The organism is Parashewanella curva, assembly GCF_003675895.1.
In the GTDB taxonomy this organism is placed as follows: Bacteria; Pseudomonadota; Gammaproteobacteria; order Enterobacterales; family Shewanellaceae; genus Parashewanella; species Parashewanella curva.
The window spans coordinates 57,672-139,499 of record NZ_ML014755.1; the positions used below are offsets into that span (position 1 = coordinate 57,672).

Sequence of the window (81,828 nt, forward strand, 5' to 3'; positions counted from 1 at the left end):
TGTTACGTACCGCAACAATCACTTGCTTAACCCACTCAAGATCGGCCATGGCTTGCTCATCCACCTGAGTTTCATCAAATTCAGGGAAAGCCGCTTGCATGATGGTTTCACCTTCAACTTTTGCCAGAGGCTTAACACGCTGCCAGATGGTTTCGGTGATGTAAGGCATGATTGGGTGCAGTAGACGCTGCATGGCTTCAAGCACAGTGATCAACGTAGAGCGAGTACCACGTTTTTGTGCTTCAGTGCCGTTGTTCAAAACAGGTTTGGTTAGCTCTAAGTACCAGTCACAGAACTGGTTCCATGTGAACTCATAAGCGGTATTCGCAGCAAGGTCGAAACGGTAAGCGTTAATGTGATCATCAAAGGTTTTCACGGTTTCGTTAAATAGACCTGAGATCCAACGATCTGCAAGCGAGAATTCCATCTCGCCACTTTCGTTAGACAAAGAGTCAAAGCCACAATCTTCACCTTCGGTGTTCATCAATACATAACGTGATGCGTTCCAAAGCTTGTTACAGAAGCTGCGGTAACCGTCTAGACGCTTCATATCCCAGTTGATGTCACGACCTGTTGATGCCATTGCCGCTAGGGTAAAGCGCAATGCATCTGTACCATGAGCTTCGATGCCTTCAGCGAACTCTTTACGTGTGCTCTTTTCAATCTTAGCCGCTAACTGCGGCTGCATCATGTTTCCAGTACGCTTGGTTACTAGTGACTCAAGATCGATACCGTCGATCATATCCAATGGATCAAGTACGTTACCCTTAGACTTAGACATCTTGTTGCCTTGTTCGTCACGGATAAGACCAGTCACATAAACGGTTTTAAATGGTACTTGTGGCTTGCCGTCTTCATCTTTAATGAAGTGCATGGTCATCATGATCATTCTGGCAACCCAGAAGAAGATGATGTCAAAACCTGTTACTAACACGTCCGTTGGGTGGAAGGTTTTTAGATCTTCCAAGTTGTCTGGCCAACCTAAAGTAGAGAAGGTCCACAATGCCGAGCTGAACCAAGTATCTAATACGTCATCGTCTTGGCGAAGCACCACTGAATCATCTAACTCATACTTAGCACGAACTTCTTCTTCGTTACGACCAACATACACTTTACCAGCTTCGTCATACCAAGCTGGAATACGGTGTCCCCACCACAACTGACGTGAAATACACCAGTCTTGAATGTCGCGCATCCAAGAGAAGTACATGTTTTCGTATTGCTGAGGTACAAATTTAATGTCGCCGTTTTCTACCGCTTCAATCGCTGTTTTCGCCATTGGCGCAACCGCAACGTACCATTGGTCAGTCAATAATGGTTCGATAACCACACCCGAGCGATCGCCATAAGGGACTTTCAAACCGTGTGGCTCGATTTTTTCAAGCAAACCAATACGCTCAAACTCAGCCACAATCGCTTTACGAGCGGCAAAACGTTCCATACCTGCAAATTCTTGCGGTAGGCTGCCGTCGATGTCTTTGTTGATGGTGCCGTCAGTGTTTACGACTTCCGCTTCACTACGGATAGCGGCATCAATGGTCAAGATATTGAACATTGGTAGTTGATGACGCTTACCCACTTCGTAATCGTTAAAATCGTGCGCAGGGGTGATTTTCACACAGCCTGTTCCGAACTCCATATCAACGTAATCATCAGCAACGATTGGAATACGACGATTCACGATTGGCAGCAGAATAAATTTACCAATCAGGTTTTGATAACGCTCATCATCAGGATGAACCGCAACTGCACTGTCACCTAACATGGTTTCAGGACGAGTGGTCGCCACTTCTAGGTAATCTTTTCCGTCAGCGGTCAGTTCGTTATCCGCTAATGGATAACGCAAGTGCCACATGCTGCCTTGCTTTTCTTTGTTCTCAACTTCTAAATCTGAAATCGCAGTATGAAGTTTTGGATCCCAGTTCACCAAACGCTTACCACGATAAATCAAATCATCTTCGTAAAGACGAACAAACACTTCTTGAACGGCTTTTGATAAACCTTCGTCCATGGTAAAACGTTCGCGATCCCAATCTACAGACGCACCAAGACGACGTAACTGCTGAGTGATATTACCGCCAGATTGTTTTTTCCAATCCCACACTTTGTCGATGAACGCATCACGACCTAAATCATGGCGAGATTTACCTTCTTCAGCATCCAGTTTACGTTCCACCAGCATTTGGGTTGCGATACCCGCATGATCCGTACCCACTTGCCATAAGGTGTTTTTACCTTTCATACGCTGGTAGCGAGTCAAGGTATCCATAATGGTGTCTTGGAATGCATGACCCATGTGTAGGCTACCCGTCACGTTCGGTGGTGGGATCATTATGGAGTAGTTGCCTTGGGTGGTATCACCATGCGGCTTGAAATAACCTTTCTCTTCCCAGTTTTGGTAAAGAGACTGTTCTATAGACTGAGGATCGTATGTTTTTTCCATGGGAGTTCGTCTTTTAAAAGCTTAATTGGGTTCGTGCCAATATGTGTTGTTAAGCGGATTAGAAAGAGTAATAGTACGAACTGTTGTCTTATCGTACTATTGCTCTTCTGAGTATCTGAAAATACTACACACTTTTCTAACTGTTCTGATTTTGGGTATTGAGTTCAATACTCATAGAACGATATTGGCGAAAACGGTCGCGAGCGATGGCTTTTTGATTCTCATCGGCCACAACAAAGTCAATAATTTGAGGGAAGTTTACCGCAAAAGCAGGGGCTTGGTCTGCAAGATTTATCAGAATATCGTAATCTTTTATTTGAGCTTGTTGATCAAAACCAATTTCTACTGGCGATCCACCTTTCAGCCCTTCCCCTTTGAGGTTGTGGGGAATAAAGGTTTCAGTTTCAAATGCCCACAATAAATCATCCATTTCATGAGCTTGAGTTCGTGTTCCACAATGCAGATAGACACGCTTTTGCTGCTGATAATGTTGCTTTACCAACTGACAGATAAAATGACGCAAGTCTTGTTCAGTGCTATTTGACTGCATTAAATAGAAAGTGCCTTGAGTCATTGTTGTCCTTTGTTGTTGGGGTGGTAAGGGGATGAGTATACAGGATTTTGGTTATAAGTATGGACAACTTATAAGTGTCGGTTTTAACGTCATGCCTGCATGTTGTTAGCAGCATCCAGTGACTTTTGGAAGTCGTACCGTCATGCCTGCGTGCTTTTAGCCGGCATCCAGTGACTTTCGGTAGTCGTACCGTCATGCCTGCGTGCTGTTAGCAGGCATCCAGTGACTTTCGGTAGTCGTACCGTCATGCCTGCATGCTTTTAGCAGGCATTCAATGACTTTTTTCTTTGCTTGTTTTTTGTGTAGTAGAAGCAAAACTTCTTCGAAGTTTAGAAAGTCGTGGGTTTACCACCCACACCCGTGAAAAAGGGGGATCACCAGCAATCCCCTTTTGGCGGTGTGGTGTGCAGCACCACGACTTTGTAAACTTCGTAGAAGTTTTATCTTAAGCTAAAAAGCCTCTAGACACCTGCCTTCGCAGGTGCGACGAACAAACGTCATTTTAAAATCACCATTGTCATAATCAGCCTATGATGTAGAAGTAACGACTAATTTAGCCAGTTTTTCAGGGAGTGATTGGGTATCCTCATCTTTAAGCAGGTCTTGAATACGCAATAGAGTTCCTCTATTTGTCTTTGCTTCTTCAATAAACTCTTGTTGTAAATCTGACGCTTGTTGTGCTTGAAAAAAAAGTTTTATTCGATATGCCGACAAAGATGAAATGGTGAATACTTTTGTGCTTGAATTTTCAACTATCCTTAAACATTTGATAAATGCTGACAGAGGTAACTCTTTAGCTATTTCACATAATTTTAAACTTGAGCAATGATTTACAATCAATCTTCTCATCTCAGTCGCGTCATACTGTTCTTGTGCCTGACATGTATCCTTTAATAGATTTACTAAAGCTCTATTTGGCAGGTTTTCGATAACATAATTAAATTGATCTTCTGCAAACATTCTAGAGTAAAGTAGAAACTCTGAGGTATCGTTAAGAGATTCAAAATAGAGTAAAGGCAGACAGTATTCTGGTTCTAAATCACAAGCCAGCACCTCAGTGTTACTCGCAAATAGTCTTCTGGCATAGGCTTGATGATGACGGTTATGAAGCTCTAACACGATAGCTTTTCTTAATGGTGGCTGCGTAATAATATGCTGTAAATTCTTACTACTGGGATCACACTCCGCCCTACTAGAAGGTTTCATACCAGCATTCAATCCATAATCATCAAGGGCTAGGATAAGGCTTGAAATTCTCTGTATCACCTTATGCTTCACATCACTACTTTCACTTTCTTGCCAAATTAAGATTGCCTTTTCGAGCGAGCAAAAAGACACAAAAGGGAGAAGCCCCATTTCAAAAGCAGAAATAACATCACGTGAACGAGCATCTGAAAGCTGTTCAAAACTATCAATGAACTGCTGCCTGATCTCTACATCATCTACGAGTTCTTTGCATACGCTATCAAAAGTGGATTGACAGTCTTTAATTTTCAACTGATTAGCTAAGATAGGTAATAGCTCTATTAAATCTTCATAGGCACTTTTTTTGATCGCAAAAATCATGTCATCTTCTTGCATTGCTGCAATTGAGTTAGCTTTATTAACCATCGAAATGGATGAGCAGGTTAACAATTTAGGATATATTTCTTTTGTGCGATTTGTCGTATGTGAAAAGTTGCAAGGGGTTATGTCATCCTCATTACCGAGCCAAACAACGAACCTCTGCTCAAGAGGCAAATCTGATGGAAGCAATTTGATTTTGTATGTTTGCTCTCCAAGCATCACTGTATCGAAATTGAGATCATTTTCTGGCTCGCTTATCAAACCAAAATAAACCGCTGCTTGATAACTCTTTTCAATTAATAATTGAAACATACACAATCAATTTGAATTTTGGAATGAATTCAGAGTATCAAGATATCTTGTAGGAGTTAAATCTGAATTAGTTAGTTTTAATACCTGTTTATACTTAAACCACTGACATAGCCCTGAGTAGAGCACATCCGATTGCAAATTTATATAATCGTTACTAGCCTTAAAAGAAAACAGTAAGGGGAACCGTTACCCTATCTTTTCCTTTATCTGTTTGCATTTTAGTATCAGGCTTAGTTCCCAGCAATGTACACTTTGTTTCACCCGGCTTTCTAAGGCAATCATCAAATAGAGGCTCCCCCCCCCTTGATAAGTGCTTTTTTACAACACTGTCACGTACTTTCATGAGCTCTAAATCTTTTTCAGTTTCAGCAATTATAAAACCATGTACGATATCATCTAGTTCAGGTATACCACAGTCCAAAAAGTCAAAACATCCACTATGAGAGTATACTTTTATCTTGCCTACTATTTCTCCTCTTCCAGTCATTATCTCATAATGGAGCCATAATTTTGTACTCGAAACGGGCTGATAATCAGAAGGAAGCTCGCCACAAAATCCTGTTTGCCCTTTAAAGCTCAACGTTACACCATCTTGTTCGAAAAAATGTTCAGCACATTCAAACCCACACAGATAGCTATGATCACCCGTTTTAGTTTTTACATTCACAAATCCGCTTATAGACTCTCCATCTCTCGAACCTGTTATTTTCAACTTTGCATCCGGCCCATACCAGAAAGCTTTCGGATGGTTTTTTATGTCAATTTTTAAGCCCACCTTAGCGCCAGCCCTAGATCCTATTTCGCCACAAACACTTGCAAGCGCTACGTTTACGATGAACCTTATCTTACTTTCTTGTGAGACATCCAAACGATCAAAAATTGTATTCGAAGCTAAAGTAGCCATGTCCACAGCTAGAAAAGAACCTAAATATGAGCAAAAGTGAACACCTGCACCACCAGCAGGACTGATAACATAAGTTATGCCTGCAGTAACGGTATATTTTAGAAAGGCTTGGGTTACTGATTGAAGTCTTCCATCCGTGTTTTCACAACCAAAAAAACGTCTTACTGTGTGGTTAGAAACTTTTGATATAGTAGGTGCAAAGCCACCTATTAATGCTCCAAAAGGCCCACCAGCTGCAGCGCCGCACATACTACTGATAAAAGTATCAGACAAATTTTGTCTAGAGCAAACACTGTCATATAAAGACATTCATCACCCACTTATTATGAAGTAAATTAAAAACCCCACCCCAAGGGGCGAGGAATCATTTAGTATTTTCGTCACTCCTGCGCAGGTATGACACAAAAAAGATCTAAAGTTAGTTCGCCTAAAGGGACAAGGAATTAAACCCAAACAAACTAAAAGATATTAACAATAAGTGCCTGAATTACAGCTTAATAACTCAAGTTTAGGAGTCCATTGTTAACTCAAAAAATGGGGGCATTCTGTAGAGACATTGAGTAGTGACTCTTTGACAAATATAAATATAGATATAGAACCGACCTTCAACCTAATCAAAAGCATTAGCAAACAATCGACTTCAGTTGCCTAATACCTGAACACTTACCTAAACCGCAAGTTCGTTCGTAATGACCGGTCTATTTCGGACGGCTCTAACACAGAAATACGCACAAGTAGCTGTGCTGTAGAGGTTGGCTTATGCAGAGCATAGGCTAATTAAACCAGTTTAATATCACATTGTGTTAATTGAGCGGCTCTTTTACAAGATTGTTCCATCCTGCCTCCAGTTTTTTTGTAGTGTTTATCTATTTTGTCTGAAACAGTTTCAGCAATACTTTGACTTTCTTCATCTGATATAAGTCTCATCCCATGTACTATATCTTTAGGTATTTTTGAAGAATCCGAAAAATCAAAGCATTTAGGTTCACAGTATACTTTTGCCGTTCCAACAACTTCATGTTTTTCGTTTATTACCTGATACTCAAAGCATAAAAAGCCTGAACCAACCTGCTCTGGCTTGGTTAATTCCCCACAGAAAAGCTCTTTCCCTGTAAAGCTAAGCTGTTTTCCATCGCTTTCGATATTGTATTTGATACATTCTTCACCACAATAGTAACTATGCTCACCCGCTTTAGCCTTAATTTTAATTATTGAACCTGCAGACTTACCATTCTGTTCAATGCCAACTTTCAATTCTACATCTTCACCCGGATAATATTGACACACCTCCGGACCACCAAGTTTTATCCTTATACGGTATTGGCCAATAGTTGCTCCGGCTCTTGCCCCATAATGAGATGCGACCCCTCCAAGTACTAGGTTAACTGCAAGTCTTATGTTGCTATCTTTCGCAACCCCAGCCTTATTAAGTACTGAATTAGAAGCCCAAACTGTAACATCAGAGGCTACATAAGCACCCAAAAAAGAGCAAAAATGCACACTCGCACTTCCTACTGGATTTATTACATAGGACAAACCTGCCGTTACCCCCAAATTAAATGCCTTGCGAGAAAGAGCTACAGCCCGGCTTTCATTAGTCCCACAATTAAAAAATTGACTAAAACCGCACTTGATAGTTCTTGATACCGTTGGAGCAAGCCCTCCCAGCAACGCTCCTGTTGGACCACCAGCAGCAGCCCCACACATCATAGAAGTAAAAGATTCAGATAGATTTTGCCTCGAGCAGACACTGGAATATAAAGACATTGTTTCCCCTAGTAGATGAAGGTAATCAAGGGTTCTTAAAATTAAAAATTTTCAAAAACTAGAAACAGTTATTATCAAAAAATGCCTGTATATCTACTTAATAAAAAGTGGTTATTGCATTCGAACCTAAGAGTTGGGGGCGCAAACAATCCACCTTTATTGAGTACTACTCTCACTCTTGGTCAACAACATCAACACAGAAGCAAAAATCAAAAAAGCACTCATGATAAAAAACACATCGTTATACGCCATAATGGCGGCATCTCTATGCATAGTCTGAAACAAAGACGCTTTGGCTTGCGTCATCGCCGTTGAGCTATCAAAACCAGAATGCAAAAAGTAAGCGGCTTTTTGCTGAAGTTGAAACCAAATTCCATCGTTGGTTGCATGTAACGCCGATTTCAACCTTTGAAAATGTTCATCGGTCTTATTGGTAATTAAGGTCGCAATAATGGCAATACCAAACGCCCCACCTAAATTACGTACCACATTACTTATTGTTGCGGCATCAGGTGTTTGTTCTTTAGTGATGTCTTGCAACGAAACTAATGACAAAGGGACGAGAATAAATGGACTGCCGATCGCTCTTAATGCCATCGAAATAATCAGTTGGTGCCCTGAATAGTTAATGTCCATATGCGTATTCACAAAACAGCTTACACCGAACATAAAAAAACCAAATGACACTAAATACTTAGGTTTTATGTGATTCACTAAACGAGGCACTATCGGGAAAAACAACAACTGCGGAAAGCCCATCCACATTAACACTTTACCGATTTCTAGAGCGTTATAACCTTGAACTTGTGATAAATACACAGGCAAAACATAAATCGAGCCTAATAAGGCCATACCCAAAATAAAATAAGCAGGGCAGCTCATGGCGAATTGCAGATTTTTGAATAGCCTCAAATTCACAAGTGGCTTACGGTGAGTCAATCCATTAACAATAAAGAAGAACATACTCACGCCCGAAATGACTGCAAGCGTAATAATAAAATGAGAGTCCCAACCTTTGCGGTTACCCTCTTCTAACACGACTTCTAAGCAACCTAGCCCAAGTGCCATAGTGATAATGCCTAACCAATCGACATCTTTAAGGGCTGAAAAATTCGGCTTTGCATCATCCAGTCCATAACGGATCATGCCGATTACTAATATTGCAGGCGGAATATTGATATAAAAAATATACTGCCAAGATAAGGTTTGGGTTAGCCATCCACCAAGGGTTGGCCCAATAGAAGGGGCAAACGTGGCCGTCACCCCGAACATCGCCATGCCCACTGCCCGTTTACTCAGCGGTAATTGTTGTACAATCAATGAAAAGGCCAATGGAATAAGTGCTCCACCGCTAAAGCCCTGAATGGCTCTAAAGATGGTCATGGAAGTCATATTCCATGAGAATGAACAGGCAATGGACGCCAAAATGAAGATGAATGTGGTACCAGTAAGATAGCGTCGTATTCCTAATGCACGAGACAACCAAGCACTTAATGGAATGGCAATCATTTCAGCGACTAAATACGAGGTCGATACCCACGAACTTTCTTCAATGGTAGCGGATAACGCCCCTTGAATATTCTGTAAGGACGAGTTGGTGATCTGAATATCCAAAATCGCCATAAATGCGCCAATAAGACCACCGATAATTGCGATCCATTGACGTACGCTGACGCTTTCGTTTTCATCAGCGGGTAATACATTGCTGGTTGTTGACTCCGACATGATTATTTTCTTAAATCAACCATCGCTTCGACCGACAAACCGGGAATTAACCTTCCTTGTAACTTTTCGGGGTGTAATAGTTTGATACGAACAGGAACACGTTGAACCACTTTGGTAAAATTACCAGTAGCATTTTCGGGTGGAAACAGTGCAAATTGAGCACCTGTGGCAGGCGAAAAGCTCTCTACTTCACCTTCAAGTGGTGTGTCTGGATAAGCGTCCAACGCCAGCTCAACTTTCATTCCGGGTTTAATATCAGCAATTTGAGTTTCTTTAAAATTGGCGGTTACCCAAATTTTATCGCTTGGCACAACACTTAACAGTGGCATTCCCGGCTGTACATAAAGTCCAACTCGCAAGCCTTTTTTACCCACAACACCATCTACTGGCGCTTTAATTTTGGTATAGCTGAGTGCGATTTTCGCTTGCTCTAATTGAGCATTGGCTACACTGATTTTGGCTTTGGCTTGTTGTAATTGGCTAGTGATCACATTGAGGCTGTCATTGGCAGCTTGAAGTCCTGCTTGCGCTTCTTTCACTTGAGCTTGAGTCACTTTTTGCTGTGAAATGGCGGTATCGAGATCTTTTTGTGAGGCATAGTTACTTTTTATCAAACTCTTAGCTCTGATCACTTGCTGTTTAGCTAAGTTATATTGCGCCTGTGCTGATGCAATTTTGCTCTTGGCTTGTGAGATTTTACTTTGCTGTAACTGCTGCTGGGCATGCAAGGTTTCAAGTTCAGTAGAGGCTAACGTCACGTTCGCTTTTGCTTTCTCTATCGAAACTAAAAAGTCCCTGTCATCAATTTTTCCCAGTAACTGCCCTGCCGATACCTTTTGGTTTTCAGATACAAAAGACTGGATCACTTTTCCTGAAATTTGAGCACTAATATTGGTGACATCGCCTGCGGTATAAGCGTTATCCGTTGATTCAAAATATTGGCCATAACTGAACCAATAGGCCGCAACGGCTAATATAACAACAAAAACTAAAGCAAAAGCTCTAATTAAAGGCGAGCGTTTTGACGATGGCGATACAGTTTGATCTGACATAAAACCTCTAACTTAATGAGTCGGATCTTTGAAAAGAACCATAAAAAAACGTTGATACGAACAATGAGAGATGAGGAAGAAATAACATGAAGTGATAAATGCTATTTGCATGTCATCATAATGGAGGCATACAGCTAAGTACACTGAGACAGCAATTCTTAAATTAAAATTGCGAGAACACTCGCATTCTCAATCAAGCTATCTCAAAAGTCGTTAATTTTATTGATAATTTATATAACTGCTTTGTAATTCACCATCCTCATTAAAAACTTTAGGATAACAAAACCGTACTATCTACCCAGTTTAATTATCTCTTGGTTAAAGATGGTTAACTTAACCTGAGCTTTTTATAAAGGGATCTGTATCGTTTCATTTTTATAGATAAAATATAAATTCAATCGACAGTGCGGCTAAATTTTGTGAAGTCCAAGGCAGAACGGTTCGTAATAGACGGCCTATTTCGGGCTGTTCTAACGCAGAAATACGCATGAGTAGTTGTGCTGAAATGTCTTGCTTACTCAGCTAACACTAGAGTATGAGGAAGTATTGCATATCTCAACAGATATGGAGAGTAAACCACTATGAAACATTTACTATTACTTGCTGCACTCACATCACCAGCACTAGCAGCACCCACAATAGAACATTTTGGGGATTGGACGGTTGAAACTGACACTTCAAATAATATAGTAATCGCTTTTTCCTTCCCGATAGATTCATCTGCTCGGTTATTTGAATTTTCTTGTGATAATTCACACCTTAATTGCAGAATGGCTGATATCAACGCCGGAAAGTGTTACACCAGCGGTAATTTTTATTCCTATTTTAGATTGCACTCAGTAGCGGATCGTCCACAGGATTTAGATTTTAAATCCACTTTTGTATTGAATTGCGTAAATCATCGGTGGGTCGATTATCAACAATTTGATTTAAAATATCTGCAACAAATGTTTCATTACACTTGGTTTCCAATTTTAAGTATTAAGTATGGAACTGCAGGCCAAGTTACCAATTACAGCACCAATGGCGCAGCCGCAGCAGCAGATAAAGTTATGGGAACATTCAATAACTTTAGTGAGTAGTAACATTTAGCTCTGTTGAGGCGGCATTCAAAGAGCCATGAGAGGGGGTTGCTGATAACCCCTACCTTGGTTGGGTGTGGGCTAACAGCACATGACTTTGTAAACTTCGCAAAAGTTTTGGGGATAGTCTGCCCCAACAGACAAAAATTAACTTCTCAAGCCAATGCCTCTAGAAACCAGATAATACGCCAAGCACCATAACCCTACACAGAAGCCTACAATGATGGCGAGTGACAAAGGAACACTCATATCAGCCACGCCTAAAAACCCATAACGGAAGACGTTGATCATATACACGATTGGATTCATGGCTGATACGCCTTTCCAAAAATCTGGAAGCAAAGAAAGTGAATAAAATACGCCACCAAGATACGTTAGTGGTGTTAATACAAATGTGGGTACGATACTGATATCGTCAAAGTTCTTAGCAAATACCGCATTAACTAGTCCACCAAGTGCAAATAACACGGAAGTCAGCACCACCGAAAGAACAACCAATAGTGGATTATGCAATTCAATATCTACAAAGCACATCGCCACACAAGTAACAATAGCGCCAACAATCAAACCTCGGCATACGCCACCGCCCACAAATCCTGCGATCATGACAAAATAAGGCACAGGTGCCACCATAACTTCTTCAAGATTTCGCTGGAATTTCTGGCTGTAGAACGAACTTGCCACGTTAGAGTATGAGTTTGTGATCACCGACATCATGATAAGCCCGGGTGCAATAAACTCCATGTAACTCACCCCTGACATTTGACCTACTCGACTACCAATCAAATTACCGAAGATCAGAAAATATAAGGTCATGGTAATAGCTGGCGGAACTAAGGTTTGGATCCAAATCCGAGTAAAACGATTGATCTCTTTGCCTAAAATGCTTTTAAAGGCCGTAAAATATAAATCTCTCATTATTTTTCGTCCTTAGCCTGTTCGAGCAGACCTACAAATAATTCTTCAAGTCGATTGGCTTTGTTACGCATTGAAATTACCGATATACCTTGCTCAGAAAGTAAAGCAAACAAATCATTGAGTCCATGGGCTTTTTCTACATCCACCTCTAGAGTATGTTTATCAATCAGTCGACAGGGAATTGAACCAAGAGCTGGCAATTTATGACAATCTTCTTTTAAGTCAAATACAAAGGTTTCAACATTCAACTTGCCGAGCAACTTCTTCATGCTGGTACATTCCACCAACACACCTTTGTCGATGATGCCTATGTTACGGCACAGCATTTCGGCTTCTTCAAGGTAGTGAGTCGTCAAAATAATGGTGACGCCTTGTGCGTTAATGGTTTTCAAAAACTCCCACATCGAGCGACGAAGTTCGATGTCTACCCCTGCTGTAGGCTCATCCAAAATCAACAGCTTGGGCTCATGCATTAAGGCTCTGGCGATCATTAGGCGGCGTTTCATTCCACCCGATAAATGCCTTGAGGCCGTATTCCGTTTGTCCCATAAATCGAGTTGCTTCAAATGCTTTTCAGCTCTCACAATGGCTTCAGCTTTTGATACACCATAGTAACCAGCTTGGTTGATCAAAATTTGGTTCAATGGTTCAAACTGATTGAAATTAAACTCTTGAGGAACTAAGCCTATGGATAGCTTGGCCTGTACGACTTGAGTATCTAAGTCATAGCCAAAAACATTGACTGAGCCAGACGTTTTTTGCACCAAAGAGCTAATAATGCCAATGGTGGTGGATTTTCCTGCACCATTAGGGCCGAGCAGAGCAAAGAAGTCTCCTTGCTCTACAGTAAGATCAATGCCTTTAACGGCTTCAACACCGCCTTTATAGGTCTTTTTTAGTTGTTTCAATTCTAGGGCAAACGGGGGGGTCACCGATTTTCACTCCTAATATATAGATAAAATAAAAACCTGATTTACAAGTAATACTGAATAGTTTTGAAGTATTTGTCATACCTGCGAAGGCAGGTATCCAGCTCCTTGTTTTACTTGAAACTAAAGACACTAGGCTCCTGCCTTCGCAGGAGCGACGATAGAAATAATTATCAAACTGACAAGACTGACTTTATCAAGGCACTATTTAATATTATTTATTCCTGCGGTATCACTTTCGCGATATAGGATAAATTGCGGTACTGCTCGGCATAATCAATACCATAGCCCACAATAAATTCGTCTGGAATGGTTTTACCGATAAAGTCGACATGGACATTCACTTCACGACGCTCCGGTTTATCCAGCAAAGTACAGATGGCTAAACTTTTAGGTGAGCGAAGCATCAGCATTTCTTTGACTTTATTTAGGGTATTACCTGAGTCAATCAGATCTTCAACAATCAGTACATCACGTCCTGCAATATCTGAGTCTATATCTTTGAGTATGCGAACATCACGGCTGCTGGTCATTTTATTGCCATAACTTGAAACCGCCATAAAATCGATTTCAACATGACCACGAATGCGGCGACATAGATCAGCCATAAATACCGCTGAACCTTTTAGCAGCCCAACCATAAGTAAGCGCTTATGCTCTTTGTAGTGTTCGTTAATTTCATCTGCAAGCCGATCAAGCATAGTCTCAATTTCAGCAGTTGAAATCATTTCTTCAATGGTGTGTTTCATAGACCTTCCAAACTGTAGAATACGACTGATTTTTATCAGTTCTTTGACTCATAACCCCAACGCTGAGTTAATTGATGTTCAACGCCTAAATGGTCCAATATGCGAGCCACCACGAAGTTTACCAGATCTGACATCGAAGTGGGATCATGATAAAAACCGGGAGACGCTGGCATAATAGTGGCACCAAGGCGACTAAGATTTAACATGTGCTCTAAATGGATTGAATTTAAAGGCATTTCTCTTGGTACTAGAATTAACTTCCCTTTTTCTTTTAACACCACATCGGCCGCACGCTCAAGTAAGTTATTACTCATGCCTGTAGCGATAGCCGCTAAACTGCCTGTTGAACAAGGGCAAACCACCATTTGCTTTGGCGCCGCACTGCCCGAGGCTGGCGGAGAAAACCACTCTTCTTTGCCAAGTACTACGAGTTCACCCGACATTTTGGCTTCATCCAAATTCAACGCTGCTAACAGTTGTTCTTTGGCTTTTTGAGGATTAGCACTTATCTTGATACCGCTTTCAGTATCTAACACCACTCGTGCAGCACTGGATATCATCAAAAACACACGTTTGTCAGCTTGTAATAAACACTCTAAAAGCTTAATGCCATACGGTGCGCCTGAAGCCCCCGTCCACGCTAGACTTATCGATGTTTTGTTGGTTTGAGATATCAAGCTTTACTTCCTCGCTTTTGTAATGCTTCAATTAATTGCCCGTGTAAGCCTTCAAAGCCGCCATTACTCATGATCACAATATGTTCATCTGCTTCGGCTTGATGACAAATAACTTGCACGAGTTCATCAACCTTATCTTTAATAATAATCTCTGAATCAATATCTTGACGAATATCGTCCAACGACCAACCGACATTGCCCGATTGATACAAGTAGACCTTATCAGCCAATGCCAACGATTGCCCCAGCGTGGATTTATGTACGCCTGACTTCATGGTGTTAGAACGAGGCTCTAATACTACGGTGACTTTTTGCTTACCGACTTTAGCGCGCATGGCTTGTAAAGTTGTTGCGATTGCGGTTGGATGATGAGCAAAATCATCGTAAATTGAAACACCCCTAACATTATCAAGCAGCTCTAAACGGCGTTTAGGCGGTTCAAATCGAGTTAATGACTCAATAGCCGCAATAGGGGCAGCCCCAACATGACGAGCCGCTGCAATGGCATTAATGGCATTTTCGATATTATGTTGACCTATCAGCGCCCAATCTAGTGTGCCTTGCAGTTCATCGTCAAAATACACTTCAAATTGATGACCATCATCCGCCAGTGATTTTGTATACCAACCTTTTGCACTCGGTTGTTGATGGAAACACTCCTGTTCACTCCAAATGCCTTTTTCAATCACTTGTTGCACAGCCTCAATATCAGCCGGCCATATGACTTTACCGGTTGAAGGTACTGTTCGGATCACATGGTGAAATTGTTTTTGGATATCGCCAAGAGAATCGAAAATATCGGCATGATCGAACTCAAGGTTATTGATCACAAGCGTTCTTGGTTGGTAATGAACAAACTTTGAGCGTTTATCAAAAAAAGCACTGTCATATTCATCGGCTTCAACCACGAAAAAGACTGAATCCCCCAACCTAGCCGAAACACCAAAATTTTGCGGAACACCACCAATTAAAAAGCCCGGCTGATAGCCGTTATCTTCAAGGATCCATGCCAGCATACTCGCAGTCGAGGTTTTACCGTGAGTACCCGCAATCGCTAACACCCAACGCTCAGGTAAAATATGATCAGATAAAAATTGTGGTCCCGATGTATAAGGCAAACCTTTATCCAGCACAGCTTCGACACATGGGTTACCACGCGACATGGCATTGCCAATCACAATCAAATCGGGTGTTTCACCTTGATCATTTTCCAGCTGAGCAGGATCAAAGCCTTGAATAAGCTCAATACCTTGCTCTTCAAGCTGTGTGCTCATTGGAGGGTAGACGTTAGCATCACTACCTGTGACTTTATGGCCTTTGGCTCTTGCCAATAGGGCTAAGCCGCCCATAAAGGTACCGCAAATCCCTAGGATATGTACGTGCATATCGGTTGCTCAATTTAATCGGAATAATGCCTTATTCTAATCAAGTTCTGCTAAGAATCACATAAATAAGAAGAAAAGCCAGAAACACTACTCGAACCAGCTTGAGTGCTGTTGCTATTGACTAAAACCACAAAAAAGCATCTGGACGTCTAGATTGACATTATAATTTGACGACTTTACACTGACTAGAAAATAGTCATTAATAGTAATACCTAAAAATACAGAGAGTCATTGTGAATCAATCTGATAATACAATCATCACTGCAAAGCCAAGCTTTGTTCCGCTCATTCCATTATTGGTATTTATCGCCCTTTTTGTGGGTGCAGGGCTTTATTTTCAAAACCAAGGCATCGGCTTTGCCTTTTATCAATTACCCAGCGTTGTCGCCATTTTACCCGCCATCATTCTGGCTCTATTGCTTTCTAAGCAAAAACTCAATCAAGCGATAGAGACCTTTATTCAAGGCATTGGCCATAACAATATCATCACCATGTGTTTGATTTACTTGTTGGCTGGTGCTTTTGCTTCTGTTGCCAAGGCAACTGGTGGTGTGGATGCCACGGTTGGGCTTGGTCTGTCTTTTATTCCACCTGAATTCTTACTGCCGGGCTTCTTTATCATCACAGCATTTATTGCCACAGCGATGGGAACCTCAATGGGCACCATTGCTGCAGTGGCACCGATTGCTTTTGGTGTGGTTGGCCAAACCGATATTTCTCCGCTTTTGATGGCTGGTGCAGTGATGTCTGGTGCTCTCTTTGGCGATAATCTTTCGATTATCTCTGATACCACCATTGCCGCAACTCGAACTCAGGGTTGTGAGATGAAAGATAAGTTCCGTGAGAATTTAATTTTCGCCATTCCCGCTGCATTAATCACGCTGATCTTTTTCATGTTTGCTGGAAGTGGTTCAGTTGAAATAAAGCAACAAGAATATGAGTTAGTTAAAGTGATTCCTTACTTAACCATTTTAGTGTTAGCTGTATCTGGACTAAATGTATTTGTAGTGCTGACCATAGGCATTGTGCTGGCAGGAATCACAGGCTTTGCCACAAGTGATTATCACACGCTTCAATTTACCAAGGACATTTATAGTGGCTTTAGCAGTATGCAAGAAATCTTTTTGCTATCGCTATTGGTCGGTGGTTTAGCGTCTTTGATGCAGCAACAAGGCGGACTTCAATTTATCTGCCAAAAGGTCGAGTCTCTGTTAAACACCCTATCGCGAAATGCCAAAGAAAAATCCCCAAAGTTAGTTGAAGCTTGTATTGCGTTTATGGTGGCTTTGACTAACACCTGCATTGCCAATAATACCGTTTCAATTGTGGTAACGGGAGATATTGCTAAAGAATTAGCTCATAAACATGGCATCAGTCCAAAGCGGAGTGCAAGCTTACTGGACATTTTCTCTTGTGTGGTTCAAGGGATGCTACCTTTTGGTGCTCAAGCCTTATTAATTGCCTCTATTTTTAAAATCACCCCGATTGAGGCTGGCTTACAAGCGACTTACTGTATGGTATTAGCGTTTGTTTCTTTAGTCATTATTGCAATAAGAAAGTAGTAATTCATCTGAAACTATCAACATTAACGGTGAGTATTTTCAATAATGGAGTGTCTAACAACCACCTTTAACCATTTTATTGCAGTAAAATGTCTTTCAGTATCTCAAACTTAGCGGGGTCTTTTTCAGACCCCTATGCACCGAGTCCAGTTGATGATTCTAGTTCTTTTATGCCTGAGGGCTTTAACGCTGAAGCAGCTGAACCAGTTTTGGCCGTGGATTGGTTAGTAGCCGCTGCAAACCAATCATCTTCTCCATCATTAATTCCCTTCGATACCGCTACCACAGGGGTAAATCATGAGGGGTTGCATTTTGACAGTAAAACCCGTTTTCGTGACTTATGCCATCAACTTATGAATCGTGATGATATTTCAGCGCAAGCCTACTATTTATGCACTAAGGATGAATTCTTAAAAGGCTTTATAAGGCAGTCAATTAGATCGAGTGCTATGCCAAAATATGGTGAGTTTGTCTGTGACCGCCTGTCAGAATGTTTTTTAAATTTTATACAACGTTTTGAAGCTAACTCACCCTTGATGTTTGGCACTTGCCTATTTTTAAATAAGTTTATTCATGAGGTGGGGATTAAAGTGGCGATAGCTAATATTCAACAATTACACAGCCATAAATCTGCTCTCATCGCGAGCCAACTTGCTCGTTTGGCCTTACCGACCAACTACTACCATGAGAAAAAATACGTTCTATTAGGTTATGCGCTCCCTCTAACCAAGTGCGAGTTGTCCCAACTTTCAAAGGCTGTGACTGCACATTAGAGGGAGAAAACATAAGCCCATGGCAACATTACAGACTCCACCAACCCGAGAAAGCCAGCGCTCACAGAGTTTTACCTCTCATAGAGAAAAAACAAATTCTCAACTAAATTACGTTAACTTAACGCCTAATAGCTCTGAGCTTTCTCTTTTACAATCACACCAAGACAAGCCATTCAAAGTTGAAGTAAAAGCTTCTACTTCTCAAGCTAATTGGCACGCTTCCCCTAAAGGTGAAATCACGGTTAAAAAAAAGACAGGGCCTTATATGGTCACTAGTTGTTTGGATTATACAGATACCACATCCTTTGAAGACCTCGCTCTCCAATTACAATATAATGTTTGTATTCCAAATAACGCCGTATACGCTTGTAGTGAATCAGAGTTACGCTTAGTTCTTGAACACTTCACTTCAGCTGAGCATCAACCATATAAGGGGGTATTTCGCTACTTTTAAGCAAAGCCTGGACCCATCAGAGCCAAGCTATTGGTTAGCAGAAACTAATTGCACATCCACCGCCACTCTACATATAGGCCATGGCACCACTCTTTTTCTTATCGTATTTATTAAAGACTACGGAAGAGAAGCCTTGGTTAATGCACTAAAAGCGAATGGTAACCCAAAATGTTCATTGCTGATTGAACTATTAGGCAGAACACTTAATTGGGAAACAGGCTTGCTCGCATCATCCATTCCGTCATCACCAAGTATTTCACCTTTCTATGCACTCACAAAATCCGATGTATTGCGCCTTTGGGAATACGTTCAACAAAATAACATTCAACGAAAGCCATCCCCCATAAAAGGTTTAAAAAAGCCCTTATTTCTATGTGCCCAAACCATACCTAATGAACTGTTTTCACAATTATCACTGATTGGCGAAAAGCTGGTATTTTATTGCAACGAGACGGAATGCAGCAACTTTTTTGCAAATACTGATCCTACTTATATAGGGCAGTGGATTGATCCTTTAACACGCGCTATAGGTGAGAATACTGCGAAGAAAGATTCTTTAACCCAAATGCTTTATGGAAAAGCAAGGGGAACAACCGTTCTGCTGTCTATCTTTATCAAATGTTATGGAATGGAGTTAACCATAGAGGCACTTTCTAACTTAGAGTCAAACCATTGATTTAGAGGTCAAGAAACACTAGAGCAAATAAAAAAAATGCCTCTATGTGAAAATGGTCATTTAACGAAAACGGTTGAACTGGGATTAGAACTTAACTGTTCAGATATTAAAGAAATGTATTCAAATCTAAGTAAGGCAAGAGACGAAACTTACGAACAAATATAAGAATAAAATGCGGCTATCCAAGCCGCATTTTTATGTAAAGTAAAAAGAATTACTTAACGATATCCATTTCTTCAAGTAGGTTATCAGCACCATCTAGGTACTTCATCACCCATAGCATATAACGGCTATCTACTTGAATTGAACGGTTAGTTTGAGGGTCATAACCCCAATCACCAATGATACTTTCATACACACCGTCAAACAGAAGCCCCACAAGTTCTGCTTTACCATTTAAGGTTGGAGAACCTGAATTACCGCCTGTGGTATCAAGCGTTGATAGGAAGTTCACTGGTACTGAGCCTATTTCTGGCATGTAATATTCACCGTACTTCTGTTGTTTAATCAACTCTAACTGCTTTTTAGGCGCATCAAACGGTTCTTTACCCGTATCTTTATGCTCGATACCTTCTAAAGTGGTAAATGGAACGGCGTATAATCCATCTTGTGGATAGTACCCCTGAACATGCCCCACTGTCACACGTAAGCTAGAGTTAGCATCTGCATATACAGGCTTACCTTGGCTACGGTTATAAGCAATGATGGCTTCCATATAAAGTGGACGCGCCTTCATGAAGTCACCAGCACGTTGTTTGCTTTCTTGCTCACGCTTCATATTGGTGTCATACATAGCCACAGCATATTGAATGAAAGGATCATCTGACGCTTTAAAGTCAGCAACTGACTTTTTCATCCAACCAAGACGAGTTTTACTGTTCGCTAATGTAGTATCGGCATACATGCTATCTAAACGCTGCTTCAACTTAGCTTTATTCAACCCGTTCTCTAAACCAAAGAATTGGTCAAATGCGTCAAGGCGCTCAGATTTAGGTAACTTAGCGTAACGCTGAAGTAGGTCAAATACGATGGCTTTTTCTACTTTTGGCGCATAGCTACGATCAATGCGTTGTAGACCTTGAGTAAATCGAGTCATATCACGATTTTGATAGCCTGATTCACGTTGCATATCTGGTAATTGCTTTTCGTGAGCTAAACGGTACAAGCGAGTTGCTGTACTTAGCATTCTGCTGTATCCCAAATAGCCCAAAATCAAGTTACGCTCTTTATGCTGTTGAGCTTGCGTCACTAAACGATCTAAATTGGTTAACGCTGCACCATACTTTGCTTGACGAGCAGAATCTTGTGCAATCCAAGCTGTTAGTTTTGCTTCACGAGCTTTGCGATCAGCCAGCAATGGCGATTTAGCGTAAAACTCGATCATAGAACCATAGTTTTTCGCATAGTTAGCTAAACCAGCCAGCGTGCTTTCATACTTGATGCGATCATCAGAACCTTCTGGCGCTGCTTTTTTGATGATATTGATAATATCTTCACGTAACGCTTTGCTATGTGGGTAAGTCCACTCAAACTGGTTTTCGACTTCTACAGAAGTGCGATAGCGATTAGTTCGCCCCGGATAACCCGCCACCATGACAAAGTCACCTTCCTTTACCCCTTTAGCGGATACTTTTAAGAAGCTCTTTGGCTCATAAGGTACGTTGTCTTTGCTGTAATCAGCTGGCTTACCATTTTTTCCAACATAAGCACGGTAGAATGAGAAGTCACCAGTATGGCGAGGCCACATCCAATTATCAATGTCACCACCATATTTACCGATACTACCTGCTGGGTTATACACTAAACGTACATCACGGATCTGCATCTGTTTGATTAGGTAATATTCTAAGCCACCGTGAAAGCTATATACGCTACAGCGATAGCCATCTTCTTTTTCACATTCAGCAACCAATTCTTTTCTATGGTTTTCGATGCCTTTATAGAATGCATCACCAGTAACGCCGTCAAGACCCGCTTTAACTTGATCGGTAACATTGGTCACTTTTTCAGTTACATAAATGCGAGAGCCCGGTGATGCAGGTAATTCTTCACTATATTTTTTTGCTAAAAAACCATCTTTAAGACGATTATTTTCAGCCGTAGAGTTATAAGCGATTGAGCCATAAGCACAGTGATGGTTCGTCACCACAAGTCCTTTAGGTGATACAAATGATGCTGAACAACCACCAAGGCTGACTACGGCATTCATTGGGAATTCAGTGAGTTTAGAAATTGATTTAGCATCAATCTCTAAACCCTTTGCTTTTAATTCAGCCGCCATAGAAGGAAGCTGGTAGGGTTGCCACATGCCTTCGTCTGCATGCGCACCAAAGCTAGCAGCAACAGCTGCAGCAATTAACCACTTTTTCATTGGAAAATCCTATTGTTTTTTAGCGCAATCAGCGACTCTAGCATAAAAAGCTTATGAAAAAGTGACTTGGTAATACTTTTATACAATTAATAATGAAATCAGAGGATTGTGTAGTACACAAGAAAAAGCCGCATTGAGTTAATGGCCAAATGCGACTTATTAAACAAGATAGAGTTAATTTGTTAAGAGACTAACTGAGCAATGATAATACCCAAACCGAGCAGAGCTAACGCTCCTAAACCTAAATTCCCCCCAGAAACCTGATAGCCTTCTAACGTCTGTTTACGACCAACAAATGCCATAGCGATTGGCAAGAAGATGATCATAATGACTAACGGGATCGCAGCATAGCCCAGCACTTTTACAAAGCCATCAGGGTAGAATAAAGCACATAACAATGGCGGAATAAAAGTCAGTATCCAAGTTTGCAAACGGCCTGCGACGCTATCTTTCGCTCTTGTTAACTCTTTTAAGAAGTCAAACAAACTCATTGTCACGCCTAAGAATGAAGTCAAAAGCGCAAGATCGGCAAAGACACTGATGCACTTATCAATCAAAGGAAAGTTCGATACGCCTTGAAGGGCTTTTACTAACATAGGAAGTGAGCCATTGAAACTTGAAATAGTTTCGCCACCTACCGTACCAATAGTAACAAGTAGCCATAAAATGTAGCAGAATAGCGGAATGGTTGAACCTACAAGCAGGACTTTTTTAAGGCTCTTCACATCACCCTCTAAATATCCAACTAGAGTAGCAATACACACATGAAAGCCAAACGAGGTAAATACGACTGGCACTGCAGCCATTAAAGCACCGCTAAATCCACCTTGCTGGATGCCCTCTTTAACCGTGTCAGCAACAATGGTTGAAAAGCTGACTTCAGGTAGTAAAAAGAAAACCACGACTACCAGCAATAACACCATAATCGGAAACAGTAAACGGGAGGCTTTATCGACCCAACTGACACCAATCGCAATCAAACCACCAAAGACTAACGTGAAAGTACTGATTGCCACTTCATGATTCATCGGCTCACCAGTTAATAGCTCAAACTTGGCACCTAATAACGACGAGCCCCCAAGCAAATACACCATCGTTAGGGCGTACAATAAGCTTAAAAATGAAGCCCCTTGAATAAACTGACCAAATTTACCTAATGTTTTTCCAGTGATGGCGTGTACGTTGTCACCAACACCAGAACGTAAATTAATTTCTAACATCAACAATGCGGTATACGCAGAAACGAGCCATAATACGACTAACAATGCCAACGCAGATACCGAACCTAAACCTGCAGTTGCAAGAGGTAATGCAAGCATGCCACCACCAATTGCCGTACCTGAAACAATGGCTATGGAGCCAAGAAGTTTTGAATTCACAATTTTACCTTTTTATTATTTTTCGAATATCATAGCCCGATCAAAATGACAAACAAATTAGTACCACTTCACTTAAAAATTTAGTGTCTCACAAAAATGGGTATATCAAGGGCGTATAAAAAAAGCTTGTGTTTTCACAAGCTTTTAAGAAGCTAACAGAAGTAAAATAAGGGAGCAAGACCCAAACTGTGAACTTGCATAAAATATTAAAAAAATTGCCTGAAATATCAAATAAAAAATCAAAAACTTATTGTATCTGAATTTGAGAATCTTCCATCGTGACAGGGTTTGAATTATCAACCGTTTCTACATTAGTCACATTTGGGTTCGCTATCGTAAAAACAGTTTCCAGACGACCAACGGTACTAAATGGTGATGCATACACCAAGTTACAGCTGTGTTTTGGTGTCACTCCACCTGTGTTATCAGCTTGACCCGCTCTAAGCCCTGCAAATTTATGATTGATATTGTAAGCTAGCTGAAACGCCCATTGTTTAGCTTTACCTTGTCTTGAACTGTTAATAGTTAGCGCCAACTGATTGGGTAGTAATCGATTTGATTTGTCATAAACCTTTACAGTGACTTTGTCTCCAACTTTCAGATCTCGACTTGGCACAATGCGACCTATAATAGAACGTCCATCTCCATCAGCAGAAATGATCGGTTCTTGTTGATTACACTGACTTGATTGAGTTTCACTGAGGGTAATTAGATCATCACCAGCTTTAGCAATATCAGAGGAACTTAAGCTTTCATTTACTGTTGAAAATGATGTTTTATGAATCGCAGGTACAAGCGTATGCTCTGCAACAGCTTGCACTCGAGAGCCGAACCAAAATAGCCCCCACAGCATAACACTAAAGGAGTAAATCCCCATACTCTTTAGAAAAAAGCTACTGCGCTGCATAGCTGTTTCTCCATATACATTAACTTAATGAACATAGTATATAGAGCACCTAAAGAATTATCCCTCAGGTGAACACCTGATGTATTTCTATCTTGAGTGAATTATACCAATTTGCGTTCAAATGTGATCTACTCAGAGTGATGCCAGTGGTTCAAGTACAAACAAAATTTGTGCAGTCATAGCCACTCTATGGCAAAGAAATTTTGACAGTAATTGGGCCACTGCCACACTCCCGAAGGGCTGTGCTAAAGGCTTCCATAGCTTCGTTGCAAGTTTTTATATTATTATTCCCTGCGGCCGCCATACAAAGATGGCGTTCAACGCACTTCGTGCTTTTGTCTCGGTAGCATTTCAATCGTAGAAACGACAGTTGTGTATGTCGGTAAACTGGCGCCTTGCTCTGAAAACCTGTAGCTACAGCTGAGCGATCACTATTGAATGCAAATTGGTATTAGTGTTTATTTTCGTTTCACAACTGCGGCCGTCATTCTCGATACACATACCAGTTCTCCACCGCTATTGGTGATATTGACTTCCCAAACCGAACTGCGCTTACCGATATGAACCGGCTTAGCCACAGCCGTTAGTAACCCTTTTCTTGACGCTCTGATATGGTTGGCATTGATCTCTTGGCCAACACAATAATACTCCGTAAAATCCACGACAAAGTTAGCGGCATAACTGGCAACCGTTTCGGCGAGTGCGACATTGGCTCCACCATGAACAATCCCGATAGGGTTATGGATTGATGGCTCAGCAAGCATGGTTGCAACAAGGTAATCATCACCAATTTCAGTGATTTTTATCCCTAACGTTTCCATTAAGGTTCCCTTTTGATGTAACCCTTTATCAAGTCTTTCACAATCCTCTAGGGTAACTGGGGCAAACCATATGCTCATTATTGTTCTTCCTTTGTTTTGATTTGCTTCGATATTACCACAAAAAAGGGATAGCAAATTCCATCCCCTTATATCACTTAATTTTATTTAGAATATCAACATCACAACAAATTCACCTCTATTTAGCTAAATCAAATAACAGTCAATATTTCATTCAATGGTTTCTTATTGATGGCATGTTCTGGAACTGTCGCATCTTCAGCAGGATAACCTACGACCAATAACATATAAGGTCGCTCATTATCTGGATTACGTTGGCAAATTTCAGTAAGAAAGCTCATTGGCTTAGGTGTGTGAGTCAGAGTGCCTAAGCCAGCATGGTGAAGCGCTTGGATCAAAAAGCCAGTCGCGATTCCAACAGATTCGTGAACATAGTAATTGGTTTTATCACCTTCCTCAGTATTCATGCGTTTTTGGCTAAAAATAGCAATTAACCAAGGCGCGGTATCAAGGTAGGATTTATTGGCATTGGTTCCCAGTGGTTTTAAAGCATCCAGCCACTCTTCTCCACCGCGCCCACCGTAAAACGCTTGCTCAATCGCTTCGGCTTGCTGGCGAATTTGTGACTTCACTTCTGGATCTTGGATCGCCACAAAATGCCAAGGCTGATGATTGGCACCATTTGGCGCTGTACCTGCTGCCAAAATCGCTTGCTCAATGATGGATTTATCTACTGGACGATCTGAGAACTTTCGAATGGAATGACGGCGTTTGATTTCAGAGTAATTATCTTGAGCGCGCTTGAGCATCTCATCCGTTGGATATTCAATAAAATCAGAAAGTGGAAAATGTTGCTCACTCATAATTGAGTTCTCCTGTTAGTCCAGTCGAAATAAAAGTTCTTGTTCATTTTCACAAGCCACATGAGTACAGAGCATGAAGCCGCAATTTTCTAGTACACGTTGCGATGCAATATTTGAAGTATGAACATAAGCAAATAGAGGGCGAGGCAGTAACTGAACAAACAGCTCTAATGCTAGTGAAGCAACGCCCTTTCCCCAATAGCTTTGCCCAAGCCAGAAGCCAATAAATCTTTGTTTATCTTGTTGCCAACTCACAAGATTTCCAACAACAACACCGTCTGAATCAATGGTCGCGATCTTTACATCTTCTCTACTAGTGATGGTTTGCCAATGCTGAATAAATTCTTCTTGAGTTCGAGATTCGAAATGAGCAACACGACACGCCACAGGATCAGCTTGATGCTCATAAAATACATCGGCATCCGTGGCAATTGGGTCTCTTAGGTCTATGTTCATGTTCATGCTTATGTACTAATGATGAATAGCACAACAAGTTAACACAAGGTTTTATTTATGTGAACAAATGTAACATTTGGTTAAGCTAGCTCAAATGTGATCATGAATAGCCCATTGGTATTTGGGTAAACTTTTTTGATCAGCGTCCTAAGTTCATCCAAAGGTAAGCTTTCTTGATTGGCATGAAACTCGTTAATTTCATCAAATTGCAGAGGTTCAACCGACAAAATACGAATATCACAGACTTTTACATTTGTTTCGAGTATATAAACTTCAACCACAGAATTGGGAATGTAGTGACTCTCTGATTCATCACGTATGGTAATGGTTTTAGCACCAGATTTAACCAGTGGCATTAGAAACTCAAAAAAAGTGATGGTAGTTGGATGCGACACGATAACTGACAACGAGATAAGACATTTTTCGGTAGATTAATTGTGGATGATTCAGGAGTCAAATGCTTGTGTTGCTTGCTTAGATGTTTTATTGCATTTAGGACATGGAATACCTAACTGAAAGTTTTTAATGCGTTTATTATCTTTAGGCTCTGACACTTTGTCGGTTTTTCTTTTTTTCTTTTTCTTATTGGACGCAGGAGGCAGAGCCTTTGCCGTTTGGTTCTCGGCGAGTATGTCAATGCATCCAGAACAAAAAGTATGACCACACCCGACTAAGAAAAACTTTCTTTTGGAAAGATCATCGAGTGAGTATTCCTCAAGACAAACGGCACATGTTGTAGAAGCTATATAACCATTAATTGTGACCTCAGTCCCTTTTGCAACGGATTCCACCTCAATTTTTTGCTCATTGCGTTCTGCTAGAAGCTCACTTTCGAATGGAACCCCTGCTGGAATCAATTTCGATTTAGCTTTTTCATCGCCTAGGGAGCGCTCTGCAATCAAAGGTTCGAGGGACGCCGAATGAGGAGCCATAGCTGAATCATGAACTATTCTTTTGGGAGTAATTTGTGGAATTGATGGTTGAATACCAGATTCGGGTACTTTTTCTGAGGAATATTGAAAAATTTGCTCACCTAGGTTTTCATCACATTTGGGAATAATTTTCTCATCGGCTTCAACCTCCTTGGCACTGTCCTTAGATAGTGAATCTTCTGTATTTAGCCTTCTTCTTAACTGTGGAGGTTCTAGCCCTCTACCAGCAAAATCATCTTCAGTCGGAATAACTGTGTCAGCAATACATATCGCAGGCTCTTTTTTATAAGCTAATACTCCCCGAGATGGTGCAATGTTTTCATTTTTAGCTACCGGCTCTGGCAAGGGCTGTGGTTGCTTTTTTTCTTCAGAAGCTAAAGCCTGTTTCCAAAGTCTAGGAATGCCATCAGCGATTTCTCCCAACCCCCATGAAAGAAAACTCGTTGATACAACCAATGCATCAATCACTAGCCTTCGACAACTATATTTGTTTTTATAGCAATCAAAACAAATAGTTTGTTTATGTTGACTACAATGAAAAACACGCAGTGCATCCCCATGAAGTGTCATGTTTTCATAGTTTGCCTTGATTAGATAATGCCCAACTTTCTTATCTTGCCAATAATACTGGCAACTAGAACACGAAATTGTTACTTCATTGGGAAGCTCACTCGGTTTCTCAGAATTTTGAGCGGTATCTTTTATTCGATAGCGAGATAAGACGAGAGCAACTGGAAAAGCCTTAATAGGAACGTGGCATTCAGGATGTGGGCAGCTTATCGTATCTTCACCACAAGGCACCACAGGGGTTGAAAAATCAGTTATAGCCCGTTCGATTAGTTCTGGTCTGCTCTTGTTTATTGCAGCAAATTCTATCCAAAGAATAGCAAGGTTATGTCCATTGGATGGGTAATCTTGTCCAAGATTACATCGCCAGAAATTAAACACTTCAACAGTTACATTCATCTTTTCTAATGAACTAATAATGACATTTTGTTGACAAATCCAGTGAAAACAATCCAAACGATGCTGGTCATGCTTACTTGCTGCTTTTATGACTAAATCGCGATCTTTTTTATCACAATTAGTTATCGTATAAGCAGCACAAATGGCTATTAGAGGACAATGCTCTTTAAAACTTTTAAATACTTCATGACGATTAGTGGGATCAACCGCAACAATATATTGCATTAATTCCAGAAGTGTTACTGTATCGAAGAGTTGTAATGCAGGCTGAAAGCAGTTGAACATAGAGTGATTTATTGCTGACAAAATTGTCTTAACATTAATCAATGGCAAGCAAACTTTTAAAACTTTAACTGCTTCAGAAACAGGGATTTTTCGAATAACCTCCATATCTTGTTCAATAAAATAGTCTGGTTGGTGCGTTAGTAACTCATTGATGTATTCATGCTTAGCCCCACAATATAACTCCAGTGCCTGTAATGCTTGCTTTGCCGTATCAATTAACACAAGTTTGGTGTATCTCTCCAACTCACCAAGATATTTGAACTTTCTTAACTGATATCCTAATGTTTTAGGAATGGTATTGGGCTTATCTTTATATTCATTCCTAAACCTTAACAATGCTTGATATGCTTCTTGTTGGCTTTTTGTAGCCTTGCTAAGCTTTTCAGGAAATGTCCAATCCGACATGACTCCGCAAAACCAATGACAGTAAAGAGCAAAATCATCGATAAAAATTTGAAGCTTATCGAACTCAACACTCGCGCTTGAAGCTCCTTGATGGATAGCTGTCATTGATATTTCAGAACGTTTAAGAGATGCTGATTGGGGATCAAAATCAAGCTTGTTTTCTAAAAAAACAAACCGACTAGATTTAAACCATCTTGACTCATAACGTTTAACCATTAGGTCAAAAATGTTCTTTCGTTTCCATGCTTGATTTGTGGGTGAAAATGTCAGCAAAAATTTAGTATAGAGAACTACAACTCTTCGGTCTTCATCACTTGGAGTCTTCATTGACAATGTTTTACTGTTTCCTACTCCTATTTCTGTTAGAACATAGGCGAACGAAAAAGATCCAGTAAGAAATTTGTGAACCCTTAAACCTAACTCTGTTGGGGATAAGCCAGCTCCTTGTTCAAGTAAATAAAAAACTCTATTATCGTGCACTAATCGAGCCGATGGATAATGATGCTCCCACACTTCCACCAGTTTTCTTATTGCAGCCAAAATATCTTTATTTTTAGCTTTTTCTTTTATTTCTACACAGGCAAGCGCTTTTCTCTCAGCCATAGACTCTGTTAATGAGTGAAGTACGCCTTTATGAGGAACATCTATAGTTTGAGTACCATCAACAAAGTAACAACTCATAAGCGTGGAACCTACACTTCGACATAGATACTTTCTGTCTAGAGCGATCTCAATTGTCGCTCCATCAGATAACTTCTCATCTAAGATGGGATATGCTCCCATTACCGGAGGCAGAGTTTCTGCTTTTGAAACGCTAACGGCCATTTCAGCTTTTAATTAATCGAACGAATGTCTTGTTTTCGGCGAATTTCGATCAGAAGGCAAGTTAATTATTATTAAAAAAAATGAGTGGGTTAACAAAAATAAGCGAATAGAGATGAGACTCTATTCGCTTGATTGGAAAAGATTACTTAGGTGCTTTTAGGCTCGATTTTAATATCATAAAGCCAACCAAACCTGAAACTAATGAGCCAACAATGATGCCTAAGCGCTCATCAAATAGTAGTAGATTGACACCAGTTTCTTCGAACGCCAGTGAACCGATAAATAAACTCATTGTAAATCCGATACCACACAATGCGGCTGTTCCGTATAAGCTCTTCCAATTCATGCCTTCAGGCAGTTTGGCAAGCTTGGCTTTTACTGCCAACCAGCACAGACCGAAAATACCGATTTGTTTACCAAAGAACAATCCCAGAGCGATACCCACGGGTACGCCATGCAGCACTTGCTCCATGGTCACACCCGTTAAATTCACACCAGCATTGGCGAAGGCAAACACAGGTAAAATAAAGAAGGCAACGACGGAATGTAAGTCATGTTCCATTTCTTTTAATGGCGATTCATTCTCATTCTTTTTAGAACGCATCGGGATAAACATCGCCACCAACACACCCGCTAATGTGGCATGAACACCAGATTTAAGAGTTGCTACCCAGATTATGAGACCAACCAAGATATAAACACTTTTGTTACATACATTACGACGGTTCAATAAATATAAAACCGCTGTTCCTGCAGCAACGACCAGTAACGCCGTCAGTGAGATTTTTGAGGTATAGAAAAACGCAATGATCAGGATTGCACCAATATCATCAAAAATCGCTAATGATGTTAGAAAAATTTTAATCGAAATTGGAACCCTTGAACCCAATAAGGCTAGCGCCCCCAATGCAAAAGCAATATCGGTTGCCGCAGGGATTGCCCAACCACGGATCGCTACTGGATCTTGGTTAAAATACACATAGATCAATGCAGGAAATACCATACCACCAATCGCGCCCACCGCGGGTAGAATAATATTTCGCTTATCTGAAAGCTCACCTTCGAGTAGCTCTCGCTTAAGCTCTAAGCCAACTAAGAAGAAAAACACCGCCATTAAGCCGTCGTTGATCCACAAAAGCATAGGCTTGGCGATTTCAAAAGTACCGACTCGAACTTCAACCTCGGTTGAGAGCAGCATTTTGTAGTATGGCTCAAGCCCAGTATTAGAAATCACAATAGCTAGACAGGCAGCAATAAAGAGTAAGATGCCTCCAGCGGATTCTAACTTAAAAAAGTCCTTCATAAAATCGTCGCTGTTACTCGTGTTTACAACTTTTTCGTCCACTCTTCCTCCTAAGATCATAGACATAATATGTCGGTTATTCTCATGGTAGACGAAATTCATTCTTGTTACCATAGCTGAGTATAGAACTTAAATAGCTATATCTATATAAAATGGCACACTCAGCTGGAACTAAAAGAAATTTAGACAAGGAAAATTGGTGAAGTCATAGCGCTCCTACGTCAAAGCAATTTAACGCAGAATAAATTTCTTTTAGACCAGCCTGTAAGGAGCTTTTGTGGAGACACACTTTTTTGTTGCATCAATTTGTAAGGTATTAACATTACTGCATTGATGCGCCTTAAATTGTGCCTCCACAGATAGCTCTGAGAATGCCATCTTATATTGATTTAGCTATACACCAACTTAGGACGAACCAAATTTATGAAAATGCTTTTAGCCGTCATTGTTATTGCTTTAGTGATTTTTTATTTTTACACCCAAAATGTGAACAATAAAATCGCACAAGAGAATCTTATCAAAGGGCAAGAGTTCTTAGCTCAAAACAAAGAAAAAGACGGAGTTAAAACCACAACTTCTGGACTTCAATATTTAATCTTAGAAAAAGGCACTGGTACTGTGCATCCCGCGCCCAGTAATGTTGTTAAGGTTCATTACCACGGCACCTTAATTGACGGAACGGTCTTTGATAGCTCGGTCGATCGCGGTGAACCTATCTCTTTTCCATTGAATCGAGTGATTAAGGGCTGGACTGAAGGACTGCAGTTAATGGTGGTTGGGGATAAATATCGCTTTTTTATTCCAAGTAATTTGGCTTATGGGAAGCGTGCTACGGGAAAAATCCCGGGGAATTCGGTATTGATATTTGACGTAGAGCTATTAGCGATAGAGCAATAACTCTGAGGTTTAGGCTACATAGGTAATCTGAGCTTTGTATAAGCAAACCTCTACAGCACAGATACTTACCCGTATTTCTGTGTTAGAACAGCTCGAAATAGGCGGGCTATTACGAGCTATTCTGCCTTGAACTACATGCTATTAGCAGCACTGTAGATTCAATATTACTTTTCTTTTTGAAACCAAAGCGTTGTTGATTTCTTTATACAGAGCTCAGATTAAGTAGCCTTTTTAAAGAAATGAAGCACCAGCGGGAACATCTATCACTTTCTCAGTATATTGCTTAGCGTTCATGTAGTTATCTGCAGTAATAGCTCTGATCTCATCAGGCTTAATGGTCAAGGGTTCAAAATGTCTAAACCAGCCCCCATATTGCTTTGGCGGTGCAAGCAATAACTTCACGACTCCATTTCTCGAGATCGTTAACCAATCATTGTCTGATGGAGTACTTGGATCCTGAGTCGTTGCTGTTTTTTCAGATTTGATTTTCAATTGCACTGCACTTCCATAATCTAGCTGCTCTCCTGTAATGGGGCATACCAAAGGTAATCCAGCTCTCCTTGATTTAAATTCAATCTCTAGTGGTGTCGCTGGGAGTTTATACATATGAAGAATCGCACTTTTTAGTGGTATAGCTGCATTCGTACGGGAAAGAGCACATAAATTATTTTTAGGTTTAGAATTCTTTTTCAAAGTTTCATTGAATTCACTCAAAAAAGTATGCTGATTATTAAGAGGGATGGTTAAAGCACTTTTTTTGGTATGAAAAGCCACAGACAGAGCACCTACCTTAGATTTACCATCTTTAATCACATAGCCTCTGTCTAGCAACCAAGATTTTCTGTAAGCACATATACCTGAACAAGATACGGCCTCGACTAATTCTTTGAAAGCATCGGGAAGATCTGTTCGATCACCCTCATAATAAACATGGACTGTGTCTTTTCCGCCAAATAATGCCGATTTCACTTCATATCGAAATTGATTCTTTCCCACTTTAAATACATCTGAGCCTAAATTTTGCCAAATTTGCGCTCCTACAATGGTGTCTAAACTGGTAGATGCTGGATTAAAAGTGACATCAGTACTCATTAATAACTCCAGAAAATCAAAGCTGAAAATCAATGAGTTAAGCTTCTTACTTAGTAGCGGTAAAAACAATAACTAGTAGCGCTAATCAAGAAAAATTAATCATACGTTAATGAAGCATTTCCCTCTCAGCCACTATCGTTTCTGATAACCAAAAGGATCATCAATTGAATACGAAGGCTGAGTAAACCACTTTGGACCTTGGCTTGTCATATAAAAATGATCTTCTAACCTAATGCCAAATTCATCGGGAATACAAATCATCGGCTCATTACTGAAGCACATTCCTTCTGCTAATAAGGTCGTTTCACTCGCCACTAAATAGGGACCTTCATGAATTTCAAGCCCTATACCGTGACCAGTACGGTGAGGTAACCCGGGTAATTGATAATCTGGCCCCAGACCAGCCCTAACTATAACGTCTCGCGCTGCATCATCGACCTGTCCACAGGCTTCACCAAGTTTAGCAGCGTCAAAAGCGGCTAATTGCGCTTGTTTTTCTAATGCCCAAATCTGTCTTTGTTTATCACTGGGGTTACCAAATACATAGGTTCGAGTAATATCAGAGTGATAACCAAACAACTCACACCCCGTATCGATAAGCACGGCATCACCCGCTTCTAATGTCTTAGGCGTTTTCACCCCGTGAGGATAAGATGAATCTTCACCAAACAGCACAATACAAAAATACGAGCCACCTGTTGCGCCAAGTTTTCGGTGGGCTTTGTCGATAAACTCTGTCACTTCTTGAGTGCTGATCCCCTCATAGAGAATCCTCGCGACAGCTTTTTGCACTTCTAACGTCATATCCATTGCGCGTTGCATAATGGCTAGCTCAGTGGCTGATTTTTGTCCTCGACATCCCTGAGTAACAGGTAAGGCATTGCTTGTTTCAATACTTACACAAGCCTTTTGAATTCCATCCACTAAAAAGAAAGGTGACGATTCATCAATGGCTAATTTACCTGAAGCTATACCATTTTCAGCTAAAGTGGCTGCCAATAATTCATAAGGCGATTCATGTTCATGCCAAGTCACAATTTCAGCTTCAATCTGTAAGTAATCGCTTAGTGTGCCGAGTTCAAAGTGTGGGGCGATGTAGAATAGTTTTCCATCACGAGTCAGTACAGCTCCAACCATACGTTCACTGGCATACCAATCCAACCCAGTAAAATAATACAAGTTGGTTCCGGCATTCAAATACAAAGCATCAATATTATGCACGGCCATCAGCGATTGTGCCTTAAGCTGGCGCTGACGAATTTCGTCTGCCGTAATTGGCATTAAATCAATTGTCCAAGAACTCAGTTTTACCAACTCTTGCTCTGGCGTAGAGCCACCTATCCCTATCGTCATCATTAATTTCCTGTAAGAACCCACATTTGATGTATAAAATATCCAATCATAATCAGAATGTCACCTTGCATATTCATCCTCTGCACTGAGATAATCATTCTCATATTAAGTAAATGGAGATCCTTATGTCTGTCGCAGCCAATATTATTGCTGAGCGCCTAAAGGCCTTACGAGCGGATATACTAAAACAACGTATTGATGCCTTTATCATTCCTCGTGCTGATGAATACTTAGGAGAATACGTTCCCGCCCACAATGAACGTTTACTATGGGCAACAGGGTTTACAGGTTCAGCAGGGGCGGCCATAGTGTTAAAAGACACCGCTGCGATTTTTACAGATGGGCGCTACACGGTTCAGGTTCGCCAGCAAGTGAGTCATGCTTTGTTCTCTTATGAAAGTCTGACCGACACTCCACAAGTCGAATGGCTCAAAGACAACCTACCAGAGGGCAGTAAAGTCGGTATTGATGCTCGCTTACACACCTTTAACTGGTATCAGCAAGCGCAACAAGAATTGGCAAAAGCCAATATAGAATTAGTTACTCTCGACAGTAATCCTGTTGATGCAAACTGGCAAGCCCGCCCAGTGTCATCTCAAGACAGTATCGTACTGTTCAGTGAGCAGCAAGCAGGCCAAAGCTGCGGTGATAAACGCCAAGCTATTGCCGATATAGTCGCTAAATCTAATGCCGATGTAGCGCTAATCACAGCTCTAGACTCAATTGCATGGTTACTCAACATTCGTGGAAATGATGTTCCTTGCTTGCCAGTGGTGCTATCTACTCTACTTATCGACACTAAAGGGCATGTAAAACTATTTGTTGATCTCACCAAGTTACCTGACAACATAGAAAAACATGTTGGTAAAGGTGTTACTTTTTATGCCGAAACTGAACTTAAGCATCATATCCAGCAATTAGCAGGGAAGCGTTTATTAGCCGACCCAGATACCGCCAATGCTTGGTCGCAAATCACCGCTAAAGACGCCAATGTAGAGTTAGTGAAAGGTGACGACCCAATTGCCCTGTTAAAAGCTCAAAAAAATCCGATTGAATTGCAAGGCATGCGCGATTGTCACGTTAGAGATGGTGTTGCCATTACTCGCTTTTTAGCTTGGCTAGATAGCGAAGTAAAAGATAATAACTTTCATGATGAAGGTGTACTGGCAGACAAGTTAGAAAGCTTTAGAAAGCAAGATCCTTTATACCAACAACCAAGCTTTGACACCATTTCTGCTGTAGGTGGTAATGCCGCAATGTGTCATTATAATCACCTTAATGGCACACCTGCTGTCATGCCAATGGATTCCATCTACCTTGTTGACTCTGGCGCTCAATATCTTGATGGAACTACCGACATCACGCGTACCGTTGCCATCGGTCATATCACCGCTGAGCATAAGCAAATGTTTACCTTAGTACTTAAAGGTCATATTGCACTCGACAGTGCCCGCTTCCCTAAAGGTACTTGTGGTCAACAATTGGATACTTTTGCCCGTCAATATTTATGGCAATACGGTTTCGATTTTGATCATGGTACTGGTCATGGTGTCGGTCATTTCCTCAATGTACATGAAGGGCCACAACGTATCGCCAGTAAAGGAAATCAAGTTCCCTTACTTGAAGGTATGGTGGTATCAAACGAACCGGGCTACTACCGTGCTGATGCTTTTGGAATTCGTATTGAAAACTTAATCGCGGTACAAAAGTGTCCAGAGCTAAGCAATGCAGAACGTGACATGTACTCATTCGAAGCACTTACCTTAGCGCCGATTGATTTCCGTTTGATTGATAAGATGTTATTAACAGAAACCGAAATCCAATGGCTCAATACTTACCACTCTAAAGTACGTAATGCACTCTCTCCAAACCTAAAAGGTCATGATCTTGAGTGGCTAACCAGAGCGACTGAAGCAATCTAGTTGGAACTCTGATATACTGCGCCGCCGCAAAGATACACATGTCTTTGCGGCGTTGTTGTTTGTAGGCGAATTAAGGAAATATTATGAATTTCGAATCTTTTAGCTTTCCCGAAGCACTGCTACGAGGTGTAACCGAATATGGCTATAAAAACTTAACGCCGATACAACAAAAAGCGATCCCTGTGATCCGTCGTGGCCATGATGTGATTGCCAACGCTCAAACCGGCACAGGTAAAACGGCTGCTTTTGCACTACCTATCTTACAAAAGCTGATTGAAAATCCAAAAGCCGTTGCCAAAGCCAACTGCCAAGCGGTCATTTTAACGCCGACTCGCGAACTTGCCGCTCAAATTGCCGATAATATTAATGCTTATACTCATTATCTCGAACTAAGCATAGTCACCGTATATGGTGGCACCAAAATGCAACCACAAGCGCTTAAGCTTAGAGAAGGTGCAGATATCATCATTGCTACTCCGGGACGATTATTGGAGCACCTTATCGGTGGCAACATCAGCCTAGCCAACATCGATTATTTGGTGCTAGATGAAGCCGACCGTATGTTGGATATGGGCTTTAGCACTGATATTCATAAAATTTTACAAGCCACCAGCAAGCAAAAACAAAGCATGCTGTTTTCTGCCACCTTTAACGGTTCAGTTAAGCGCCTTGCTAATGAACTGATGAAGAATCCAAAGATCGTCAGTGTCGGTAAGCAAAACACCACCGCAGAAACCGTTTCACAAGTAGTTTACCCGGTTGAACAACGCCGTAAACGTGAACTTTTGTCTGAATTGATCGGGAAGAAAAACTGGCAGCGAGTGTTGGTGTTCAGTGCCACCCGTGAAGATACCGATCGCTTAACCAAAGAGTTAAATCTAGACGGCATTCCAACCAAAGCCATCCACAGTGAGAAAAACCAAGGTAATCGTCGCCGTGCTTTGCGCGAATTTACCGAGGGTAAACTGCAAGTTTTAGTATCAACTGAAGTCGCAGCTCGAGGTTTAGATATTCCTAACCTCGAATATGTTGTTAACTATGACTTACCGTTTTTGGCCGAGGATTATGTGCACCGAATTGGTCGTACGGGTCGCGCAGGTAAAACCGGTGTTGCTATCTCTTTTGTGAGCCGTGAAGAAGAACGTACGCTTAAAGACATTGAAAAACTGATCGGATTTAAGCTTAAACGTATTATGGTTCCGGGCTATGAAGTCAGCAGTCGTGACTTACTCCTAAAGCAACTTCAAAAACGTCGCAGCTTCAGTAAGAACCGTGAACGTAGCGATAATGTGCGTGAGCAAATTGTCGCAGAAAAAAGCATGTCAGGTCGCCGCGTCAAAGTGAATGCAACAAAAAAAGCCAAGAAGTGAAATAAATGCTCCAGCTTTCAGGTCTTGTTCAGCTGAACAACAATGAATTAAGGCCTGATATGCTTACTCGACTTCTTACCACACTTGCGCTGATTTTCACTATCAGCGCTACCGCTAAACCCATCGCCACCAAAGATGAATTGGTTTCTCCATTACTCAACGGACAAAACATTCCTAATGTCAGTATTTCAGACATCAACGGAAAATCGACCAACCTAGCTAAGCTTGCTAACCAAAAGCCGACAATTTTCTTCTTTTATCGTGGTGGCTGGTGCCCATACTGCAATGCACAAATGGGACAAATTCAGTCTATTCAGCCCAAGCTTCTGAAAATGGGATTCCAAATTGTAGGCATTTCACCAGATACGCCTGAGAAACTGAAAGAGTCGATGACCAAAAATGATTTAGGCTACCAGTTGCTATCTGATCCAGAAATGAAAGCAGCTAAAGCCTTCGGTGTAGCCTTCTTCACCAGCGAGCGTACCACAAAGCGTTATGCTTCATTTGGTGTTACCAACCCAAGTTTCACAACACCTAAAGGCGAAAAGCGTTTAGTATTACCTGTACCAGCGATGTTTATGACCGACAATAAAGGCTTAGTACACTTCCAATACGTGAATCCAAATTTTAAAGTTCGTGCTGAACCAGAGTTGGTGTTAACTGCAGCTAAGTTAATTAAAAAGAAAGTTAAGTAACTCTGAACAAATCGTTGAAGTGAGTGACGTTTCTTTCAACTCAACCCAAGCTTAGATTTATTAACTACGTCGCTCCTGCGTAGGCAGGAGCCTAGTGTCTTTCGCAGCTTTTTTCAAAAAGTCGCTAGGTACCTGCCTTCGCAGGTACGACGGAAAACCTTCAATTGACCACTATTACCCATCTCGAAATATGCCTTATCATAGATTGGCTAGAGCTTTTCATTATCCAAATGGACACTGCTTTGCTCAATAAACCCACAACTAAATTTGTACTCATAAATCATAGCTGTAACAATACGCAGGACTTTTTATTCAGACGTTAACATCACTATGATTGTGCGCTCCGCCACTTTGCAAGATCTTAAGCAAATAGCTCAGCTCGAAATTAATAACCTTCATGATGAACACCAGCTTGATGCCAGCTCAAAACAAGGGCAATCTTTCTCCCTTGAGCAATTAACCACGATTCTCAACCTAGGCTTAATCTATATTGCAGAAGTGAACACTAACATCATTGGATATGTACTGGTTGCGCCATGGTCATTTTTCAACAAATGGTCAATTTATAAGAAAATCTATCAGCAGCTTCCCACGCACAACATTAGTCAAAAGCAAAGCTGCCAATATGGCCCTATTTGGGTTAATGAAGCTTATCGAGGTAAAAACGTTTTTCAGCCTTTATTTGAAGCGGTAAAACAGCAAGCATTATCAAATTATCAACACATGGTCACCTTTATTGCCGAAGATAACGAACGTTCCTTTCGAGCCCATACGAAAAATGACAATATGAAAGTATTGGATTTTTTTGAAATGGATGATCGGGGGTATTACTTATTAGCTTCCAGTTAAAAAGTTAGAAGCCCTCAGTGGGCTTCCATAATTTAGATGAAAATCTACCAATTACGCATTTCGTTTGCTTCTTTTGATAACTCCACCACTTCTGAACGTGTCATGGCATCTTGCAACGCGCGTTTATCTGAGTTGATCAAAATAAATAAATTTCCAATGCCAAGCAGTGACCAAATCACTCTTGCATAAGCAGTAATTAAACTTATCCGCTGACCATTGGGGTGTTGGACTTTAAGACGCCAAGCTCGCATTCCCAATGTTTGCCCACCTTTACTCCAAAATATCGCATAAAAACTGGCAACGGTTATAGCCAACCACAATTGGTAAACGCCTTTATAAACTGGAACATTATGTAGTGAGTCGGACATAATTTCATAGCCATGAGAGTTTAGTACGCCAGTTGAAACTAATACCGCAAAAACACCAAAACCAATGGCACCTGCAAACATATATATCGCTACAGCCAATAAAGAATCATAAATCATTGCGCCTAAACGACGTAAAAAACTGGCTCGTGGAAAATTCGCGTGTTCGGTATTGATCACCGGCATTTAAGACTCCTCGTCATCCTGAACAAAATGAATATTGGCAAATCCCATACGCAAAAACTCACTACGTCTGAAATCTCGCTCGGCTTTCGCCCCTTTTTTTGAAGTCATGGCAATTTGTTGTTCCATTTGTAAAAAGCGGGTTAAATCAATTCCCTCTGCCGCGGCTACTGCCTCATAAGGATCATGATGCTGACTAAAACTGAATGGAATAACTTTGATTTCACCTTTAAAGGTGTACTGCACTTGGCGAGGCATGACTTTTTCCTTGAGGCCACATTAATGCTCGATATTATCTGAGAAATCAAAACAAAATGCGAGTTTACTTTAAGAAGCTCACGGCTCACTCTATACTGTTGACCACTTCTCTTATCGGCGCCATTAGATCACTGGCAATCATGCCTCGTTCTCCTTTCTCTGCCGCTTTATCAGCCGCACAACCGTGAACAATCACACCAGTATAGGCCGCTTTCATCGGAGACAATCCTTGAGCCATTAGGGCACCAATGATACCTGACAGAACATCGCCACAACCACCACTTGATAAACCAGGGTTTCCAACGGTGGCTACGATGGTTTGGTTGCCATCACAAATCAAGGTACCCGCTCCTTTTAATACTGCCACGCCGCCGTATTTTTGCTGTAATTGCTTTACGGCAGAAAAACGATCAGCCTCAACCTTTTCAACACTACAATCTAGTAACCTTGCGGCCTCACCAGAGTGCGGGGTAAGCACCCAGTTTTCTTGCTGCATCGGTTCTTTGCTCAAGATATTTAATGCGTCAGCATCAATAACACTTGGTTTACCACTCAAGATTGTGGCTTTAAACAGATTTTGTCCCCAGTCTTGTCGACCGAGTCCGGGACCTAGCACCAATACATCCGCCCACCCTAAGCGATGGTATACGTCCATATCAATAAACTCAGCAGAACAATACATGAGCTCTGGGCAAGCTGTTACCACAATGTGTTGATGTTCTGGGCGACTCACCACTGCAACTAGGCCACTGCCAGCACGAAAACAGGCTTCGGCACATAATCGAACGGCTCCCGGCATGCCAATATCACCGCCAACGACACTCACCCTTCCAAAATCGCCTTTATGAGCGTGCCGCGCTCGCTTTCCTAGCTTTCCTTTAATATCGCTACAGTCAAACCTCAAAGTATCTGATCCAGCTAGGAACTCCTGTAATCCAATATCAGCGAAAAAGACCTCGCCACAAAAATGGCGAGCTTGATAAGTAAATAAGCCACGCTTCAAAGCACCAAAAACGAGGGTGGCATCAGCCGCAACCGCAAGCTCTCCAAAGCCTGAATCAGCGTTAACTCCAGAGGGGGCATCGAGCGATAATCGAAAAGCAGAGCTTTGATTAATCCGTTTAATGAGCGTTTGAAATTCTTCAGATAAAGGCCGTGATAACCCTGTACCAAATAAGGCATCCACAATGACATCGGCTTTATCAAGTTCATCGAGTTCAATGGCTTGTATTGATATATTCACTGTCTGTAAAGTTTGCAGTGCTTGTCCGTATTCTTTGGAATTTACAGGGCGTAATAATCCCATCACAGCCACTTGATACTCATGCTCAGCTAACCACCGAGCCAAAACTAATCCATCAGCACCATTGTTACCACTGCCGACCAGCACCGCTATTTTTTTCGCTTCAGGCTTATATTGCTGCAACCACTGAAACGCTGCTGCTCCGGCTTTTTCAACCAACTGATATAGGCCATTTTCAGTAGCTTGGCTTGCATCCAATTCGGCTTGACGAACCTGCTCGACACTATATAACTCTATAGGCAGTATCTTGTTCGTCATGGCGTTATTCTCCATAATATTGTCTGTTGCGGATAAATGGGCAAAATTGCCTCTTTGATAACAAAGCAGTACAGGCCAATTTCACTGCTTGAATACAGGTTAGCAAACACTTTTGCCGCAAAGCATGACCTAAATCAGAAATTATCGATAAAATGAGATCTTTCTCTTCAAGTGGGCACAAAAATTATGCAATGGTTTATTCCGTATTCAGTATCAACGATCCAGCCTTGGTTATCTCAACGTACGGGAGAAACTCGATTTGGAGACAAGATACGTTTTGTTGAGCAGCAACAAGATTTAACTCAACTAAAACGACAAGGGGTTAAATTTGTTCTCATTGGAGTCAATGAAGACATTGGCCCACAAGGAAACCTAGGCAAAGGCGGAAGCGGAGACGGCTTTAAAGCAGCCGTCAGTCAATGGATAAACCTACAAAGCAATGCTCATCTTACAGGCTCTGAATGTGCCATATGGGGTGAAATTGATTGTCGCGATCTTAATATTAACGCAGCTTCTGTTGAACAACTACGCGCCAATACTGAAATCATAGATCAACGAGTCATCGAAGCAGTTCAAGCCATATTTGATGCTGGACTTGAGCCTATTGTAATCGGTGGTGGTCACAACAACGCATATGGACTATTAACCGCAGCAAAGCAAAGTTTCAGCTCCCCTATGGCGGCAGTAAACCTTGATCCTCACTCTGATTTTCGCCTTAAAGAAGGCCGTCACAGTGGTAATGGGTTTAGCTATGCGGCCGCTGAAGGCGCTTTAGCTTGTTATCATGTACTTGGTTTACATGAACTCAAAAATAGTGCCGCTAATCTTGAGCAACTTCAAAAGTTTGGTGGCAGTTGGCACAGCTTGCAACAAATTTGGGTAAGACGAGAGCTATCTTTAACCGATGCTTTAGTCCAAATAACTGACAAACTGAAACAGAGCCAACTTCCCGTTGGGTTAGAATTAGATGTTGATTCCATTAACGCATTTCCATCCAGTGCCATGACTTATGCTGGTATTCCACTATTAGACGCGACCCACTATGTTTATTACATCGCCAAGCATAATGATTGCCGATACGCCCACTTCGCTGAGCCAGCGGCGGCAATTCACCCTATATCCGGCACTGAAGGCTTTAAGCAAGTAGGTCAAAGCTTATCGGAATTGATCTATGCCTATATTCAAGGTCGACTGGACAAATAACGTTCATTACAAATAAGTAACTCTTTTACAAAGATACACTTTTGAACTTTGGTGGGTATAATGGCTCACAGAAAAAGGCGTAAACAACACAGGATACCAAGACCATGTCTGATGGTGGCTCAAAACAAACCCACTTCGGTTACAAAACCGTAGATGCTGACAAAAAAGCCGATTTAGTAGCTGATGTCTTTCACTCAGTGGCTGCTAAATACGACATCATGAATGATGTTATGTCATTGGGTATCCATCGCTTTTGGAAGCGATTTACGATAGAAACTGCTGCGGCTCGACCAGGTATGAAAGTACTGGATCTTGCTGGTGGCACGGGCGATCTTACCGCTAAATTTTCACAACTTGTTGGCGCTGCAGGCTCAGTAACTTTGGCTGACATCAATGATTCTATGCTAAAAGTCGGTCGTGATAAGCTTCGTGACAAAGGCATTGTAGGTAATGTCAGCTATGTGCAAGCGAACGCAGAAGCTCTGCCTTTTCCTGATAATCATTTTGATATCATTACCATCGCATTTGGTTTGCGAAATGTTACCGACAAAGATGCAGCCCTTCGCTCAATGCAACGAGTGCTGAAACCCGGTGGAAAGCTGTTAGTTCTAGAGTTTTCTAAACCTCAACATGACTTAATGAAGAAAGTCTATGACTTATACAGCTTCAAAGTGATTCCTCAAATGGGCAAACTCATTACTAATGATGCTGATAGCTATGAATATCTTGCTGAATCAATTCGTATGCACCCTGATCAAGAAACATTAAAGCAAATGATGATTGATGCTGGACTTGAGCAAGTGGATTATACCAATATGACTGACGGTATTGTCGCACTGCACCGTGGATACAAGTTCTAATGTCATCTCATCAGCTTGCCTTAGTTTGTGTTAGTGTCGTTGAAACGGCACTGGCTCAGCTTGCGAAATTAAACCCTCATCTCAGTTCTGAGCAAAGCAAGCTCAAAGGTAAAATCATTAAAATTCAGCTGAAGCAGCTGCCCTTTCCGCTATTTTTCATCGGTGCCGAACAAATTTTAGTGATGAGTCAATTCTCAGGAGAAGCAGACGTTACCGTCAATGCCGATGCCACCACTTTGTACCGCCTTACTGAAGGTGCCAATCTAACTGAACTCATCAAAGCTGATAAGCTGCAATTAGATGGCGACCTCGCCGTGCTACAAAACTTTAATCATTATCTGCAGCAATTATCATTTGATTGGGGCGAAATCATGGCAAAAGTAATTGGTGATGCTCCTGCTCATTGGTTGCAAACAGGGCTTAAGCAGTTAAAGCATGATGTGACAAAGGTGATGTGCCGTACCCAAGAGCACGTAGCAGAGCTGGCTATTGAGGAATACAAATTAGCTCCCCATAAAATTGAATTTATTCATTTTCAAGATACGCTTGAAACACTAGAAAACGAAGCCGAACAATTAGCACAGCGCATCGCCATGTTAAGGAATCATATTAACTAATGAGTATCACAGGGATCCGGCGTGGATATCACATCATCAAGGTACTGCTTCAATTTGGCCTTGACGAACTTTTACCTAAAAAACTCAAGCCTTGGTATTTCAAGCTATTACGCAGTAGCTTTTTTTGGATCCGTAACAAGCACAAATCATTATCAGGCGGAGAACGTTTCCGCCTTGCCATGCTTGAACTTGGTCCCGTCTACATCAAGCTAGGACAGATGTTATCCACTCGCCGAGATCTATTGAGTGATGAATGGGCACAAGAGCTAGCCAAACTGCAAGACAGAGTGCCACCATTTTCATCTCAACTCGCCCGTGAAGCCATCGAAACCGAATTGGGTACAAGCATTGATGCCCATTTTGATGATTTTGATGACACGCCATTAGCGTCAGCGTCAATTGCACAAGTGCATTGTGCAACACTTAAATCTAGTGGGGCGCCAGTGGTATTAAAAGTGCTACGTCCTAATATCGAGCAACAAATCCAAGCTGATATTACTTTGATGGAGCAAGTTAGCCACACGATTGAAAAATTGCTCGGTAATAGTCGCCGTTTTCGTCCTGCAGATGTTATTGCTGATTACAAAAATACCATTCTGGGAGAGTTAGATTTAAAGCTTGAGGCCCACAACGCCACCAAACTTAGAAACAACTTCCTTGATTCAGACTCTTTATACATACCTTTCGTTTATGAAGAACTCTGTCACCGCCGTTTAATGGTGATGGAACGGATTGACGGCATTCCAGTTTCAAATGTTGAGGAGCTTACCGCTCAAGGTACCAATTTTAAGTTGTTGGCCGAACGTGGGGTTGAAATCTTTTTCACCCAAGTCTTTAGAGATAACTTTTTTCATGCCGATATGCATCCTGGCAATATTTTTATCTCCAAAGAACACCCTGACAACCCATATTACATTGGGCTAGACTGCGGGATCATGGGCATATTAAGTGATTCTGATAAACGTTACTTAGCTGAAAACTTTCTGGCATTCTTTAATCGCGATTATCAACGTATTGCTCACCTTTATATCGAGTCTGGTTGGATTTCTGGAGACACAGATGTTGTTGCCTTTGAGCAAGCAGTCAAAGCCATGTGTGAACCAATGTTTAACAAACCTCTCCATGAAATTTCGTTCGGGCATGTATTATTAGAGCTATTTAGAACCGCGAGACGGTTCGAGCTGATTGTGCAACCTCAATTAATTCTTCTTCAGAAAACCTTATTATATATTGAGGGCTTAGGTAGACAGTTGTATCCTCAGCTAGATTTATGGCAAACGGCGAAACCTTTTTTAGAAAACTGGATGTCAGAACAAGTCGGCCCTAAAGCTTTTTATCAAAAAGCCAAAGCCAACTTACCTTTTTGGTCTGAAAAATTACCAGAGTTGCCAGAATTAGTTTATGACAACTTAAAACTGGGCAGAAAGATGTTAGGTTCGCAGCAAGATATGCTCAATAGATACCTAAAACATCAACAACAGTTACATAAAAGTCACTATTTATTGATAACTTCAGCCGTTTTATTGATTTGTGGCACCTTTTTGTTCACACAAAGTGCGTATCCTGTATTGGCACAAAGTTGCATAGGGTTGGGTGTCGGTTGCTGGTTATTCGGTTGGTTCACACGACCTAAATCATAGAATTCATAGAGTAAATTAGGAGTATTTCATGGCGGGTATTAGCATTTGGCAACTACTTATTATTGCCGTAATCGTGGTGTTACTGTTTGGAACCAAAAAACTTCGTAATATCGGTAGCGATTTAGGCGGTGCGGTTAAAGGTTTTAAAAATGCCATGTCAGAAGAAGACAAAAAGTCTCTCACTGATGAAACAACGGCGAACAACACTGTAGACGTTGATAACAAAACCACCACTGAAACAAAAGATAAAGAACAGGCGTAACCAGCATGTTTGATGGCATCGGCTTTATGGAGCTGTTGCTGATAGGTATTATTGGCCTAGTTGTACTTGGGCCTGAACGCCTGCCAGTGGCAGTTCGTACAGTAGCAGGCTGGATCAAAGCAATAAAGCGCATGGTTAATTCAGTGAAAGATGAGCTGGAACAAGAGTTAAACATTGAGCAACTGCATAAAGATCTGAAAGAAGCAGAAAGTAAAGGGCTAGCCAATTTGTCTCCTGAACTACAAGAGTCAATCGACAAGCTCAAGCAAGCGGCAGAATCTGTGAATCGACCGTATAAAGTCGATTCGGAAACATCGTCATCTTCTGAGCAGGCTGACAAACCTTCTGTGGTAGATGAAGATTCGCAGAAGTCTCCTGCGCCTAAAGCGGATATGACTTCTAAGCCGGCAGATCACAACGGATAAACTATGGCAGAGCAACAACCTTTGATCAGCCACTTGCTGGAACTTCGCACAAAAGTGCTTAAGGCAATTGGTAGCATACTTTTTGTATTCATGTGTATTGTGTATTGGGCAAAAGATATTTATCACTTTGTGTCAGTACCACTAATGAGTACGCTTCCTACAGGTGGCAGTATGATTGCCACCGAAGTAACGGCGCCCTTTTTTGCTCCATTTAAGCTCACTCTGATCTTATCTTTCTTCATCGCCATACCATATGTGCTATTTCAGATTTGGTCTTTTATTGCGCCGGGGTTGTATCGACACGAAAAGCGTCTTATTGCTCCGCTGCTATTTAGCAGTACCTTTCTGTTTTATCTCGGGATTGCATTTGCGTACTTTGTGGTCTTTCCAGTGGTATTTGGCTTCTTCACTAGCGTTGCACCTGAAGGAGTTCAAATTGCAACAGATATAAACAGTTACCTTAACTTTGTACTAAAACTGTTTTTTGCGTTTGGATTGGCATTTGAGATACCTGTTGCTGTCGTCCTGTTATGTTGGGCAGGCGTCACCACAGTTGAGGATTTAAGTGCAAAACGCCCTTATATTGTCGTGGCCGCGTTTGTGATTGGGATGTTGCTTACACCACCGGATATCATTTCACAAACCATGTTGGCTGTGCCGATGCTATTGCTATTTGAAGGTGGTTTGCTTGCAGCCCGTTTCTACCGACCTAAGCCAGAGCAGCAAGAAAACGAAACTGAAAACAGTATCATTCCTAAAGATTAATCGTGCATATTTACCCTCTCTCGTTGTAGTATCTGTGCTACAACGAGAATAATTGATATTAATAAATAAAAGGTGAATCAAGATGCGTTATGGATGGTTAGCTTTTAGTGCCCTTTTTATATCCACATCTAGCTTTGCAGGTATTGAAACTCAGCTTAAACGTTGCCAAATCATCAACGACAAATTAGAACGATTGATATGCTACGATCGTGTGGCTAAATCGGTTAATTCAACCAGTACCACATCACTATCAAAAGCGAAGGTTCAGTCTGCTTCAAAGAACCTTATTCCTGCAAATCCTGAAGATGATTTTGGTCGTGTAAAACCTAAACCTGATGCCATTGCAAAATTAAACCTCACGGTAGCCAGTGTCACCAAGAGTCATTATGGTACATTGCGAATTCGTTTTAGCAATGGTCAATCATGGCGCCAGTTGGATTCACGCCGCTTTAGGCTCAAAAGAGGTGACAAAGTTTTTATAAAAAAAGCGGCTCTTGGCTCATTTTTATTAGGAATGGACGGACGTAACAGCACCATTCGAGTAAAAAGGGACAAGTAAGTTTTGCAGCAAAGGTATATTGATATCGGCGTTAACCTTGTCGGCAGCAAACTTGAACACCGTCTAGACACCATCTTGCAAGAAAACAAACAACATGGTGTTAATGCCATGGTGGTCATAAGTAGCGACCTTAATGAATCAGCAGATGTCATCAATATCTGTAATGACTACCCTCGACAATTATTTGCCACAGCTGGCGTGCATCCACACCACGCCAGTAGTTGGGGAAGCTCCAGCCAAGACCATTTAATTAAGCTTGTCACTCAAAATGAGGTAGTCGCGATTGGGGAATGTGGTTTAGATTTTAATCGCAATTACTCGCCACCACAGGCTCAATTACAGGCTTTTGAGCAGCAATTACAAATCGCTACAGAACTCAATAAACCCGTCTATATGCATTGTCGTGATGCCCATGACGAATTTATAGAATTAGTTGCGCGATATCGTAATCAATTGCCTAAGGCGGTATTACATTGCTTTACGGGCAATACTCAGCAACTGCAGGATTGCTTGAAGCTTGATCTGCATATCGGGGTTACCGGCTGGGTATGTGATGAGCGCCGTGGACAAGAACTGGCTGAAGCCGTAAAGCATATACCTAATGATAGGATTCTACTTGAAACTGACAGCCCTTATTTAATTCCAAGAAACCTAAAACCAAAACCTAAATCCAGTACTAATTACCCCAAATATTTACCCAATATTGCAGCGACGATTGCAGATCTTAGAGGTCAGCCACTAAAGGAGTTGGCCGAGCAATGCTATAAAAACACGCTGAACTTTTTCGACATGGATGTAAGCTAATGAAGCGACTTTGCTTATTAACCTGCTGTTTATTTTTGTGGTTTACCACTCAAGCTATTGCCGCTTCAGGCATTCCGGCTGCCAACGTAACTGGCCTGCCTAAATTGGATCTCACTCCTTATATTTATGTATTGCATGACCATGAAAGTGCAACGGCTCATACGATATTCAAAGTATCTGATAATGAATGGGTCAAATTTAGAGATGCAAATAAGCGCACGATCAGCGAACACAACTTCTGGTTTCAAGTAAAGCTCGAAACCCAACTAGATACAGTAAAACGTGCCATAGAAATCAATAATCCATTGTTGGATAAAATCACCATCTATCACCTTATTGATGGTGTATTAGTTGACTCCAAATCTTTAGGTGACACTCTGCCATTTTCAAGTAGAGATATCCTACACAACGACTTTATTTACCAAGTTGATTTAAAAAAAGGCGAACAACACAGTCTGTTATTCCATATTGAAACCTTGGGAAGTGCTGCCGTTCCTATGACCCTTTGGAGTAACAAGGCGCTGTTTCAATCCGATCAAGACAAACTGATGATAACGGGTGTATTGATTGGCATGTTATTTGGTGTTGGTATCTTTAGTCTGTTCTTTGCACTGGCCACAGGCTCGTTCAGTTATGGTTATTTTTCCGGCTATGTATTTGCCATGACCTTATTAGTTTCCAGTCTTTCTGGCTACGGTTATCAATTCCTTTGGCCTAACTCCCCTTATCTTCAAGGGTTGATCATGCCGCTGATCATTCCGATCAGCATGACCTTTGCCTTAATGCTGACGGAAAAAATCTTAGATTTAAAACGTAACAATGCTTATTTAGTGCGATCTTGCCGTTTAGGAGCAACAACTACCTTAGTATTAAGCTTATTGGCCTTTATTGTTCGTTACGACTGGCTGTTGCTCGTCCAAATTAATATGGCAATTTTACTGGTCTTTATGCTGATCATGATCACCTTTTTTCAGGTCATCAAAGGACATAAATTAGCACGTTTGTATGCCTTGGGCTGGGGTGCCATTTTATTCGGTGCAGGAACCAGTGCATTGAGTTATTTAGGGGTAATCTCATTTAACATTGAGCCGCAATTTCCAATCATGATTGGGCTCGGCGTCGAGGTGATAATGATCAGCTCAATTTTGGCGATTCGCTATAACAATGAACGAAAAGCAAAATCCCGAATTCAGCAAAAAGCGTTAATGCAAGCCGAGCGAATAAGGCAAGTAAAAGAAGAAGCTCTAAAAGCCGAAACGCTGAGTAACGAGCAATTAGGCAGCATGGTACAAGAACGGACGCTAGAACTTGAGATTGCTTATCGAGAGCTTAACGAAGCTCATCATAAGCTAAAAGAACAATCTACGATTGATACGCTCACCGGCGTAAAGAATCGCAGCACTTTTGACAAGCGTCTAACTGCTGAAGCAAAACTCAGCCGCCGACAGCAAACTCCACTTGCTGTGATGATGCTCGATATTGATAAATTTAAATTAATCAACGACACCTACGGCCACTTAGCCGGTGATGAAGCACTTAAATTTATTGCTAATGCTATCGCTTCTCAGCTTAAACGCCCAACTGACTTAGTGTCTCGATACGGCGGAGAAGAATTTGCGATCATTCTTCCAGCAACAGACATGGTTGGAGCACTCAAAGTTGCTGAAAATATTCGACAATTTATTAGTCAGAATCATATCAAATGGAAAGATCAGAGCATCTATCTTACTGTGAGCATTGGGGTTACAGCTGACGTTGTTCATGATAAAGAACAAGCAATTAAGCTACTCGAACAAGCCGATAAGGCGTTATACTACGCCAAAGACTCTGGCCGAGATCAAGTACAAGCCTACGCACTTCATCTTGAAGCACAAGAAAGCGAATCTTAAAACGAGGTACACGTGAATTTAGTAACTGGAGCATTTCCACAGCGCAGAATGCGTCGTATGCGTAAACATGACTTTAGTCGCCGTTTAATGGCTGAAAATCAATTAACCGTGAATGATTTGATTTACCCGATGTTTGTCTTAGAGGGTAAAAACCGAACTGAAGATGTCGCTTCAATGCCGGGCATAAAACGCTATTCATTAGACTTGCTGCTCAAAGAAGCTGGAGAGTTAGTTGCATTAGGTATTCCCCTAATTGCTCTATTCCCTGTTACTCCTGCTGATAAAAAGTCATTGATGGCAGAAGAAGCCTATAACCCAGAAGGGTTAGTTCAGCGTAGCGTTCGAGCGTTAAAAGCGGCTTATCCTGAGCTTGGGATCATGACTGACGTTGCTTTAGACCCATTCACCACTCACGGTCAAGATGGGATCATTGATGATGAAGGCTACATCATAAACGATGTCACCACAGAAGTATTAATCAAACAGGCCCTGTCTCACGCTGAAGCGGGTGCCGATATGGTCGGCCCATCAGACATGATGGACGGTCGTATTGGTGCCATTCGTAATGCGCTTGAGCAAGCAGGTCATGTAAACACCCAAATCATGGCTTACTCAGCTAAGTACTCATCGAGCTACTACGGCCCATTTAGAGATGCCGTAGGCTCAGCGGGTAACCTAAAAGGTGGCAATAAGCACTCATACCAAATGGATCCTGCCAATATCGATGAAGCGATACATGAAGTAGCATTGGATATTCAAGAAGGTGCGGATATGGTTATGGTTAAGCCTGGTATGCCGTATTTAGACGTCGTACGCCGAGTGAAATCTGAGCTTGCAGTTCCAACCTTTGCTTACCAAGTCAGTGGCGAATACGCCATGCACATGGCCGCCATTCAAAATGGCTGGTTGGCTGAAAAGCCTATCGTGATGGAATCACTGCTTTGCTTTAAGCGCGCGGGTGCTGATGGCATTTTGACTTACTTTGCTAAGAGTGTTGCACAGTGGTTAAAAGAAGACGCTAGATAAAGTTTAATTTATAAGATCAAAAAAAGCCCCAAGAATATATCTTCTTGGGGCTTTTTTATTTAGTTCAATTACAGACCAGCATCAGCCTTTAGTGCTTCCGCTTTATCCGTCGCTTCCCATGGGAAGATATCGCGACCAAAGTGACCGTAAGCCGCCGTTTCTTGGTAGATAGGACGCTCTAGGTTCAACATTTGAGTCAGACCATAAGGACGAAGATCAAAGTGACGACGAACCAGATCAATCAATAATGCTTCTGAAACTTTACCTGTACCAAACGTCTCAACACTGATAGATGTTGGCTCAGCTACACCAATAGCGTAAGACACTTGAATTTCACAACGCTCTGCAAGACCTGCCGCAACGATGTTCTTGGCCACATAACGCGCTGCATAAGCGGCACTGCGGTCAACTTTTGATGGATCTTTACCAGAGAAAGCACCACCACCGTGACGAGCCATACCGCCATAAGTATCAACAATGATCTTACGACCAGTTAAACCACAGTCTCCCATTGGACCACCAATCACAAAGCGACCGGTTGGATTAATGAAGTATTTCGTGTCTTGATTTAACCATTTTGCTGGCAATACAGGCTTAACGATGGTTTCCATCACACCTTCAATCAAATCAGCTTGAGCAATGTCTTCACTGTGTTGAGTGGAAAGCACAACCGCATCAATACCCACAATTTTATCTTCGTCATAAGCGAAGGTAACTTGGCTTTTTGCATCTGGGCGTAACCACGGTAAAGTGCCATCTTTACGCACTTCAGATTGACGCTTAACTAGAGCGTGAGAATACGTAATTGGCGCAGGCATTAGCACGTCAGTTTCGTTACTGGCGTAACCAAACATCAAGCCTTGGTCACCGGCACCTTGCTCTGCTGGATCCGCGCGATCAACACCTTGATTAATATCTGGTGATTGCTTACCTATGGTATTTAAAATAGCACAAGAATCCGCATCGAATCCCATATCTGAATTGGTGTAACCAATTTCACGAACGGTTTTACGGGTTAACTCTTCAATATCCACCCAAGCGGAGGTCGTCACTTCACCACCCACCATAACCATACCTGTCTTTACATAAGTCTCACAGGCGACACGGGCTTTAGGATCTTGCTCTAGGATTGCATCAAGTACGGCATCAGAGATCTGATCCGCAATTTTATCTGGATGACCTTCTGAAACCGATTCAGAAGTAAATAAATGTTTTGCCATTATGTTGTGCTCTCAGTCACTAAAAGAAGCTTCCACAACAATTAACTAACAACTGGAAGCGTTGACATCTAGATGGCTATTCTAAATGATTTAATAACAAGTTTCACGCTTTAAAAAACAATATTTCTTTGTATCCATAGAAATTAGACCCGTACCACACACCTCAAGTCAGCTATGATTCAGTGCAGCCACTTTATATTATTGTTTTAATATCAAATGCTAAGCATGATGGAACAACTGACTCAATCAGATCATGTCACTGAAATTGTAACAACCCCAATTTCCTCAAATTCGAAGACGGAAACAAATACACTGACCTTTGAAAAAAAGCCGCAGCCTGCATCCGAAAATCCAAGGCCTGAATTTGAATATGAGGCTAAACACCAACAATCTAGCCCACAATTAGCCAGATATATGAAGGAAGAAAGTGTAAGTCATGCGATAGTAACCAATACCGAACCTAAGCCCAAACTTACCGTTACTCCACCTAGCTCTCAAATATGTCTAGAAAGAAGCATTCCTCAATCTCTACAGATCAAATATGAATTTACTCTAATTTTCCAAGAGATAACAAAACTTGAACGCGAATATAATGTACTGGCTAGTCTGAGCTCAAAACTTCCAGATCATACAATTAAAGAGAGAGCCGTTAACTTAGTAATACGATATATCACGGTGAGTAAAAAGCATTATGATTTTCTTCAAAAATCTCCTGAAACCTTAACATTACTCACCTCAATGCCTGATGTTCAATTTCAAACACCTTCTGAGTTTGGCCTGTATCTATCCCATGTTAACGTGTGCCAGAGTATACTCGGTCAAGTAAATTGTATTGGCCGTGATTTTTCTTTGGATAGTGAAATTAGTGGTGCTTTTATTTGCTTTTATTGCAGACCCTATTGTTCGGAATGTTCAGCAGATGACGAAGTAGAGGCGACTATCTTTGAGGCACTGACTCAATTTACGCCAATAAACTGGTTAAAGTATCAATTTGATTTATTAAATATACTGCAAGGTTCTCGTACCGTTCGTCTGCTCCCAAAATTTGAACGCATTAGTTTAGAAGAATTCAATATATCCGACCCTGAAATATACAAAGTGACTTATCTATTTATAGCCGCACAGGCCCAATTTATAAGACGCAGCTATTCAAAATTATATATCCAAAGTCAAGGAAAAGCTGAAGAACGTTTATTACAGGATATCGCTAAAATTAAAGAAGGTGTCACCGTATCCCCCACTCTATTCACTCTGTTCGAGTCTACTCAACACTTCATATTCAACGGGGATTTTGAGTCAGAAAGTAATAAGACAACCTTCATCGAAGAATGCTTGTGGTTTCTGCACTATTTTTGCGATAGTTTTCAAATTATTCAGCCACTTCATCAGCTACATCGACGACCAAGCGGAATGCTAACTAACAATGGTGTTTTATGCTGGTCTCTCTCTTATCATATAAACTTTTTAGCTGAACAGACGACATCATGGCCTAAGCAGCACCCTCATCTAACATTACTCATACATTGGCTTAAAGATAAAGTCATGGCTGAACAGGCTCCTGTTAATTCCCATTTATGGAGATTACAATACCACCTTGAGCAATTATGCAAATCTCACCCTTTTTTCAACGATAAGTGCCAACAAGCTCTTCCAAGCTACCCAAGAAAACGGCAGCTAAAACAAATCGAAAAGCCATTCCCTGAAACACCTATAAAACTGCCATCCAATCCTTCAACATTGATGTTCCAAGCAGATACTGCCTTACGACATTTATTAAAAAATATGGTCTTTTTTGAGTCCAGAGAAAGCTTCACCCAACAAGAAGTTAATCGACAATTAACCCTGCTTAGTAAAAACGATCTTCTCGCTGCTAAGCATATTGAAGTAGCAAGAGCAAAAGGGAGGAACTTAGTAAAAATCGTACAGTGGTACGATAATTACTTAGATTGTAATGCTTTCGAACGATTTATTCTTACAGAGCCTTCATTAAAAGTTTCACCAAAATTACAAGACACTTTTGATACACATATGAAGGCCCACCATAGATTGTTATCAGCACGCCGAAGCTTATTAATGTCAAAGCATGATCCAGATAAAGATTCTGATAAATTGCTTTCCTTATCAAGGGAAATAGCTCAATGTCGTATGCAAGGCTCTTTATCCAAAAAAATAAAAGAGCAATCTCAACAATTACTGCAAACATTCGAGCAATGCAACTCGAACTTAGTAAAGGTCGTCCAAACAGATATATTGATGGCCTACAGTGGTCGTTTCCAAAACCTTCCAACCACAACCGAAGCAGGATTACTGAGCTGTACAGCAGCAACCGCTTTTATCGCGATACAAAAACGAGCCACCGTAATGCAAGTGCTGCTTATGGGAACCAACTTTAAAAAGAATGAAGAATATAGCCTATATAGAGAGCAATTAATCCATCAAGTGCAACATGGAAATTTACATCAATTAAGCTATTTAATTTTTGACGTTTGGCCTCAATCAACAAGTTTTTCTTCTGAAAATCATCAACCGTTAGTTCTCTTAAAAATAATGTTTGCGCCAGATGATTTTTTAAATCATTTAAAAAGCTTAGATGCTATTGAATACCTGCAATATACTCACTCCTACTATACGATTCCCTTGTGTTTAATACTGAATGAACAATATGAAGCGCACTGCAAAGCACTCATAAAATGTCCAACATTAGCTGATTTTGAATTTCATCAGCAAAGATTACTTGCTATCGAACACACAATTACCAAAGGTTGGCTACATAAACATATCTATGCTGACACCATATTAGGCAACTTGAATATTGACCTTTGTAATCAGTTATTAACACTTATCATAGAATTTCCACAAGATGAGGTATTAAAACATCATGCTGAATTAAGTGAAGCATTACAAATAAAACGGCAAGAAAGCCTAACATTCGAAGCCTCATTGCCTTCCCCTCCAAAAAAAGAGCCGTGCGTAACAAAGAAATCCGTTTTTATGCCCCGTAAGCCACAAAATGAAGAGCGCGAGAGTCCTAAGGCACCAATACCAGAGGTCATCAGCGAAGCCGATCAATTACTTATGCCAATTGAAAAAATGTCGACCTCTGAGCCTCAGCAAGCGATCGATAAATTTTCTAAAATTTTAACGGAGCACTCAAGTAAGACAGAGGTCTGCATACGAGCTAGAATTAGTAAGGCTCATGCAGCAATGTTACTGGTCTCACCTACCTTGGATAAACTACTTCTATTCCAAAAGAAAACGCTAGATTTCAATCAAGGTTTTCGTGATGCTATTGCAACTCATAAACAAGATTTAGACACCAAAATTACCCATCCAAACCCAGATTTATTCTCTTATATGGTCGATCACTGTATCAGTAGAATGCCTATACTGGCAGATGAATTAGTGGGGGGAATACAGAAAGCCCAGTTTCACCTAGCTGAAATTGACGAAATTCCTCCAGATATGACACACGACCTAGACAACCTAGCCCTTTGCTGCAAAGAAGTCAGAGAGGTAGAGCAGAAAATTAAGCAATCGCTACTGTTGATAAGGCAATTTGATGAACTTTTACTGTTGAGAACTGAATTTAATGCTTATCTAAAGTGCTACAGAGATAACCACAGAGAAGAAATAAAAATCAAAAGCCGCAATCAAATTAAAAATTCTGGTGAAAAATATGATGAATTTGCTGAAAAAATTGACATATTACGTCGGGCATTTTCTGAATTTCAAGGAACCTGCCATACCATGATGCGAAATACTGATTAATGGGTGGAAATTGTCAGTCGTTATTCAGCACGACTGACATATATTTGTATTTCTTATTAATGAGTTATGTGAAATGCAAGCGCCTCCATATCCATATATTGAAACACCATCATTATTGCTGCCAAGCGACTTAGACTTCAGCGCATTGCCTTATTACTCACAACCACTACCACAATATTTTCATGTTCAACAGCATCACGGGGGATTCTGCTCATCTACGCAGCTTTATCAATACCAAGTTCTGCCCGTTTATCAAGATGCATTTGTATTATGGCATTTTACTGAAAGTGCGCAGGCTCCGATAGAAAGAGAAGATGAGCAGGAACAGCCAAAAATAGTAACAGAACATACACCAACTAAAGTGAAAAGTTTTACTGAAGCGACAAACACATCAAGCACTCCGCCAATTCATCAAGGTAATGTTTCGTCTGATTCTCCCCCTTGCCCCCCTATACCTTCACAAATAAAAGAAAGCCTACCCTCTGCCCATTCGAAGTTTGAGATAACTCAAATTTATACTGAACTCATATCTATTGATGCCGCATTTCGAACTAGCTTAAATTTAAAGGAACGTATCGATGAAGATAGATTTAAGAATAAAATAACGGAATTATTACAGCGTACTCTTATTGTTAGTAAAAAGTACTGTGACTTTCTTCATGCTCACTCAGAAATTACTCAATGGCTAAAATCAATGCCCGACGGTAATTTTAAAACACCTTCGGATTTAGGGCTGTATTCTATTCATATTCGAACCTGCTATGCCCTATTTAACACTCAGCAATCCGCCATCTACGATGCAGACATGGGTGCTGAGCTAAGCACCTGCTTGAGCTGTTTTTATTGTTCTCACTACTTTTCAGCTTTTTCAGTAGAAACAGAAAATGAACACACCATCTATAAAGGATTTAGGGGCTTTACTCCTTCGAGCTGGCTAGTATTTCAATTCGAATTGATGGAAATCATTCAAAAATCGCTCACCATCGAGGTCATTCCCAATACCGACTCATCAAAAAAATACGAAATGGGTATAAATAGGGATATGTTCTACCACTCAACCTATATATTCATGACCTTTCAGTCACAGGTCTTAAGAACGAGCCATCAATTATTAAGTGAATTGCAACGCACACAAAAGTGCCAACCGATAAGGCGTGTCCACAAAGAACTCGCTCCACAAATTGAACCTAAATTGCGCCCTCAGTATATAGAACGGTTCATGAATGATCTTGCTCGGGTAAAAAGATCCGTCGTTAACAACCACTCATTATCGGTGTTGTTCATTTCTTGTCAGAAGTTTGTATTGCTAAATAAAGTACAACAATTTAAAAATCGGCTGAGTTACATTCATGAAACCTTAGTGTTCCTTGGCTTTTTTAGTAATGCGTTCCAAACCGCTCAAGTATTATGTGCATTATGCCAGCTACCAATAAGTAAGGCACCCCAACCGCAACAAAGACAACTCTACCAAGCATTAGCTCAGCACATTGATTTTTTAACAAAGCAACCCAAATGGACTGGGAGACACAAAACATTCGCACTTGTTATCCATCATTTAATGAAAACAATTGCAGTTGTTACCTCTTGCGATGATGCTGATTTAAAAAGTTTGCAACTAGAATTTGAAAAATTAAGCGCTGCGCACCCTGAATTTGCTAATGAGCCTTCCCAGCCACTCCCAAGGATATCTAAACGCTCACCTTTAAAGCCCAGTGTAAAACACAGCCCCAAAACTGAAATTCCAGCTCCGCAAATGTCCAAAAGATTGATTTTCAGATCGGATATTGCCTTACAACACCTGCTAAAGAAAACACCTATTTTTAAACATAAAGGCAAATTTAGTGACTACGAAATAGTCCGTAACCTTAGCTCAGATGTCGATGTACAAGTTTTAAAATCTAAAATGCCTCCAGTCCCAGAGAAACAATCGACAATGGCTGTTGATAAAGCTTTAGCTCAATGGTACACCCAGTACCTTGATGACCATCCTTTCGATTGTTTTCTACTGACAGAACCTCACCTTAAGGTTCCAAAAAAGGTGCAATCAGCACTCAATTTCCGCATGAAATGGCACGACGTTATGCTACGAAATCGCCTTCAAGCATTGCTAACTGAGTACGTCCCTCTAGAAAAACCAACTGAATTGAGCTTCCTTTGTGAAACCCTAAGAAACAATTATTTCAAAACCCCAAACGCTAAGGCGTTAACCTCACAAATGCAACAACTGTTGAGCCTACTCAAACTTCGTAACCATCAACTTTCTGAATTAATCAAAATTGGATTAATGATTGCCCATTGCAATCAATTCATAAAAAAACCGCTGGGAAAAAATGAAGATATGTTTTCAGAAAACGCACAGCAAGCTATTGCCGCTTTACAACAGCGAGTTAATGCTCTGCAAGCGTTAGATATAGGAGTAAAAAAAATAAACAAAAAAGAATATACCGATTTTGTAAAGACGTTTTCTGACTTAGCCATTCACGGAGAACATAGCCAGCTAAATTATATGATTTTCGAAGTCTGGCCGAACTCAACTCAATTTAAGCAAGCGTATCATCAACAATTGTTATCCCTTCAAATTCTCATTTCACCTGACAATTTTCTTCCCCATTTACAAGCCCTTGATGCCATCGAATACCAACAACATAGCTTTTCCTGTATCACAATAAGGCTGTGCGCCACTTTGACTAGCCTATACAAAAGCAATACTGAAGCATTACTTAAATGTGCTACTTTAGGGGAATTTGAGAAGCATCAACAGCGCAAGAAAGCCATCGAACACACTATTGAAAAAGGGTGGCTACATAAACATATGTTTGCATGTTGTGATGCAGAAGATTTGAGCATCGAAACCTGTCAACAGTTACTCCAGCAAATTGTAAGTTTTCCTCTTTATAAGGCGCTGGCTCATGAAGCACATTTAAAAATTCAAGTGAGAAAACTGCAACAGCAAAACCAGGCATTTGTAGCATCTTTACCCGAAACAACCGCAAAAACCCAACAAATAGCTAAGTCGACTTTTGTGCCCCCAAAGCAAACCTCTATATCTTCCGAGCAACGAGTCGAAGAAGTGCCTATCCCGCAGTCTCATTTTGCTAGCGATGCCGATAAATGGTTGCAACCTATCGAAGCCATGGCGCCCACTGAGCCACTTCTCGCTATCGAACATTATTCATCAATGATTATGATGCACTCAGAAAATTTACATCTATGCTTTCGTGCGAGGATCGGCAAGGCTCATGCCGCAATGATGCTATTGTCCCCGAGATTAAACGAATTACTCGCTTTTAATAGTGACACTTTAAAATTTAATGAAGGTTTTCGTAAAGCTATTGAACAACATAATAAAAATCCACGCGCTAGAATAACACACCCGGATCCCAGTTTATTCACTCGTATGCGTACAGATTGTATTGAAGTGCTACCCACTATCGCTAAAAAAGTTATCCCTGATATTCAGCAAACTCAATTCCACATATCAGATATTGACGCTATTCCTGATGATTTGATGGATGAACCTCGCACCTTAGCGTTTTGTAGAGATGAAATAAAAGAGACAGAACAAAAGATCCTAAGTGCTTTAGAATTATTGCATCAATTTGAGGTGTTCAAAGTTTTGAAAAAAGAATTCAATGCTCGCCTCGCAGTCCATAGGCATGAAAACCCAAGCGAACATAAAGTTAAAACAATTGAGGAGATCGAACAAGCTACGCAAACTTACCTTAAATTTTCAATAAACGTCAAATCGATGAGAGAATCTTTCACTGAACTACAGCAAGCTTGTAAAAGCATGCACTCAAGCTTGGTTGAAAATTGATCAAGCCTCAACTCTGGATAACTAAGTAAATAACATTTTGATTTACAATACAAACCTTAAACTTATATCTTCAGTGCTGTTAATTTTGTGTAGTTCAAGGCGGAACGGAACAGTTCGTAATAACAGGTCTATGATGGGTTGTTCTAATACAGAAATACACATAGGTGATTATGCTGTAGAGGTTGGATTATGCAGAACTTAGGTTAGCGATGCTCACCAATTGATCATTTCATAAAGCGGTACTTTTGGCTGAGAGAGCGAAAGCTTAATTTTCAGGGTTAAAGCAAGATTGTAGAGTTATGTATTCCAGCATAACCAACAACGAAACGTGATTTTTTAATAGTAGAGTGTTTGGATTATTTCCACTTAATAACCTTATACAAGGAGTTAGGAAGTGGATATTTTGCCGGATCTTTTAAAAATTTTCGAACGGCTTCTTGGTGTTGAGGCATAATATTATTTACTACCCAAACCCGAATATTATGATTGAACTCGTCGCCCGCCAGCACACCAAATTGATTAAAACGTTCAGGATCTAGCTCTATATTCGCGTCCTTGCTACAAGTAGCCTCAAGCATACAGAGCAATAACGCGTATTCATCTCCCGCCCTATTCATCTGCTTTATTTCACGTTTCAGTTTCTGCTTGCTAGGTTTATCAGCGTCTTCTGGTATCTTTTTTTCCCTACCCGCAATGAGTTTTCTGGTGGTATAAGCAGGCGTTAACGGCCTGTATTTGTTTTTCCCTACTCTATTGTATACTTCAGGATGATTTTTTTGATCCTGCAATAAATCAAAAGTAGCGATACAATCCAAGTCAATGAGCATCACTGGATCAGTATCACTCTTAATTACAAAGTTAGGGTTTTTAATATCACCAAAATAGATTTCTCTAGCATGAGCTTTCATCATGTCTTTACAAAAACCTTTGTATTGTGAAATAGATATTTTTTTTCCTTCATCTATGATATCGCAATAGACATCTTTTCCACCGTCAGGTGCAAGTACTGTATTTCTATCAACAATGACACAAGGACAAATGGATTGATAAGGACTTAATAATCGAAGGGCATAACGGTTCTGTCTAATTTGTTGATCACTAAACCGCCCTAAAAATTTTCGAAGCTTGAGTTGTATGCTTTGCGCCCCTCTTTTATCTACCCTTTTTTCTTGACCGTGAGGACCTGACTTTCTGGAATTAGCTAAATGAAATTTTTTAACTTCCCAAGCTGTGGGTCTTGAAACCGCTTTGAACATATTGAGCGGATCACTAAACTGCCTATGTAATTGAGTTTGCTCTGTTGGTTGAATTATCTGCCTTATTAGTCGCGTATCTGCAGGGAGCGGTTTTATTTTATAAATACGTTTAAAAGGATTTTTTAACCGTTTTTTTTCAGCGAGTGTGGACTGAGTTCTGAGCTGTTCAAAAATTTCATTAGGCTTAAGCCAGCCAATCATCGCTGCTCCAATCACACTACGGTTGCGCCTGTCTTTTATTTCCCATAATTTTTTTAGCGATTCAAACCGTGAGTCGTCGCCGTCATCAATACGTTCGATACTCTTTAAACGCCACAAGTCGGTGTCAAATTTATCTTTAACAAAATCAGCTTGATACTGTTTATCTCCTAGTGACAGCAAGTATTTGCCATCTTCTATTTTACTAATTTCATATTCTTCAAAAGCTGGAGTTCTCATCAACTTTTGCAGTAAAGAAAACATAGTCCCTTTCCTTGTGTGCTAAGGCTTATCCTTAAGGTTAGAGCCTGTTGAACTTTCGTGCTTATTTTTGCAGCGATAAATTGGTTATCTTATGCAAGGCAGAGTTTGTGAAGTGTAGTTACTCTACATAAACAAACGATAACGCAGCAGAAGTGACCAATTTACGCTGTCTTCGATGCTTTTGAGCACTTCCTGTTCTGTGTTGTGACAGCTTACTTAGATTACTAAGCTTCACTGTTCACGCCTTGAACAGAAAAGTGCTCAAATAGCACAAAATTTAAGCCTGAAAGATCAACAGGCTCTAATCTAACAATCTGTTTTCGAAAATGTCATCAGCAACAAACACACAGTTCACAATTTACATTTGCTTCAAAACTTCGAGTAAGCGAAAATACCCCGCATAATCAACTGCCGTTTATCCAAATTGGCCGTTACCTCACACAAATGCAGCAGGAGAGAGCATGTCTTCCCGTAAAGAACTCGCTAACGCTATTCGTATCCTAAGTATGGATGCGGTTCAAAAAGCAAAATCTGGTCACCCAGGCGCACCGCTTGGTATGGCTGATATTGCGGAAGTGCTATGGAATGATTTTCTTAAACACAATCCAAGCAATCCAAACTGGGTAGACAGAGACCGTTTTATTCTTTCTAACGGCCACGGTTCTATGCTGATTTATTCATTACTGCACCTAAGCGGTTATGATTTACCAATGTCAGAGCTCAAGCAGTTCCGTCAACTTCACTCTAAGACGCCAGGTCATCCAGAATATGGTTATACGCCAGGTGTTGAAACCACTACTGGTCCATTAGGAGCTGGTATCAGTAATGCTGTTGGTATGGCGATTGCCGAAAAAACGTTGGCGGCACAATTTAACCGTGACGGCCACGACGTAGTTGACCACTACACCTACTGTTTCTTGGGTGACGGCTGCATGATGGAAGGTATTTCACATGAAGCGTGCTCATTAGCAGGCACGTTAAAGCTAGGTAAGCTGATCGCATTTTGGGATGACAACGGCATCTCAATCGACGGTGAAGTAGAAGGTTGGTTTACTGACGATACTTCTAAGCGTTTTGACTCGTACGGCTGGCACGTAATTTCAGACGTTGATGGCCACGATCCAGAAGCGATCCGTAAAGCTATCGAAGAAGCGAAATCTATTACTGACAAGCCAACCATGATTTGCTGTAAAACCGTTATCGGTTACGGCTCTCCAAACAAGTCTGGCTCTCACGATTGTCACGGCGCACCGCTAGGTGACGAAGAAATCGCAGCCGCACGTGAGTTCCTAGGTTGGGAAGCCGCGGCATTTGAAATTCCAGCGAACGTTTATCAAGGTTGGGACGCAAAAGAAGTTGGCAGCCAAAACGAACAAGCTTGGGATGCTAAATTTGATGCTTACAAGGCAGCACACCCAGAACTTGCAGCAGAATTTGAACGTCGTGTTATTAAAGGTGAGCTACCTGCTGATTTTGAAGCTAAAGCTCAAGCTTACATTCAAGAGTGTCAAGACAAAGGCGAGTCTATCGCTTCACGTAAAGCGTCACAAAACGCCATTGGAGCATTTGGTGCGCTACTGCCTGAACTAATGGGCGGCTCTGCGGATCTTGCTGGTTCTAACCTAACGCTTTGGTCTGGTTCTAAAGGCATTCAAGAACATGCTGATGGTAACTACATCTTCTATGGTGTACGTGAATTCGGTATGGGCGGTATCATGAATGGTCTGTCTCTGCATGGCGGTTTCATCAACTATGGTGCAACCTTCTTAATGTTCATGGAGTACATGCGTAACGCCACTCGTATGTCTGCATTGATGGGTATTCAAAACGTGTTCGTATTCACCCATGACTCGATTGGTCAAGGCGAAGATGGCCCAACTCACCAGCCAGTTGAGCAAATCGCTAACTTGCGTATGACGCCAAGAATGGCAGTATGGCGTCCATGTGATGCAACTGAGACTGCTGTGGCTTGGAAAGCAGCAATTGAGCGTCAAGATGCACCAACGTCATTGATCTTCAGCCGCCAAGGTCTTCCGGCTCAAGCTCGTAGCGCAGAGCAAGTAGCTGATATCGCTAAAGGTGGTTACATCATCAAAGATTCTGAGCAAACGCCAGAAATCATTTTGATTGCCACAGGCTCTGAGGTACAACTAGCACTTGATTCTGCTACTGAGCTAACGGCTCAAGGCAAGCAAGTACGTGTGGTTTCTATGCCGTCAACCACTGAGTTTGATAAGCAATCGGCTGAATACAAAGAACACGTTCTTCCTTCTACTATCACTAAACGCGTAGCGATTGAAGCGGCTCACACTGACTTCTGGTACAAGTATGTGGGTATGAACGGTGGCGTTGTTGGGATGCAAACCTTCGGTGAATCTGCACCGGGTGGCGCATTGATGAAGCACTTTGGCTTTACTGTGGAAAATGTTGTTAAAACGGTTAACTCATTAAGCTAAGCATTACTTATTCGACGATTTTGAGCGCAAGAGATTGCGCTCATTTTTTTCCCACGCCTACCTTCCTTAACGCTATCACTCACTAAGAATTAATTATTCCCTTAATTTTGTTGTAACTGGCGTAAACTTGCTTTTAATTGCTGGCATAACATCGCATGACAAGTATCTCTAGCCATCAAGTTAACAAAATCTTTCGCTTTTATGGTCGGTTTTTTAGATGTAACAATTGTTTTCCTGATTTCAGCTAGCACAGCAGTTAGCTGAGTTTTTATTATACTTTGCTCTTCTACTTTATTAAGCAATACCATGTTTAACGTTGGCATAGATATAAGCCCTTTACTGAAAGCTTCCTGACACATAGGCAGAAGCGTGTCCTTAAGAGTTATTCGAATCAATATTTTCTCTTGGTCTGCATCAAAAGACTCTAATAATTTCGCTCTTTGTTGCTCTATAGGATCAATCGTACTCGAAAAGACTGCTGGCTTATCTACCCTTTCTTGATGAAACCCTCCGAGCGCCTGATTTGCTGACGAACTGGTATCGTACTTATGTTGGCTACTGTCATCAAAGCTCAATTCTTCTGTACCATTCCGTGATAAACCTCTACTTTGTTCTGCCATTGCAGCTTGAGACATACCGGGTGCAGAATTTCCGACACTGGGATCGAAACTCATTTATGGTTCTCTTAATATTAAAAAAACAATTATGTCTAAACGAGTGTTAAGAGAGCCTTTAATTCCAATTAAATTTATTTCATTGGAAACTTTGAGTCATAAGTCATTGAGCGCTATAATCCAGCATCTTTTTTAGGTCGTTAGTTCTATGATTTTTCGAACTCAATAGATCTGCTTTGAATCACAAAGGAACGCTGATTTGAAAACCCGTGTTGCTATTAATGGTTATGGTCGAATTGGCCGCTCTATTCTTCGTGCGCTTTACGAATCTGACAAACATCAACACATCGAAATTGTCGCCATCAACGAACTCGCCAATACCGATGCCATTGTCCATCTCACCAAATACGACACCACCCATGGCCGCTTTCAAGGCACAGTAAATCAACAAAAAAATACTCTGATCATCAATGATGATCACATCCAATTACTGAAAGAATCCGACCCGAATAAATTGCCTTGGAAAGATCTCAAAGTTGATATTGTGTTGGAAGCAACTGGTCAGTTGAAAACCCGTGAAGAATGTGAAGTCCATCTAAAAGCTGGTGCTAAGCAAGTATTGATCAGTCATCCATCTACGCCTGATGTCGATGCCACTATCGTATATGGCGTTAATGAACAGCAGCTAAAAAATACAGATAAAGTGGTTTCCAACGCCTCATGCACGACTAACTGTTTAGTGCCTGTTATCGATCTTTTAGATAAAGAATTCGGTGTAAAAAGCGGTGCCATCACCACCATTCATTCCGCGATGCATGATCAACCTGTGATTGATGCTTATCATGATGATTTACGCCGAACTCGGGCGGCAGGTCAATCCATTATTCCCGTTGATACTAAACTCGCTCGTGGTATCGAACGCATATTGTCGCACCTCAAAGACAAGTTTGAGGCGATTTCTGTACGAGTTCCCACCATCAATGTGACCGCAATTGACTTATCGGTCACAGTTGCGAAACGTGTCGATATTGCAAGCGTAAATAATGTTTTAGAATCGGCAGCATTAGGACATTTCTCTGCCGTGCTGGGTTATACCGATGAGCCACTAGTTTCTTGTGATTTTAATCACGATCCTCGCTCTAGTATTGTCGACGGCACCCAAACGCGTGTCAGTGACGGTCATTTGATCAAATTGCTACTTTGGTGTGATAACGAATGGGGCTTTGCAAATCGTATGCTTGATACCACGCTGGCAATGACCGCAACTCAGTAGGGATAGTCAAGGACAACCGAATTCAAGAATTACTGCTTAAATAGGAAAAACTTATGACAATCATTCGTATGTCAGATCTTGATCTTCAAGGTAAACGCGTACTTATTCGTGAAGATCTTAATGTGCCAGTTGCCGACGGCAAAGTGACCAGTGACGCTCGTCTTCGTGCAGCACTTCCTACCATCAAACTTGCCCTTGAAAAAGGCGCGGCGGTTATGGTGATGTCTCACCTTGGTCGTCCAACCGAAGGCGAATTCAACGCTGAGTTTTCTTTAAAGCCTGTGGTTGATTACCTAAACGATGCGCTAGATTGCAACGTGACTTTGGCTTCTGACTACCTTGACGGTGTTGAAGCAAATGCTGGTGAAGTGGTTGTGTTCGAAAACGTACGCTTTAACGTAGGTGAGAAGAAAAACGACGAAGCACTAAGTAAAAAACTGGCAGCACTTTGTGATCTGTATGTAATGGATGCGTTTGGTACCGCACACCGCGCTCAAGCTTCGACTCATGGCGTTGGCCAACATGCCCCTATTGCTTGTGCAGGTCCACTGCTTGTTGGGGAATTAGAAGCGCTGGGTAAAGCATTAGACAACCCTGCACGCCCTATGGTTGCAATTGTAGGTGGCTCCAAAGTGTCTACCAAACTGACCGTACTTGAAAGCTTATCAACTAAAGTTGACCAACTTGTGGTTGGTGGCGGTATTGCTAACACCTTTATTGCCGCAGCGGGCAATGGTGTAGGTAAATCATTGTATGAAGCCGACTTGATGGAAGAAGCCACTCGCCTTGTCAATAACGCGCAAAGCCGTGGCGGTGATATTCCTGTACCGACTGATGTGATTACAGGCAAAGAGTTCAGCCCAACCGCAGAAGCGACATTAAAACCAGTAGCCGACGTTGCTGAAGATGATATGATCTTCGACATTGGTCCAGACAGCGCAGAAGCTCTGGCTGAAATTCTGAAGAACGCTGGCACTATCGTATGGAATGGTCCAGTTGGTGTATTCGAGTTCGATCAATTCGGTGAAGGCACTAAGCGTATTGCTCAAGCGATTGCTGAATCTGCAGCATTCTCAATTGCAGGCGGTGGTGACACCCTAGCGGCCGTTGATAAATACGACATTGCAGACAAAGTATCTTATATTTCAACGGGTGGCGGTGCTTTCTTAGAATTCCTAGAAGGCAAAAAGCTTCCAGCGGTAGAAATGCTCGAAGCTCGCGGTAAGTAATATCGCATAGCGGCTCCCGTTCTTACTTTTGTTGAGGGCGGGAGTTCAAGTAAAGCTGCTGACTTTAGTAGATAAAACGGCATATTCAGCACACAAAAATAATATGCAGACTCAAAAAGAAACTGCAACTTGCCAAAAGGCAGAAAAAAGAATTTAAAAGACATCAATTATCCATGCGAGTATGCATGGTGCCCTAACAACGGAGCAATCTCATGGCACTTATCTCATTAAGACAAATGCTAGATCACGCAGCAGAACACAACTACGGTGTTCCAGCGTTCAACGTAAACAACCTAGAACAAATGCGCGCTATTATGCAGGCAGCGGAAGCCACTGACAGCCCTGTGATTGTGCAAGCTTCAGCGGGTGCTCGTAAATATGCCCGTCCTCAGTTCTTAAAATATTTGATGAATGCCGCGCTTGAGCAATACCCTGATATCCCTGTGTGTATTCATCAAGACCACGGTACTCACCCTGACGTTTGTCAGCGCTCCATCCAATTAGGTATGTCATCAGTAATGATGGACGGCTCACTAATGGCTGACGGTAAAACCCCTGCAAGCTATGAATACAACGTAGATGTGACTCGTAAAACCGTAGCTTTTGCTCACGCTTGTGGTGTGTCGGTAGAAGGTGAAATCGGCTGTCTAGGTAGCTTAGAAACCGGTCAAGCGGGTGAAGAAGATGGTATTGGTGCAGAAGGCATTTTAAGCATGGATCAAATGCTGACTACACCTGACGAAGCGGCTCGTTTTGTTGCTGACACTCACGTAGATGCGTTAGCAATTGCGATTGGTACCAGCCACGGTGCATACAAGTTCACTAAAAAACCTACAGGTGATGTACTGCGTATCGACCGCATCAAGGAAATCCACGCTCGTATTCCTAACACACACTTGGTAATGCACGGTTCTTCTTCTGTACCACAAGAGTGGCTGAAAGTGATCAATGAATACGGCGGTGAAATGCCAGAAACGTACGGTGTACCTGTTGAAGAAATCGTTGAAGGCATCAAGCACGGTGTTCGTAAAGTTAACATCGACACTGACTTACGTTTAGCATCTACTGGTGCAGTGCGTAAATTCCTTGCTGAAAACCCAAGCGAATTTGACCCTCGTAAATTCCTAAAAGCGTCTATGGAAGCCATGGCTCAAATCTGTACTGACCGTTACGAAGCCTTCGGTTGTGCGGGAATGGCATCGAAGATCAAGCCTAAATCGCTACAAGCGATGTATAAGTCTTATCAAGCGGGTGAGCTTGATCCTAAGATCAATTAACAATCTCTTTTAACGCCCAAAAGCCTGCTTTTTAGCAGGCTTTTTGTTAACAATATTTCATTAGTCGAGGTTTTGCTATCACCTTAGTATAAAGTTAACACTTAATCAGACCATTATGTCTATGTCATATGTATAATAATGCCGATGTCACTGTAGATGCTAGCCAATTTTTTCGTAGTTCAATTGACACTTTCTTGTTTGATGCCTCAATTTCTGCCGGAATGGGATTTGCTGTAGGTGGGCCAACAGGAGCAGGGGTAGCGTTGTCGGTTACTTTATTAAAATTTTTTGCTGATGATGCTATCACAAAATATGCACCAAATTTTATTGTGTCACCTTTTTACATTGGCGCTGGAGCTGGTATTAGCGCGATGGCGCCAACCGTTTGTGCAAGTTGGACTGTAGGCACAAATGTAAAAAGTGCTTTCAGCATAGGTTTGAACTTTTTCTACAGCCGTTGCTTACAGTTTGGAGTAACGAAAATAGCCCAAAAAGTCACTAGTAATAAACATATATCATCAGCCATTGCTACCGTGACTGGGTTTTATGCAGGTAAATTTTATATGTCTTGAGATTGATTTTCGATATCTTTAATTAACAAATCACACCAAAAATGCCTTTAATATCTTTCTTAAGAGATATGGGCAGAAATCTGTTTATCACTGATTAGCTAAATAAATATTCCACATTATTCAGTGGGATTATCATGATTTAACATCCTGACAGACCCATAATGCAAACTCTATGCTATCTCCTTATGCTTAAGCATCCCCTCATATAAATCAGTCATATCAACGGCTCACGTCAATCATAAATAAAGACATTCAAGCTGCAGAGCAATACTTTGATGACGCGAGCTACGGTGGCTTTCATCAAAGTACAGCACAAAAAACGGCTGTATTTCTTCGAGGCAACGCTTAATGTGATTGGATAATCGCCTCTTTTCATAAACGGTATGCGAAAGAGGCTAACTTTACCAACGAATAATACTGAGCAGTTCTAATTCCTTATCTGAAACACCTGCTTGTATCAAAACAACCGTTATTTTTCATAAATTAACTTTCATTTGGAAACGGTTTTAGCAACGTTTAATATCCTTTGAAAAATCAATGATGAACTCACATAGAATATGGCATCTGAGCTTGGGGGATTTTTTCCATTCTATCTGGATTGGCACTTTCCGATAGAACCACACCTCTACGAACTAAAAGAAGATGATAAATTCACCCTCGAGTTAAAGCATGAAAGTGGCGCTACTTGCCACTATAAAGTAGCCATCAAACATGATTTATTATGGCTGCATTTTCATGCGTCGACCACAACATACTCGCCTCCAATCGATGTAGTTTATAAAACCCTTTTGCAATTACAGCCGGAGCAAGAGTCGTTTTTCATTACTGAGAGCTTAGAAAAGGAGCCTTATTGGGCCGCTGAAAGCATTTTAATGAGCTCCGAAAAAAGAGCAGCATTTAGACTATTATCCCTCTATTATGAATGGGTAGAAAAAACCAATGCCACCATCGCCTTAAAGGTCATTAATGACATTAAATATTTCATTGATGCATTAAGCCCAAGAGGCATCACTATTAATCGCCTTTTTGATATTGCCCTACCATTAAGTAAAGATGGTAAAAAGGATGAGCTAGAAAATATTGTCGAAAGCATTAGCGGTATGGATATCCTTCGCTTTCAAATAGAGCGCAACCAATTTCATTTTGTCTTACAAGATGATCCAGCGTTAAAAGCTTGTTTTGAACAAAGAACACCATTAGTTCTTCCATTACCAAACAGCATAGTCATTCTTGCTAGAGACACTTTATCTAAGTGTAATGCCATTGAGATAAAACAACTTAATATCGCATTCGTTGAAATGTGTTATTCAATACCAGAGCTTAACCCTTCACACCCATTTCACGATCAAATCCAAACAAATTTAAGAGACTTATTTATTGAGATTATCGCTCATGAAGCTTTTATCTCAGCGTTAACCATATTAATGGATAATGAAACTAACCAGATCCAAACGAAATCGAACAATACAACACGTAATGATCGCTTAGAAGAAAAAATTCATTTGTTCCAACAGGTTGTCCAATCTGGTTCGTTAGCCTTATTTCCTCAAATTGAGAAACTCATCAGAACGTCGCTGAAAACAACGGTTCCAAAGTATTTAACTGACATAGAAGATGAAAAAATCGATGATGGGATGCTAGCTCCTGTTGAGGTTCAAGATCAGTTGTTAGAACTCATTTTTGATATTCATTCCATTTCTGCATTATCAGCCAAAAGACAACGAGCAGAGTTAAGTGCAACCGTTCAAGAGTTGACTGATATGGCAGATAAGAGCGATGAGCCTATAGATTTTGAGCTTATTGACACTCTAAATACTCAGATACAAGCCATCACAGATAATCTAGAGGAAGCCGAACGCTTAAGCGATCAAAGAAGCTACGAGAAAGTTCATCAATCTATTATTGTAAAAGTGATCAAGGCACTCGATGAGTATTTAGGCAAGCGCATTCAACTGGAGGTTGACAGTTATTCCACTTAAACCTGCTCATCATGAGCTTCAAGAAAAGTAAACACACAAAACACCACTAAAATAAACTTATTTTCCTATTTTTGATTTGTCTCACAGTCGTTAAACTATAAGTATCTAATTAAATCAATATTGCTACCAGCCGTTAGATTATGAATACACTTAGACTCCAAGCCCGTTTTTATAAATTGCGCACCAATAAAGCCTTTGAGCTTTTTGTGATCAGCGTCATTATTCTCTCAGCCATGATGATAGGTGTAAAAACCTATGAATTGCCCGTTCAAGTAGAGGGAGCCATTCGTGTCCTAGACTTCGCCATCACACTATTTTTTCTGTGTGAAATTAGCGTCAGGTTTATCGGTGAAAATCGCAAACTCAAATTCTTTAAGTCAGCTTGGAATGTTTTTGATACCGCTATCGTCATTTTGAGTTTAGTGCCGATTGAAAACAGTGAAATGGCAATGATCGGGCGTTTGATCCGCGTATTTAGAGTCCTGAGAATGGTATCTATCATTCCAGAATTGCGCATGCTGCTTAACTCATTGCTAAAAGCTCTACCACAACTAGGCTATATCGGCTTACTAATGTTTATTATTTTCTACATTTATGCCGCCATTGGAACTACGTTTTTCGCCAGCATCAACCCTGAATTATGGGACAATATATCCATCAGCATGCTGACCTTATTTAGGGTAATGACCTTTGAAGATTGGACGGATGTGATGTATGAAACCATGGCGCATTACCCGTTGAGCTGGGCGTACTATTTAAGCTTTATCTTCCTTACAGCGTTTGCCTTTTTGAACATGATCATTGGTATTGTGGTCAATGTACTGGAAGATGAGCGCCAAAAAATAGCTGCGTTAAAAGCCAAAAAAGAAGCGTCGACACAGCCAAGTTTATCAGACTTACAAGCACAACTTGAAGAAATGAAGGCCTTACTGTTAAAACAACAAAAATGAAGGTTATTCCTGCAACACTGATATAGCTCCATACTGACCACTTCTCAATCTGGTTTGGTATACGCCAGCTCTCGAAGCTGGCGTTAATTTAACCAAAAAATTCTAATTTTATGGGAAAGTGGCATTGACAATTATGCCCAAAAAACTAACCTATGCAGACTTTGATCACACTTTGGATTCCTGACGTTATGAAACACATCATCGGTTCTTTATTTATTCTTTTACCTTGTACAGCTATGGCTAACAGCAACTGGGTACCTGGCCCAGCTACTTTTGGTGGAACGACAGAATTCGGTGGCACTTTTACTACAGGTAATACCAAAACCTCTTCAATAAAAGGCAAAGTCGATCTCAAGCATGAGCTTGGCAACTGGGAAAACGAATATATTGTCGAAGGGCTATATAAAAAAGATGAATCAGACGGTAAAAGTGAAACCACAGCATCACGTTATCAAATAGGCGCTCAGGGTAACTATCGTTTTGACGAAGATAATTACATGTTTGCTAATGCTACATACGAAAATGATAGATTTAGAGGATTTGATTACCGCATTTCAACTGCTGCGGGCTACGGTCATAAGTTTTTTGATGATGGCGGTGATCTTTTGAAGGCAGAATTTGGCCCTGGTTACGTGTACACCAAACCATTAGCTAATAGCTCAGCAAATGAAAACGATAAAAACCTCGTTGCCCATATCAATGCTGAGTTCCAAAAGAAAATCAGTGAAAGTGCCACTTTTTCACAGAAAATGACCGCTGATTGGGGCGAACGTTTAGATGTAAGATCTGAATCCGCATTAAGCACGAAAGTGATTGGTGCGTTAGCAATGAAGTTTGGAGTAACAGTTAGATACTCTAGCAAGCCGCTAGATGAGAAGAAGAGTACCGATACTGAGACAACATTAACCTTGTTGTACTCTTTCTAACGTCACAAGGCTTTGATCAAAAAGAGGAAGCTTGGACTTCCTCTTTTTGTTTATGCCTATTTGGGTTTATGCCTAAAGAAAACTTTCCAGCTTCTTAGCTAAATCGGTATTATCCTGTGAGCCAATAAACTTTTTATAACCTTTACCGAAAGCAAAAACTTGAACATCCATCGCAGTATGACTTCCTGTTGTCCAGCCGGTATTACTACGAATATCAATGATACGTTTGATCTCATCAGTAAATTCACTTTCACCTTGAGCACGAGCTTTTTTCAATGCGTTCCATTCGTGCTTATTTGGTTCAAACCCAAGCAATGAGGTTAATTCAGGCTGCCACTTTTTCACTGTATTTAGCTTACTAGCAATGCGATCCGGTGACGCTTTTACATTACGAAGTACTTCAGGGTGCCACGCTTTTTTACCGTTAGCACCGACAGTTAAACCACCAGTTGAGTGATCAGCTGTGACCACCAATAAAGTGTCTGGGTGTTGTTTTACGAATTGCTCTGCAACTTTAATTGAGCGAGCAAATTCGTCCATTTCGCCCATGGCGGTTACGATATCATTGTTATGGCCAGCCCAATCTATCAAAGAGCCTTCCACTAGCAGTACAAAGCCTTTTTTATCTTGAGATAGCAGCTCTAATGCTTTTTGGGTCATTTGACTTAGTTTATGAGCTTTAGGTTCATTAACCACCCAAGGTAATTGAACATTAGCAAACAAGCCCAACACTTTGCCCGATTTCACACTATCCAGCTTGTTGATGTTATCCAAATAGCGGTAGCCTTTGCTCTTAAATTGGTTGACTAAGTCTTTTGAGAAATACTTTTGCCCGCCACCTAAAATAACATCGGCATCTGAATCTAAATATGCTTTAGCAATTTCAACATAGTTACGACGGTATTCATTATGAGCTAAAAAGCTAGCTGGCGTGGCATGGTTTACTTGTGAAGTCACAGCAACCCCCGTAGCTTTGCCCTTTGCTTTGGCTTTTTCAAAAAGAGTTTCTACAGGATGTTTATGTTCATCTACCCCAATTGCACCATTATAAGTTTTTACTCCAGTCGCCATTGCGGTAGCAGCAGCCGCTGAGTCTGTGATATAACCATCAACCTTAGCTGGAGACGTCCGCGACATGCCTACCAAAATTCTATCAAAAACGGTTGTTTCAATATCTTTAGTAGCTGGATCATCCTTATAAAAACGATAAGCCGTGGTATACGTTGGTCCCATGCCATCGCCAATCATAAAGATGATATTTTTAGGAGCATTATCGGCTTGAGCCGCAAACGACAAACATAAACTTAACGCAAGTAGGGTAGATTTAATTTTCATTAAGAAATCTCTAATTCATTTTTAATTTTTGCTCAATGGCCTCGTACATCATACCTGTAATGTCTACATCATAAGCCGCTTCAATTTGAACAATACAGGTTGGGCAAGTGACATTGATTTCAGTTAATTTGTCACCAATCACGTCAATGCCAACAAACAGCAATCCACGTTTTTTAAGCTCAGGTCCTAAGGTATTAGCAATCTTCCAATCCGACTCAGATAGTGGCTGAGCGACACCTCGTCCACCTGCGGCTAAATTACCACGAGTCTCACCTTTAGCAGGAATACGCGCTAACGAATACGGAACTGGCTCACCATCTACAATCAGAATACGTTTATCACCTTCAGTGATTTCTGGAATGTAAGCTTGAGCCATCGCATAAGTCTGACCATGATTAGTCAAAGTTTCGGTGATCACACCTAAGTTTGGATCGCCTGCTTTCACTCTAAAAATCGAAGCGCCACCCATGCCATCCAGTGGTTTCATGATCAAATCACCTTCTGCATCGTGAAACGCCTTAATACGAGCCGCATCACGAGTCACAATAGTCTTTGGTGTAAACTCACTGAACCAAGCCGTAAACAGTTTTTCATTCGCATCACGTAGACTTTGTGGCTTATTGACAACAAGTACCCCTTCCATCTCGGCACGCTCAAGCATATAAGTGGCGTAGATAAATTCAGTGTCAAACGGCGGCTCTTTACGCATTAATATCACATCTAAATCCGATAAAGGCGCTTCTACCGCTTCCCCTAACTCAAACCATTTATCATCATTTTGCTCGACGGATAGAGGGAACATACGAGCAACCGCTTTGCCATTTTCTAAGGCTAAGTGTTGCATTTCCATATAGAACAGTTGATAGCCACGAGCCTGCGCCGCTAGTAACATTGCAAAGCTAGAATCTTTCTTGATATTGATGTCTTGGATGGGATCCATCACGATGCCGAGCTTGATCATTTATTTGTTTACCTTATTACGTCAGCGGCTAAGCCACCGAGTGAGAATATTGTTGCTATGTGACAGTTTGATGATAATTACAAATCACCAAACTGAAGTTGTAATGCGCTTATAGCCGTTAATGCGGCGGTTTCTGTTCTTAGTACACGTGGGCCAAGCAAAATATCCGTAAATTGATATTGCTCTGTCATGGCAATTTCTGTTGCTGACAAACCGCCTTCAGGTCCAATTAATAGACGCACTTTTTTATCATTTAATTTCAAGCCATTGATTCCATGACTTGCTCTAGGGTGCAGATTTAACTTAAGCTCGCTTGATGGTTCAGCACACCAAGTTTCCAGTGACATTGCAGGTCGAACTTGTGGTACATGACTTCTGCCTGACTGCTCACAAGCACTAATGACTATCTTCTGCCACTGCTGAATTTTCTTTTCTAATCGCTCACCGCTAAGCTTTACTCCACAGCGTTCTGAAAAAAGTGGCGTAATCGTATTCACGCCAAGCTCTACTGACTTTTGCAAAGTGAAATCCATACGATCACCACGAGAGATCACTTGCCCTAGGTGAATACTGAGTGGTGATTCTGAGGCATTTTCAGACTTACTTTGTACCTTTACCGAAACATTTTTCTTATTAGCAGCGGTAATCTGGCATAAATAGTCATTTCCATCGCCATTGAATAATGAAATTGACTCGCCTTCTCCCATCCGTAGTACCCGACCAATATGTGCGGCACCATCATCGTCTAAGGCAATTGTCAGCCCTACTTCTAGCCCCATTGGCTGGTAAATTCTTGGAATTCTCATTTCGACTTAATTCTTATCTCTTATAACAGCGCTTAGCCACATAAGGGTTATGATTACCTTGGCTTTTCGCAATTGCGTTGTCTCGTTGACACTCAAATCGAGTCACAGGATAACTGTTATCCCATGCTTGAAACAACCTTAGCTGCTGTTTAGCAAGGCGAAAACCGTACTGTTTTTGCATATATAAGTAGGTGCGAGCAATTTGCCCACGAGTTTCTGATGGCGGCTGGACTTTTCTCCCCTTAAAATCCACCAGCATTTGGCATTGCCCATATTGGTTCGGGCGACCATTCCATTGACTGAAACGAAAGTTACTGCGATCACCATTCACTTCGCCAATCGCAGGCACAAGGTTATGTAAATCCGATTCCATTACCTTAAATTCAACACTGTTACGTTTGCAATTTTTTCGGCCACCCTTTTGCCAACATTGCAATTGATGCCCCATTTCCCATGCGGGCACTATATGCTCCCACTCGATACGATTGGCTCTTCTCTGTTGCTTTCGAACTTTATAACCACAGGAAGACAAATTGGGTGACCATTTCTTACCTTGGATTTTAATGTCACAACCACAGTAAAAACTTCGATGTTCAGGTAAGGATTGATAAATTTTTCTCGCTTCTTTTTTCGCTTGAGTAAAACTTGATGGGTGTTTAGGAGCGGCCTCAATACCAAAGCCAACTAAAGATAAACTTAACCCACAAAAAAACATACAACTTAATTGTTTTTGATACCACATCTATAACAAACCACAGATGACAACAGGTAGGTTAATGGTAGGGGTTGGCTGGTGCTAAATCAATTTTAATACGATGGAGCTAAAACTTCTCAGGCAAAGATGATATATACCAATTCATCATATCCTAGACAAAAAAATACCCGATATTAAGATCGGGTATTTTATTCAAGTGTAAATCCAACCGCTTTACTCGCCGCTTTGTTCTACACCAGAACGGTTCAGTAGGAACTGAGCTAAAATTGGTACAGGACGCCCTGTTGAGCCTTTATTCTTACCGCTATTCCAAGCACTGCCTGCTACATCTAAATGCGCCCAGTTGTATTTTTTAGTAAAGCGAGATAAGAAACAAGCTGCTGTGATAGAGCCCGCTGGACGACCACCTAAGTTAGTGAAGTCAGCAAACGGGCTGTCTAGCATATCTTGGTATTCATCCCACAATGGCATACGCCATGCGCGGTCACCTGATTGCTCACCTGCATTTAAAATCTCATGTGCAAGTGGGTTATGTGATGAGAATAAACCTGAAGCATGCTTACCTAGTGCAATCACACACGCACCTGTTAGGGTTGCAGTGTCAATTACTAACTCAGGATCAAAACGCTCAACATAGGTCAATGCATCACACAGTACCAAACGACCTTCCGCATCAGTATTTAATACTTCAACCGTTTGACCAGACATAGTCGTTAGAATGTCACCCGGACGATATGCGTTACCCGCAGGCATGTTTTCACAGCCAGCCAGAACACCAATCACATTGATCGGAAGGTTCATTTCGCAAAGCGCGCGCATGGTACCAATCACACCGGCTGCACCACCCATATCGTACTTCATTTCATCCATGCCTTCGCCAGGCTTCAATGAAATACCACCAGAGTCAAAGGTTAGACCTTTACCCACAAGTACAATCGGCTTTTCGGCAGATTTAGCTGCACCTTTGTACTCCATAATGGTCATAATAGATTCATTAGCACTACCGCGACCAACGGCTAAGTATGAATTCATACCTAGCTCAGCCATTTGCTCTTCACCAACTGTCGTTACGGTAAGCGAGTTATAACTTTCTGCCATTTGACGAGCTTGAGAAGCTAAATAAGCAGGGTTACAAATGTTTGGTGGCATATTAGCTACATCACGACATAAATGAGAGCCTGCCGAGACAGCATTACCATGTTCAATCGCACGCTCCCCAATAGTCAGCTCTTTACGCGTAGGTACGTTAAAGACTAACTTACGAAGTGGACGGCGAGTTTCACCTTTGTTCGACTTCAATGCATCAAAGCTGTATAGCGAATCATTGGTGGTTTCAACCGCTTGGCGAACTTTCCAATAAATATCACGGCTTTTCACGTGAAGTTCAGATAAGAAGCATACCGCTTCCATCGAACCCGTTTCATTTAAGGTATTGATGGTTTTGGCAATAATTTGCTTATATTGGCGCTCATCAAGTTCGCGTTCTTTGCCGCAACCTACCAATAAGACTCTTTCGCTTAATACGTTAGGTACATGGTGCAAAAGTAGCATTTGGCCTGGTTTACCTTCGAGATCACCTTTGCGAAGAAGGTTACTGATGTAACCATCACTGATTTTATCAAGTTGCTCAGCGATACCCGATAATCGACGTGGTTCGTATACTCCAACCACGATGCAAGCTGAACGTTGCTTTTCTGGGCTACCGCTCTTTACGCTAAACTCCATGAGCACTCCTAGATTCTTAAAGACAAAGATTTATATTTATAAGATAATGTCGAACTATAACTGTTTCAGTTAGTATTACAGCGCAACTATACGAGTAATAATGAATTTCTTTCTACTTACCCATGCTTCATAATAAAGAAAGAATTATAGAGAATTCTAATAATGCGCACAGGTCAGAACACATTGGAAGCGAACAGTTTACATGATTCTTTTCCCGATAACAGTAAAAAGACAAGCTTAAATTCCGGACTCACTAGTGATTGTATTTAAATATTTAATCCGAGAAGTTTCAAAGGCTCAGCTGGCCGTTTTAACCGTACTTCTTACTATTTTTGTTAGCCAGCATTTCGTTCGTATTTTGGCAGACGCCTCTGACGGCGATTTCCCTGCTTCATTAATTATGACTCTGTTGGCACTCAACCTCCCTGAGCTTGCCATGCTCATTTTACCTTTGAGTTTATTTTTGGGGATCATGCTGGCACATGGCCGTATGTACGCCGAAAACGAAATGGTGATATTCCATAGTGTTGGCATTAGTGAGTGGTACGTCACTCGAGTAACTTTAGTTGTCACCTTAATTAATATTATTGTCACTGCCACATTATCGCTTTATATCGCTCCTTGGGCTGAAGAGCAGCAAAATGTAGTGTTAGAAAAAGCGCAATCTGAAGCCGGGCTTTCTTCCCTAATAAAAGGCCGCTTTCAAACCAGTGCCAACGGACAAGCGGTATTATTTGTTGAAGATATCAACAACAAAAATCACTTATCTAATGTATTCGTAGCCCAAATTCCTAAAGCCGATGATACCAGCGGCACCACTAACTTAGTGGTTGCCAATAAAGGAAAAGTTGTTGAACTCCCTGATGGTCAGCAGCAATTGCAGCTAGAGTCAGGTACACGTTACCAAATATCTCCACAACGTTTGGACTATCAAATCATTGAATTTGGTGGATACCAAATGCAAATTAAAGATCAAGAAGTGGAAGCCAGACGCCGCAAACTCTCCGCTATGTCCACAAGCCAGCTGTTATCCATTCCTGGCCCAGAAGCTGCGGCTGAATTTCATTGGCGATTAGCGATTCCTATTGCCATTTTGATGATGACCTTTATCGCCGTACCTATGTCGCGTGTGAATGTGCGCCAAGGGAAATTCGCCAAGATGTTCCCTGCTATTTTACTGTTCCTTGGTTACTTTGGAATGATGATAGCAGGCCGAAAGGCCATCGCAGATGAAGTTATTCCAAGCTATCTTGGCTTATGGTGGATCCATGCTTCAGCTTTCATAATGGGCATGTTACTGCTCAGTAAAGAGCGACCTATAGGAGCTAAAATTAAAGGCATATTCGGTGCGAAAGGGGCAAAACAATGAAAATAATCGACCTCTATATTGCACGAGTTTTAGTCAATTCTTCTGCACTTTGCTTATTGGTACTCACTGGTCTTTCAGGGATCATAAAGTGGATAGATCAATTGCGTCACGTCGGAAGAGGCAGTTATAACCTTGTCGATGCCGGTATCTATGTATTATTTCTTGTACCACGTGATATCGAAATGTTCTTCCCAATGGCGGTATTACTTGGTGGCTTAATTGGTCTTGGTATGCTGGCTTCAAACTCTGAGTTAGTGGTAATGCAAGCTTCGGGTATGTCTCGCTTGCAGATCAGTGCATCAACCATGAAAACCGCCATTCCTTTAATGCTATTAGTGATGGCGTTAGGTGAATGGGGCGCGCCGATTGCAGAGCAAAAAGCCAACGAATTAAAAGCGACCAAAATTTCTGGCGGCAGTTTAATCAAATCTCGCCAAGGTGTATGGGCAAAAGACGGCGACTTATTTGTTAATATCGGTCAAGTAGATGACATTAATCGTCTGCGTAATATCACTCTGTACCGTTTTGATGAACAACAAAAGCTCACCGATTTAACCTTTGCCAAACGAGCCGATTTTATAGATGGTGCATGGCGTATGCATCAAGTCACCATCTCTCATATTGGGCCGCAAAAAGTAACGAAAAAAGAGTTGATTGAATACGATTGGCACTCATCGCTAACACCCGATAAATTAGGGGTGGTTTCGGTGAAGCCTGAATCTTTATCCATTCAAGGGTTAGTCGGATATTTAGAGTATTTGAAAAACAATCGCCAAGATCCTAGCCGCTATGAATTAGCCTTATGGCGTAAAATCGTTCAGCCGGTAACGGTAGCCGTTATGCTATTGGTAGCTTTGTCATTTATTTTTGGACCACTACGTACAGTAACCATGGGCGCAAGAGTATTACTTGGCGTCATTGCTGGCTTTAGTTTTTACATCAGCAACCAAATCTTTGGGCCATTAAGTATCGTGTACTCATTACCACCAGTGATTGGCGCCATCGCTCCGAGTATATTATTTACAGGTATCGCAATTTATTTCATTCGGAAATAGGTTTTATACTCGTGATACCTGAAGATGCAGGATTTCAGCGAGAATTAACTGCCATTTAGGCAAGACACTTATCCGCAGAAAACGAAGTAACGACAGTTTTGTATGTCGGTCATAGTCAATCTATTTCAAGGGTAAGTAACGCAGTATAAATGGCAGTTAAACTCGCACTGCGTGGGCTTTTTAGCGTTGATTTTTCTTTGTTGTGAAAGCTTGAATTAGCCCGCTAGTTCTGCACTTTCACGCCTCGAATAATGCAACGCCAAAGGGTGTAGATCTTTTAGATCGACAAACATCATGAAAAGATCATTAATTATCAATGGGATGACTTTGACAAATAGTGCGAAAGGAGCAATTTTATAGTACTTATCAGTTTGCAAACACAACAAGTC

Annotated in this window: 67 protein-coding genes (1 of these 67 cut by a window edge); 33 read left to right on the forward strand and 34 right to left on the reverse strand. The window is 41.2% G+C overall.

The genetic code is table 11. From position 1 onward, the window contains the following. From D5018_RS02275 to D5018_RS02305, 7 genes are all read right to left on the reverse strand, one after another. Nucleotides 1-2,443, reverse strand: partial view of a valine--tRNA ligase gene (locus D5018_RS02275; RefSeq protein WP_121837363.1) — the 5' portion only. 434 nt of this gene lie to the left of the window's left edge; the window shows 2,443 of its 2,877 coding nt (coding positions 1-2,443); the start codon lies at nt 2,441-2,443; its stop codon lies beyond the left edge, outside the window. Nucleotides 2,444-2,579: 136 nt separating this feature from the next. Next, nucleotides 2,580-3,017 (reverse strand): DNA polymerase III subunit chi, encoded by a 438-nt coding sequence (locus tag D5018_RS02280; protein ID WP_121837364.1) that lies wholly within the window; start codon nt 3,015-3,017, stop codon nt 2,580-2,582. 528 nt (nt 3,018-3,545) lie between these two features. Then, entirely contained in the window at nt 3,546-4,895 is a 1,350-nt protein-coding gene (locus tag D5018_RS02285; RefSeq protein ID WP_121837365.1) for a hypothetical protein, read from the reverse strand. 160 nt (nt 4,896-5,055) lie between these two features. Next, on the reverse strand, nt 5,056-6,108 hold the full coding sequence (locus D5018_RS02290) for a hypothetical protein (protein ID WP_121837366.1): 1,053 nt from the start codon (nt 6,106-6,108) through the stop codon (nt 5,056-5,058). 468 nt (nt 6,109-6,576) lie between these two features. Next, nucleotides 6,577-7,566 carry a hypothetical protein gene (locus tag D5018_RS02295; protein WP_133309220.1) on the reverse strand — a complete coding sequence of 330 codons (990 nt, stop codon included), beginning with the start codon at nt 7,564-7,566 and terminating at the stop codon, nt 6,577-6,579. Nucleotides 7,567-7,722: 156 nt separating this feature from the next. Beyond that, nucleotides 7,723-9,291 (reverse strand): DHA2 family efflux MFS transporter permease subunit, encoded by a 1,569-nt coding sequence (locus tag D5018_RS02300; RefSeq protein WP_121837368.1) that lies wholly within the window; start codon nt 9,289-9,291, stop codon nt 7,723-7,725. A 2-nt stretch (nt 9,292-9,293) separates the two neighbouring features. Continuing rightward, nucleotides 9,294-10,343 (reverse strand): HlyD family secretion protein, encoded by a 1,050-nt coding sequence (locus tag D5018_RS02305; RefSeq protein WP_121837369.1) that lies wholly within the window; start codon nt 10,341-10,343, stop codon nt 9,294-9,296. Between the two features lie 581 nt (nt 10,344-10,924). On the opposite strand from D5018_RS02305, the gene D5018_RS02310 reads away from it, so the two are divergent. After that, complete coding sequence (locus D5018_RS02310) at nt 10,925-11,425, forward strand: hypothetical protein (protein WP_121837370.1); 501 nt, start codon at nt 10,925-10,927, stop codon at nt 11,423-11,425. Nucleotides 11,426-11,572: 147 nt separating this feature from the next. Here D5018_RS02310 and D5018_RS02315 read toward each other — a convergent pair whose 3' ends face one another. The 5 genes from D5018_RS02315 to mpl form a co-directional block, all read right to left on the reverse strand. Next, nucleotides 11,573-12,343: an ABC transporter permease gene (locus D5018_RS02315; protein ID WP_121837371.1), complete on the reverse strand. Its 771-nt coding sequence runs from the start codon at nt 12,341-12,343 to the stop codon at nt 11,573-11,575. Next, nucleotides 12,343-13,275 (reverse strand): ABC transporter ATP-binding protein, encoded by a 933-nt coding sequence (locus D5018_RS02320; protein WP_121837372.1) that lies wholly within the window; start codon nt 13,273-13,275, stop codon nt 12,343-12,345. Before D5018_RS02320 ends, D5018_RS02315 begins: the two co-directional genes overlap by 1 nt. 215 nt (nt 13,276-13,490) lie before the next feature. After that, nucleotides 13,491-14,021 (reverse strand): hypoxanthine phosphoribosyltransferase, encoded by a 531-nt coding sequence (gene hpt, locus D5018_RS02325; RefSeq protein ID WP_121837373.1) that lies wholly within the window; start codon nt 14,019-14,021, stop codon nt 13,491-13,493. A gap of 35 nt (nt 14,022-14,056) precedes the next feature. After that, the gene (locus D5018_RS02330) at nt 14,057-14,695 is read right to left on the reverse strand and encodes a flavin prenyltransferase UbiX (RefSeq protein WP_121837423.1); all 639 of its coding nucleotides are present in this window, start codon (nt 14,693-14,695) and stop codon (nt 14,057-14,059) included. After that, nucleotides 14,695-16,083, reverse strand: coding sequence for a UDP-N-acetylmuramate:L-alanyl-gamma-D-glutamyl-meso-diaminopimelate ligase (mpl, locus tag D5018_RS02335; protein WP_121837374.1), 1,389 nt, complete (start codon nt 16,081-16,083; stop codon nt 14,695-14,697). The genes D5018_RS02330 and mpl overlap by 1 nt, the downstream gene beginning before the upstream one ends. Before the next feature lie 233 nt (nt 16,084-16,316). Here mpl and D5018_RS02340 point away from each other — a divergent pair, with 233 nt between their 5' ends. From D5018_RS02340 to D5018_RS02355, 4 genes are all read left to right on the forward strand, one after another. Further along, nucleotides 16,317-17,645 carry a Na+/H+ antiporter NhaC family protein gene (locus D5018_RS02340; RefSeq protein ID WP_121837375.1) on the forward strand — a complete coding sequence of 443 codons (1,329 nt, stop codon included), beginning with the start codon at nt 16,317-16,319 and terminating at the stop codon, nt 17,643-17,645. Between the two features lie 89 nt (nt 17,646-17,734). Then, the gene (locus tag D5018_RS02345; protein ID WP_121837376.1) at nt 17,735-18,418 is read left to right on the forward strand and encodes a hypothetical protein; all 684 of its coding nucleotides are present in this window, start codon (nt 17,735-17,737) and stop codon (nt 18,416-18,418) included. A gap of 19 nt (nt 18,419-18,437) precedes the next feature. After that, nucleotides 18,438-18,872, forward strand: a complete 435-nt coding sequence (locus tag D5018_RS02350) for a hypothetical protein (RefSeq protein ID WP_121837377.1) — start codon at nt 18,438-18,440, stop codon at nt 18,870-18,872. A gap of 133 nt (nt 18,873-19,005) precedes the next feature. Beyond that, nucleotides 19,006-19,548: a hypothetical protein gene (locus D5018_RS02355; protein WP_121837378.1), complete on the forward strand. Its 543-nt coding sequence runs from the start codon at nt 19,006-19,008 to the stop codon at nt 19,546-19,548. Nucleotides 19,549-19,762: 214 nt separating this feature from the next. On the opposite strand, the gene D5018_RS02360 is transcribed toward D5018_RS02355, so the two are convergent. From D5018_RS02360 to nhaA, 9 genes are all read right to left on the reverse strand, one after another. Continuing rightward, nucleotides 19,763-21,919, reverse strand: coding sequence for a S46 family peptidase (locus D5018_RS02360; RefSeq protein ID WP_121837379.1), 2,157 nt, complete (start codon nt 21,917-21,919; stop codon nt 19,763-19,765). A 182-nt stretch (nt 21,920-22,101) separates the two neighbouring features. Further along, nucleotides 22,102-23,298, reverse strand: a complete 1,197-nt coding sequence (locus D5018_RS02365) for an aromatic amino acid transport family protein (RefSeq protein ID WP_121837380.1) — start codon at nt 23,296-23,298, stop codon at nt 22,102-22,104. 247 nt (nt 23,299-23,545) lie between these two features. Further along, nucleotides 23,546-24,205, reverse strand: a complete 660-nt coding sequence (locus D5018_RS02370; protein WP_121837381.1) for a hypothetical protein — start codon at nt 24,203-24,205, stop codon at nt 23,546-23,548. A gap of 458 nt (nt 24,206-24,663) precedes the next feature. Next, the gene (locus tag D5018_RS02375; RefSeq protein WP_121837382.1) at nt 24,664-25,104 is read right to left on the reverse strand and encodes a PaaI family thioesterase; all 441 of its coding nucleotides are present in this window, start codon (nt 25,102-25,104) and stop codon (nt 24,664-24,666) included. A 131-nt stretch (nt 25,105-25,235) separates the two neighbouring features. Next, nucleotides 25,236-25,907 (reverse strand): nitroreductase family protein, encoded by a 672-nt coding sequence (locus D5018_RS02380; RefSeq protein WP_121837383.1) that lies wholly within the window; start codon nt 25,905-25,907, stop codon nt 25,236-25,238. Between the two features lie 15 nt (nt 25,908-25,922). Continuing rightward, nucleotides 25,923-26,363, reverse strand: a complete 441-nt coding sequence (locus D5018_RS02385; protein WP_165904980.1) for a GNAT family N-acetyltransferase — start codon at nt 26,361-26,363, stop codon at nt 25,923-25,925. Between the two features lie 80 nt (nt 26,364-26,443). Then, nucleotides 26,444-26,758: a N(4)-acetylcytidine aminohydrolase gene (gene yqfB / locus D5018_RS02390; RefSeq protein WP_341538257.1), complete on the reverse strand. Its 315-nt coding sequence runs from the start codon at nt 26,756-26,758 to the stop codon at nt 26,444-26,446. A gap of 51 nt (nt 26,759-26,809) precedes the next feature. Continuing rightward, on the reverse strand, nt 26,810-29,776 hold the full coding sequence (locus D5018_RS02395; RefSeq protein WP_121837385.1) for an RING finger protein: 2,967 nt from the start codon (nt 29,774-29,776) through the stop codon (nt 26,810-26,812). Nucleotides 29,777-29,918: 142 nt separating this feature from the next. Further along, complete coding sequence (nhaA, locus tag D5018_RS02400) at nt 29,919-31,139, reverse strand: Na+/H+ antiporter NhaA (protein ID WP_121837425.1); 1,221 nt, start codon at nt 31,137-31,139, stop codon at nt 29,919-29,921. Between the two features lie 363 nt (nt 31,140-31,502). Here nhaA and D5018_RS02405 point away from each other — a divergent pair, with 363 nt between their 5' ends. Beyond that, complete coding sequence (locus tag D5018_RS02405) at nt 31,503-31,976, forward strand: FKBP-type peptidyl-prolyl cis-trans isomerase (protein WP_121837386.1); 474 nt, start codon at nt 31,503-31,505, stop codon at nt 31,974-31,976. 231 nt (nt 31,977-32,207) lie between these two features. On the opposite strand, the gene D5018_RS02410 is transcribed toward D5018_RS02405, so the two are convergent. Both D5018_RS02410 and D5018_RS02415 read right to left on the reverse strand, forming a co-directional pair. Further along, nucleotides 32,208-33,068 carry a hypothetical protein gene (locus tag D5018_RS02410; RefSeq protein ID WP_121837387.1) on the reverse strand — a complete coding sequence of 287 codons (861 nt, stop codon included), beginning with the start codon at nt 33,066-33,068 and terminating at the stop codon, nt 32,208-32,210. 132 nt (nt 33,069-33,200) lie between these two features. Beyond that, nucleotides 33,201-34,421, reverse strand: coding sequence for a M24 family metallopeptidase (locus D5018_RS02415; protein WP_121837388.1), 1,221 nt, complete (start codon nt 34,419-34,421; stop codon nt 33,201-33,203). Nucleotides 34,422-34,546: 125 nt separating this feature from the next. On the opposite strand from D5018_RS02415, the gene D5018_RS02420 reads away from it, so the two are divergent. The 4 genes from D5018_RS02420 (at nt 34,547) to D5018_RS02435 (ending at nt 39,257) form a co-directional block, all read left to right on the forward strand. After that, nucleotides 34,547-36,343: an aminopeptidase P family protein gene (locus tag D5018_RS02420; protein WP_165904981.1), complete on the forward strand. Its 1,797-nt coding sequence runs from the start codon at nt 34,547-34,549 to the stop codon at nt 36,341-36,343. A gap of 83 nt (nt 36,344-36,426) precedes the next feature. Next, on the forward strand, nt 36,427-37,713 hold the full coding sequence (locus D5018_RS02425; RefSeq protein WP_121837390.1) for a DEAD/DEAH box helicase: 1,287 nt from the start codon (nt 36,427-36,429) through the stop codon (nt 37,711-37,713). A gap of 59 nt (nt 37,714-37,772) precedes the next feature. Continuing rightward, nucleotides 37,773-38,408 (forward strand): peroxiredoxin-like family protein, encoded by a 636-nt coding sequence (locus tag D5018_RS02430; RefSeq protein WP_121837426.1) that lies wholly within the window; start codon nt 37,773-37,775, stop codon nt 38,406-38,408. A 330-nt stretch (nt 38,409-38,738) separates the two neighbouring features. After that, nucleotides 38,739-39,257 (forward strand): GNAT family N-acetyltransferase, encoded by a 519-nt coding sequence (locus D5018_RS02435; RefSeq protein ID WP_121837391.1) that lies wholly within the window; start codon nt 38,739-38,741, stop codon nt 39,255-39,257. Nucleotides 39,258-39,301: 44 nt separating this feature from the next. Here D5018_RS02435 and D5018_RS02440 read toward each other — a convergent pair whose 3' ends face one another. The 3 genes from D5018_RS02440 to D5018_RS02445 form a co-directional block, all read right to left on the reverse strand. Further along, nucleotides 39,302-39,802, reverse strand: coding sequence for an RDD family protein (locus tag D5018_RS02440; RefSeq protein ID WP_207819194.1), 501 nt, complete (start codon nt 39,800-39,802; stop codon nt 39,302-39,304). A 6-nt stretch (nt 39,803-39,808) separates the two neighbouring features. After that, complete coding sequence (locus D5018_RS21935) at nt 39,809-40,063, reverse strand: DUF2960 domain-containing protein (RefSeq protein ID WP_207819192.1); 255 nt, start codon at nt 40,061-40,063, stop codon at nt 39,809-39,811. Nucleotides 40,064-40,148: 85 nt separating this feature from the next. Further along, complete coding sequence (locus D5018_RS02445; RefSeq protein WP_121837392.1) at nt 40,149-41,624, reverse strand: NAD(P)H-hydrate dehydratase; 1,476 nt, start codon at nt 41,622-41,624, stop codon at nt 40,149-40,151. 186 nt (nt 41,625-41,810) lie between these two features. Between D5018_RS02445 and D5018_RS02450 the strand changes: the two genes are divergently transcribed. The 11 genes from D5018_RS02450 (at nt 41,811) to hemB (ending at nt 51,674) form a co-directional block, all read left to right on the forward strand. Further along, entirely contained in the window at nt 41,811-42,827 is a 1,017-nt protein-coding gene (locus D5018_RS02450) for a formimidoylglutamase (protein WP_121837393.1), read from the forward strand. 104 nt (nt 42,828-42,931) lie between these two features. Beyond that, entirely contained in the window at nt 42,932-43,687 is a 756-nt protein-coding gene (gene ubiE / locus D5018_RS02455; RefSeq protein WP_121837394.1) for a bifunctional demethylmenaquinone methyltransferase/2-methoxy-6-polyprenyl-1,4-benzoquinol methylase UbiE, read from the forward strand. Next, nucleotides 43,687-44,304, forward strand: a complete 618-nt coding sequence (locus tag D5018_RS02460; protein WP_121837395.1) for a ubiquinone biosynthesis accessory factor UbiJ — start codon at nt 43,687-43,689, stop codon at nt 44,302-44,304. Before ubiE ends, D5018_RS02460 begins: the two co-directional genes overlap by 1 nt. Continuing rightward, nucleotides 44,304-45,944, forward strand: coding sequence for a ubiquinone biosynthesis regulatory protein kinase UbiB (gene ubiB / locus D5018_RS02465; protein ID WP_121837396.1), 1,641 nt, complete (start codon nt 44,304-44,306; stop codon nt 45,942-45,944). The genes D5018_RS02460 and ubiB overlap by 1 nt, the downstream gene beginning before the upstream one ends. A 28-nt stretch (nt 45,945-45,972) precedes the next feature. Next, nucleotides 45,973-46,206, forward strand: coding sequence for a Sec-independent protein translocase subunit TatA (gene tatA, locus D5018_RS02470; protein ID WP_121837397.1), 234 nt, complete (start codon nt 45,973-45,975; stop codon nt 46,204-46,206). Nucleotides 46,207-46,211: 5 nt separating this feature from the next. Beyond that, nucleotides 46,212-46,631 (forward strand): Sec-independent protein translocase protein TatB, encoded by a 420-nt coding sequence (gene tatB, locus D5018_RS02475; protein ID WP_121837398.1) that lies wholly within the window; start codon nt 46,212-46,214, stop codon nt 46,629-46,631. Between the two features lie 3 nt (nt 46,632-46,634). Further along, nucleotides 46,635-47,396: a twin-arginine translocase subunit TatC gene (tatC, locus tag D5018_RS02480; protein ID WP_121837399.1), complete on the forward strand. Its 762-nt coding sequence runs from the start codon at nt 46,635-46,637 to the stop codon at nt 47,394-47,396. Between the two features lie 82 nt (nt 47,397-47,478). Then, entirely contained in the window at nt 47,479-47,955 is a 477-nt protein-coding gene (locus tag D5018_RS02485; RefSeq protein WP_121837400.1) for a hypothetical protein, read from the forward strand. A gap of 3 nt (nt 47,956-47,958) precedes the next feature. Continuing rightward, nucleotides 47,959-48,759, forward strand: a complete 801-nt coding sequence (locus D5018_RS02490) for a TatD family hydrolase (protein ID WP_121837401.1) — start codon at nt 47,959-47,961, stop codon at nt 48,757-48,759. After that, a complete protein-coding gene (locus D5018_RS02495; protein WP_121837402.1) occupies nt 48,759-50,648 on the forward strand; it encodes a sensor domain-containing diguanylate cyclase in 1,890 nt (629 codons plus the stop codon). Before D5018_RS02490 ends, D5018_RS02495 begins: the two co-directional genes overlap by 1 nt. Before the next feature lie 12 nt (nt 50,649-50,660). Next, entirely contained in the window at nt 50,661-51,674 is a 1,014-nt protein-coding gene (gene hemB / locus D5018_RS02500; RefSeq protein WP_121837403.1) for a porphobilinogen synthase, read from the forward strand. A 68-nt stretch (nt 51,675-51,742) separates the two neighbouring features. Here hemB and metK read toward each other — a convergent pair whose 3' ends face one another. Further along, nucleotides 51,743-52,894, reverse strand: coding sequence for a methionine adenosyltransferase (metK, locus tag D5018_RS02505; RefSeq protein WP_121837404.1), 1,152 nt, complete (start codon nt 52,892-52,894; stop codon nt 51,743-51,745). Nucleotides 52,895-53,119: 225 nt separating this feature from the next. Here metK and D5018_RS02510 point away from each other — a divergent pair, with 225 nt between their 5' ends. Both D5018_RS02510 and D5018_RS02515 read left to right on the forward strand, forming a co-directional pair. Continuing rightward, on the forward strand, nt 53,120-56,662 hold the full coding sequence (locus tag D5018_RS02510) for a hypothetical protein (protein ID WP_133309221.1): 3,543 nt from the start codon (nt 53,120-53,122) through the stop codon (nt 56,660-56,662). Between the two features lie 73 nt (nt 56,663-56,735). Further along, nucleotides 56,736-60,479 carry a hypothetical protein gene (locus D5018_RS02515; protein ID WP_121837406.1) on the forward strand — a complete coding sequence of 1,248 codons (3,744 nt, stop codon included), beginning with the start codon at nt 56,736-56,738 and terminating at the stop codon, nt 60,477-60,479. A 356-nt stretch (nt 60,480-60,835) separates the two neighbouring features. Here the strand turns inward: D5018_RS02515 and D5018_RS02520 are convergent, their stop codons facing one another. Continuing rightward, a complete protein-coding gene (locus tag D5018_RS02520; protein ID WP_121837407.1) occupies nt 60,836-62,197 on the reverse strand; it encodes a hypothetical protein in 1,362 nt (453 codons plus the stop codon). Nucleotides 62,198-62,658: 461 nt separating this feature from the next. On the opposite strand from D5018_RS02520, the gene tkt reads away from it, so the two are divergent. Continuing rightward, nucleotides 62,659-64,653, forward strand: a complete 1,995-nt coding sequence (gene tkt, locus D5018_RS02525) for a transketolase (RefSeq protein ID WP_121837408.1) — start codon at nt 62,659-62,661, stop codon at nt 64,651-64,653. Nucleotides 64,654-64,754: 101 nt separating this feature from the next. Here the strand turns inward: tkt and D5018_RS02530 are convergent, their stop codons facing one another. Then, on the reverse strand, nt 64,755-65,327 hold the full coding sequence (locus tag D5018_RS02530; protein ID WP_121837409.1) for a hypothetical protein: 573 nt from the start codon (nt 65,325-65,327) through the stop codon (nt 64,755-64,757). A gap of 199 nt (nt 65,328-65,526) precedes the next feature. Between D5018_RS02530 and epd the strand changes: the two genes are divergently transcribed. The 7 genes from epd (at nt 65,527) to D5018_RS02565 (ending at nt 73,473) form a co-directional block, all read left to right on the forward strand. Beyond that, nucleotides 65,527-66,540 carry an erythrose-4-phosphate dehydrogenase gene (epd, locus tag D5018_RS02535; RefSeq protein WP_121837410.1) on the forward strand — a complete coding sequence of 338 codons (1,014 nt, stop codon included), beginning with the start codon at nt 65,527-65,529 and terminating at the stop codon, nt 66,538-66,540. A 53-nt stretch (nt 66,541-66,593) separates the two neighbouring features. Then, a complete protein-coding gene (locus D5018_RS02540) occupies nt 66,594-67,769 on the forward strand; it encodes a phosphoglycerate kinase (protein WP_121837411.1) in 1,176 nt (391 codons plus the stop codon). Nucleotides 67,770-67,981: 212 nt separating this feature from the next. Further along, the gene (gene fba, locus D5018_RS02545; protein ID WP_121837412.1) at nt 67,982-69,046 is read left to right on the forward strand and encodes a class II fructose-bisphosphate aldolase; all 1,065 of its coding nucleotides are present in this window, start codon (nt 67,982-67,984) and stop codon (nt 69,044-69,046) included. Between the two features lie 128 nt (nt 69,047-69,174). Then, nucleotides 69,175-69,618, forward strand: coding sequence for a hypothetical protein (locus D5018_RS02550; RefSeq protein WP_121837413.1), 444 nt, complete (start codon nt 69,175-69,177; stop codon nt 69,616-69,618). Nucleotides 69,619-70,175: 557 nt separating this feature from the next. Further along, nucleotides 70,176-71,597, forward strand: a complete 1,422-nt coding sequence (locus D5018_RS02555) for a hypothetical protein (protein ID WP_121837414.1) — start codon at nt 70,176-70,178, stop codon at nt 71,595-71,597. A gap of 140 nt (nt 71,598-71,737) precedes the next feature. Next, the gene (locus D5018_RS02560) at nt 71,738-72,547 is read left to right on the forward strand and encodes an ion transporter (protein WP_121837415.1); all 810 of its coding nucleotides are present in this window, start codon (nt 71,738-71,740) and stop codon (nt 72,545-72,547) included. Nucleotides 72,548-72,735: 188 nt separating this feature from the next. Then, nucleotides 72,736-73,473, forward strand: a complete 738-nt coding sequence (locus tag D5018_RS02565; RefSeq protein ID WP_121837427.1) for a DUF481 domain-containing protein — start codon at nt 72,736-72,738, stop codon at nt 73,471-73,473. Nucleotides 73,474-73,545: 72 nt separating this feature from the next. On the opposite strand, the gene D5018_RS02570 is transcribed toward D5018_RS02565, so the two are convergent. The 5 genes from D5018_RS02570 to pepA all read right to left on the reverse strand — a co-directional run bounded on the left by D5018_RS02570 (nt 73,546) and on the right by pepA (nt 79,015). After that, nucleotides 73,546-74,808 (reverse strand): alkaline phosphatase, encoded by a 1,263-nt coding sequence (locus tag D5018_RS02570; RefSeq protein WP_121837416.1) that lies wholly within the window; start codon nt 74,806-74,808, stop codon nt 73,546-73,548. 10 nt (nt 74,809-74,818) lie between these two features. Beyond that, entirely contained in the window at nt 74,819-75,769 is a 951-nt protein-coding gene (gshB, locus tag D5018_RS02575) for a glutathione synthase (protein WP_121837417.1), read from the reverse strand. Nucleotides 75,770-75,846: 77 nt separating this feature from the next. Continuing rightward, nucleotides 75,847-76,575 (reverse strand): 16S rRNA (uracil(1498)-N(3))-methyltransferase, encoded by a 729-nt coding sequence (rsmE, locus tag D5018_RS02580; protein ID WP_121837418.1) that lies wholly within the window; start codon nt 76,573-76,575, stop codon nt 75,847-75,849. Nucleotides 76,576-76,588: 13 nt separating this feature from the next. Next, complete coding sequence (locus D5018_RS02585; RefSeq protein ID WP_121837428.1) at nt 76,589-77,290, reverse strand: endonuclease; 702 nt, start codon at nt 77,288-77,290, stop codon at nt 76,589-76,591. Between the two features lie 213 nt (nt 77,291-77,503). Then, complete coding sequence (gene pepA, locus D5018_RS02590) at nt 77,504-79,015, reverse strand: leucyl aminopeptidase (RefSeq protein ID WP_121837419.1); 1,512 nt, start codon at nt 79,013-79,015, stop codon at nt 77,504-77,506. 256 nt (nt 79,016-79,271) lie between these two features. On the opposite strand from pepA, the gene lptF reads away from it, so the two are divergent. Beyond that, the gene (lptF, locus tag D5018_RS02595; RefSeq protein WP_121837420.1) at nt 79,272-80,384 is read left to right on the forward strand and encodes an LPS export ABC transporter permease LptF; all 1,113 of its coding nucleotides are present in this window, start codon (nt 79,272-79,274) and stop codon (nt 80,382-80,384) included. Next, nucleotides 80,381-81,439, forward strand: a complete 1,059-nt coding sequence (gene lptG, locus D5018_RS02600; RefSeq protein WP_121837421.1) for an LPS export ABC transporter permease LptG — start codon at nt 80,381-80,383, stop codon at nt 81,437-81,439. Before lptF ends, lptG begins: the two co-directional genes overlap by 4 nt. Nucleotides 81,440-81,828 lie beyond the last annotated feature (389 nt).

What these genes read in the sequence shown, in the direction of transcription:
- D5018_RS02280 (WP_121837364.1), bottom strand. Translation starts at nt 3,017, where the DNA reads ATGACTCAAGGCACTTTCTATTTAATGCAGTCAAATAGCACTGAACAA.
- D5018_RS02285 (WP_121837365.1), bottom strand. Translation starts at nt 4,895, where the DNA reads ATGTTTCAATTATTAATTGAAAAGAGTTATCAAGCAGCGGTTTATTTT.
- D5018_RS02290 (WP_121837366.1), bottom strand. Translation starts at nt 6,108, where the DNA reads ATGTCTTTATATGACAGTGTTTGCTCTAGACAAAATTTGTCTGATACT.
- D5018_RS02295 (WP_133309220.1), bottom strand. Translation starts at nt 7,566, where the DNA reads ATGTCTTTATATTCCAGTGTCTGCTCGAGGCAAAATCTATCTGAATCT.
- D5018_RS02300 (WP_121837368.1), bottom strand. Translation starts at nt 9,291, where the DNA reads ATGTCGGAGTCAACAACCAGCAATGTATTACCCGCTGATGAAAACGAA.
- D5018_RS02305 (WP_121837369.1), bottom strand. Translation starts at nt 10,343, where the DNA reads ATGTCAGATCAAACTGTATCGCCATCGTCAAAACGCTCGCCTTTAATT.
- D5018_RS02310 (WP_121837370.1), top strand. Translation starts at nt 10,925, where the DNA reads ATGAAACATTTACTATTACTTGCTGCACTCACATCACCAGCACTAGCA.
- D5018_RS02315 (WP_121837371.1), bottom strand. Translation starts at nt 12,343, where the DNA reads ATGAGAGATTTATATTTTACGGCCTTTAAAAGCATTTTAGGCAAAGAG.
- hpt (WP_121837373.1), bottom strand. Translation starts at nt 14,021, where the DNA reads ATGAAACACACCATTGAAGAAATGATTTCAACTGCTGAAATTGAGACT.
- mpl (WP_121837374.1), bottom strand. Translation starts at nt 16,083, where the DNA reads ATGCACGTACATATCCTAGGGATTTGCGGTACCTTTATGGGCGGCTTA.
- D5018_RS02345 (WP_121837376.1), top strand. Translation starts at nt 17,735, where the DNA reads ATGTCTTTCAGTATCTCAAACTTAGCGGGGTCTTTTTCAGACCCCTAT.
- D5018_RS02350 (WP_121837377.1), top strand. Translation starts at nt 18,438, where the DNA reads ATGGCAACATTACAGACTCCACCAACCCGAGAAAGCCAGCGCTCACAG.
- D5018_RS02360 (WP_121837379.1), bottom strand. Translation starts at nt 21,919, where the DNA reads ATGAAAAAGTGGTTAATTGCTGCAGCTGTTGCTGCTAGCTTTGGTGCG.
- D5018_RS02370 (WP_121837381.1), bottom strand. Translation starts at nt 24,205, where the DNA reads ATGCAGCGCAGTAGCTTTTTTCTAAAGAGTATGGGGATTTACTCCTTT.
- D5018_RS02375 (WP_121837382.1), bottom strand. Translation starts at nt 25,104, where the DNA reads ATGAGCATATGGTTTGCCCCAGTTACCCTAGAGGATTGTGAAAGACTT.
- D5018_RS02380 (WP_121837383.1), bottom strand. Translation starts at nt 25,907, where the DNA reads ATGAGTGAGCAACATTTTCCACTTTCTGATTTTATTGAATATCCAACG.
- D5018_RS02385 (WP_165904980.1), bottom strand. Translation starts at nt 26,363, where the DNA reads ATGAACATAGACCTAAGAGACCCAATTGCCACGGATGCCGATGTATTT.
- D5018_RS02395 (WP_121837385.1), bottom strand. Translation starts at nt 29,776, where the DNA reads ATGGCCGTTAGCGTTTCAAAAGCAGAAACTCTGCCTCCGGTAATGGGA.
- nhaA (WP_121837425.1), bottom strand. Translation starts at nt 31,139, where the DNA reads ATGATCTTAGGAGGAAGAGTGGACGAAAAAGTTGTAAACACGAGTAAC.
- D5018_RS02405 (WP_121837386.1), top strand. Translation starts at nt 31,503, where the DNA reads ATGAAAATGCTTTTAGCCGTCATTGTTATTGCTTTAGTGATTTTTTAT.
- D5018_RS02410 (WP_121837387.1), bottom strand. Translation starts at nt 33,068, where the DNA reads ATGAGTACTGATGTCACTTTTAATCCAGCATCTACCAGTTTAGACACC.
- D5018_RS02415 (WP_121837388.1), bottom strand. Translation starts at nt 34,421, where the DNA reads ATGACGATAGGGATAGGTGGCTCTACGCCAGAGCAAGAGTTGGTAAAA.
- D5018_RS02420 (WP_165904981.1), top strand. Translation starts at nt 34,547, where the DNA reads ATGTCTGTCGCAGCCAATATTATTGCTGAGCGCCTAAAGGCCTTACGA.
- D5018_RS02425 (WP_121837390.1), top strand. Translation starts at nt 36,427, where the DNA reads ATGAATTTCGAATCTTTTAGCTTTCCCGAAGCACTGCTACGAGGTGTA.
- D5018_RS02430 (WP_121837426.1), top strand. Translation starts at nt 37,773, where the DNA reads ATGCTTACTCGACTTCTTACCACACTTGCGCTGATTTTCACTATCAGC.
- D5018_RS02435 (WP_121837391.1), top strand. Translation starts at nt 38,739, where the DNA reads ATGATTGTGCGCTCCGCCACTTTGCAAGATCTTAAGCAAATAGCTCAG.
- D5018_RS21935 (WP_207819192.1), bottom strand. Translation starts at nt 40,063, where the DNA reads ATGCCTCGCCAAGTGCAGTACACCTTTAAAGGTGAAATCAAAGTTATT.
- D5018_RS02445 (WP_121837392.1), bottom strand. Translation starts at nt 41,624, where the DNA reads ATGACGAACAAGATACTGCCTATAGAGTTATATAGTGTCGAGCAGGTT.
- D5018_RS02450 (WP_121837393.1), top strand. Translation starts at nt 41,811, where the DNA reads ATGCAATGGTTTATTCCGTATTCAGTATCAACGATCCAGCCTTGGTTA.
- ubiE (WP_121837394.1), top strand. Translation starts at nt 42,932, where the DNA reads ATGTCTGATGGTGGCTCAAAACAAACCCACTTCGGTTACAAAACCGTA.
- D5018_RS02460 (WP_121837395.1), top strand. Translation starts at nt 43,687, where the DNA reads ATGTCATCTCATCAGCTTGCCTTAGTTTGTGTTAGTGTCGTTGAAACG.
- ubiB (WP_121837396.1), top strand. Translation starts at nt 44,304, where the DNA reads ATGAGTATCACAGGGATCCGGCGTGGATATCACATCATCAAGGTACTG.
- tatA (WP_121837397.1), top strand. Translation starts at nt 45,973, where the DNA reads ATGGCGGGTATTAGCATTTGGCAACTACTTATTATTGCCGTAATCGTG.
- tatB (WP_121837398.1), top strand. Translation starts at nt 46,212, where the DNA reads ATGTTTGATGGCATCGGCTTTATGGAGCTGTTGCTGATAGGTATTATT.
- tatC (WP_121837399.1), top strand. Translation starts at nt 46,635, where the DNA reads ATGGCAGAGCAACAACCTTTGATCAGCCACTTGCTGGAACTTCGCACA.
- D5018_RS02485 (WP_121837400.1), top strand. Translation starts at nt 47,479, where the DNA reads ATGCGTTATGGATGGTTAGCTTTTAGTGCCCTTTTTATATCCACATCT.
- D5018_RS02495 (WP_121837402.1), top strand. Translation starts at nt 48,759, where the DNA reads ATGAAGCGACTTTGCTTATTAACCTGCTGTTTATTTTTGTGGTTTACC.
- metK (WP_121837404.1), bottom strand. Translation starts at nt 52,894, where the DNA reads ATGGCAAAACATTTATTTACTTCTGAATCGGTTTCAGAAGGTCATCCA.
- D5018_RS02510 (WP_133309221.1), top strand. Translation starts at nt 53,120, where the DNA reads ATGATGGAACAACTGACTCAATCAGATCATGTCACTGAAATTGTAACA.
- D5018_RS02515 (WP_121837406.1), top strand. Translation starts at nt 56,736, where the DNA reads ATGCAAGCGCCTCCATATCCATATATTGAAACACCATCATTATTGCTG.
- D5018_RS02520 (WP_121837407.1), bottom strand. Translation starts at nt 62,197, where the DNA reads ATGTTTTCTTTACTGCAAAAGTTGATGAGAACTCCAGCTTTTGAAGAA.
- tkt (WP_121837408.1), top strand. Translation starts at nt 62,659, where the DNA reads ATGTCTTCCCGTAAAGAACTCGCTAACGCTATTCGTATCCTAAGTATG.
- D5018_RS02530 (WP_121837409.1), bottom strand. Translation starts at nt 65,327, where the DNA reads ATGAGTTTCGATCCCAGTGTCGGAAATTCTGCACCCGGTATGTCTCAA.
- D5018_RS02540 (WP_121837411.1), top strand. Translation starts at nt 66,594, where the DNA reads ATGACAATCATTCGTATGTCAGATCTTGATCTTCAAGGTAAACGCGTA.
- fba (WP_121837412.1), top strand. Translation starts at nt 67,982, where the DNA reads ATGGCACTTATCTCATTAAGACAAATGCTAGATCACGCAGCAGAACAC.
- D5018_RS02550 (WP_121837413.1), top strand. Translation starts at nt 69,175, where the DNA reads ATGTATAATAATGCCGATGTCACTGTAGATGCTAGCCAATTTTTTCGT.
- D5018_RS02555 (WP_121837414.1), top strand. Translation starts at nt 70,176, where the DNA reads ATGGCATCTGAGCTTGGGGGATTTTTTCCATTCTATCTGGATTGGCAC.
- D5018_RS02560 (WP_121837415.1), top strand. Translation starts at nt 71,738, where the DNA reads ATGAATACACTTAGACTCCAAGCCCGTTTTTATAAATTGCGCACCAAT.
- D5018_RS02565 (WP_121837427.1), top strand. Translation starts at nt 72,736, where the DNA reads ATGAAACACATCATCGGTTCTTTATTTATTCTTTTACCTTGTACAGCT.
- D5018_RS02570 (WP_121837416.1), bottom strand. Translation starts at nt 74,808, where the DNA reads ATGAAAATTAAATCTACCCTACTTGCGTTAAGTTTATGTTTGTCGTTT.
- gshB (WP_121837417.1), bottom strand. Translation starts at nt 75,769, where the DNA reads ATGATCAAGCTCGGCATCGTGATGGATCCCATCCAAGACATCAATATC.
- rsmE (WP_121837418.1), bottom strand. Translation starts at nt 76,575, where the DNA reads ATGAGAATTCCAAGAATTTACCAGCCAATGGGGCTAGAAGTAGGGCTG.
- D5018_RS02585 (WP_121837428.1), bottom strand. Translation starts at nt 77,290, where the DNA reads ATGTTTTTTTGTGGGTTAAGTTTATCTTTAGTTGGCTTTGGTATTGAG.
- pepA (WP_121837419.1), bottom strand. Translation starts at nt 79,015, where the DNA reads ATGGAGTTTAGCGTAAAGAGCGGTAGCCCAGAAAAGCAACGTTCAGCT.
- lptG (WP_121837421.1), top strand. Translation starts at nt 80,381, where the DNA reads ATGAAAATAATCGACCTCTATATTGCACGAGTTTTAGTCAATTCTTCT.